At 50.7% G+C, this 115,343-nt stretch carries 109 protein-coding genes and 3 tRNA genes (1 of these 112 running past the window's edge); 73 read left to right on the top strand and 39 right to left on the bottom strand.

What is annotated here, in order from left to right; all coding sequences use genetic code 11:
* The first annotated feature begins 207 nt into the window (after nt 1-207).
* The 3 genes from SK36_RS12685 to rutR all read left to right on the top strand — a co-directional run bounded on the left by SK36_RS12685 (nt 208) and on the right by rutR (nt 2,153).
* Nucleotides 208-381, top strand: a complete 174-nt coding sequence (locus tag SK36_RS12685; protein WP_045441510.1) for a con-10 family general stress protein — start codon at nt 208-210, stop codon at nt 379-381.
* 160 nt (nt 382-541) lie between these two features.
* A complete protein-coding gene (locus SK36_RS12680; RefSeq protein ID WP_048221681.1) occupies nt 542-1,456 on the top strand; it encodes a DMT family transporter in 915 nt (304 codons plus the stop codon).
* Nucleotides 1,457-1,514: 58 nt separating this feature from the next.
* Entirely contained in the window at nt 1,515-2,153 is a 639-nt protein-coding gene (gene rutR, locus SK36_RS12675) for an HTH-type transcriptional regulator RutR (RefSeq protein ID WP_045441513.1), read from the top strand.
* Here rutR and SK36_RS12670 read toward each other — a convergent pair.
* Together SK36_RS12670 and putA are read right to left on the bottom strand one after the other, a co-directional pair.
* Entirely contained in the window at nt 2,150-2,545 is a 396-nt protein-coding gene (locus tag SK36_RS12670) for a lysozyme inhibitor LprI family protein (RefSeq protein WP_048222731.1), read from the bottom strand. The genes rutR and SK36_RS12670 overlap by 4 nt on opposite strands.
* A gap of 756 nt (nt 2,546-3,301) precedes the next feature.
* Nucleotides 3,302-7,264 (bottom strand): trifunctional transcriptional regulator/proline dehydrogenase/L-glutamate gamma-semialdehyde dehydrogenase, encoded by a 3,963-nt coding sequence (putA, locus tag SK36_RS12660; RefSeq protein ID WP_048221679.1) that lies wholly within the window; start codon nt 7,262-7,264, stop codon nt 3,302-3,304.
* A gap of 422 nt (nt 7,265-7,686) precedes the next feature.
* Between putA and putP the strand changes: the two genes are divergently transcribed.
* The 7 genes from putP to phoH all read left to right on the top strand — a co-directional run bounded on the left by putP (nt 7,687) and on the right by phoH (nt 15,742).
* On the top strand, nt 7,687-9,195 hold the full coding sequence (putP, locus tag SK36_RS12655) for a sodium/proline symporter PutP (RefSeq protein ID WP_045441517.1): 1,509 nt from the start codon (nt 7,687-7,689) through the stop codon (nt 9,193-9,195).
* A 335-nt stretch (nt 9,196-9,530) separates the two neighbouring features.
* Complete coding sequence (locus SK36_RS25145; RefSeq protein WP_075261785.1) at nt 9,531-9,935, top strand: DUF2920 family protein; 405 nt, start codon at nt 9,531-9,533, stop codon at nt 9,933-9,935.
* Complete coding sequence (locus SK36_RS12650) at nt 9,932-10,705, top strand: DUF2920 family protein (protein WP_053069241.1); 774 nt, start codon at nt 9,932-9,934, stop codon at nt 10,703-10,705. The genes SK36_RS25145 and SK36_RS12650 overlap by 4 nt, the downstream gene beginning before the upstream one ends.
* A 419-nt stretch (nt 10,706-11,124) precedes the next feature.
* Entirely contained in the window at nt 11,125-11,958 is an 834-nt protein-coding gene (gene efeU, locus SK36_RS12645) for an iron uptake transporter permease EfeU (RefSeq protein ID WP_045441522.1), read from the top strand.
* A gap of 57 nt (nt 11,959-12,015) precedes the next feature.
* Nucleotides 12,016-13,143 carry an iron uptake system protein EfeO gene (efeO, locus tag SK36_RS12640; protein ID WP_048221678.1) on the top strand — a complete coding sequence of 376 codons (1,128 nt, stop codon included), beginning with the start codon at nt 12,016-12,018 and terminating at the stop codon, nt 13,141-13,143.
* Between the two features lie 5 nt (nt 13,144-13,148).
* Nucleotides 13,149-14,432, top strand: coding sequence for an iron uptake transporter deferrochelatase/peroxidase subunit (gene efeB, locus SK36_RS12635; protein ID WP_048221677.1), 1,284 nt, complete (start codon nt 13,149-13,151; stop codon nt 14,430-14,432).
* A 521-nt stretch (nt 14,433-14,953) separates the two neighbouring features.
* A complete protein-coding gene (gene phoH, locus SK36_RS12625) occupies nt 14,954-15,742 on the top strand; it encodes a phosphate starvation-inducible protein PhoH (protein ID WP_045441531.1) in 789 nt (262 codons plus the stop codon).
* 51 nt (nt 15,743-15,793) lie between these two features.
* On the opposite strand, the gene SK36_RS12620 is transcribed toward phoH, so the two are convergent.
* Nucleotides 15,794-16,087, bottom strand: coding sequence for a YciI family protein (locus SK36_RS12620; protein ID WP_048222726.1), 294 nt, complete (start codon nt 16,085-16,087; stop codon nt 15,794-15,796).
* A 139-nt stretch (nt 16,088-16,226) separates the two neighbouring features.
* On the bottom strand, nt 16,227-18,983 hold the full coding sequence (torS, locus tag SK36_RS12615; RefSeq protein ID WP_075261784.1) for a TMAO reductase system sensor histidine kinase/response regulator TorS: 2,757 nt from the start codon (nt 18,981-18,983) through the stop codon (nt 16,227-16,229).
* 105 nt (nt 18,984-19,088) lie between these two features.
* Between torS and torT the strand changes: the two genes are divergently transcribed.
* Nucleotides 19,089-20,102 carry a TMAO reductase system periplasmic protein TorT gene (gene torT / locus SK36_RS12610; protein ID WP_370637139.1) on the top strand — a complete coding sequence of 338 codons (1,014 nt, stop codon included), beginning with the start codon at nt 19,089-19,091 and terminating at the stop codon, nt 20,100-20,102.
* Here the strand turns inward: torT and torR are convergent.
* Nucleotides 20,075-20,767 carry a two-component system response regulator TorR gene (gene torR / locus SK36_RS12605; RefSeq protein WP_045441535.1) on the bottom strand — a complete coding sequence of 231 codons (693 nt, stop codon included), beginning with the start codon at nt 20,765-20,767 and terminating at the stop codon, nt 20,075-20,077. The genes torT and torR overlap by 28 nt on opposite strands.
* A gap of 129 nt (nt 20,768-20,896) precedes the next feature.
* Here torR and torC point away from each other — a divergent pair, with 129 nt between their 5' ends.
* From torC to torD, 3 genes are read left to right on the top strand one after another with little or no spacing between them, the layout of a single operon-like run.
* A complete protein-coding gene (gene torC, locus SK36_RS12600) occupies nt 20,897-22,075 on the top strand; it encodes a pentaheme c-type cytochrome TorC (protein WP_045441538.1) in 1,179 nt (392 codons plus the stop codon).
* Nucleotides 22,065-24,608 (top strand): trimethylamine-N-oxide reductase TorA, encoded by a 2,544-nt coding sequence (gene torA, locus SK36_RS12595; RefSeq protein WP_048221676.1) that lies wholly within the window; start codon nt 22,065-22,067, stop codon nt 24,606-24,608. The genes torC and torA overlap by 11 nt, the downstream gene beginning before the upstream one ends.
* Entirely contained in the window at nt 24,609-25,220 is a 612-nt protein-coding gene (gene torD, locus SK36_RS12590; protein WP_048221675.1) for a molecular chaperone TorD, read from the top strand.
* A 105-nt stretch (nt 25,221-25,325) separates the two neighbouring features.
* On the opposite strand, the gene SK36_RS12585 is transcribed toward torD, so the two are convergent.
* A tRNA-Ser gene (locus SK36_RS12585) sits at nt 25,326-25,413 on the bottom strand.
* A 236-nt stretch (nt 25,414-25,649) separates the two neighbouring features.
* Between SK36_RS12585 and ghrA the strand changes: the two genes are divergently transcribed.
* The 4 genes from ghrA to SK36_RS12565 all read left to right on the top strand — a co-directional run bounded on the left by ghrA (nt 25,650) and on the right by SK36_RS12565 (nt 28,768).
* Complete coding sequence (gene ghrA, locus SK36_RS12580; RefSeq protein ID WP_048221674.1) at nt 25,650-26,588, top strand: glyoxylate/hydroxypyruvate reductase GhrA; 939 nt, start codon at nt 25,650-25,652, stop codon at nt 26,586-26,588.
* A 281-nt stretch (nt 26,589-26,869) separates the two neighbouring features.
* Nucleotides 26,870-27,607 (top strand): phosphatase, encoded by a 738-nt coding sequence (locus tag SK36_RS12575; protein ID WP_045441550.1) that lies wholly within the window; start codon nt 26,870-26,872, stop codon nt 27,605-27,607.
* A 22-nt stretch (nt 27,608-27,629) separates the two neighbouring features.
* Nucleotides 27,630-28,184 carry a TorD/DmsD family molecular chaperone gene (locus SK36_RS12570; RefSeq protein WP_048221673.1) on the top strand — a complete coding sequence of 185 codons (555 nt, stop codon included), beginning with the start codon at nt 27,630-27,632 and terminating at the stop codon, nt 28,182-28,184.
* A 101-nt stretch (nt 28,185-28,285) separates the two neighbouring features.
* A complete protein-coding gene (locus SK36_RS12565; protein WP_048221672.1) occupies nt 28,286-28,768 on the top strand; it encodes a DUF1097 domain-containing protein in 483 nt (160 codons plus the stop codon).
* Between the two features lie 45 nt (nt 28,769-28,813).
* Here the strand turns inward: SK36_RS12565 and csgG are convergent, their stop codons facing one another.
* Genes csgG through csgD form a run of 4 tightly spaced genes read right to left on the bottom strand, consistent with a single transcriptional unit; the run spans nt 28,814 to nt 31,159 of the window.
* The gene (gene csgG / locus SK36_RS12560; protein ID WP_045441566.1) at nt 28,814-29,647 is read right to left on the bottom strand and encodes a curli production assembly/transport protein CsgG; all 834 of its coding nucleotides are present in this window, start codon (nt 29,645-29,647) and stop codon (nt 28,814-28,816) included.
* Nucleotides 29,648-29,672: 25 nt separating this feature from the next.
* Nucleotides 29,673-30,086 (bottom strand): curli production assembly/transport protein CsgF, encoded by a 414-nt coding sequence (gene csgF, locus SK36_RS12555; protein ID WP_048221671.1) that lies wholly within the window; start codon nt 30,084-30,086, stop codon nt 29,673-29,675.
* Between the two features lie 25 nt (nt 30,087-30,111).
* Nucleotides 30,112-30,504: a curli production assembly/transport protein CsgE gene (gene csgE, locus SK36_RS12550; RefSeq protein WP_045441570.1), complete on the bottom strand. Its 393-nt coding sequence runs from the start codon at nt 30,502-30,504 to the stop codon at nt 30,112-30,114.
* A 4-nt stretch (nt 30,505-30,508) separates the two neighbouring features.
* Complete coding sequence (gene csgD, locus SK36_RS12545) at nt 30,509-31,159, bottom strand: biofilm master transcriptional regulator CsgD (protein WP_045441572.1); 651 nt, start codon at nt 31,157-31,159, stop codon at nt 30,509-30,511.
* Between the two features lie 761 nt (nt 31,160-31,920).
* Here csgD and csgB point away from each other — a divergent pair.
* From csgB to SK36_RS12520, 6 genes are all read left to right on the top strand, one after another.
* Nucleotides 31,921-32,376, top strand: coding sequence for a curli minor subunit CsgB (csgB, locus tag SK36_RS12540; protein ID WP_045441574.1), 456 nt, complete (start codon nt 31,921-31,923; stop codon nt 32,374-32,376).
* Between the two features lie 40 nt (nt 32,377-32,416).
* The gene (gene csgA, locus SK36_RS12535) at nt 32,417-32,869 is read left to right on the top strand and encodes a curli major subunit CsgA (protein WP_045441577.1); all 453 of its coding nucleotides are present in this window, start codon (nt 32,417-32,419) and stop codon (nt 32,867-32,869) included.
* 60 nt (nt 32,870-32,929) lie between these two features.
* Entirely contained in the window at nt 32,930-33,262 is a 333-nt protein-coding gene (csgC, locus tag SK36_RS23735) for a curli assembly chaperone CsgC (RefSeq protein WP_075261783.1), read from the top strand.
* 150 nt (nt 33,263-33,412) lie between these two features.
* Complete coding sequence (locus SK36_RS12530; protein ID WP_045441579.1) at nt 33,413-33,733, top strand: fimbrial protein; 321 nt, start codon at nt 33,413-33,415, stop codon at nt 33,731-33,733.
* A 100-nt stretch (nt 33,734-33,833) separates the two neighbouring features.
* A complete protein-coding gene (gene ymdB / locus SK36_RS12525) occupies nt 33,834-34,376 on the top strand; it encodes an O-acetyl-ADP-ribose deacetylase (protein WP_045441582.1) in 543 nt (180 codons plus the stop codon).
* The gene (locus SK36_RS12520) at nt 34,309-35,799 is read left to right on the top strand and encodes a phospholipase D family protein (RefSeq protein WP_136345534.1); all 1,491 of its coding nucleotides are present in this window, start codon (nt 34,309-34,311) and stop codon (nt 35,797-35,799) included. The genes ymdB and SK36_RS12520 overlap by 68 nt, the downstream gene beginning before the upstream one ends.
* A 15-nt stretch (nt 35,800-35,814) precedes the next feature.
* On the opposite strand, the gene mdoC is transcribed toward SK36_RS12520, so the two are convergent.
* Nucleotides 35,815-36,975 (bottom strand): glucans biosynthesis protein MdoC, encoded by a 1,161-nt coding sequence (gene mdoC / locus SK36_RS12515; RefSeq protein ID WP_048221670.1) that lies wholly within the window; start codon nt 36,973-36,975, stop codon nt 35,815-35,817.
* Between the two features lie 271 nt (nt 36,976-37,246).
* On the opposite strand from mdoC, the gene mdoG reads away from it, so the two are divergent.
* From mdoG to SK36_RS12500, 3 genes are all read left to right on the top strand, one after another.
* Nucleotides 37,247-38,782, top strand: coding sequence for a glucans biosynthesis protein MdoG (mdoG, locus tag SK36_RS12510; RefSeq protein WP_136345533.1), 1,536 nt, complete (start codon nt 37,247-37,249; stop codon nt 38,780-38,782).
* Complete coding sequence (gene mdoH / locus SK36_RS12505) at nt 38,775-41,303, top strand: glucans biosynthesis glucosyltransferase MdoH (RefSeq protein WP_048221669.1); 2,529 nt, start codon at nt 38,775-38,777, stop codon at nt 41,301-41,303. The genes mdoG and mdoH overlap by 8 nt, the downstream gene beginning before the upstream one ends.
* A gap of 74 nt (nt 41,304-41,377) precedes the next feature.
* Complete coding sequence (locus SK36_RS12500; RefSeq protein ID WP_045449561.1) at nt 41,378-41,605, top strand: YceK/YidQ family lipoprotein; 228 nt, start codon at nt 41,378-41,380, stop codon at nt 41,603-41,605.
* Here SK36_RS12500 and SK36_RS12495 read toward each other — a convergent pair whose 3' ends face one another.
* From SK36_RS12495 to SK36_RS12485, 3 genes are all read right to left on the bottom strand, one after another.
* Nucleotides 41,606-41,983 carry a MysB family protein gene (locus SK36_RS12495; protein WP_048221668.1) on the bottom strand — a complete coding sequence of 126 codons (378 nt, stop codon included), beginning with the start codon at nt 41,981-41,983 and terminating at the stop codon, nt 41,606-41,608. It abuts the gene before it with no gap.
* Between the two features lie 81 nt (nt 41,984-42,064).
* Nucleotides 42,065-43,285, bottom strand: a complete 1,221-nt coding sequence (gene mdtG / locus SK36_RS12490; RefSeq protein WP_045441598.1) for a multidrug efflux MFS transporter MdtG — start codon at nt 43,283-43,285, stop codon at nt 42,065-42,067.
* 155 nt (nt 43,286-43,440) lie between these two features.
* Nucleotides 43,441-44,361, bottom strand: a complete 921-nt coding sequence (locus SK36_RS12485) for a Kdo(2)-lipid IV(A) acyltransferase (RefSeq protein WP_045441601.1) — start codon at nt 44,359-44,361, stop codon at nt 43,441-43,443.
* Nucleotides 44,362-44,581: 220 nt separating this feature from the next.
* Here SK36_RS12485 and trhO point away from each other — a divergent pair, with 220 nt between their 5' ends.
* On the top strand, nt 44,582-45,634 hold the full coding sequence (gene trhO / locus SK36_RS12480; protein WP_045441604.1) for an oxygen-dependent tRNA uridine(34) hydroxylase TrhO: 1,053 nt from the start codon (nt 44,582-44,584) through the stop codon (nt 45,632-45,634).
* A 77-nt stretch (nt 45,635-45,711) separates the two neighbouring features.
* Here trhO and SK36_RS12475 read toward each other — a convergent pair whose 3' ends face one another.
* From SK36_RS12475 to mdtH, 9 genes are all read right to left on the bottom strand, one after another.
* Nucleotides 45,712-46,287 (bottom strand): YceI family protein, encoded by a 576-nt coding sequence (locus SK36_RS12475; protein WP_048221667.1) that lies wholly within the window; start codon nt 46,285-46,287, stop codon nt 45,712-45,714.
* A 1-nt stretch (nt 46,288) separates the two neighbouring features.
* A complete protein-coding gene (locus SK36_RS12470) occupies nt 46,289-46,855 on the bottom strand; it encodes a cytochrome b (RefSeq protein WP_048221666.1) in 567 nt (188 codons plus the stop codon).
* A 262-nt stretch (nt 46,856-47,117) separates the two neighbouring features.
* Nucleotides 47,118-47,231 (bottom strand): YceO family protein, encoded by a 114-nt coding sequence (locus tag SK36_RS23725; protein ID WP_003846814.1) that lies wholly within the window; start codon nt 47,229-47,231, stop codon nt 47,118-47,120.
* Nucleotides 47,232-47,281: 50 nt separating this feature from the next.
* Entirely contained in the window at nt 47,282-48,400 is a 1,119-nt protein-coding gene (gene solA, locus SK36_RS12465) for an N-methyl-L-tryptophan oxidase (RefSeq protein WP_045441622.1), read from the bottom strand.
* A 114-nt stretch (nt 48,401-48,514) separates the two neighbouring features.
* Nucleotides 48,515-48,769, bottom strand: a complete 255-nt coding sequence (gene bssS / locus SK36_RS12460; RefSeq protein WP_003036154.1) for a biofilm formation regulator BssS — start codon at nt 48,767-48,769, stop codon at nt 48,515-48,517.
* Between the two features lie 340 nt (nt 48,770-49,109).
* Nucleotides 49,110-49,355: a DNA damage-inducible protein I gene (gene dinI, locus SK36_RS12455; RefSeq protein WP_048221665.1), complete on the bottom strand. Its 246-nt coding sequence runs from the start codon at nt 49,353-49,355 to the stop codon at nt 49,110-49,112.
* Between the two features lie 75 nt (nt 49,356-49,430).
* Nucleotides 49,431-50,477 carry a dihydroorotase gene (gene pyrC / locus SK36_RS12450; RefSeq protein ID WP_048221664.1) on the bottom strand — a complete coding sequence of 349 codons (1,047 nt, stop codon included), beginning with the start codon at nt 50,475-50,477 and terminating at the stop codon, nt 49,431-49,433.
* 104 nt (nt 50,478-50,581) lie between these two features.
* Nucleotides 50,582-51,142, bottom strand: a complete 561-nt coding sequence (locus tag SK36_RS12445) for a lipoprotein (protein ID WP_045441634.1) — start codon at nt 51,140-51,142, stop codon at nt 50,582-50,584.
* A 115-nt stretch (nt 51,143-51,257) separates the two neighbouring features.
* Complete coding sequence (mdtH, locus tag SK36_RS12440) at nt 51,258-52,466, bottom strand: multidrug efflux MFS transporter MdtH (RefSeq protein WP_045441637.1); 1,209 nt, start codon at nt 52,464-52,466, stop codon at nt 51,258-51,260.
* Between the two features lie 259 nt (nt 52,467-52,725).
* On the opposite strand from mdtH, the gene rimJ reads away from it, so the two are divergent.
* The 4 genes from rimJ (at nt 52,726) to murJ (ending at nt 56,693) form a co-directional block, all read left to right on the top strand.
* Complete coding sequence (rimJ, locus tag SK36_RS12435; protein ID WP_045441640.1) at nt 52,726-53,310, top strand: ribosomal protein S5-alanine N-acetyltransferase; 585 nt, start codon at nt 52,726-52,728, stop codon at nt 53,308-53,310.
* Nucleotides 53,311-53,345: 35 nt separating this feature from the next.
* Nucleotides 53,346-53,993, top strand: a complete 648-nt coding sequence (locus SK36_RS12430; protein WP_048221663.1) for a YceH family protein — start codon at nt 53,346-53,348, stop codon at nt 53,991-53,993.
* A 1-nt stretch (nt 53,994) separates the two neighbouring features.
* A complete protein-coding gene (locus tag SK36_RS12425) occupies nt 53,995-54,918 on the top strand; it encodes a Gfo/Idh/MocA family protein (RefSeq protein ID WP_048221662.1) in 924 nt (307 codons plus the stop codon).
* 239 nt (nt 54,919-55,157) lie between these two features.
* The gene (gene murJ / locus SK36_RS12420) at nt 55,158-56,693 is read left to right on the top strand and encodes a murein biosynthesis integral membrane protein MurJ (protein ID WP_048221661.1); all 1,536 of its coding nucleotides are present in this window, start codon (nt 55,158-55,160) and stop codon (nt 56,691-56,693) included.
* A gap of 44 nt (nt 56,694-56,737) precedes the next feature.
* On the opposite strand, the gene flgN is transcribed toward murJ, so the two are convergent.
* From flgN to flgA, 3 genes are all read right to left on the bottom strand, one after another.
* A complete protein-coding gene (flgN, locus tag SK36_RS12415; protein WP_048221660.1) occupies nt 56,738-57,160 on the bottom strand; it encodes a flagella biosynthesis chaperone FlgN in 423 nt (140 codons plus the stop codon).
* 3 nt (nt 57,161-57,163) lie between these two features.
* Nucleotides 57,164-57,457, bottom strand: a complete 294-nt coding sequence (flgM, locus tag SK36_RS12410; RefSeq protein WP_045441651.1) for a flagellar biosynthesis anti-sigma factor FlgM — start codon at nt 57,455-57,457, stop codon at nt 57,164-57,166.
* 92 nt (nt 57,458-57,549) lie between these two features.
* Nucleotides 57,550-58,209 carry a flagellar basal body P-ring formation chaperone FlgA gene (gene flgA, locus SK36_RS12405; protein ID WP_045449563.1) on the bottom strand — a complete coding sequence of 220 codons (660 nt, stop codon included), beginning with the start codon at nt 58,207-58,209 and terminating at the stop codon, nt 57,550-57,552.
* Between the two features lie 157 nt (nt 58,210-58,366).
* Between flgA and flgB the strand changes: the two genes are divergently transcribed.
* The 11 genes from flgB to flgL all read left to right on the top strand — a co-directional run bounded on the left by flgB (nt 58,367) and on the right by flgL (nt 68,293).
* A complete protein-coding gene (gene flgB / locus SK36_RS12400; protein WP_048221659.1) occupies nt 58,367-58,783 on the top strand; it encodes a flagellar basal body rod protein FlgB in 417 nt (138 codons plus the stop codon).
* A gap of 3 nt (nt 58,784-58,786) precedes the next feature.
* Nucleotides 58,787-59,191 carry a flagellar basal body rod protein FlgC gene (gene flgC / locus SK36_RS12395; RefSeq protein ID WP_045441655.1) on the top strand — a complete coding sequence of 135 codons (405 nt, stop codon included), beginning with the start codon at nt 58,787-58,789 and terminating at the stop codon, nt 59,189-59,191.
* 11 nt (nt 59,192-59,202) lie between these two features.
* Nucleotides 59,203-59,901 carry a flagellar hook assembly protein FlgD gene (flgD, locus tag SK36_RS12390; RefSeq protein ID WP_045441657.1) on the top strand — a complete coding sequence of 233 codons (699 nt, stop codon included), beginning with the start codon at nt 59,203-59,205 and terminating at the stop codon, nt 59,899-59,901.
* A gap of 26 nt (nt 59,902-59,927) precedes the next feature.
* Complete coding sequence (flgE, locus tag SK36_RS12385; protein WP_045441659.1) at nt 59,928-61,214, top strand: flagellar hook protein FlgE; 1,287 nt, start codon at nt 59,928-59,930, stop codon at nt 61,212-61,214.
* A gap of 20 nt (nt 61,215-61,234) precedes the next feature.
* On the top strand, nt 61,235-61,990 hold the full coding sequence (locus tag SK36_RS12380; RefSeq protein WP_048211227.1) for a flagellar basal body rod protein FlgF: 756 nt from the start codon (nt 61,235-61,237) through the stop codon (nt 61,988-61,990).
* 13 nt (nt 61,991-62,003) lie between these two features.
* Entirely contained in the window at nt 62,004-62,786 is a 783-nt protein-coding gene (gene flgG / locus SK36_RS12375) for a flagellar basal-body rod protein FlgG (RefSeq protein ID WP_045441663.1), read from the top strand.
* Nucleotides 62,787-62,843: 57 nt separating this feature from the next.
* Entirely contained in the window at nt 62,844-63,542 is a 699-nt protein-coding gene (gene flgH / locus SK36_RS12370; RefSeq protein ID WP_032939885.1) for a flagellar basal body L-ring protein FlgH, read from the top strand.
* Between the two features lie 33 nt (nt 63,543-63,575).
* Nucleotides 63,576-64,652, top strand: a complete 1,077-nt coding sequence (locus SK36_RS12365; protein WP_233617170.1) for a flagellar basal body P-ring protein FlgI — start codon at nt 63,576-63,578, stop codon at nt 64,650-64,652.
* Entirely contained in the window at nt 64,652-65,602 is a 951-nt protein-coding gene (gene flgJ / locus SK36_RS12360) for a flagellar assembly peptidoglycan hydrolase FlgJ (protein ID WP_048221658.1), read from the top strand. The genes SK36_RS12365 and flgJ overlap by 1 nt, the downstream gene beginning before the upstream one ends.
* Nucleotides 65,603-65,666: 64 nt before the next feature.
* Nucleotides 65,667-67,325 (top strand): flagellar hook-associated protein FlgK, encoded by a 1,659-nt coding sequence (flgK, locus tag SK36_RS12355; protein ID WP_048221657.1) that lies wholly within the window; start codon nt 65,667-65,669, stop codon nt 67,323-67,325.
* Nucleotides 67,326-67,339: 14 nt separating this feature from the next.
* Nucleotides 67,340-68,293, top strand: coding sequence for a flagellar hook-associated protein FlgL (gene flgL / locus SK36_RS12350; RefSeq protein WP_045441687.1), 954 nt, complete (start codon nt 67,340-67,342; stop codon nt 68,291-68,293).
* A 78-nt stretch (nt 68,294-68,371) separates the two neighbouring features.
* Here the strand turns inward: flgL and SK36_RS12345 are convergent, their stop codons facing one another.
* Nucleotides 68,372-69,571, bottom strand: a complete 1,200-nt coding sequence (locus tag SK36_RS12345; RefSeq protein ID WP_048221656.1) for an MFS transporter — start codon at nt 69,569-69,571, stop codon at nt 68,372-68,374.
* Nucleotides 69,572-69,592: 21 nt separating this feature from the next.
* Between SK36_RS12345 and SK36_RS12340 the strand changes: the two genes are divergently transcribed.
* Nucleotides 69,593-70,618 carry a LysR family transcriptional regulator gene (locus SK36_RS12340; RefSeq protein ID WP_075261782.1) on the top strand — a complete coding sequence of 342 codons (1,026 nt, stop codon included), beginning with the start codon at nt 69,593-69,595 and terminating at the stop codon, nt 70,616-70,618.
* Between the two features lie 40 nt (nt 70,619-70,658).
* On the opposite strand, the gene rne is transcribed toward SK36_RS12340, so the two are convergent.
* Nucleotides 70,659-73,907 (bottom strand): ribonuclease E, encoded by a 3,249-nt coding sequence (gene rne / locus SK36_RS12335; RefSeq protein WP_048221654.1) that lies wholly within the window; start codon nt 73,905-73,907, stop codon nt 70,659-70,661.
* Between the two features lie 572 nt (nt 73,908-74,479).
* Between rne and rluC the strand changes: the two genes are divergently transcribed.
* Nucleotides 74,480-75,433, top strand: a complete 954-nt coding sequence (gene rluC / locus SK36_RS12330; protein WP_167493963.1) for a 23S rRNA pseudouridine(955/2504/2580) synthase RluC — start codon at nt 74,480-74,482, stop codon at nt 75,431-75,433.
* Between the two features lie 80 nt (nt 75,434-75,513).
* On the opposite strand, the gene SK36_RS12325 is transcribed toward rluC, so the two are convergent.
* The gene (locus SK36_RS12325; protein WP_045441703.1) at nt 75,514-76,098 is read right to left on the bottom strand and encodes a Maf family protein; all 585 of its coding nucleotides are present in this window, start codon (nt 76,096-76,098) and stop codon (nt 75,514-75,516) included.
* A 197-nt stretch (nt 76,099-76,295) separates the two neighbouring features.
* Here SK36_RS12325 and yceD point away from each other — a divergent pair, with 197 nt between their 5' ends.
* From yceD to ptsG, 14 genes are all read left to right on the top strand, one after another.
* Nucleotides 76,296-76,817 (top strand): 23S rRNA accumulation protein YceD, encoded by a 522-nt coding sequence (yceD, locus tag SK36_RS12320; protein WP_003036239.1) that lies wholly within the window; start codon nt 76,296-76,298, stop codon nt 76,815-76,817.
* Between the two features lie 16 nt (nt 76,818-76,833).
* Nucleotides 76,834-77,007, top strand: coding sequence for a 50S ribosomal protein L32 (gene rpmF, locus SK36_RS12315; RefSeq protein ID WP_003036242.1), 174 nt, complete (start codon nt 76,834-76,836; stop codon nt 77,005-77,007).
* 123 nt (nt 77,008-77,130) lie between these two features.
* Nucleotides 77,131-78,210, top strand: a complete 1,080-nt coding sequence (gene plsX, locus SK36_RS12310; protein ID WP_071828916.1) for a phosphate acyltransferase PlsX — start codon at nt 77,131-77,133, stop codon at nt 78,208-78,210.
* Nucleotides 78,211-78,287: 77 nt separating this feature from the next.
* Complete coding sequence (fabH, locus tag SK36_RS12305; RefSeq protein ID WP_045441710.1) at nt 78,288-79,241, top strand: beta-ketoacyl-ACP synthase III; 954 nt, start codon at nt 78,288-78,290, stop codon at nt 79,239-79,241.
* Nucleotides 79,242-79,256: 15 nt separating this feature from the next.
* Nucleotides 79,257-80,186, top strand: a complete 930-nt coding sequence (gene fabD / locus SK36_RS12300) for an ACP S-malonyltransferase (protein WP_045441712.1) — start codon at nt 79,257-79,259, stop codon at nt 80,184-80,186.
* Nucleotides 80,187-80,198: 12 nt separating this feature from the next.
* On the top strand, nt 80,199-80,933 hold the full coding sequence (gene fabG, locus SK36_RS12295) for a 3-oxoacyl-ACP reductase FabG (protein WP_005129017.1): 735 nt from the start codon (nt 80,199-80,201) through the stop codon (nt 80,931-80,933).
* Nucleotides 80,934-81,087: 154 nt separating this feature from the next.
* Entirely contained in the window at nt 81,088-81,324 is a 237-nt protein-coding gene (gene acpP / locus SK36_RS12290) for an acyl carrier protein (protein ID WP_000103754.1), read from the top strand.
* Nucleotides 81,325-81,410: 86 nt separating this feature from the next.
* On the top strand, nt 81,411-82,652 hold the full coding sequence (gene fabF, locus SK36_RS12285) for a beta-ketoacyl-ACP synthase II (RefSeq protein ID WP_045441718.1): 1,242 nt from the start codon (nt 81,411-81,413) through the stop codon (nt 82,650-82,652).
* 138 nt (nt 82,653-82,790) lie between these two features.
* Entirely contained in the window at nt 82,791-83,600 is an 810-nt protein-coding gene (gene pabC, locus SK36_RS12280) for an aminodeoxychorismate lyase (RefSeq protein ID WP_048221653.1), read from the top strand.
* Between the two features lie 2 nt (nt 83,601-83,602).
* Nucleotides 83,603-84,625 carry a cell division protein YceG gene (gene yceG, locus SK36_RS12275; protein WP_048221652.1) on the top strand — a complete coding sequence of 341 codons (1,023 nt, stop codon included), beginning with the start codon at nt 83,603-83,605 and terminating at the stop codon, nt 84,623-84,625.
* Complete coding sequence (tmk, locus tag SK36_RS12270; RefSeq protein ID WP_045441726.1) at nt 84,615-85,256, top strand: dTMP kinase; 642 nt, start codon at nt 84,615-84,617, stop codon at nt 85,254-85,256. The genes yceG and tmk overlap by 11 nt, the downstream gene beginning before the upstream one ends.
* Nucleotides 85,253-86,257: a DNA polymerase III subunit delta' gene (holB, locus tag SK36_RS12265; RefSeq protein ID WP_045441728.1), complete on the top strand. Its 1,005-nt coding sequence runs from the start codon at nt 85,253-85,255 to the stop codon at nt 86,255-86,257. Before tmk ends, holB begins: the two co-directional genes overlap by 4 nt.
* Before the next feature lie 10 nt (nt 86,258-86,267).
* Nucleotides 86,268-87,065, top strand: a complete 798-nt coding sequence (locus SK36_RS12260) for a metal-dependent hydrolase (RefSeq protein ID WP_048221651.1) — start codon at nt 86,268-86,270, stop codon at nt 87,063-87,065.
* A gap of 293 nt (nt 87,066-87,358) precedes the next feature.
* Entirely contained in the window at nt 87,359-88,792 is a 1,434-nt protein-coding gene (gene ptsG, locus SK36_RS12255; protein ID WP_045441733.1) for a PTS glucose transporter subunit IIBC, read from the top strand.
* 52 nt (nt 88,793-88,844) lie between these two features.
* Here ptsG and SK36_RS12250 read toward each other — a convergent pair whose 3' ends face one another.
* The 5 genes from SK36_RS12250 to SK36_RS12230 form a co-directional block, all read right to left on the bottom strand.
* The gene (locus SK36_RS12250) at nt 88,845-90,623 is read right to left on the bottom strand and encodes an aminopeptidase P family protein (protein WP_048221650.1); all 1,779 of its coding nucleotides are present in this window, start codon (nt 90,621-90,623) and stop codon (nt 88,845-88,847) included.
* A gap of 15 nt (nt 90,624-90,638) precedes the next feature.
* On the bottom strand, nt 90,639-92,093 hold the full coding sequence (locus SK36_RS12245) for an AMP nucleosidase (RefSeq protein ID WP_045441737.1): 1,455 nt from the start codon (nt 92,091-92,093) through the stop codon (nt 90,639-90,641).
* 118 nt (nt 92,094-92,211) lie between these two features.
* Complete coding sequence (gene shiA / locus SK36_RS12240) at nt 92,212-93,528, bottom strand: shikimate transporter (protein WP_048221649.1); 1,317 nt, start codon at nt 93,526-93,528, stop codon at nt 92,212-92,214.
* Between the two features lie 217 nt (nt 93,529-93,745).
* A tRNA-Asn gene (locus SK36_RS12235) sits at nt 93,746-93,821 on the bottom strand.
* A gap of 99 nt (nt 93,822-93,920) precedes the next feature.
* Nucleotides 93,921-95,408, bottom strand: coding sequence for an EmmdR/YeeO family multidrug/toxin efflux MATE transporter (locus SK36_RS12230; protein WP_331456579.1), 1,488 nt, complete (start codon nt 95,406-95,408; stop codon nt 93,921-93,923).
* 160 nt (nt 95,409-95,568) lie between these two features.
* Here SK36_RS12230 and SK36_RS12225 point away from each other — a divergent pair.
* From SK36_RS12225 to SK36_RS12185, 9 genes are all read left to right on the top strand, one after another.
* Nucleotides 95,569-95,644: transfer RNA gene (locus SK36_RS12225), tRNA-Asn, on the top strand.
* A 354-nt stretch (nt 95,645-95,998) separates the two neighbouring features.
* Nucleotides 95,999-96,358 (top strand): purine nucleoside phosphoramidase, encoded by a 360-nt coding sequence (hinT, locus tag SK36_RS12220; RefSeq protein ID WP_045449566.1) that lies wholly within the window; start codon nt 95,999-96,001, stop codon nt 96,356-96,358.
* A 2-nt stretch (nt 96,359-96,360) separates the two neighbouring features.
* The gene (locus tag SK36_RS12215; protein ID WP_045441772.1) at nt 96,361-96,735 is read left to right on the top strand and encodes a YcfL family putative periplasmic lipoprotein; all 375 of its coding nucleotides are present in this window, start codon (nt 96,361-96,363) and stop codon (nt 96,733-96,735) included.
* Between the two features lie 13 nt (nt 96,736-96,748).
* Nucleotides 96,749-97,390 (top strand): penicillin-binding protein activator LpoB, encoded by a 642-nt coding sequence (gene lpoB, locus SK36_RS12210; RefSeq protein ID WP_045441778.1) that lies wholly within the window; start codon nt 96,749-96,751, stop codon nt 97,388-97,390.
* Entirely contained in the window at nt 97,371-98,195 is an 825-nt protein-coding gene (gene thiK, locus SK36_RS12205) for a thiamine kinase (RefSeq protein ID WP_048221647.1), read from the top strand. Before lpoB ends, thiK begins: the two co-directional genes overlap by 20 nt.
* A gap of 10 nt (nt 98,196-98,205) precedes the next feature.
* On the top strand, nt 98,206-99,231 hold the full coding sequence (gene nagZ / locus SK36_RS12200) for a beta-N-acetylhexosaminidase (protein ID WP_048221646.1): 1,026 nt from the start codon (nt 98,206-98,208) through the stop codon (nt 99,229-99,231).
* A gap of 21 nt (nt 99,232-99,252) precedes the next feature.
* Complete coding sequence (ycfP, locus tag SK36_RS12195; RefSeq protein WP_003030817.1) at nt 99,253-99,795, top strand: alpha/beta hydrolase YcfP; 543 nt, start codon at nt 99,253-99,255, stop codon at nt 99,793-99,795.
* Nucleotides 99,796-100,032: 237 nt separating this feature from the next.
* A complete protein-coding gene (gene ndh, locus SK36_RS12190) occupies nt 100,033-101,337 on the top strand; it encodes an NADH-quinone dehydrogenase (RefSeq protein WP_045441784.1) in 1,305 nt (434 codons plus the stop codon).
* Between the two features lie 392 nt (nt 101,338-101,729).
* Complete coding sequence (locus tag SK36_RS12185) at nt 101,730-102,269, top strand: glycine zipper 2TM domain-containing protein (RefSeq protein WP_045441787.1); 540 nt, start codon at nt 101,730-101,732, stop codon at nt 102,267-102,269.
* A 61-nt stretch (nt 102,270-102,330) separates the two neighbouring features.
* Here SK36_RS12185 and SK36_RS12180 read toward each other — a convergent pair whose 3' ends face one another.
* Together SK36_RS12180 and comR are read right to left on the bottom strand one after the other, a co-directional pair.
* Entirely contained in the window at nt 102,331-104,517 is a 2,187-nt protein-coding gene (locus tag SK36_RS12180) for a TonB-dependent siderophore receptor (protein WP_048221645.1), read from the bottom strand.
* 249 nt (nt 104,518-104,766) lie between these two features.
* On the bottom strand, nt 104,767-105,402 hold the full coding sequence (gene comR, locus SK36_RS12175; RefSeq protein WP_045441792.1) for a TetR family copper-responsive transcriptional repressor ComR: 636 nt from the start codon (nt 105,400-105,402) through the stop codon (nt 104,767-104,769).
* Between the two features lie 242 nt (nt 105,403-105,644).
* Here comR and bhsA point away from each other — a divergent pair, with 242 nt between their 5' ends.
* Entirely contained in the window at nt 105,645-105,902 is a 258-nt protein-coding gene (gene bhsA / locus SK36_RS12170; RefSeq protein WP_045449568.1) for a multiple stress resistance protein BhsA, read from the top strand.
* A gap of 85 nt (nt 105,903-105,987) precedes the next feature.
* Here bhsA and ldtC read toward each other — a convergent pair whose 3' ends face one another.
* The 3 genes from ldtC to SK36_RS12155 form a co-directional block, all read right to left on the bottom strand.
* Entirely contained in the window at nt 105,988-106,953 is a 966-nt protein-coding gene (gene ldtC / locus SK36_RS12165; protein WP_048221644.1) for a L,D-transpeptidase LdtC, read from the bottom strand.
* Between the two features lie 147 nt (nt 106,954-107,100).
* Nucleotides 107,101-110,547 carry a transcription-repair coupling factor gene (gene mfd, locus SK36_RS12160; RefSeq protein WP_048221643.1) on the bottom strand — a complete coding sequence of 1,149 codons (3,447 nt, stop codon included), beginning with the start codon at nt 110,545-110,547 and terminating at the stop codon, nt 107,101-107,103.
* Nucleotides 110,548-110,664: 117 nt separating this feature from the next.
* A complete protein-coding gene (locus SK36_RS12155; protein WP_048221642.1) occupies nt 110,665-111,729 on the bottom strand; it encodes an acyltransferase family protein in 1,065 nt (354 codons plus the stop codon).
* A 260-nt stretch (nt 111,730-111,989) separates the two neighbouring features.
* Between SK36_RS12155 and lolC the strand changes: the two genes are divergently transcribed.
* The 4 genes in view from lolC to nagK are tightly spaced (at most 18 nt apart) and all read left to right on the top strand, a layout consistent with a single transcriptional unit that may run on beyond the window.
* Complete coding sequence (lolC, locus tag SK36_RS12150) at nt 111,990-113,189, top strand: lipoprotein-releasing ABC transporter permease subunit LolC (protein ID WP_048221641.1); 1,200 nt, start codon at nt 111,990-111,992, stop codon at nt 113,187-113,189.
* Nucleotides 113,182-113,883, top strand: a complete 702-nt coding sequence (gene lolD, locus SK36_RS12145; RefSeq protein WP_045441805.1) for a lipoprotein-releasing ABC transporter ATP-binding protein LolD — start codon at nt 113,182-113,184, stop codon at nt 113,881-113,883. Before lolC ends, lolD begins: the two co-directional genes overlap by 8 nt.
* A complete protein-coding gene (lolE, locus tag SK36_RS12140; RefSeq protein WP_048221640.1) occupies nt 113,883-115,127 on the top strand; it encodes a lipoprotein-releasing ABC transporter permease subunit LolE in 1,245 nt (414 codons plus the stop codon). The genes lolD and lolE overlap by 1 nt, the downstream gene beginning before the upstream one ends.
* 18 nt (nt 115,128-115,145) lie before the next feature.
* Nucleotides 115,146-115,343 carry the beginning of an N-acetylglucosamine kinase gene (nagK, locus tag SK36_RS12135; RefSeq protein WP_045441811.1) on the top strand. It continues 714 nt past the right edge of the window, so the window shows 198 of its 912 coding nt (coding positions 1-198); it begins with the start codon at nt 115,146-115,148; the stop codon falls past the right edge of the window.

Below are 115,343 nucleotides of genomic sequence, written 5' to 3'. Positions count from 1 at the left end.
AAGAAAGACTTATTGATTTCGCTCTGTGATTATCTTCGTATTACTACCGATCCTGTTGCAGAATATTACCGTTAGCAGGTCGTCTGGTCAGGCTTCACTATGCTTAATCCCACGCAGTGATAATCAGGGCAATGCCCAAACGCTGCGTGAGGTATCACTCCTCAGCACCTATGCAATATGATGTCTAATCAATGACGGAGGTCAGTAATGGCAAACCATCGAGGCGGTTCCGGTAATTTTGCGGAAGACCGCGAAAGAGCATCAGAAGCAGGTCGAAAAGGTGGCCAGCACAGCGGGGGCAACTTCAAGAATGACCCGCAACGCGCTTCAGAGGCAGGCAAAAAAGGGGGCAAAAATAGCCACGGCAACACGAAACCGTAATTGCCGTGCTGTCTGTTAGATATATCGTGACGGCTGAGCTTTCATTGCCAGACGTTACATCGCCACCGCCGCCGGTTCTTCCGGCGGTTTTTTTGTATGCAAGGTTGAACTGTAACAAAACACAACGCAGACTAATGACATTCGGTTAATTGGGTGTCTCATGTCATTACTTTCTCGTTATTCCTTCTCTGTTAAACCCCAGGAAGCGATCCTCATTGTGATCACCATGTTCTGGGGTGGAACGTTTTTGGCGGTGCAGTATGCCGTCACGATGAGTGGTCCCTTCTTCTTTGTTGGCGTGCGCTTTGCTACAGCGGCGCTTGCGGTGGCACTACTGTCGTTACGCACATTACGTGGGTCGACATGGCTGGAAGTAAAAGCGGGTGTGGCGATCGGTGTATCCATTGCGCTGGGTTACAGCCTGCAAACCTGGGGGCTACAGTATATTCCCAGCAGTAAGTCTGCATTTATTACCGCCATGTATGTACCACTGGTGCCGCTTTTACAGTGGCTGTGCCTGGGCCGCATGCCGGGACTGATGCCGTGCGTCGGGATTGTACTGGCATTTATTGGGCTGATATTCCTTGCCGGACCTGGCGGTAATTTACTCGCTCTCGGTGAAGGGGAGTGGATCACGCTCGCCAGCGCGGTGGCGATAGCCGCAGAAATTATTCTGATCAGCGCATGGGCTGGGAAAGTGGATGTGCGGCGAGTCACGGTGGTGCAACTGGCAACTGCTTCAGTGGTGGCGTTTATTGCTATGGTTCCGGCGGGAGAGTCCGTACCGCCAGCATCGACAGGGTTACTGGTCGTTGCTCTGGGGCTGGGTATTTTTAGCGCGATTATTCAGGTAACGATGAACTGGGCACAGCGCAGCGTATCTCCGACACGCGCCACGGTTATCTATACCGGAGAACCTGTGTGGGCGGGGATCTTTGGTCGCCTTGCCGGTGAACGCTTACCGCTACTGGCTTTGTTAGGCGCTGCTTTTATTATTGTTGGCGTCCTGGTCAGTGAACTGAAGTTCAATAAGAAAAAAGCCATACCGCAAGACGCGCCGCCGGAGTCGCTTTAATGTAACCATTCACCGCGTGATTTGTTATGCTGACGCCCTCAAAACAAGGAGAGGGCGCATGGCTCAACGCGCAGAGAAAAAAACAGGTAAACGCTCGCAGGCCGTCAGTGCTAAACGTCAGGCCATTTTAACCGCTGCATTAAATATCTTCTCCCAGTACGGGATCCATGGCACGCGTCTGGAGCAGGTGGCAGAGCAGGCGGGCGTGTCAAAAACCAATTTGCTCTATTACTACCCGTCTAAAGAGGTGCTGTATATTGCCGTTCTGCGGCAGATCCTCGACATCTGGCTGGCACCGTTGAAGGCTTTTCGTGAAGACTTTGCGCCGCTGGTGGCAATTAAAGAGTATATCCGCCTCAAACTGGAAGTTTCCCGCGATTATCCTCAGGCTTCCCGACTGTTTTGTATGGAGATGCTGGCGGGAGCGCCGCTGCTGATGACTGAGTTGACGGGCGATCTTAAAACGCTGATTGATGAGAAATCCGCACTGATTGCCGGATGGGTAAAGAGTGGGAAGCTGGCTCCGGTCGATCCGCATCATCTGATCTTTATGATTTGGGCTTCAACACAGCATTACGCTGATTTTGCCCCACAGGTAGAGGCAGTGACCGGCGCAACGCTGCGTGATGACGCTTTTTTTAACCAAACGGTTGAAAGTGTACAGCGGATGATAATCGAGGGGATCCGCGTGCGTTAACCGGCGGGCGGTAACGGGCAGCTTAAATCACCTTCTTCACACTGCAGGAGCGAGGCGAGAAATGCTTCGCGTTCGTTGGTTTTATCCATCAGACACTGGCTGGAAATCATCGACTGTACGCTGCCGCCTTCCGCACCGGAACTGATTAACGCGCAGTCAGCATCCCGCAGAGTTATCCACGCCACTTGCGCTTTTTTTAGCAGATCACGCTGAGCAGGCGCGGCGCGCTTAAGTGCATTCTGATAAGTATCATTTAGTTTTGCGTCAGCCGCTTTGAACTGCGCGGCAGCGCAGGTGTTCATTTCAATTTGGTTATTGGCGTTGGCACAGTCATCAGCCAGTGCCTGGCTGCTGAGCAACAGTGCCGCACATGTCAGTATTATTCGTTTCATGCTTCCCTCTGGCTGCATAAATAAGGTTCCGTTACCAGTAATGCTTGTTTGTTAAGTATTAGAAGAACATTTTACTCTGGAACAGGGTTCCGTTCACTTTATGTTCATGACTTTTCTGAGGCCTCTGCCCCTGTGAACGTGCAAGGGAGGCTCACCGCCGCCTCCCTTGCAACCCTGGCTCCCGGCAAGGAAAATCGTCGCTGCGCGATTTATTCGTCTTATTCCGTCTGCCTGTCGGGTCGGTGCCGAGCCTGCATCCCTGCAGGCCGTCCCCTCAGCCCGCTTCCCTGCGGGCTGCCCCGGTCAGCCGTCAACGCCTCATCGATTTTCAGCCGGACTAAGGGGGTCGCTTCAGCGCTCTGGCTTTCAGGTATTTCCTTTTTGCTGTTTAAACAAAAAATGCAGGAGGTCAGGTGTGGACTGGTCCGGCTGAAAATTGCCGACGCGTTTCCGAAAGGCCGGGAGAGCCAGCATGGATGCTGGCTCAGGGCGCGTTTTGCAGGGACGCTACCTCGCGCCCGGCCCGGTAGCCTGGAGGAATTAGCGGAGGGGATTGCGAAGCAACAGTTTTCCTGCCGGGAGCCGGGATTGTAAAGGGCGTGGCGGAGAACGCCCTTTACACGTTCACAGGCATAACGGCTTCAGAGTGGTGAAGCATTCAAGGTGAACGTAACAAGGCGCCAGAGGCAATATATTCATTGTCATCTGGCGACGCTTTACTGACAGATCTGAAGCGTATACCCCATAACCACCGCCTTAGCCGATTGTCATCAGACTGGCATTACCCCCGGCGGCGGCGGTATTGACGCTCAGCGAGCGTTCAATATACAGCCTCTCCAGCAGAATGTTGCTTTCGCCACGGGCAAACCCTTGTACCGAGACAATCGCCCCTTCCCGCGCGGCGACTGCTTCACACAGCGCACGCAACTGGTCGGAATCGCCGTGGAAGATAACCGCATCGAACGGTTGCGCGGTAAGGTTATCGGTTTTGGCAAACTGAATGCGCCCGTAAACAGCCGCAGGCAGACGCTTTGCCAGCTCACGGTGGAAAGCATCGTCTGGCCACAGGATCAAACTGCCAACAGATGTCACGGCGGCAACCTGCACCAGCGCATCCTGCTCGTCATCCGCAATACACAGTACGCGTTCACGTGGCAGCAGCGTCCAGGTGTTGCGCTCCCCGGTAGGACCCGGCAGCAGACGCTGAGTCCCGGCCTGCGCCAGTTCGGCAAATTGCTGACAGAGCGCATGCAGTGATGGGCGGTCGGCTGCCCACCCGGTGAGCGCATCAAGAGGCTGAATAAGCGCCGCTTTGAGCTGAGCATCAACAGGATAATCTGCATCCTGGCGGGCAAGCGTTACGCCCAGCGCATTTTCTGGGCGGTTTGCCAGCAGGCGATACAGATAGAGCGGGCCACCCGCTTTTGGACCGGTTCCTGATAAACCTTCACCACCAAATGGCTGTACGCCGACTACTGCGCCAACCATATTGCGGTTGACGTAGAGGTTACCTACATGCGCCGTACCGGTGACCTGGGCGATGGTTTCATCAATACGGGTATGCACGCCCAGCGTCAGACCGTAGCCGGAGGCATTAATCTGCTCAATCAGGCTGCCCAGATTGTTACGGGTGTAGCGCACGACGTGCAGTACCGGACCGAACACCTCTTTTTGCAACTCGTCGAAGCTTTCCAGTTCGATAAGCGTGGGGGCAACAAAGGTTCCGGTTTGCCATTCACGCGCATCATCACTGTTTTCACGCACGGCCTGGAATACCGGGCGACCTTTGGTGCGCATTGTCTGAATATGGCGCTCAATATTCGCTTTGGCTTCAGCATCGATAACCGGCCCTATATCGGTCGTCAGGCGACCCGGATTGCCCATCCGGCATTCCGCCATTGCGCCGCGCAGCATTTTCAACGTGTGATCGGCGATATCATCCTGCAGACACAGTACCCGTAGCGCCGAGCAACGCTGTCCTGCGCTGTCAAAGGCGGAGGCCACCACATCCACAACAACCTGTTCTGTCAGCGCAGAGGAGTCCACGATCATCGCGTTCATTCCACCGGTTTCAGCGATAAGTGGGATCGGGCGACCCTGAGCATCAAGACGGGTGGCGATATTGCGTTGTAACAACGTGGCGACTTCCGTGGAGCCAGTGAACATCACGCCGCGTACGCGTTCATCGGATGTGAGTTGCGCCCCGACGGTTTCACCCTGACCAGGCAACAACTGCACCACGCCCGGCGGCACACCGGCCTCCAGTAAGATGGCGATGCCCTGGGCGGCAATCAGCGGGGTTTGTTCCGCAGGTTTTGCCAACACGCTGTTACCCGCCGCCAATGCGGCAGCAATCTGTCCGGTGAAAATTGCCAGCGGGAAGTTCCATGGGCTGATGCAGACGACCGGGCCTAACGGACGATGCGTTTCGTTGTCAAAATCATCACGAACCTGACCTGCGTAATAGTGCAGGAAGTCTACGGCTTCGCGCACCTCAGCAATGGCGTTGCTAAAGGTTTTACCCGCTTCACGCACCAGAATACCAATCAGTTGTTGCATTTGGCCTTCCATCAGAATGGCGGCACGCTGCAGAATAGCGGCACGTTCCTGTGGCGGTGTTGCGAACCAGATCGGGGCATTATTTACCGCGCTCTGTAACGCCTGCTCCACTTCAGCATGGGTGGCTTCGCGTACATAACCCACAATATCTTTGGGTTCTGCCGGGTTAATGACGGGGATCATTTCTCCGTTTGCTACTGAATGCTCCAGTATTGGTTTGGCATGCCATTTTTGCAGGGCACTATTGAGCAGAGCAGAGGACAGCGAGGCCAGACGATGTTCGTTCGCAAGATCCAGCCCGGCTGAGTTATCGCGCCCCTTGCCGTACAGGTCGCGTGGTAGCGCAATCTTCGGATGTGGCAGACCCGCCTGGCCTTCCTGTTGTGCCATTTTTTCAACGGCTTCGACCGGATCGGCAACCAGTTCATCCAGTGGCAAGGTGGTGTCTGCAATACGGTTAACGAACGAGGTGTTAGCCCCGTTCTCCAGCAGACGACGCACCAGGTACGCCAGCAGCGTTTCATGGGTCCCCACCGGTGCGTAAATACGACATGGGCGGTTTAGTTTGCCGTCCGCCACTTTGCCTGTGACCTGTTCGTACAACGGCTCACCCATACCATGCAAGCACTGGAATTCGTACTGTCCAGGGTAGTAGTTCTGACCCGCCAGCTGATAAATCGCTGCCAGCGTATGCGCGTTATGGGTCGCGAACTGAGGGTAGATCAGGTTTGGTACGGCGAGCAGTTTTTTCGCACAGGCCAGATAGGAAACGTCGGTGTAAACCTTGCGGGTATAGACCGGATAACCTTCCAGTCCATCCATCTGGGCACGCTTGATTTCGCTGTCCCAGTACGCACCTTTAACCAGGCGGATCATCAGGCGACGGCGGCTGCGTGTTGCCAGGTCAATCAGGTAGTCGATAACAAACGGGCAGCGTTTCTGATAGGCCTGGATAACAAAACCGATACCGTTCCAGCCTGCCAGTTCAGGTTCAAAGCAGAGTTTTTCCAGCAGGTCGAGGGATATTTCCAGACGATCCGCTTCTTCAGCGTCAATATTGATGCCGATGTCGTACTGGCGCGCCAGCAGGGTTAGCGACTTCAGGCGCGGATACAGCTCATCCATCACGCGATCGTACTGTGCGCGGCTATAGCGCGGGTGCAGCGCTGACAGCTTGATCGAAATTCCCGGACCTTCATAAATCCCACGACCGTTAGAGGCTTTACCAATGGCGTGGATCGCCTGCTGATAAGAGACCATATAGGCCTGCGCATCGGCGGCGGTCAGCGCGGCTTCTCCCAGCATGTCATAGGAGTAGCGGAAGCCTTTATCTTCCAGCTTGCGCGCATTCGCCAGCGCTTCTGCGATGGTTTCCCCGGTGACAAACTGCTCGCCCATTAAGCGCATCGCCATATCGACGCCTTTACGCACCAACGGTTCGCCGCTCTTGCCGATGATGCGGTTTAGCGAGCGTGAGAGGCTGGCTTCGTTATGCGTGGAGACCAGGCGCCCGGTAAACAGAAGCCCCCAGGTTGCGGCGTTCACGAACAGGGACGGGCTGCGGCCAATGTGCGACTGCCAGTTGCCGTTGCTGATTTTGTCGCGAATTAACGCATCACGAGTGGCTTTGTCAGGAATACGCAGCAGCGCTTCCGCCAGGCACATCAACGCAACGCCCTCCTGTGAAGAGAGAGAGAACTCCTGCAATAATCCCTGTACCATGCCGGCACGGCCGCTGGCGGTTTTCTGGTTACGCAGTTTGTCAGCGAGTTGATACGCCAGCTTATGAGCCTGTTCCGCGATCGGCTGCGGCAGACGAGCCTGCTCCATCAGCATCGGTACTGCGTCAGTTTCAGCGCGGCGATACGCGGCGGTGATGGCCGCACGTGAGACAGACTGAGGCAGGATCTGTTCGGCAAACTCCAGGAAAGGCTGGTGTGTTTCATTCTGATGCGCGGTGGTTTCCTCGCTCTCGTTCGCTGCACCAGCCAGCAGGGCAGGTAGCTCAGGAAGGGCATCGTCATTTTCCAGTCTTTCGAGATAATTAAAGATGGCTTGCTTAATCAGCCAGTGCGGTGTGCGATCGATTCGTGATGCTGCTGTTTTAATACGCTCGCGTGTGGCGTCGTCCAGCTTAACCCCCATCGTGGTGGTTCCCATGCCGTTTACTCCTGTTGTACTGAAATACGGGTCTGATAGTTACCGAGAAATATCTACCATGTTGCAACTTTGTGCAACCGTGTTAAATGTGACCTGGTTTGCAAGCTTGAAAATGAATGAAATGTTAATAAATATTGTTCTTATGATGAGCGTTGTAAAAATAACGAAATCTTTTTCTCTGCGGTAGTTAACACTTTTTAAAGGTGCAACCGAAAAAAATGTGAGGGAGTGCAACCTCCAGAAAAATGCTATCCAATCTGGATCAAATTTGATGTAAATGATGTGTTAAATCGATTGTGAATGACCATCGCTTCCGGCAGGATACGGTCGCCCTGGTAAACATAGATATCTTCGCCACGTTCCGGCAGGGTAATAAAACGGCAAGTCACGACATTGCCGATACATAATTTTGGAGAGTTTTGATGGCTATTAGCACACCGATGTTAGTGACATTCTGTGTCTATATTTTTGGCATGATATTGATAGGGTTTATTGCATGGCGTTCGACCAAAAACTTTGATGACTATATTCTCGGTGGGCGCAGTCTGGGGCCATTTGTAACCGCGTTATCCGCCGGGGCATCTGATATGAGCGGCTGGCTGCTGATGGGGCTGCCAGGCGCGATTTTCCTGTCGGGTATTTCAGAAAGCTGGATTGCTATCGGCCTGACATTAGGCGCGTGGATCAACTGGAAGCTGGTGGCGGGTCGCCTACGTGTTCACACTGAATACAATAACAACGCCCTGACGCTACCGGATTACTTTACCGGTCGTTTCGAAGATAAAAGCCGTATTCTGCGTATTATCTCCGCGCTGGTTATTCTGCTGTTTTTCACCATCTATTGTGCTTCAGGTATTGTGGCAGGGGCGCGTCTGTTCGAGAGCACCTTTGGCATGAGCTATGAAACTGCTCTGTGGGCCGGTGCGGCAGCGACAATCATTTATACCTTTATTGGTGGTTTCCTCGCGGTAAGCTGGACCGATACCGTGCAGGCCAGCCTGATGATCTTTGCTCTGATCCTGACGCCGGTGATGGTCATTATTGGCGTGGGCGGATTTGAAGACTCGCTGGAAGTGATCAAACAAAAGAGCATTGAGAACGTGGATATGCTCAAAGGACTGAACTTTGTTGCCATCATTTCCCTGATGGGCTGGGGTCTGGGCTACTTCGGCCAGCCGCACATTCTGGCGCGCTTTATGGCAGCCGATTCTCACCATAGTATTGTTCACGCACGCCGCATCAGTATGACCTGGATGATCTTGTGTCTGGCGGGCGCGGTCGCAGTTGGTTTCTTTGGTATCGCTTACTTCAATAACAACCCGTCTCTGGCGGGGGCGGTCAATCAGAACGCCGAGCGTGTGTTTATTGAACTGGCGCAAATCCTGTTTAACCCATGGATTGCCGGTATTCTGCTGTCTGCCATCCTTGCGGCAGTGATGTCGACGCTGAGCTGCCAGCTGTTGGTGTGTTCCAGCGCTATTACTGAAGATTTATACAAAGCGTTCCTGCGTAAAAATGCCAGCCAGAAAGAACTGGTGTGGATTGGGCGCATCATGGTGCTGGTTGTCGCGCTAATCTCTATTGCGCTGGCGGCAAACCCGGAAAACCGCGTACTTGGTCTGGTGAGCTACGCCTGGGCTGGTTTTGGTGCGGCGTTTGGCCCGGTCGTGTTGTTCTCCGTCATGTGGTCGCGTATGACCCGTAACGGCGCGTTGGCAGGGATGATCATCGGTGCGGTGACGGTTATCGTCTGGAAGCAGTTCGCGTGGTTGGGTCTGTATGAAATCATCCCTGGCTTCATTTTCGGCAGCATTGGGATCGTCGTCTTCAGCCTGTTGGGTAAAGCGCCATCTGCGGCAATGCAGAAACGTTTTGCCGAGGCGGATGCCCACTATCACTCAGCGCCGCCGTCACGTTTACAGGTAGAATAACCTGCCCAACATCTCTAAAGCTCGCTGCGTGCGTAACACCGTTCACTTAAGATGCTTTGAGTGAACGGGATACTGGGTGTTGACGTATGACGTACGCCACGCAGTAGAAGTGTAAGTAAGCAAAAAACTAGCGGACAGCCTGATCATTTCTTACAGCCAGGGGCTTCCGCTCACTGGAATGAAACCACCCGTTAAGCTCAATTCTCCTAACGCGGGAAACTACCGTTTTCCAAGCGGACCCCATTAAAAGCAACACTCCCACATCCCCTTTCTTAAGTTTATAAAAAAAAAGTCGCTTATGTTGTTGGAATCAAACAAAGGAGATTTTACAAGCGATGGTGCAAAACATAAATAAAACATTCATTTCAAATGCTGATATAGAATTATCTTCACAAACAGGAACCAGAACTTGCTCTTACCATATATGTAACCCTAAAAAAGACAACTTAATCCTTGTTTATATACCAGGGTTCGGAGGGGATCTAGGTAATTACTCTCATGGATTATGCGAAAAAATAGCTGAAACATATGACATAACAACAATGACTGTAGAGTATTTTTGCTATCATTCAAGACCAAATGTCGGTGGAAAAATATCATTTTCCGCATTTGATATAGCTCACATAAACAGCCTTGCACGACATTTTTTTATTGATGAATCTGAATCTATCAATAAAAAAATATCACTAATAAATGAAAGCGCAAAAAAAATAACACTACATCTCAAATTTTTGCGATGATTGAGCCAAAAAATAATGAATATCAAAATTTCGGATTGCTACCTGCGCTTGATATAATAAATGCAATTAACGATGCTATATTAAATTTTGAAATGGAAAATAGCAAAATAATATTAATTGGATCTTCATATGGTGGCTATATTGCAAACATGGTTGAAAAAATAGCACCAGGTTTAGTTAATGCCATTATCGACAACTCATCATGGAGCTCTCCAAACATGAAGTACTTAATAGGTAGAGAGCTTAACAACACTGAGTTCCGACAACAACTTAGCAGCAATATAATTATGGACCTGTATGTTAAGTCTCCATGGACCCTGACTAAAGGATTACCAAACACTCTATCAAAAAGTAGAATACAAATACGGTCATTTGATCCTGATCAATTATCCCAGATGATTAATCAAGGTGGAGGGCAATGTTTATATGTTTTTTATCATTATATAAATGATAATATTGCGCCGGCAAAAGATAAATTAGAAATGATTCTTCTACTTCAACAACACAATAAAGACAAAATAACATGTAGAATATTAAAAAATAAAAATGACATAGATGGCGTATTGATTAAATCTCTTGAGCATGGACTTGGTATGTCTATGGTTGAATTATTCAAAAAACATTTCCCATCAATAAAAGATCAAATCAAAAATCAACATCGGACATTAAAAACACAATACTTGTGTGATGATTTAATATATTTATTTAATAACTCAACATTACCGGTAACAGTAACCATACAAAGTCGCTCAAATAAGGTGAGTGTTTAATTATTAGAACAACCTTCGTCATAAACTATAAGATTCAATCATCTGGAAAATCCATTCGAGATGTAGTGACCGCTGGAAGCAGGAAAGTGAAGCGGGCTCGGCCTGGAGCTGGGTATTGTCGGGCCAGGAAGAAAGCATAAAAAAGCACCATCAGGAAATTGATGAGGCATTGTCGTCTACCCGTCGGATCGTTCAACCGCTGATTTTGCTTAACCCAGTGGTGTTAACTGCGTGCGGGCTTGTTTATTTGCTGTCCTTGCAAAGAGGCAGTAACCGTTACTCTCCTAACTGTTTACATTCAGTCATCATTCTCAAAACATTCTGCTTGAGTTTTTTGTTGCTGTAATGATAATCACTATCACTGTAATTTACTTTTCTTTGCATCAGTTGACTGAGAATAACGTTTAAGGGTACTTCGCATGTTCGTTCCATTTCTAATTATGTTGCGCGAAGGGTTAGAGGCCGCGCTGATTGTCAGCCTGATAGCCAGTTACCTGAAACGAACTCAGCGAGGCCGCTGGATTGGCGTGATGTGGATTGGTGTATTGCTGGCGGCAGCGTTATGTCTGGCGTTGGGGATTTTCATCAATGAAACCACGGGTGAATTTCCGCAAAAAGAACAGGAGTTATTTGAAGGTATTGTGGCGGTCATTGCCGTTGTGATCCTTACCTGGATGGTCTTCTGGATGCGTAAAGTCTCACGTAACGTCAAAGTTCAACTGGAGCAGGCTGTCGATAACGCATTACAGCGCAGCAACCATCACGGCTGGGCGCTGGTGATGATGGTCTTTTTTGCTGTTGCCCGTGAAGGGCTGGAATCGGTCTTTTTCTTGCTGGCGGCTTTTCAGCAGGATGTCGGTATTTGGCCGCCGGTAGGTGCGATGCTGGGACTGGCAACGGCTGTTGTGTTGGGATACCTGATTTATCTGGGTGGGATCCGACTGAATCTCGGTGCATTCTTCAAATGGACCAGCCTGTTTATTCTGCTGGTGGCTGCAGGGCTTGCTGCAGGGGCCATTCGTGCGTTCCACGAGGCCGGATTATGGAATCATTTCCAGGATGTAGCGTTTGACATAAGTAACGTTCTTTCAACGCACTCTCTGTTCGGCACGTTAATGGAAGGGATCTTTGGGTATCAGGAAGCGCCAAGCGTCAGTGAGGTTGCAGTCTGGTTTATCTACCTGATTCCGGCACTGATTTTGTTTGCACTGCCGCCGCGTTCAGGCACTACGGCATCTCGTACCGCACCTTAAAAAAACGCGATGCAGAATATCATTTAGTTACAACATACTTATTTGTAGGGATGGGTCATGACGATTAATTTTCGCCGTAGTGCGCTGCAGCTGGGTATTGCCGCGCTGTTTACTTCCGCATTTGCCGCACAGGCTGCAGATATTCCACAGGTCAAAGTCACGGTAAATGACAAACAGTGTGAACCGATGACGATCACTGTTAATGCCGGGAAAACACAGTTCATCATCCAGAACCACAGCCAGAAAGCGCTGGAGTGGGAGATCCTCAAAGGTGTCATGGTGGTGGAAGAGCGTGAAAATATTGCGCCAGGCTTTAGCCAGAAAATGACCGTCAACCTGCAACCAGGTGAATATGATATGACCTGCGGTCTGCTGACAAACCCGAAAGGGAAGCTGATTGTGAAGGGGAATGCTACGGCGGATGCAGCGCAAAGTGATGCCTTGCTGAGCCTGAGCGGCGCGATTACCGAATATAAAGCCTATGTGACGGCAGAAACCGCACAGCTGGTTGCGGGTACCAAAGCATTCACTGATGCCATTAAAGCTGGCGATCTGGAGAAAGCCAAATCCCTGTATGCACCGACACGTCAGCACTACGAGCGCATTGAGCCAATTGCGGAACTGTTCTCCGACCTTGATGGCAGCATTGATGCGCGTGAAGATGATTACGAGCAAAAAGCCGCCGATCCGAAATTTACCGGCTTCCATCGCCTGGAAAAAGCGCTGTTTGGCGACAATACCACCAAAGGCATGGATAAGTATGCTGAGCAGTTGAACAGCGACGTTATTGACCTGCAAACGCGCATTAGCGAGCTGGCGTTCCCACCATCAAAAGTGGTTGGTGGAGCTGCCGGGCTGATTGAAGAAGTTGCTGCCAGCAAAATTAGTGGTGAAGAAGATCGCTATAGTCACACCGACCTGTGGGACTTCCAGGCCAACGTTGATGGCGCACAGAAAATTGTCGATCTCCTGCGTCCTCAGTTGCAAAAATCCAATGCTGAACTGCTGGCAAAAGTGGATGCAAACTTCAAAAAAGTCGATGCTATCCTGGCGAAATATCGTACCAAAGACGGTTTTGAAACCTATGACAAACTGACCAATGCTGACCGCAATGCGCTGAAAGGGCCAATTACTACGCTGGCGGAAGATTTGTCTCAATTACGCGGTGTACTGGGTCTGGATTAAGCATCATGCAGCATGATAATGAAAACGGCGTGAGCGAGCCGTCGCGCCGACGTTTACTGAAAGGGATGGGCGCGCTGGGTGGCGCACTGGCACTGGCTGGCGGCTGCCCGGTTGCGCATGCGCAAAAACCGCAGAGTGCGCCGGGAACGCTATCGCCGGATGCTCGCGGTGAAGCACAGCCATTTTATGGCCCGCATCAGGCTGGGATCCTGACGCCACAGCAGGCATCCATGATGCTGGTGGCGTTTGATGTTCTCGCCAGCGATAAAGCTGACCTTGAGCGTCTGTTCCGGTTACTGACCCGTCGTTTTGCGTTCCTGACGACCGGCGGGCCCGCGCCCGAGACGCCAAACCCGCGTTTACCGCCAATGGATTCCGGCATTCTCGGTGCCTACATTGCGCCGGATAACCTGACGATGACGCTGTCGGTGGGGCATTCGCTGTTCGACGAGCGCTATGGTCTTAGCACCAGCATGCCGAAAAAACTGCAAAAAATGACGCGCTTTCCGAATGATTCGCTGGATGCAGCGTTGTGTCATGGCGATTTGTTGTTACAGATTTGCGCCAACACGCAAGACACCGTCATACATGCGCTGCGCGATATCATTAAGCACACACCGGATCTCCTCAGCGTTCGCTGGAAGCGCGAAGGGTTTATCTCTGATCATGCTGCACGCAGTAAAGGCAAAGAGACACCAGTCAATCTGCTTGGTTTTAAAGACGGGACCGCTAACCCGGATGGCACAGATAAAAAGCTGATGCAAAATGTGGTGTGGGTGACGTCCGATCAAGACGAGCCGAAATGGGCGGAAGGCGGGAGTTATCAGGCGGTAAGGCTTATTCAGTTTCGCGTTGAGTTCTGGGATCGTACACCGCTTAAAGAGCAACAGACTATTTTCGGGCGAGACAAACAGACTGGTGCACCATTAGGTATGCAGCGCGAGCACGATGTACCTGACTACGCCAGCGATCCTGAAGGTGAGGTGATTGCGCTCGACAGCCATATCCGTCTGGCAAACCCGCGAACCCGGGAGTCGGAGTCCAGCCTGATGATGCGTCGTGGTTACAGCTATTCGCTTGGCGTCACCAATTCTGGTCAACTGGATATGGGTTTACTGTTTGTTTGCTATCAGCACGATCTGGAAAAAGGTTTTTTGACCGTGCAGAAACGCCTGAATGGTGAAGCGCTGGAAGAGTATGTGAAGCCGATTGGTGGCGGATATTTCTTTGCCTTGCCTGGTGTCAAAGACGCTGAACGTTATCTTGGGCAATCTCTTCTTGAGGCCTGAAACCTGAGCCCCGCACTCCCGCGGGGTATTTCCTGACAACTTGATGAATGGACCAATTATTTTTCGTGATGTCTGCAGCGTTGAAATAATTTTGTCATCTCTCTGTAAGAGACTGTTCTCAGCGGCAGGATGTAATTTAGTTAACAATAAGTAAAAATATTGTTGCGCTGACAATAAATTCTGTTGTAATTATAGGTAACAGCGGTAGTTCCCGGCGGTGATGGTCATTCACTATGGAGATCGCGAATGGTAATGTCCTGTAATGGACTCGCTTTTCACAGCAGCAATACCATGTTATGCGGACGTTTCTCTTCCGCCAGCCATCTCGTCACCGCTAAATTCCTCTCCCTTCCATATCTTATCCTTGTTACCGACGCCCTGTACGGTGCGCGTAGCCGTGCGTGGTGTCTTATTCGAAGGCAAGCAATGGCTTACAAGGAAGCCAAACCTCAGATGTTCGTGCGCATAATCGTGCCGCAAGCGGTGCGTGTGATGTATACCTACAACTCAAGGTGCTATCCATGGGAAGACAAAAAGCAGTGATCAAAGCTCGTCGTGAAGCAAAACGTGTGCTGAGACGGGATTCGCGTAGCCATAAGCAACGTGAAGATGAATCGGTCACCTCGCTTGTGCAGATGGGCGGCGTAGAAGCGATCGGTATGGCGCGTGACAGTCGCGACGCCACACCTATCATGGCGCGAAATGAAGCTCAGGCGCAGTACCTGAATGCTATCGAGAGTAAACAGCTGATCTTCGCCACGGGTGAAGCCGGGTGTGGTAAAACCTGGATCAGCGCGGCAAAAGCAGCAGAGGCCCTGATCCACAAAGATGTGGACCGGATCATTGTAACCCGTCCAGTTCTGCAAGCTGATGAAGATCTCGGCTTCTTACCTGGAGATGTTTCCGAGAAGTTTGCTCCCTATTTTCGACCCGTGTACGACGTGCTGGTAAAACGACTGGGAGCCTCCTTCATGCAATATTGCCTGCGACCTGAGATTGGTAAGGTGGAAATCGCGCCGTTCGCTTATATGCGCGGACGTACCTTTGAAAATGCAGTTGTTATTCTCGACGAGGCTCAGAATGTGACTGCTGCGCAAATGAAAATGTTTTTAACTCGCCTTGGAGAGAATGTGACGGTAATTGTGAACGGGGATGTTACCCAGTGTGACTTACCGGCGCATGTTCGGTCCGGGTTAAGCGATGCGCTGGCCCGCTTCGAAGAAGATGAGATGATTGGGATCGTTCGTTTCAATAAAGATGATTGCGTTCGTTCGGCGCTCTGTCAGCGGACGCTTAATGCTTACAACTGATATGTTCTTCGTCTTCAAGGCCCGGGAAACCGGGCTTTGTTTTTATTACGCTTACAGAATATCTTTTAGCTCAGCAGCCATCATTGTTGCTTCAAAAGGGATCAGCTCGACTTTTACAACCCCTGATTGTTGAAAGGGATCCTGGCTGAGATAACTTTTTAACGCTTCTTCATCATCGCATTTTGCCAGTATTACGCCTCCTGAGCGCGGGGTTTTGCGTCCTGAGGCGAGGAATAAACCCTTTGCGTACCCTTTTTTCAGCCATTCCACATGCGCGGGAAGTAAATTATCGACTTCATTTAACGGTTTTATATAAGTTAAAACGACAACACCAATAACGCTCATTTTATTATCCATAATCCTGGAGGGGAGATTACGTTAGCATGTGGTTGACTAAGGACAGAATAGATTTGTTGGCCCGGCTGAAAGATATTCTGTTAACGGTTGTGTACAGATGGAAGCCGTTTCCCCTGGCCCATTTTGATTATTTCATTTCGTTCTCCACCCAGGATGCAACTGCACGCAGGCCTTTTAATATCTCTTCTCTGAGGGCGCAGTTATCTTCCGGATGTTGTTCAACAGCCTCGCATGCGCGGCGGGCGGTAACCATCCCCATGCTGGCGCAGCTACTTTTTAACTGGTGTGCAAGACGTCTGATCTTCTCAACGTCTTTTTGCGAGCGAGCGGTATCAATTTCGTCGAGTAAAGGCAGTGTATGTTGGGTAAATAAACGCAGCCATTCACCAATTTTGCTATGTCCCATGATGCGAGCATCTTCTGATAATTGATGCGTATCCAGAAGACACTCGCTAAGTGGTTCAGCGACGTAAGGGGATTCTGAACCTGAAATATAGTGTGTGATGAGTTGACCCAGGGCGTCTCGCGGCACCGGTTTTTGAATAATACCGTGAAACAACGTACTGGTACGACGGCTTAGGGTCTCATCAATCACGTGAGCGCTGAACCCAATCAGAGGCAGGGTTGGATAAATCTGTGTCAGTTGTTGGGCGAGCGTAATACCGTCGGTATCCGGGAGATCAAAATCAACCAGCACGGCATCATAGTGCTCATTACCTTGCAGGACATGTAGTGCGTCGGCGGCACAACTTGCTACCATCACCAGGGCTCCGCTGGTGGTTAACATCTCCACGGTAATACGCTGGGTGAGGGGATTGTCCTCAATCAACAGTAAACGTATCCCCTGTAAATTGACCGGGCGATGGGGACATTTAGGGGTAGGGCGCGAAGCGGGACGTAAAGGAAGTCGCAACTGAAAGCAACTCCCAACACCAGGTGTGCTGGTCACGGTCAGTTCACCACCCATAGCCTGTGCAAGGCTGCTACTGATCGTTAACCCCAGTCCTGTCCCGCCACGTTTGCCGCTTACCTGAACAAAGGGCTTAAAAATGTCAGCCAGGCGAGAGGCTTCGATACCACTGCCCGTATCCTCAACCTCGATACACCACTGTTCACCTTCAGTGAAGCTGCGTAGCGTAATAAGACCACGATCGGTAAATCGCAGTGCATTGCTTAATAAATTAGTGATTATCTGACGAATACGGCGAGGATCGCCCTGTAATGCGAGGGGGAGAGCGCTGGAAAAGTCCGCAACAAGTGTAACAGGCCGCCCGTTGATGCGACTGTTCATCAACTGGAGTGTACTTTCCAGCAAAGGTCTGGGCTCAAAGGGCTCATCACTAACAGAGACATTCTTTCCACCGGCCTCAATTGCTGAGTAATCCAGAATATCGTTGAGAATAGTCAGTAGTGATTCGCCGGAATCGGTGATTGCACGCAGGTTTTCCTGATGTTGAGCCAGTGCCTGGTTTTCTGAAAGCAACTGCGCAGTGCCGAGGATCCCGTAAAGTGGGGTGCGTATTTCATGGCTCATTGCCGCAAGAAATGCTGATTTTGCCTGATTTGCTTTTTCAGCTTCAGCCCGCGCCTGACGGTGTTCAATGACCAGCGCGTGAAGCTCGGCGGTACGCGATTTTACCTGCGTAGCCAACTGCTGCCGATGATTATTGAGGGCGTGGACGCTGGCACGAAACGCATCCATTAAACGTCCAATAGTATCCAGTTCCCGAACGCCTGCGGTTTCTGGAAAGGGGGAGTCAATGTTACCTTCAAGCAGTTGCTGCAATGCCTGTGTTTGTTGGGCCAGAGGGCGCGTCACTGAACGGTAAACCACGCGCCAGAGGATTAGGATCAGCGATATCAGCGAAACAGCGCCGAGCAACAGCAGCCAGGTTTGTCCGCGCTCGCTGGCTTGTTTCAGTGAAGTTAACCCTGCACGGTTACGTTCTTCGATAGTGTTGACTAACTGGCTGACTTCACTGCTGAAACGGGTAAACTGATAAATGTTATTCTGCGACAGGATCTGTAGCCGGGTGCTGATGTCATTATCCTGCTGGTATAGCGCCAGCAGCTCGACATAACGTCCTACCGTATTCACTGACTCCGCAACCTGTTCGCGCACCACTGGATCTTCAATGCGTATTTGTCGACGATGCAGAATTCTGACTGCGGCATTCAATCGGTTATCCATCGCTGCGGCGTTATATTGCGCCTGATCGGCACTCAGATTCATAATCATTTGTTGCACGCGTAGTGCGCTCAGACGCACCTCGTTCATCTGATTAACGTATTCCAGATCGGTATCAATGAGACGATCCAGTGCCTGTTCAGCCTCCCGACGCTGATTATTTTCAATCAAATCATATATTCCCGCTTGTGTCGCACCTGCGGAAGTCGCCGCATTATTCGCCTGACCGTGAGCCATTTCAGCGATATCGCCTGCGGCGGTGACAATACGTTGACTGAGTTGTTGCTGCTGATCGCGGAGTCTCAGCCGTTGTCCAACCAGCTCTCCCTGCTGACTTAACGACTGTGCGATTTCCTGCTCCTGCAGCTCTATCGCCGTGGTGTCAAAACCTTGCTGACGTAGCGTTTTAAGCAATGCGGTAATTTTGAGACTTTGTGCTGTTAACATTCGGCCCTGTGCCAGCCACATATTTTCACTGTCGGCGATGGTCAGGTTCTGCGCGGAAAAAAGCTCCCAGGCACTGGCTTCGCTCAATTGACGCGCCATGTTCATTGTCGGGATTAGTTCTTGTGTATTGGCTTGCTCAACCTGGCTGACAAAACGCAGACTGTACCAACCTACAAGTGTACTCATGAGGGTCAGTGCCGCCATCAGCGCGAAGCCCATCCACAGTCTTCTGGTCAGAGATAAATTCACGGAGTGTCGCCACAGATTAAAAAGGTTGAGTCCAAAAGCGGAAAGCAACTAGGATAAAGCCTTATTGATAATGAGGCTATCATGCGAGCATGCGTTTTTTGGGTGATGACTTTCTTTTCTGTACAAGGTCTGGCGGCCGGAGCAGGAGAGTCTCTGATCCGTTGGCACGACGAGCAACACTTTTCCCCTCAGCAGCAGGAAACGGTCACAGCGCATCAGGTCTGGAAACTTTGTGCGCTCTACCCTAGTCTCAAAGATTCCTATTGGCTCTCGGTTAACTACGGCATGCAACAAGCGGCACGGCGTTACGGCGTCAGCCTGAAAGTGCAGGAAGCTGGAGGGTATCGGCAGCTTTCGACGCAGAAAACGCAAATTGCCCAGTGTAAAGAGTGGGGCGCAGATGCCATTTTACTTGGCAGCAGCACCACATCGTTTCCTGATCTCAAAAAACAGGTCGGCACGTTGCCGGTTATTGAGGTGGTGAACGCCATCCATGACGCGACAACCCGAACGCGAGTCGGGGTCCCCTGGTTTCAAATGGGCTATCAACCGGGTCGTTACCTGGTGAAGTGGAGTGGGGGAAAACCACTGAAATTGCTCTTAATGCCTGGACCTGATGATGCCGGAGGCAGTAGGGAAATGGTTGCCGGGTTCCGCGATGCGATCGCCGGAAGCCAGGTGCAAATTGTGGATGTCGCCCTTGGGGACAATGATATAGAAGTACAGCGCAATCTGTTGCAGGAGATGCTGGAACGCCATCCGGATATTGATGTGGTTGCCGGGACGGCCATTGCAGCGGAAGCGGCAATGGGGGAAAGACGCAATCTGGCGACCCCTCTCACGGTGGTCTCATTTTACCTGTCACATCAGGTTTATCGCGGTCTCAAGCGTGGACGGGTACTGATGGCTGCCAGTGACCAAATGGTTTGGCAAGGTCAACTGGCGGTCGAACAAGCGATCAATGTATTGCAGGGACGTAACGTTCCCGATAACGTCAGCCCGCCGATTTTAGTACTGACCCCAGAAAATGCGGACAGCAAACATAGCCGTAGCTCGCTATCTCCGGGGGGATTCCGGCCAGTATATTTGTATCAGCATACGTCGGAGGCTAAAAAATAGCCTTCGCCATGCTGGGTAACGAACAGGTCGGGACTCAGTTTATGGCGCAAACGACGGATCAACACATCGACGGTACGCAGATCAGGGTCTTCCACTCTGCGTGCCGTAAGCATGCGGAGTAGCCTTTCGCGGCTGAGGATTTCACCCGGATTAGTCACAAATGCCACCAGCATTTCGTACTCAGCGCGGGTGAGCTTAATCGTTTCCTCTTCTTTTTCCAGCGTGTGGCGAGAAACATTCAGACAGTATCCCGCAAATTGGTAGCAATTATCTTTCGCAGCAGGTTGTGCCTGGCGGGCAAGATCGATGCGCCAGAGCAGGTTTTTCACCCGCACGACGAGTTCGCGCAATTCCAGCGGTTTGGTCACATAATCATCGGCACCCATCTCCAGTCCGACAATTCGGTCAATTTGATCGCATCGTCCCGTTACGAGAATGATCCCAACCGTTGAGCGCTCTCGTAGCGATCGGGTCAGCATCAAACCATTTTCATCCGGAAGATTAATATCCAGCAGGACAAGATCAACAGACTGTTGGTCCATAATGTCGCGCAGACCAGCGCCGCTAGCAACAGCCGAGACTTGATAACCTTCCTGCTCAAAATAAGCCTGCAGTCGTGCCTGGGTCACTGGCTCATCTTCAACAATGACAATGTGATGTGACATCCTGTGTTCTGTCTCTCTGTTCATATTCGTTCATATTTTGCAGTAAGTCGTTCATCCTGACCAGTGTCGCTGTTCACATTTGCTGAATAAGATCTCCCGTAACTAAACCATATATTTACAGGGGCTATTATGCGGAGACTATGGAGAGCGTTACTCAGGCCAAGTGCGCGCTGGTCAATACTGGCGCTGGTGATTGTTGGGATACTGATCGGTATCGCACTGATTGTACTCCCACACGTTGGAATCAAGTTAACCAGTTCGACAGAGTTTTGTGTCAGTTGCCACAGTATGCAGCCGGTCTATCAGGAATATAAGCAGTCGGCGCATTTCCAGAATGCCTCCGGGGTTCGCGCTGAATGTCACGACTGTCATATTCCATCGGATATTCCCGGGATGGTGAAACGTAAACTTGAAGCCAGCAACGATATTTACCAGACGTTTATCGCTCACTCGATTGACACACCTGAAAAATTCGAAGCCAAGCGTGCTGAGCTGGCGGAAAGGGAGTGGGCAAGGATGAAGGAAAATAACTCCTCAACCTGCCGCTCCTGCCATAACTATGATGCGATGGATCATGCTAAGCAACATCCTGAAGCTGCACGTCAGATGAAAATTGCCGCCAAAGACAACCAATCTTGTATTGACTGTCATAAAGGTATTGCCCACCAGTTACCTGATATGAGCAGCGGTTTCCGCAAGCAATTTGATGAATTACGCGCCAATGCTAACAGCGACGGCGATACTCTGTACTCTCTTGATATCAAACCTATTTATGCGTCTAAAGGTGATAAAGAACCAGCGGGCTCGTTACTGCCAGCTTCAGAAGTGACGGTGTTGAAACGTGACGGTGAATGGCTGCAGGTACAAATTACCGGCTGGACGGAAAGCCAGGGACGTCAACGCGTTCTGACTCAACTTCCAGGTAAGCGAATTTTTGTGGCATCCATCCGTGGCGATGTTCAGCAACATGTGAAAACGCTGGAAAAAACCACCGTCGCGGCGACTAACACTGAGTGGAGTAAGTTGCAGGCCACTGCGTGGATGCAAAAGAGCGACATGGTGAATGACATCAAGCCGATCTGGGCTTATGCCGACTCGCTATATAACGGTACCTGTAACCAGTGCCACGGCGCGCCGGAAAAATCGCACTTTGATGCGAACGGCTGGATTGGCACGCTCAATGGCATGATTGGCTTTACCAGTCTGGATAAACGAGAAGAACGTACCTTGTTGAAATACCTCCAGTTGAACGCGTCAGACACCACGGATAAGCCCCATAGTGATAAGGGAGAGAACAATGAAAAGTAAAGACACATTGCAGGTATCACGTCGGCGCTTTCTTCTGCAACTGGGGGGAATGACCGTTGCAGGTATGTTAGGGCCTTCGTTACTGACTCCCCGTAGTGCAACTGCGGCCGCCATGGGTGAACAAGGCGCTGTGGTAAAAGAGGGGATCCTTACTGGCTCCCACTGGGGGGCAATCCGCGCCACGGTCGTAGATGGACGATTTATTGCGGTTAAACCTTTTGAACGTGACAGATATCCATCGAAAATGATTGCAGGTCTGCCGGACCATGTTCATGGTGCATCGCGCATTCGTTATCCAATGGTACGCGTGGACTGGATGCGTAAACGCCACCAAAGCGATACTACGCAACGTGGAGATAACCGTTTTGTTCGTGTCTCATGGGATGAAGCGCTGGACTTTTTTTATCAGGAACTGGAGCGTATCCAGAAAACCTACGGCCCCAGTGCACTGCTGACGGCGAGCGGCTGGCAATCGACGGGTATGTTCCATAACGCCTCCGGTATGTTGGCCCGAGCCATTGCGCTGCATGGCAATAGCGTCAGCACCGGCGGAGACTACTCCACCGGGGCGGCGCAGGTGATTTTGCCGCGCGTGGTCGGATCCATGGAAGTCTACGAGCAGCAAACTTCATGGCCGCTGGTTCTGCAAAATAGCAAAACCATCGTGTTGTGGGGGGCCGATCTGATCAAAAACCAGCAGGCCAACTGGTGGTGTCCGGATCATGATGTTTATGGTTATTACGAGCAACTGAAAGAGAAAGTCGCACGGGATGAGATCTCGGTAATTAGTGTGGATCCGGTAGTGACGTCAACGCATGACTACCTGGGTCGCGACAAGGTTAAGCATATTGCCGTCAATCCACAGGCTGATGTTCCGCTACAGCTGGCGTTGGCGCATACGCTATATACCGAAAATCTGTACGATAAAAATTTCATTAGTAACTATTGCGTCGGTTTTGAACAATTTCTCCCTTATTTGCTGGGGGAGAGCGATGGTCAGCCAAAAGATGCCCGGTGGGCAGAGAAATTGTGTGGTATTGATGCCGAAACAATCCGTGCTCTGGCACGACAAATGGCCTCAGGAAGAACGCAGATTATTGCAGGGTGGTGCGTACAGCGTATGCAGCATGGCGAGCAATGGGCGTGGATGGTGGTGGTACTGGCTTCAATGCTGGGGCAAATTGGTTTGCCAGGGGGAGGCTTTGGGTTTGGCTGGCACTATAATGGTGCGGGAACGCCCAGTCGCAAAGGTATTATTTTAAGCGGTTTTTCCGGCTCGACGACGGTGCCTCCAGTGCATGACAGCACCGATTACAAAGGATATAGCAGCACTATCCCTATCGCGCGTTTCATCGACGCAATTCTGGAGCCAGGGAAAACTATTAACTGGAACGGCAAAACAGTAAAACTACCGCCGCTAAAAATGTGCGTATTTGCGGGAACCAACCCGTTCCACCGCCATCAGCAGATCAACCGGATCATGGAAGGCTGGCGCAAGCTGGAAACAGTCATTGCGATTGATAACCAGTGGACTTCTACATGTCGTTTTGCTGATATCGTCTTGCCTGCGACAACCCAGTTTGAACGTAACGATCTTGACCAGTATGGCAACCATTCCAATCGCGGAATTATTGCTATGAAACAACTGGTAGCACCGCAATTTGAAGCGCGTAATGATTTTGATATTTTCCGCGATCTCTGCCGTCGTTTTAACCGTGAGGAAGCTTTCACCGAAGGTCTGGATGAAATGGGCTGGTTGAAGCGCATCTGGCAGGAAGGCAGCCAGCAGGGGAAAGGACGCGGTGTCCACTTACCAGCATTTGATGTGTTCTGGAATCAACAGGAGTATATCGAGTTCGAGCATCCGCAAATGTTTGTACGTCACCAGGCATTTCGCGAAGATCCCGATCTTGAACCGCTGGGAACGCCGAGTGGTTTGATTGAAATTTACTCTAAAACGATTGCCGAAATGCACTATGACGACTGTCAGGGCTATCCGATGTGGTTCGAAAAAATCGAGCGTTCACATGGCGGGCCGGGCTCACAGCGCTGGCCATTACATTTACAGTCAGTACATCCGGATTTTCGCCTGCATTCGCAGCTCTGCGAATCGGAAACGTTGCGGCAGCACTATGCTGTTAGCGGTAAAGAACCTGTTTTTATCAGCCCACAGGATGCACAAGCTCGTGGTATCCAAAACGGTGATATTGTCAGGGTCTTCAATGGTCGTGGACAAGTATTAGCCGGTGCGGTTGTTTCTGATTTTTATAAGCCTGGCGTGGTCCGTATCCATGAAGGCGCCTGGTACGATCCCGATAAAGGTGGAGAGATCAATGCGCTGTGTAAATACGGTAACCCTAACGTCTTAACGCTGGATATCGGTACTTCTCAGTTGGCTCAGGCAACCAGTGCGCATACCACGCTGGTGGAGATCGAGAAATACAATGGTCAAGTGGATCGCGTGACTGCATTCAATGGCCCACTGGAAATGGTGGCGCAATGTGAGTATGTCCCAGCGCAGCAGGTAAAATAAATGGATAGCCAAAAACATCTGACGGAGGAACAAATTGCCTGCGTTTACGCGTGGCTGGCGCGACTGTTCTCCCGTGAACTGGATAGTGAAAGTTTGCTGCAACTTCACGCCTCGGACATGCAGGACTGGTATTCGCTGTTAAAACGCGAACCGTCGTTGAATCAACCGGTGACGATTCTGGAAGAAAAAATCGCCGCGCTTAAGCTACGTGAAGAGGGGCAACTGGAACTTGCCGCAGACTTTTGTGGCCTGTTTCTTATGTCGGATACTCAGGCCGCTTTGCCATATGCCTCAGTTTATGAGCAGTGCGAGTCGGGTGACAGCGAGATCAAACACCTGTTGTTTGAAGCGGGAATGCAGACGAGTGAGACTTTTAACGAACCCGGCGATCATCTGGCTATTTTTCTCGAGTTACAGAGTCATTTGCATTTTTCGTTGGGGGAGGAGAACCTTAACCATCTGCGCATCAATGCATTACGCAGAAAAACCGTATCAGTGTTACTACGATGGCTGCCGGAGTTTTCAGCCAATTGTTGTAAATATGACGCTTTTGGGTTCTACGCTGCTCTGAGTCAACTGGGGCTGGCGCTTGTGCAACTCGATAACCGGTGATGAGTGTGTTGGTATCGCTGCAAAGGTGCAGCGATACCACGCTATTCAGGGCGGATCACAGGCGAAAAAAAAGCCCGTACTTGCGTACGAGCTCTTCTTCAAATATGGCGGTGAGGCGGGGATTCGAACCCCGGATACGTTGCCGTATACACACTTTCCAGGCGTGCTCCTTCAGCCACTCGGACACCTCACCATATTGTTGTTCCTGCGTTACCGGAACGGGCGCTAATGTAGGGGAAATGCCTCCCCGACGTCAATCTTCTTTTTGAAAAAAACGTTCATTTACACAAACTTCAATCAACATGAAGCTTAAGTGAGCGGGAATTGCTTTTTTTGCCAGCACACTAAAATTTGTTATTCTGATGTTTCCTTAAGAAATGATGATAATAAGTGCGAGAAAGTTCCGCACAACAATATTCAGGAGGCAATATGGAAATAATTTTCTATCACCCGACATTTGATACAGCCTGGTGGCTGAACGCGCTGGCTAAGGCAATCCCTGGCGCTAATGTCCGTGAGTGGAAATCGGGTGATAATGCGCATGCAGACTATGCGCTTGTCTGGCATCCACCAGTTGAAATGTTGGCCGGAAGAAAGTTAAAAGCCGTATTTGCGTTGGGTGCGGGGGTGGATTCCATTCTAAGCAAGTTGAAAGCCCATCCGGAAATGCTGGACGAGTCGATCCCGTTGTTCCGTCTGGAAGATACCGGCATGGGGCTGCAAATGCAGGAATACGCCGTTAGCCAGGTGTTGCACTGGTTTCGCCGCTTTGATGATTATCAGGCTCTCAAAACTCAGGCAAAATGGCAGCCGTTGCAGGAATATACCCGTGAGGAGTTTTCGATCGGGATTATGGGAGCAGGGGTGCTAGGGGCGAAAGTCGCTGAGAGTCTGCAATCATGGGGGTTCCCACTGCGTTGCTGGAGTCGTACCCGTAAATCCTGGCCTGGCGTGGAAAGCTTCGCCGGCACTGAAGAGTTAGGCGCGTTTTTAAGTCAAACGCGGGTACTGATTAACCTACTGCCTAATACGGCTGAAACGGTGGGAATTATTAACGCCGGGCTGCTGGATCAATTGCAGGATGGCGCGTATGTACTGAACCTGGCGCGCGGAGTTCATCTTAATGAAGACGATCTTCTGGCGTCGCTGAATAGCGGAAAACTCAAGGGCGCTATGCTTGATGTCTATAGCCGCGAACCACTACCGGAGAATAGCCCATTGTGGAAACATCCACGTGTGGCGATGACGCCGCATATTGCTGCGGTAACACGTCCGGCAGAAGCGGTGGATTATATTTCCCGCACGATTTTGAATCTGGAGAACGGTGAAGCCGTAACAGGTCAGGTCGATCGCGTTCGGGGATACTGATAACAACCCGGCGCTGGCCGGGTTTCGATTTAAATACCCGTCATACTCCAGGCTGGATGTGCGTTAGCTACGGTTGCTCGCCCGAATTACTGACCACAGTATGTTTATTGGGATTAAGAGGGACATCTCTGTCCCTTACCGTAGGCCAGTCTCCGGCTGGCCAAATTCGTTCCTGACGAATTTGTCACACCCTTGCCGCCTGCCTGCAACTCGAATTATTTAGGGTATTAATGGCGTCGATTCCTGCTATCCTTGACCAAAAATGACTACAGGAGAGAGTTATGTATCCCGTTGACCTGCATATGCATACCGTCGCCAGTACCCACGCCTACAGCACCTTGAGTGACTACATCGCCGAAGCCAAACGCAAAGGCGTTAAGTTGTTTGCAATCACCGATCATGGGCCGGATATGGCAGATGCTCCACACCACTGGCACTTTATTAATATGCGTATCTGGCCGCGTATGGTGGACGGGGTGGGAATTCTCCGCGGTATTGAAGCGAACATTAAGAATATTGAGGGGGAGATCGACTGCTCCGGTCCGATGTTCGACTCCCTGGATCTGATTATTGCTGGTTTTCATGAGCCGGTTTTTGCCCCGCATGATAAAGACACCAATACTCAGGCCATGATTGCCGCGATGGCGAGCGGACATGTTCACATGATCAGCCATCCCGGAAACCCGAAATACCCGATTGATTTTACCGCAGTTGCGCAGGCAGCAGCGAAGTACCATGTTGCGCTGGAAATCAATAACTCCTCATTTCTGCATTCGCGTAAAGGCAGTGAAGCCAATTGTCGCTTGGTTGCTGCGGCTGTGCGTGATGCCGGGGGTTGGGTTGCATTAGGTTCGGATTCTCACACCGCTTTCACCCTTGGGGAGTTCGGCGAGTGTCGCAAGATTCTGGATGACGTAAACTTCCCCGAAGACCGAATCTTGAACGTATCGCCAAAACGCTTACTGGCGTTTCTGGAATCGCGAGGCATGGAGCCAATCGCGGAATTTGCTGATCTTTAATGTTACTAACTGGAATATATCGATGAACGAGTTTTCTATCCTGTGTCGTGTCCTGGGCTCGCTGTTTTACCGCCAACCGCAGGACCCTTTACTGGTTCCCCTGTATACCATGATCGGTGAAGGTAAACTGTCAGCAAACTGGCCGCTGGAGCAAGACGAGCTGCTGGCTCGTCTACAGAAAAGCTGCGACATGTCACAAGTGGCCGCAGATTATAACGCGTTGTTTGTTGGTGAAGAGTGTGCGGTACCACCTTATCGCAGCGCCTGGGTAGAAGGTGCAACTGAATCTGAGGTGCGCACATTCCTATCTGCGCGTGGTATGCCGCTGGCCGATACGCCAGCCGATCATATTGGCACACTGTTGCTGGCTGCTTCCTGGCTGGAAGACCAGTCTTCTGAAGATGAAAGTGAAGCGCTGGAAACACTGTTTGTTGAGTATCTGCTTCCATGGTGCGGCACTTTCCTTGGTAAGGTTGAAGCACACGCGAGCTCGCCATTCTGGCGTACCATGGCACCTCTGACGCGCGATGCAATTGGCGCAATGTGGGATGAGTTGCAGGAAGATACAGAAGAATAAATGTGATTTGTATCACTATGTAATGCAACTTGATTTATCATCTTGCATAAATTGTGTGCACGATCTCATTAATATGCCGTTTTTCTGCTAAGATGCGCGGCATGAATATACTTATCTCTATTGCAATCACGACGGGCATTCTCTCTGGGATCTGGGGATGGGTGGCCGTTTCTCTTGGTTTACTCAGTTGGGCTGGCTTCCTCGGTTGCACGGCCTATTTCGCCTGTCCGCAGGGCGGGCTGAAAGGGCTGGGGATTTCAGCGTGCACGCTACTAAGTGGTGTGGTGTGGGCGTTGGTGATTATTAAGGGTAGTGCGCTTGCTCCGCATATGGACATCATCGGCTATGTCATTACCGGCATTGTCGCGTTTTTGATGTGCATTCAGGCAAAACAATGGTTGCTTTCATTTGTGCCAGGTACTTTTATCGGCGCATGTGCAACATTTGCAGGGCAGGGGAACTGGCAACTGGTTTTGCCTTCTCTGGCGTTAGGACTTGTATTCGGTTATGCAATGAAAAACAGTGGTCTGTGGCTGGCGTCACGTCGTGAAAATCGGATATCACAATCGCTGACCAGTAAATAATAGAAGCGTGAGGTTTCCCTCACGCTTCCTGTGTTATATCGATAATCAGGATTCCGGCGGCACGGACATATGGCGGTATTTAACCAGGATATCGTTATCAACTTGTTTCTTATCCTGCAAATCCCACAACCCGCGATCAATCCCGTCATTAATCAGGAAGATTACACCAGTTTCAATGGCTGACATCAGACAAAGCATAACCGGCTCGTTAGAGGTATAACCAATTTCTCCTTCCAGAAGACGCTGGTAGTCAATAAAGCGGAATACCCCAGCCTGAACTTCATAAGACAGAATAGTTTTGCTGGTATTGACCGAAGAAAGGATCTCACCAGTACTGACGTTAACTACACGCAGGTTTACCGCTATCTGATCGAGTTGATACTGAGTATCTGCACCAATACCGAAATAGCGCGCACCTACACCACCCGATTTAACGTTACTTTCATAACCGATAATTGACCCTTCTACCATAATATTCGCAGCGGTCAGCGACTGGAGTGGAATGCGGTTATTAATGGCAACAGTGCCATTCTCTTGTGCCGCACGTATGATTTTCCGTTCATTCAGTAAGTTCTGCAATCCCTGGCGTTCCAGCGGAATAAACCAGCGCGAATCTTTCAGTGCAGTAACCAACATTGCCGTGGCGCTTTGCGGGACGGCGGTTGAGAAGTTACTTGCCGGGTAAGGTTTAAACTGACCCGTCTCATCCTGAATATTGTAAACTGAGACAAATATCTTACCTGTCGGCATTGGCAGATGCGTTAAATCTTTATAGCTTTGGGCCCGAGGCATTAATGTTGGTTTAGCGGCTTCCTGGGGTGGGGATGTTAAGCAACCGCTGAGTAAAAACATGGCAACCAAAATAAGTAAGCGCTGCATGATTTTTTCCTTTCGTGGCTAAGTCTTAGAAATCGGTTGACTGTGTTTGCAAACCCGACACTTCGATAGTCGAAGTTTTCCCCGTTTTTCTGTCCGTGACATTCAATTGCAGTTGTCCATCCCGGTTGGCGATATCGATGATAAAATCATTGGTTACCATCCTCCCCGGCTGACCAGTATTAATATTGGTCAGCAAGCCGCCGAGTATTTGTGACTGGATAGCCTGGGTAAAGTTATCCAGTGCTGAAGGGGTTTCAAACCCAAAATCATCACCACTCGGATCTTTATAAGAGTTTTGTGCCTGGGCGCTATTCAATAAAAAAGCACCGTTGTTAGGGTTGCCACCAAAGTTCGGGTTGCGGAACTGGAAAGTCATGTTTCCGGCCCAACTTAATGGTGAAATCAGCATGAGCAAAACGACTGCATGTTTGACACGCATGAAAGCCTCCGGACAAAATCATGTTTTAGAATTCATCGCGCGCTAAATCGCTCGTGCTTAATAGGGTCTGATCTATTTGCCGGCGACTTAATGCTTCCTCAGTTTGTGCCAATGCGAAGACCACTGTTTTTTCGAAGTCTCTTTTCGTTGGGAATAAAAAAGTCTGGAAGATAACGTCCTGATTAACCGTTATTGTGATCCAACTTCCCCAACGTGCACTGGGCCTTTCATTGATGGTTAAATTTCCTGTGTACTCGCTTTCCCACTTGTCACTAAATGCACGATAAAAATCATGCCCAATTGAGGAGACAGTGTGGTCAGTTAACAGTCCGGGTACCTCCACTTCTACAGCCGCGTGTAGATTCCCGGCAGCCAGGAATAAATTTGCTGCCACAATCCAGGTCAAATAGCGTTTCATGGCTTTATCGCCTGAGGTTATCATTGGCCCATGAGACCGCCTGCGTACGATTTTTGACAGCTATCTTTTTGAAAAGATTATAAAGATGCGTTTTTACCGTATTCTCACTGATAAACAGTGAGCGTGCGATCTCAATATTTGAGGCGCCGATACGCAGTTTATTAAGGATCTCTTTTTCACGATGAGTGAGTAGTGCCGACTCCGTGCTGTTATAACGGTAGTTTCCAGAATGAGTGATTAAGTAACTGGCCAATTTCTGCGAAAAGTAGCATTCGCCTCGCAAGACACCTTGCAACCCGCTAACGACACGCTGTTCATCTTCTGCTGCGTAAAACACACCATTGATATGCGGCCAGTTTTCGATATCCCGGTAAGGATAATCATCGGGTGTATTCAACAATAACGTCTTTATATTGTTGTTTTTACGGCTTAAATTATCTTGCCAGTAATGGATCAGTTTTTTATCTGCCTCCATCATATCCAGTAAAACAATGCAGCTAGCGGATATATCATCCAGAGAACGTTGAATATTATGTAGTTTTCCAGATAACGCCAACGATTGTTTTAAATGCTGTAATAATGCAGTTGCCTGCAGAGAGGGTTTAGTGATCAACAATAATGTATGACCATGAATACTATGGACTTCATTAAACATGATGAAACTCCACTTTTTAGTCGCACACCCGACAGCTGTCTCTACTAAAATAGAGGCACCAGAAGTACTGACAGATGTTGCACTGCTGTGTAGAAATAAAATATCGACCCACAGGGGTGAAAATATTAAAACAAATGGACTTCAACTGATTTCAATCTAGCTATTACAAATCTTAAAGCAAGTGTTAAACTTGTTACAGAATGTAAAATTATATATTAAAATGTGATTTTGTGGTTTTTATTGAGTTTAGATTTGATAGTAAAGTTGTACATTTCACTGTTATTGCACAGATTTAAAAAATCATACAAATTATATTAATTGATTGATTTATATGGTTTTAATTTATACTTAGTAAGTTTTATCATTCTAATGAATTTCGATTATTTTGCCTCGCTTTACGTTGAACAATTTTAGATAGAAAAAAATGATGTTTGTCACGACTTGTACCAGCAGCTATCGCGAGGCCGCGCTGCGAGGCCCTGAAATCGTTGAATGCAGCTTTTTTCTACCATTGCATAGAAATGCATAACCAGCGATTGTCCAAAAATAAAATCGATACATATAACAGCGTTGTTGGCTCTTAATTAGTACTTTGGTGTGAATCTAAATATAAAAATACCACTCGCGGGTGAGTTATTTAAAATGTTTCAACGGACATACTCTTCATCGTAACGTGGCGTTAACAAAACAAAGTCATGTTAACAACAAAATTGAGTGGTAAATAATTTAACTTCATGTACGACCAGGTCCAGGGTGACAACATGAAAAACAAGTTGTTATTTATGATGTTTACAATGCTGGGTGTGCCTGGGATTGCATCCGCAACAAGTTATGATCTGGCTAATTCAGAATATAACTTTGCGGTAAATGAATTAAGCAAGTCTTCATTTAATCAGGCAGCCATTATTGGTCAAGTTGGCACTGCGAACAGTGCAAATACTCGACAGGGGGGCTCAAAGTTATTGTCGGTCATTTCTCAAGACGGTTCAGGTAACCGGGCTAAAATAGACCAGACAGGATCATATAATCTTTCTTATATTGATCAGGCGGGTAGTTCTAATGATGCGAGTATAAAACAAGGTTCTTACGGTAATACGGCTGTTATTATCCAGAAAGGTTCTGGTAATAAAGCAAATATTACCCAGTACGGTACACAAAAAACAGCAGTTGTGGTGCAGAGACAGTCGCAAATGGCCATTCGCGTGACTCAACGCTAATCCATTAACGACGTTTAAATCAATCCGATGGGGGTTTACCATGAAATTTTTAAAAGTGGCAGCATTCGCAGCAATCGTTGTTTCTGGTAGTGCTCTGGCTGGTGTTGTTCCGCAATGGGGCGGTAGTGGTCATCATAACGGTGGTAATAACAATGGTCCGGACTCATCAATGAGTATTTACCAGTATGGTTCTGGCAACATTGCGAATGCGCTGCAAAGTGATGCACGTAAGTCCGATGTGACCATCACCCAGCATGGTCGTGGTAACGGGGCAACCGTTGGACAAGGTGCTGATGACAGTACCATTAGTCTGAAACAAACAGGCTTCAGTAACAGCGCTGACATCAATCAGTGGAATGCTAAGCATGCTGATATCAGCGTGACCCAATACGGTGGCCGCAACGGTGCAGTGGTTAATCAGACAGCGTCTGACTCCAATGTTCTGGTTCGCCAGGTTGGTTACGGCAACAACGCCACCGCAAACCAACATTAATTCAGTCTTCTGACTGAGAATAAACAGGGCGAAAGCCCTGTTTTTTTTCGGGAGAATATTATGCATACGCTATTACTTATTGCCGCGCTCTCAAATCAAATTACGTTCAATACAACCCAGCAAGGCGAAATGTACACCATCGTTCCTCAGGTAACGCTATCGCAGCCGTGTGTGTGTCAGGTACAAGTTCTCGCTTTACGGGAAGGGAAAAGTGGACAAAGTCAAACTCAGCAGAAAACAACCCTTTCTATACCCGCTAATCAACCGATCGATTTAACAAAACTTAGTTTAAATATATCAACTGAGGATTCGGTTAAAATCGTTGTTACCGTTTCGGACGGACAATCTCTGCATCTCTCGCAACAGTGGCCTGACTCAACCAGTCACTCATGATTTTTGATGTATTTGCATAATGGGTGTGGCTGGTAATGCGCTGCTGTTCTATGAATATAGAAACGTTAATACGTTTTTATTTGTCCGTTAACCGCAGCGGTGAAGGACCACACCGATACCTCAAGGATGGTTAATCATTGAGGAACCCATATGCATACATTAGCAAAAAGTATTTTAGGTACCAGCTTGTGTGTTTTTTCTCTTTATACGGTCTCCGCAATCGCCCAGCAAATCACATCTGGCGGGGTTATTCACTTCCGTGGTGAAATAGTTGAACCGCCTTGTGAGGTAAACACCCATCAACAGCAGATTGAATTGTCATGCATACGTGACGGCGAAATGTACAATAGTCGCTTTAGCGGACAGCAGGTGACGATGGCTCCTCAGAGTTTTAAGCAACTAGCCTCGGTGAAAATGCATTACCTCAATACGCAGAAAAGCCTGGCTATTCTTAGCATTGAATATAAATGAACCGTTCTGGCGTAGATATGCAGCCGTTTCGTTAAAAAGTAAGATTTCATGGAAAACCCTGCTGTACACTTAGTAGAGAGTGTTTTGTCAGGGGAATCTTATGCAATCGCGTGTTCATGTGTTACATGGCGACATTACGACTATAGCTGTTGATGTGATCGTCAATGCCGCCAACTCTTCTCTGCTGGGTGGTGGAGGCGTGGATGGGGCAATTCATCGCGCAGCCGGGCCTGCATTGTTGGAAGCCTGCAAACAAGTAATACAGCAACAGGGAGAATGTCCAACCGGACATGCAGTGATTACCCTGGCCGGATCTCTGCCCGCAAAGGCGGTGATCCATACTGTGGGACCTGTCTGGCAAGGGGGCGGTCATCACGAAGCCGAACGCCTTGAAGAGGCCTATTTAAATACCCTGCAACTGGCATTGGCCAATGGGTATCAGTCCATTGCTTTTCCGGCAATCAGCACGGGCGCGTATGGTTATCCGCGCGCAGCAGCGGCGGAGATAGCGGTGAATACGGTACTGAAATTTATCACTCGTCGGGCGTTACCTGAGCAAATTTACTTTGTTTGCTTTGACGATGAAAACACCCGGCTTTATAACAGATTACTCACCCAACAAGGCGATGATCACACGGCCTGATATGACGCGACTCGAGCGTGCCATTACCCCTCTTTGTGCAAGCCATCCTGAACGATGCGGTATTCTTACGCTGGATGATAGCCTGGATGCTTTCGCGGCTCGCTATCGGTTAACTGAAATGGCGGAACGCTCACTGGATGTACAGTATTACATCTGGGAAAACGACATGTCCGGGCTATTGCTGTTTTCGGTTCTGTTAGCTGCGGCGAAAAGAGGTGTGCGCGTTCGTTTGCTGCTGGATGACAACAACACACCGGGTCTGGATGATACGCTGCGCCTGCTTGATAACCATCCTAATATTGAAGTTCGCCTGTTTAATCCCTTTTCGTTTCGGATACTGCGCGCTCTGGGCTATTTAACCGACTTTGCCCGACTTAATCGCCGCATGCACAATAAAAGCTATACCGCTGACGGCGTCGTGACTCTCGTCGGGGGGCGCAATATTGGTGATGCTTATTTTGGCGCAGGCGAACAACCGCTGTTTTCCGATCTCGACGTGATGGCCATCGGCCCCGTAGTTAAAGAGGTCGCGGATGATTTTGAGCGTTACTGGCAGTGCCGTTCTGTTTCAACGTTACAGAAAGTACTGGAGCTGTCTGAACCTGAGCCGACCCAGCGTATTGAATTGCCTGAATCCTGGTACAATGATGATATTACTCGTCGCTACCTGCATAAGCTGGAAACCAGCCAGTTTATGACCAGTCTGGACCAGGGGGCCTTGCCGCTGATTTGGGCAAAAACGCGCCTGCTCAGTGATGACCCGGTTAAAGGTGAAGGGAAGGCGCCGCGTCATTCGTTGTTGCCCCAGCGTTTATTTGATGTCATGGGATCGCCTACTGAGCGCATTGATATTATTTCCGCCTATTTTGTGCCGACCCGGGCTGGCGTGGCGCAGCTTCTGCGTCTGGTCAGGAAAGGGGTCAGGATTGCTATTTTAACGAATTCACTGGCGGCGAATGATGTTGCTGTCGTCCATGCTGGTTATGCGCGCTGGCGAAAGAAACTGTTGCGCTATGGTGTGGAGTTGTACGAACTTAAACCAACCCGCGATCGGGCCACTGTGTTACACGATCGCGGGTTAACTGGTAACTCAGGCTCAAGCCTGCATGCGAAAACCTTCAGTATTGATGGTCGAAAAGTCTTTATCGGCTCGCTAAATTTTGATCCACGTTCAACGTTACTCAATACCGAAATGGGGTTTGTCATTGAGAGCGAAGTGCTGGCCGCACTGATTCATAAGCGTTTTATGCAAAGCCAGCGTGATGTCGCCTGGCAATTGCGCCTTGATCGCTGGGGCCGGATTAACTGGGTCGATCGCCAGCACGACACGGAAGTGGTGCTAAAAAAAGAACCCGCCACAGGATTCTGGAAGCGGGTTCTGGTGAGACTTGCGTCACTGCTACCTATTGAGTGGTTACTTTGAACCATGCAATGTCAGCTAACCGGCAACGGCTTTGCTTTTATCCTGCTTAACAGGCGGTTTACCCGAGAAGAGAAATTTCAGAACCGGAATACGTAAATGGATTTCGTACAGTATCAGCGCAATTCCGACCACAAATAGTAGCCCACACAAAAAGCCCAGAATATTCGATGAGATATGCGGCGTGATATAGGCGCCGAAAAACAGCGTTAACGGATGGTGTATCAGGTAGATAAACAACGACGCGTTTACGAAATAGGTGACGCGGGCTGACTGGAAATTCAACAAGCGGTAGCCGAGTGAAAAGACAACGTTAACCATCCACAGGCCCATGACCATGGTTATCACATATTCGGTTTCGTACATCCAGGCATCGCCGTTTCCGTAACGCTGATTAAGCAGATAGGCGACGAACGCGGATCCTGCGGCTAACGTGCAGCCACGCGATGGCGTAGTAAACAGCGCTTTTAACCTGGGATTGATAAACGCCAGGGCGCCAAGCATAAAGAAAGGCACATAAAACAGCGTTTGCATGATGATGAAATTAAACATGCCGTCACTGAGAATAGAAGGATAGAGGATAAAAATTGTCCGTCTGATAACGGCATATCCCACGCCAAGCAACAAAAAAACTAGTGTTAGCTTAGTCATTGAAGCAGGTGTTGAGCTCGAGTCATCTGCGCTTGTCAGCCGTTTTTTCATTTGGCTGAATACCCACATGCTTACGGTCGTTAAAACGACAAGGACCAGTAAAAACCACAGATGTGAAATAAGCTCCCACGCAAGCGCGTTGTATTTATCGTACCCGCTGAGAGTATGCCAGCTGTCTGCTTTTCCCTTCACAAATTGCAGCATGATAAATTGCGGCAGCGTAAGCAACGGAATCGCGGTTAACATAGGGATCCCCACACGTTCAACACGTACTTTCCACCAGCGTTTTAATGGGTAACGCAAAAAAAGCATGTATGAAAAATAACCCGAAATAACGAAGAAAACCTGCATGCGAAACGCATGGATGAAGTCGTTAAAAAGGGTCAGCCACCACGATGGCTCTGCACTGTTCACATGCCAGGTATGTGTGGAGTAGATCAATGAGATATGAAAGGGGATACCCAACAACATCAGCCAGGCGCGGATGGAGTCAAGAAAGTATTCACGCGGTGGAGATACAGAGCTCATAGACAGTTACGTATTCTCAGACTTTTCGTCTTATCCCTAAGGCGAATAATGGTTACATTCGAGGCCAACCCTACACGAAGTCTTACAACCTGTCTCCAGGATAAGCACGCAAAGTGAAAACAGGCATACGAACCTGATTAAACCATGAGCCAGCGCGCGAACAATACAGGGATTCAGTTGTCGGATTACCCGATTATCCATTAAAATGGATCGGATCAATATAAGCACACAAAGGGGGAAGTGCTTACTAATTATGAAACATAAACTACAAATGATGAAAATGCGTTGGTTGGGTGCAGCAGTCATGTTAACGCTGTACACATCATCGAGCTGGGCATTCAGCATTGATGATGTTGCTAAACAAGCTCAATCCTTAGCCGATAAAGGCTATGAGGCGCCAAAAAGTAACTTGCCCTCCGTTTTCCGCGATATGAAATATGCGGATTATCAGCAGATCCAGTTTAATCGCGATAAAGCCTACTGGAGTAACCTTAAGACCCCATTTAAGCTCGAATTCTACCACCAGGGTATGTATTTCGACACGCCGGTCAGAATCAATGAAGTTACCGCCACAGCGGTAAAAAAAATCAAATACAGCCCGGATTATTTTAATTTTGGCGATGTCCAGCATGATAAAGACACGGTAAAAGATCTCGGTTTCGCCGGGTTCAAAGTGCTGTATCCGATCAACAGCAAAGATAAAAACGATGAAATCGTCAGCATGCTCGGTGCCAGCTATTTCCGCGTCCTGGGTGCAGGTCAGGTTTATGGCCTGTCTGCGCGAGGTCTCGCTATTGATACCGCTCTGCCTTCGGGCGAAGAGTTTCCCCGCTTTCGTGAGTTTTGGATCGAACGTCCAAAACCAACTGATAAACGTTTAACCATTTATGCCTTGCTGGACTCCCCGCGTGCGACCGGAGCGTATCGCTTTGTGATTATTCCTGGGCGTGACACGGTTGTGGATGTTCAGTCCAAAGTTTACCTGCGCGATAAAGTGGGCAAGCTGGGCGTAGCACCGCTAACCAGTATGTTCCTGTTCGGGCCGAACCAGCCGTCTCCGACGACTAACTATCGTCCGGAACTGCATGACTCTAACGGTTTGTCTATCCATGCTGGCAATGGTGAGTGGATTTGGCGTCCGCTGAATAACCCGAAACACCTCGCAGTGAGTAGCTTTGCGATGGAAAATCCGCAAGGATTCGGCCTGCTGCAGCGTGGTCGTCAGTTCTCCCGTTTTGAAGATATCGACGACCGCTACGACTTGCGTCCGAGCGCCTGGATCACGCCAAAAGGCGACTGGGGTAAGGGTAAAATTGAGTTAGTTGAAATTCCAACCAACGATGAAACGAACGATAACATCGTTGCCTACTGGACGCCGGATCAACTGCCTGAAGCAGGCAAAGAGATGAACTTCAAGTACACCCTGACGTTCACTCGCGATGAAGATAAGCTTCATGCCCCGGAAAGTGCCTGGGTACAGCAGACTCGCCGCTCAACAGGTGATGTCAAACAGTCAAATCTTATTCGCCAGCCTGACGGCACCATTGCATTTGTGGTGGATTTCGCCGGTGCAGATATGAAAAAACTGCCGCAGGACACCCCTGTCACCGCGCAAACCAGCATTGGCGACAACGGTGAGATCGTTGAAAGCACAGTGCGTTATAACCCGGTCACTAAGGGTTGGCGTTTGATGCTGCGCGTGAAAGTGAAAGATGCGAAGAAACCCACTGAAATGCGTGCTGCGTTGGCCAATGCCGATCAGACGTTGAGTGAAACCTGGAGCTACCAGTTACCTGCCAATGAATAAGACAACTGAGTATATTGACGCAATGGCGCTTTCGGATACCGAGAAAGCGGCACTGCCGAAAACTGACATCCGCGCCGTTCATCAGGCGCTGGATGCCGAGCACCGTACTTACGCGCGCGAAGATGATTCACCGCAGGGGTCTGTTAAAGCTCGCCTTGAGCAAGCCTGGCCGGACTCTCTGGCCAAAGAGCAGTTGATTAAGGACGATGAAGGGCGTGACCAGTTGCAGGCCATGCCAAAGGCAACACGCACTTCGATGTTTCCCGACCCCTGGCGTACTAACCCGGTAGGCCGTTTTTGGGATCGTCTGCGTGGACGGGATGTGACACCGCGTTATCTTTCACGTCTGACGAAAGAAGAACAAGAGAATGAACAGAAATGGCGTACCGTTGGGACGATCCGCCGTTACATTCTGCTGATCTTAACATTGGCGCAAACGGTCGTTGCGACCTGGTATATGAAGACAATTCTTCCGTATCAGGGCTGGGCGTTCATTAATCCTGCAGACATGATGGGGCAGAACCTGTGGGTTTCCTTTATGCAGTTGCTGCCCTATGTGCTCCAGAGCGGGATACTTATTCTGTTTGCCGTCCTTTTCTGCTGGGTATCTGCGGGGTTCTGGACTGCTTTGATGGGCTTCCTGCAACTGTTGATTGGGCGTGATAAGTACAGTATTTCAGCCTCAACGGTAGGGGATGAACCTCTTAATCCTGAGCATCGTACTGCGCTGATTATGCCTATCTGTAACGAGGACGTTGACCGTGTATTTGCGGGTCTGCGTGCCACGTGGGAGTCGGTTAAAGCCACGGGCAATGCCGAGCATTTCGATGTCTACATTCTGAGTGACAGCTATAACCCTGATATCTGCGTAGCGGAACAAAAAGCGTGGATGGAGTTGATTGCTGAAGTGCAGGGTGAAGGGCAGATTTTCTATCGCCGTCGTCGGCGTCGTGTGAAGCGTAAAAGCGGTAACATTGATGATTTCTGTCGTCGTTGGGGGAATCAGTACAGCTACATGGTGGTGCTGGATGCGGACTCGGTGATGAGTGGCGACTGCCTGACCGGCCTGGTGCGTCTGATGGAGGCGAATCCAAACGCCGGGATTATCCAGTCTTCACCAAAAGCATCCGGGATGGACACGCTGTATGCGCGCTGCCAACAGTTTGCTACTCGCGTGTATGGCCCGCTGTTTACCGCAGGACTTCACTTCTGGCAGTTGGGTGAGTCGCACTACTGGGGTCACAACGCGATTATTCGCGTGAAGCCGTTTATCGAGCACTGTGCGCTTGCACCGTTACCGGGTGAAGGCTCGTTTGCAGGCTCGATTCTCTCCCATGACTTCGTGGAAGCTGCATTGATGCGTCGTGCAGGGTGGGGCGTGTGGATTGCTTACGATCTGCCGGGTTCTTATGAAGAGCTGCCACCGAACCTGCTGGATGAACTCAAGCGTGACCGACGCTGGTGTCACGGTAACCTGATGAACTTCCGTTTGTTCCTGGTTAAAGGGATGCACCCGGTTCACCGTGCGGTATTCCTGACCGGCGTCATGTCCTATCTGTCGGCTCCGCTGTGGTTTATGTTCCTCGCGCTCTCAACTGCACTGCAGGTGGTTCATGCGCTGACGGAACCACAATACTTCCTGCAACCGCGCCAACTGTTCCCGGTCTGGCCGCAGTGGCGTCCGGAGCTGGCGATCGCGCTGTTTGCCTCAACGATGGTGCTGTTATTCCTGCCGAAGCTGCTGAGTATTTTACTCATCTGGTGTAAAGGGACGAAAGAGTACGGCGGATTTATCCGTGTAACACTGTCATTGCTGCTGGAGGTTCTGTTCTCCGTGCTGCTGGCGCCGGTGCGTATGCTGTTCCACACGGTCTTCGTAGTGAGCGCATTTCTTGGCTGGGAAGTGGTCTGGAACTCACCGCAGCGCGATGACGACTCCACCCCGTGGGGCGAAGCGTTTATGCGTCACGGATCTCAATTGTTGCTGGGTCTGGTATGGGCTGTGGGTATGGCGTGGCTGGATCTGCGCTTCCTGTTCTGGCTGGCACCGATTGTCTTTTCGCTGATCCTGTCGCCGTTTGTTTCCGTGATATCCAGCCGTTCAACGGTGGGGTTACGAACTAAACGCTGGAAGCTTTTCCTGATCCCGGAAGAGTATTCTCCGCCTAAAGTGCTGGTGGATACTGACAATTATCTGGTGATGAATCGTAATCGTTCGCTGGATGACGGCTTTATGCATGCAGTGTTTAACCCGTCATTTAACGCGCTGGCAACGGCGATGGCCACCGCACGCCATCGTGCCAGTAATGTGCTTGAAATTGCACGAGACCGTCACGTGGAGCAAGCGCTGAACGAAACGCCGGAGAAACTGAATCGCGATCGCCGCCTTGTGCTGTTGAGCGATCCGGTGACCATGGCACGTTTGCATTATCGTGTCTGGAACTCACCGGACAGGTATTCTTCGTGGGTCAATTATTACCAGGGGATCACCCTGAACCCGCTGGCGCTCAGGAAAAAATAAACGTTCTGACGTGAAAATACCGGCCCTGGGCCGGTATTTTTTTATACTGAATACAAAAGGTCATGAGGTATCAGGTGCGAATACTGGTTGTTGGAATAATGGTCTTACTCCTGAGCGGATGTGGCAGTATTATTAGCCGGACGATCCCGGGGCAGGGGCACGGCAATCAATACTATCCTGGTGTCCAGTGGGATGTCCGGGACTCGGCGTGGCGTTACGTCACCATCCTCGACCTGCCATTTTCGCTGGTGTTTGATACGCTGCTGCTGCCACTCGATATCCACCATGGGCCTTATGAGTAATTATCGCTCATCCCATTCATCTGCTGCTGTCTGACCTTCTTCTGTATCAAGGGGCGGTTCAAGCTGGAATTCCCCCTCATCCCATTCGTGGAGGGTGTTTTCTTCCTGCCATTCCTGGCGAATTTCAATCTCATCATAATCGCCATCAAAAACGCTTTGCGCCGCTTCGCCGCTCAGCATTGGCAGACATTCGCCACCTTCGTCATCTTCGTCAGCGAAAAATTCGGCCTGCCACATGATGTCGCCATCCTGTAGTACGTATTTTTGTACGTTCAGTTGCTGAACACTGGCTTCGTCAGGTTCAAGATCGGGGTTATCAGCCAGAAACTCTTCACGGGCTGCATCAATGGCTTCTTCCAGCGTGGCATACATAGTCATCAGAGTCTCCCTTTGATTTAATGAGGTATTCAGGGAAATAATAGTTGATTCTCTGATATAGCAAGTATTAATGCGTAAAAATCATCCTGGGACCTGAGCATCTCGGCGGCGGCGCAGACTGTTCCACGAATAGATGGCGTTGAATAATACGATGCCCGCAGTCACACAGAAAACGGCACGGAAACCATAGTTTGCCGATATAGCGGCCCCCATCAATGGTCCTGTCACGTTGCCAATATCCCTAAATGACTGGTTATAGCTGAATATTCGCCCGGCTATCTGGTTAGTTGAGTTATAGACCAGCAGGGTTTGTACGGCAGGTAGCAGAGCACCGTCGGCAGCGCCGAGTAAAAAGCGCAGAACGCCAAGCTGCCACGGCGTCTGTACTAATGACATTGGGATCAGTAGCAGCACTGAAATAACCAATGCGACAATCAGGATTTTCTCCGGGCCAATTCTGTCGCCTAACTTGCCGAGCCTGGGTGCACTAAGCAGGGCCGCCACGCCAGGAACTGAGGCAATCATCCCGCTGATAAAGGCGATGTTGCTGACGTTACCGGCAAGTTCGCGTACATACAACGTCAGAATAGGTGCAATAGAGCCAGTCGCTACCTGAATGATCAACGTCGTGACAAACAGGCTCAATACCAGCTTAGGATTCTTTAATGAAGCGACGACCTCCCGCATATGCAGCATTTCTTTCTTACTCACCGGCCGGAAATTCTCACGGATAAAAAATAACGTCAGAATAAAACAAAGCAGTAGTACGCTGGCGGTAATGAAGAAAACTGGACGCAGCCCAAAATGGTCGGCGAGTAACCCGCCAGCCAGTGGGCCAAGCAGGGCGCCACTGACGCCCCCGGTGGAAAGTGTACCCAGCGCCCAGCCGCTTTTATTGCGCGGAACCTGCGTGGCGATCAGGGCATTGGCGTTGGGAATGAATCCCCCCAGAAGTCCGAGCAGGGCGCGCAGGACAAGGAACTGCCAGATATTTTGCGCCAGCCCCATTAACAGCATCACGATCGCCATGCCCAGCGCTGAACGCAATAGCATTATTTTTCTGCCTTTTCTGTCAGCAAGCCCCCCCCAGAAAGGTGAGGCGATAGCAGAAAAGAGAAAAGTGATGCTAAAGACCAGGCCTGACCACATATTTAAGGCGCTATGACCCGTCACGCCCAGATTTTCGACATAGAGCGGTAAGAAGGGCATGACCAGGCTAAATGCCGCGCCGGTCAGGAAACAACCCAGCCAGGCAACAGTGAGATTGCGTTTCCAGTTTATGGGGACATCAGAGGGTGACATAGCGATCCGCAGTGTGGCGCGCTGTTTGCGCTATTGTATGAATATTAAGTAAGCAGGCTAATTATGTGCCTGGTTTATAGGCGCTGCAATGCGGATAGCAGTTAAACCTAAAGAGGTTATCTGAGGTGTTGCAGCCCGGCGGGCTGCAAGGCGTTTCAGTAAAGGGAAGGGGCACCTTCAGGACGTGTTTTAAAGCGACGGTGTAGCCACATATATTGCTCCGGTGCCATCATGATGCACTTCTCAACAATTGTATTCATCCAGGCAGCAGTGGTCTCTGCGTCGTCCAGAGGTGGGGAACATTCCGGAGGCAGCATAATCAGTTGGTACCCTTTGCCGTCGGGTTTACGGCGGGGAACAAACGGTACCAGACATGCATTGGACAGACGTGAAAGCATCCAGGTCCCGGAGGTCGTTGCGGCTTGTTCAACGGCAAACAGAGGAACAAATACGCTGGATCGCGGACCGTAGTCATGATCTGGCGCATACCAGACCACTTCACCTTTTTTCAGCGCTTTGATCATCCCTTTCAGGTCTTTGCGATCGAGCATTGATTTATTGGAGCGCATACGCCCCCAGGTTTGTAGCCAGTCGAGAAGCGGGTTGTCATTGGGGCGATAAACGCCGATCCCGGGTTCCTGTAAGCCAAACTGACGAGCACCCAGCTCAAGCGTCAGAAAGTGCAGCCCGACAAGCAGGATCCCTCGCTTCTGCGCCTGAACGTCACGGATATGTTCCATTCCGATAACTTCAGTCCAGCGTGAAATTCGGCGATCGGACCAAAACCAGGCCATTCCGGTTTCTATCACGCCCATACCTACAGATTCGAAGTTTTTTACCACCATCTGCTGGCGTTCCTGTTCACTCATCTGCGGGAAGCACAGCTCGAGATTCCGGGAAACAATCTTTGCCCGACGCTTCATTACACGTAATGCCAGGTGACCTAATGCACAGCCTAACTTATAGAGGAGCGGATAGGGTAACTGCACGATCAACCAAAGGATGCCAATACCTGCCCAGGTTAACCAATAACGTGGATGCAATAATGCAGTCGAGAACTTGGGTAAATTCGTCATGTCTATCCTGTCTTTAAACGACCAATTCCCTGTATTGTCGCATTTTTTCGCGCGTATCAAAAATTTGTGACGCAGGAACGGTCATTAAATCATCATTTGTTGTTGTGTTTTTATCGTGAAGTATGAAATGTAGCGTAAAATGTGTGGATGTAAATTGGCGATGTTTGCTTTATGATGCCGGCCGATTTTCAATTTTTACTTCCTGCAGGATACGTACACCATGCCAGTGTTACACAACCGCATTTCGAATGACGCGCTCAAAGCCAGGATGCTGGCAGAGTCTGAGCCGCGAACGACAATCTCGTTCTATAAATACTTCAACATCGTCGAGCCTCAGCACACGCGTGATGCGCTGTACCAGATGTTCACCGCGTTAAATGTCTTCGGACGGGTTTATCTTGCGCATGAAGGGATTAACGCACAAATCAGCGTGCCGCAAAGTAATGTTGAGAGATTCCGCGATCAACTTTACGCTTTTGACCCTGCATTTGCCGGACTTCGTCTGAATATTGCACTGGATGATGACGGAAAATCATTCTGGGTACTGCGCATGAAGGTCCGTGATCGAATTGTGGCTGATGGTATCGATGATCCTGGCTTTGACGCCAGCAATGTTGGTGATTACCTGAAAGCTGCAGAAGTGAACGCCATGCTCGACGATCCAGACGCGGTATTTATTGATATGCGCAACCACTATGAATACGAGGTTGGCCACTTCGATAATGCGCTGGAAATTCCTGCAGACACTTTCCGCGATCAACTGCCGAAAGCCGTCGAAATGATGCAGGAACATAAAGATAAAAAAATAGTGATGTACTGCACAGGTGGAATTCGTTGTGAGAAGGCCAGTGCCTGGATGAAACACAACGGATTCAGCAAAGTATGGCACATTGAGGGTGGCATTATTGAATATGCGCGTAAAGCGCGTGAGCAGGGGCTACCCGTGCGTTTTATCGGCAAAAATTTTGTATTTGATGAACGTATGGGAGAGCGAATCTCTGAAGATGTGATCGCGCATTGTCATCAATGTGGTGTGGCATGCGACAGCCATACTAATTGTAAAAATGATGGCTGCCATTTGCTGTTTATTCAGTGCCCGGCATGTGCAGGCAAGTATAAAGGCTGCTGCAGCGAACTGTGCTGTGAAGAAAGTGAATTGCCAGAAGAAGAACAACGCCGCCGTCGTGCTGGTCGCGAAAATGGCAATAAAATCTTCAATAAATCTCGTGGTCGCCTGAATACGAAACTGGGTATTCCGGATCCAGCGTCATAACATTGTGCCGCATGGGACATAAAGTCTTATCCGGCATGCAAAACTCACTTTGCAGGCCGGATAAGACGCGCGAACAATTACTTCTGCTGTACGCCTTCCACCGAAATGATTAAATCGACTTCCTGCGAAGCAGGGCCGAGATCGGTGGTGATGTTGAAATCTTTCAGCTTAATTTTTCCTTGTGCTTCAAAGCCTGCGCGCGTACCACCCCACGGATCGCCACCTTGCCCTGTCAGCTTTGCATCCAGCGTTACCGGTTTGGTCACGCCGTTAAGGGTCAGATTCCCGGTGATATCAAGCTCGTTACCCTCTTTCTTCACGCTGGTAGAGGTGAAGGTCGCCTGTGGAAATTTAGCGACATTGAGGAAATCTGCGCTTCGCAGGTGTTTATCACGTTCAGCGTGATTGGTGTCAACGCTGTTGGTGTTAATGGTGACATTTACTTTATCGGCGGCAGGATTTTTCTCGTCGAAGGTAAACGAGCCATCGAAGTCTTTAAATGTGCCGTACAGCCAGCTGTATCCCAGATGCTGAATACGGAAATTAACAAAGGCATGTTGTCCCTCTTTGTCGATTTTGTAATCTGCCGCGATTGCAGAACCGGTGGTGAATAACAGAGAGGTGAGGGCGAGCCCCAGCAGGCTTTTCTTCATTTTATGCTCCAGAGTCAGATGACGATCTTCCCAACATGCGATTAAGGGTATCGTCGTTATCGATAAAGTGATGTTTCAAGGCCATCAGGCCATGCAGAAGGGATAAAACCACTACGCTCCAGGCCAGCCAAAGATGCAGACTACCGGCAAGATCGGCCTGCGCTCCCGCGTTAGCGAGCGTGGCGGGAATTTCAAACCAGCCAAAAACACTGATAGCTTTACCGTCAGCGGTAGAAATCAGATAACCGCTGATCACAATAGAAAACAGCAGGATATATAACGCGAGGTGGCCCAGTGCCGCAGCGAGGCGAGTTAAACGGGAATAGCTTTTCAGCGCCGGGGGCGGAGGGGAGAAAATCCGCCAGGCAATGCGGATGACCAACCCCATCATGAGCAGTACACCGATGCTTTTATGCAGTTCCGGGGCCTGGTGGTACCAGCCATCGTAATAGCTGAGTGTTACCATCCATAAACCCAAACCAAACATGCCATACACGGCAATAGCAATCACCCAGTGTAATGTCGCAGATACGACGCCATAGCGCTGTGGACTATTATTGAATTGCATAAACACACCGATAGATATTACAGGAGTGAATGAAAATGGCGTGAAAAAGACATTAATGCAACTAATAAATAACAATGGTGATGATATTTATTTTTAATTCAATAAATTTGATTTATTTACAAGGTAAACATCAGCGGATTAGTGTGAGTGGGCAGATTATGGCTTAATTTAAGGGTGTTTGTTGGTTTGTTTGTTATTCAGTTTATTGCAATGAAAATTAAGAAATTCTAAATTTTTGTCAATTACTGTCAGTATTCTTTGGTCAGAAAAACATAATATATATAACGTCCATAATGGCCAGCAGTGACCATAAAATAATGTAGAGCATAAAATGCTCGCGAATATTATTAACCAGGTAATGAAAGATGCGACGCATCAAAAGTATTCCTTAAATAGAAATGGCCTCACAGAGAGGCCATTTAGTGATTATTGTTTAAAACGGGTAAGTTTGAACGGGGACAGGTCAAAGGCTGACGGTTTGTCCTGGGCGAAATCCGCAGCGATCTCCCCCAACACGGAGGCAAATTTGAAGCCATGACCGCTCAACCCGGTAATGATTAGCGTATTGTCATGCTCTGGCAGCGTATCGATAATAAAGTCTTCGTCCGGAGAGTTATCGTAAGTGCAGGACGCACCATGCAGGCAACATCCAACACCGGGCAGAATAGTACGCAGGAATGGGAAAGCTTCGGAACCATCGCTGGCAACTGCGGCAAACGGTTTACGCTCTTCGGCGGAATGGATGATCTGCCCGCCGTTATGTTTACCAATCTTCAGCTCGTCATTTTCAGCCGGGAAACCGTAATACTGATCGCCATTCGGCAACTCACCGGTAAATGCCGGGAATTTGTTTTTAATGCTGTAGCGCCCGTCTGCCTGGTACCATGCAAACACTTTGCGCACCGGTTGTATTGGCAGTTCAGGCACCAGTGCCTGAACCCAGGTTCCGGTGCTAATCAGCGCTTTTTTAGCATGGTAGTCTCCGTCCGCTGTTTCAACCGTGACGCCATCATCATGATGATGAATTGCGGTGACAGGACATTTAAATAGCTGTGCACAGCCTGCTTCCTCAGCCAGACGGATCCAGGTTTTAATGGCTAGCTCACTGCGTAAAAAACCTGACTCTGCTTCAAACAAGCCAATATAGTTTTCAGGTACACGGATTTCGGGCCAGCGCGCCATAATCGCGGCTGCGTCCAGTTGCTCAACGTTTAGCTGCCACTGTTTTGCGCTTTGCGCCACGTTAGATAAGAAGGTTGAATCTGCCGGGCCGAGGTTGATAACACCTGAACGGACAAACACGGGTTCTTCATTTTGCGTGGAGAGTTCATCCCACAATGTCTGCGCACGCAGTACCAGCGGAACGTATTTTTCGCCTTCGCCATACGCATGACGAATTAATCGTGTGTCGCCGTGGTGGCTGCCCTGTTGATGTGGTGGCATATGTGCATCGATCATCAGAACATTCAGACCGGCGCGAGTGGCATAGTATCCAGCTGCGGCACCCACGGAACCGCTGCCAATAATGATTAAGTCGTATTTCATCCGCTTCTCTCTGCAATCGCGATAGTTGCAGGGTAAATAACTGACCAGCATTATTCAACCAGGAAATAAGAAAGGCACCGTTAAGGTGCCTTTTGATGGTTGGGTGCATCAGATTTAATGACGCTGATACTCATTCACCTGGTAATCGCCTGATTCAATTTTGGCGATTCCTGCTTCTAATATCGAAATAAATTGCCTGGCAACATCAGTGGTTAACCAGAGCGTTTGACCAACTTCAGTCCCATCCGGGTCCGGACGATTCGGGGTCTGGTAGTGCAAACGCAGCATCAGCGCATCATAGCTATCAACGGTGCTGATGTCCCATCCTACAAGCGGATGAGTCTGAATGACTTCATTATTCTTTTCCATCATGCCCCCTAATTCGTGTTACTAGACAACGGTTTTCGAGGTTCAATGCGTTTTTTCTGAAGCAACTTCAGTATATCAATAAATATGGGTATTCACTGGAAATTTAAAGAGGGAGACGCATAAATTTTATGTTTTAAGTGTTATCCGAACAATAAATCGGCACCTTATTCATATTTTTTTGGCATGTTATGCAGTTATTTTGATGCTCAGGCTAAAAGATAATCAGTTGCGTAAATAAACGTTACCCGTTTTGGTAGCAGGATTACGCTATTGATTAAAAGGCAATGTGTGTAAAAAAGCCGGGGCGACCCGGCAAATAAACATCACTGCATATCATTTATTATTCATTGATGAACCAGTCATCTGCGCTTTCCCATGTTTCCTGCAGGATCTCGCTGATGCGTTCTTTGTCCTCTTTGGTCGCGCCAATGACCGCCAGATTGTTTGCGGTGGCATAACGAACGGTGACATTACCTTCGTTATCCGGGAAATGATGGTTAATACGGCGGGAGAGTTCACCTGCCAGGGCGTCAATCGCACCGGCAGGCAAAGGTGAAGTTTTAGCAATAGTGACTTCAATACGCATAATAGCCCCCTGTTGAATATACTGGTTATTTATACAGTTAACTTCAGTAATTGACAACAGTTGGCTATATTTTTTTTATCTTTTTACAGACCAGCGTACCGTTTCTCCGCCGAGGAAGGGGACCAGTGTGTCATCTTCAAGCGCGATGCTCTCCGGTACCTGCTGTTCAATTCTAACCAGTTCAATAAAGGTTTCGTTAACCGGCAGTCCGTAGAATCGAGGGCCATTAAGCGAGCAGAAGGCTTCAAAATGGGCCAGAGCATTCATCTCTTCGAATACGGTGGCATAACTGCCCAGCGCGGTCGGTGCGTTAAAACAACCCGCGCAGCCGCAACTGGACTCTTTGCGATGACGTGCATGTGGTGCCGAGTCAGTGCCAAGGAATGCGCGGGTAAAACCGCTGGCGACCAGTTCACGCAGCGCCTGCTGGTGGATGTTACGCTTGAGGATCGGTAAGCAATACAGATGCGGGCGAATTCCGCCTACCAGCATATGGTTGCGGTTAAACATTAAATGCTGTGGCGTTATCGTTGCTGCGAGGAATTCATTCCCGTCACGCACGTACTCTGCTGCATCTTTGGTGGTGATATGTTCAAACACGACTTTCAGCGCGGTCAGGCGCTGACGCAATGGCTCCATCACAGTTTCAATAAAGCGCGCTTCGCGATCAAAAATATCGATGTCCGCATGGGTCACTTCGCCATGTACCAGCAATGGCATGCCGAGTTTTTCCATCCGCTCCAGCACTGGCATGATGGCATCAATAGATGTCACGCCGTGTGTGGAGTTGGTGGTGGCATTCGCCGGATAGAGTTTGGCTGCAGTGAATACACCTTCTTTGAATCCGCGCTCCAGCTCATTGGGATCCAGCGTATCCGTTAAGTAGCAGGTCATTAATGGGGTGAAATCGTGACCGGCAGGCACCGCGTCAAGAATGCGCTGACGGTACGCGATAGCGGCGTCAACCGTAGTGACAGGCGGTGCCAGGTTGGGCATGACAATCGCGCGCCCATAAATTTCACTGGTATAGGGCACGACAGTTTTTAACATGTCGCCATCGCGAAAGTGAAGATGCCAGTCGTCTGGGCGGCGGATCTTTAAAACCTGGGATGGTGCAGTCATCAATATGCTCCGGCTGAGGATAGTCATTTTTGCCGGAAACAAAGGATAAGCGGAAACGTTTTCGTTTGCACGAAAAAAAGGGTGCTGATGCACCCTCATTTTTATTAATCAGTAAACGGAATGATTATTTCTCCCGGTTTCACCTCAATACCTTTGGCCAGCTTTTTCGCCAGCGCTTCGCCGTTACTGCTATCTTCTCGCAGGATATAAGCCGGTTGCTGATTGAAATAATTCCGCAGCGACTGGTTTAAATAAGGCATCAGGGTTTGCAGAACCGATTGCATTTTTTCCGGTGTGACGGTTGCATCAACAACTTCCATCTCTTGCAGATAGATAGCGCCTTTTTCTTTGTTGAAGACCGGCAATGCTTTTAACTTCAGCTTCATGGTCGCTTTCTGACTGCCAAACAGGGAGTTCATATCCAGATTGGCATCCCCGGTCAGGGTCACTTTATTCGGCTCTTCACGACCGATCTGACTGGCGAGATTGCTCAGAACAATATGTGCTTCAGCAACACCGGGCAAGCCAATGTCTTTAGAAAAGTTATTGTGTTTCGCCAGCGCCTGATTAATTTCTTGCTCGCTAACCGTGTATTGCGTGAGTTGATTACAACCAACCAACAGGCCGCCGACAATTAGTGCAGCGGCAAAAAAAAACTTTTTCATGGGGTTCCTCAACATGATGCTTGTGGCGTAATCGTGACACAAAGCAGCATCTAGTACCAGCACGCCGGACACCAGCAGAAAAAACTGAAAATGTGTCCATGCGGCTGGCTAAATATCAGGCACCTGGCTCCAGCATACCGCGTGATGTGCGTTTGTGGCTGAACTGCCAGCCCAGAGCCAGAAAAGTGATAAGGCCGATAACCCCGAGCATCATCCATGGCAGTTCGGGTTGCGACAACGCTTTGCCCATGTCAAACAACCAGCCGCCGCCGATGTAACCTATTGCGCCGCCGATAGCTAATCCCAGCCGACTAAAGCCCATGTAACTCCCCCGTGCCCGCGCATTCGCCAGCGATGCGCTGAGCGTTTCCCGCGCTGGTTCCGCAATAATGGAACCGATATAGAACGTACAGATCAGAGTGAAAAGCTGCTGTAAATTACCGACCAGACCAATGGGCATCATACTGAGAGACATCACCAACAAACCGGCCATCAGGCGGTGTTCCAGGCGAAAACGCTTTTCACTCCAGCGAGCAATCGGGTAGAGCAGCGTTAAGGAGAGGCATGCTTCAATGGCATACATCCATTTCACGGCGGACGGTGAACCCGCAATATCGTTAACCATAATCGGTAGCATCAGCATGACCTGCACCGCCAGCATGTAATAACCCGCTAATGTCAGGACATAGGTGACAAATCGCTTGTCATGCATCACGTGACTCATCCCTTCGCGTACCGGAATTTTCACCGTCGACAGTTTCCACGCGGGGAGAAGCCAGGCATTAAAGGCTGCGCACAGGACAAACAAAATCGCGCCCGTGGCGCATACCAGTCGGAAGTCGTACTGTAGCAGCCAGCTTCCGAGTAACGCACCAACGACCGCGCCGGCACTATCCTGCATCATCAGGATAGAGAAGAAACGCCCACGTTTTTCCGGGCGGATCAGTTTGACCACCAGCGCGGAGCGGGGAGGATCGAACAGTGTGCCGCCTAATCCGGAGAGAAAACAGGAAAACCACAGCAGCCAGGGTTCATGGGCAATACCCATAGTGGCGAATCCGGCGGCGCGCATCAGCATGCCGGTGACAATCATCGGTTTTGCACCAAAACGGTCTGCAATCGCTCCGCCAAAAATACCCAGCCCTTGCTGAATAAATTGGCGTAATCCAAGCGCAATACCAACCATTACGGCAGCCCAGCCCATTTGGTCGACGAAACGAATAGAGATCAACGGGAATACGACGAAGAAACCCAGTACGACCAACATATTATCGATGAGCAGGAAATATTTACCCAGGTTCCTCGCCTGCGAAACTTGCGACATTTCCCCTCCAGGGAAAAACTCGTCACTCTGATTAGAGTTTAAAAGATAAGCACCTCCTATTCTGCGGTGTCGTCTGATCTTTTCCCACCCCTGGGGAAACAATATTTTTTTATCAAAAGCCAGTCTTGATAGAGAGTTTTCATCAAAATGTGTGAATAATTCAAAAAATGATGTTTTGCTCTTTTCACAGGGTGTATTTGCACAGGTATAGTATCGCAAATAGCGTATTGAAGACGTTACGGGAAGGAGTAGGTATAGAATGTTTGGCTATCGCAGTAACGTGCCAAAAGTGCGCTTAACCACGGACCGCCTGGTCGTGCGTTTAGTGCATGAGCGTGATGCCTGGCGTCTGGCAGATTATTACGCAGAAAATCGTCATTTCTTAAAACCCTGGGAACCTGTTCGCGATGAAAGCCATTGTTATCCTTCTGGCTGGCAGGCGCGTCTGAGTATGATCTCTGAATTTCATAAACAAGGGTCTGCTTATTATTTTGCGTTGCTCGATCCAGAAGAGAAAGAGATCATCGGCGTCGCGAACTTCTCTAACGTCGTGCGTGGATCTTTTCATGCATGTTATCTCGGTTATTCCATTGCGCAGAAGTGGCAGGGACAGGGGCTGATGTATGAAGCCTTAACCGCGGCCATTCGTTATATGCAGCGCTCACAGCATATTCACCGCATTATGGCGAATTACATGCCACATAATAAACGTAGCGGCGATTTGCTGGCGCGGCTTGGTTTTGAAAAAGAAGGGTATGCAAAAGACTACCTGCTGATTGACGGGCAGTGGCGCGATCACGTGCTAACGGCGTTGACAACATCAGAATGGACCCCGGGTCGCTAAGTTTCAGCTGTATTGGCTGATTAATGGAGAAGACGATGAAATACGAATTAACCGCCACCGAAGCCCGCGTGATTGGCTGTCTGCTGGAAAAGCAGGTAACAACGCCAGAACAGTATCCGCTCTCCGTGAATGGCGTTGTGACCGCCTGCAATCAAAAAACCAATCGTGAACCGGTGATGAACCTGTCGGAATCGGAAGTGCAGGACCAACTGGATAACCTGGTTAAACGGCATTTTCTGCGTACTGTAAGCGGGTTTGGTAATCGCGTAACCAAATACGAGCAACGCTTTTGTAACTCAGAGTTTGGCAATCTGAAGCTCAGTGCAGGAGAAGTGGCGTTAATTACGACGTTATTATTGCGCGGCGCACAAACGCCCGGAGAGTTGCGTAGTCGAGCATCCCGTATGTATGAATTCAGTGACATGGCAGAAGTTGAATCGACTCTGGAGACACTGGCCACCCGTGAAGATGGTCCTTATGTTGTCCGTCTGGCACGTGAACCCGGTAAGCGCGAAAGCCGTTATATGCACCTGTTTTGCGGTGAAGTTGATGAGCCGATCGCAACGGCAGATGAATCTCCGGCTGCTTCTGGTGGTTTGCAGGCGCGCGTCGAGGCGCTGGAAACTGAAGTGGCAGAGCTAAAACAGCGGCTCGATTCGCTACTGGCGCATCAGGGAGACTAATGTGAAAAAATTACGTATCGGTGTTGTCGGGCTGGGCGGCATTGCGCAAAAAGCCTGGTTACCCGTCCTTGGCGCGGCTCCGGAGTGGACACTACAGGGAGCCTGGTCACCTTCGCGGGAAAAAGCAGAGCGTATTTGCGAAACCTGGCGGATGCCATACGTTGATTCACTGGCGAATCTGGCAGCAACCTGCGATGCCGTTTTTGTCCATTCCAGTACCGCAACACATTATGCTGTGGTGAGTGAATTGCTTAATGCCGGGATCCATGTTTGCGTGGATAAACCCCTGGCGGAAAATTTGCGCGATGCTGAACAACTGGTGGCACTCGCGGCGCGGAAAAAACTGACGCTGATGGTGGGTTTCAATCGCCGGTTTGCGCCGCTTTACCGGGATTTAAAAGCGCAGTTAGGTGATGCTGCTTCTGTCAGAATGGACAAGCATCGTACGGATAGTGTTGGGCCGCACGATCTGCGTTTTACGCTGTTGGATGATTATCTGCACGTCGTGGACACCGCGCTGTGGCTGTCCGGGGGAGAGGCTTTGATAAATAGCGGTACGCTGTTGACCAACGAATCCGGGGCGATGCTTTATGCCGAACACCATTTTTCTGCGGGTCAGGTGCAAGTAACCACCAGTATGCATCGTCGGGCGGGCAGCCAACGAGAAAGTGTACAGGTGGTGATGAACGGAGGATTAATAGACGTTACTGATATGCGGGAATGGCGTGAGGAGCGTGGACAGGGCGTAGTACACAAGCCGGTTCCAGGCTGGCAAACAACCCTGGAACAACGTGGCTTTGCCGGATGCGCGCGTCACTTTATTGAATGCGTGCAAAATCAGACGGTTCCTGAGACGGCGGGTGAACAGGCGATTCTGGCTCAGCGCGTGGTCGAAAAGCTGTGGCGGGATGCCATGGCTGAATAACCCCCTGTAACATCTGGCGGTAGTAATTCATCGTAATCCAGGTACTATATGCCCACTCAAAATAACTCCTCTTTCTAACAGTGAATGATGGCAACCTGTGGGGTGAACTGTTTGCCTGATAAGACTTTTATGCGTCTCCATCGGGTGCGGTGATGTTGCCGGATGACCGCTTAAATGCGTTATCTGGTCTACGGTTTCGCCATGCGGGGTTTTGCTCCAGGGTCTGGAATATAAAATAGATGAATTTATTAAAGTCGCTGGCGGCCGTCAGCTCGATGACGATGTTTTCACGCGTGCTGGGTTTTGCGCGTGATGCGATTGTCGCCAGAATTTTTGGCGCAGGGATGGCGACAGATGCCTTTTTTGTGGCATTCAAACTTCCTAACCTGCTGCGTCGAATTTTTGCTGAAGGCGCGTTTTCTCAGGCGTTCGTGCCAATTCTTGCAGAGTACAAAAGTAAGCAGGGTGAAGATGCCACCCGTGTGTTCGTCGCTTACGTTTCTGGGCTGTTGACGCTGGCGTTGGCGGTGGTCACGGTTGTCGGAATGCTCGCAGCGCCGTGGGTGATTATGGTCACCGCGCCTGGCTTTGCCGATACGGCCGACAAGTTTGCGCTTACCACTCAACTGCTGCGGATAACCTTTCCCTATATTCTGTTAATTTCGCTAGCCTCGCTGGTGGGCGCTATTCTTAACACCTGGAACCGTTTCTCCATTCCGGCGTTTGCACCGACGTTTCTGAACATCAGCATGATCGGTTTCGCGCTGTTTGCTGCACCTTATTTTAACCCGCCGGTACTGGCGCTGGCCTGGGCCGTCACCGTAGGTGGGGTATTACAACTGGTTTACCAGCTCCCGCATTTGAAAAAAATTGGTATGCTGGTGCTGCCGCGCGTGAACTTTCACGATGCCGGTGCGATGCGCGTCGTAAAGCAGATGGGCCCGGCAATCCTGGGCGTATCTGTCAGCCAGATTTCCCTGATCATCAACACAATTTTCGCCTCATTCCTGGCTTCAGGATCGGTTTCATGGATGTACTATGCTGACCGCCTGATGGAGTTCCCGTCAGGCGTCCTGGGCGTTGCTCTGGGGACCATTCTGCTGCCATCGCTGTCCAAGAGTTTTTCCAGCGGAAATCATGATGAATATTGCCGACTGATGGACTGGGGGCTGCGCCTGTGCTTTCTGTTGGCACTACCCAGTGCTGTGGCGTTGGGGATCCTGGCAAAGCCGCTGACGGTTTCCCTGTTCCAGTACGGTAAATTTACTGCATTTGATGCTTTGATGACCCAGCGCGCTCTGGTGGCGTACTCGGTTGGTCTCATTGGATTGATCGTAGTGAAAGTGCTTGCGCCTGGGTTTTACTCGCGTCAGGACATTAAAACTCCGGTGAAAATCGCCATTGTGACGCTGATTATGACTCAGGTGATGAACCTGGCGTTTATCGGCCCGTTAAAACATGCCGGACTGTCGCTCTCGATTGGTCTGGCGGCATGTCTGAACGCCTCACTGCTGTATTGGCAACTGCGTAAACAGAAAATTTTCACCCCTCAACCTGGCTGGGGCTGGTTCCTGGCGCGTCTGGTGATTTCTGTACTGGTCATGTCTGCGGCGCTCGTAGGCATGCTTTACATCATGCCGGAGTGGTCGCAGGGAACGATGCTGTGGCGTCTGCTGCGTCTGATGGCTGTTGTCGTTGTTGGTATTACAGCCTACTTTGCTGCGCTGGCCGTTCTGGGCTTTAAAGTGAAAGAGTTTGTACGCCGGACGGCGTAACAGAAAGGGGGAGTTGCCGTCAGGTGGCTCCCCTTATCGCAATATCAGATAGAGATTTTTTTCCCGCCGCGATGCGTCGCAGAGGTTTGGCCATTAGCGCCATACAGAGTCGGTTCCTGGTGCGGTTTCAGCACCTTGATCGCCTGTTGATTACGCTCGATCTGCCCTTCCAGGAGCCAACCATTATGTTGGTTGAGATCGCGTAAATGCTGTGTTTTGTTCGTGATGGTCTGCCAGCGCTCGGCTATCTCATCGTTGGCGCTGCGCGTCGAGTCGTGCTCGAGACGTCGCTGCTGTTCCAGATAATCCAGGGTCGCCAGTAAAGAGCTTTTTTCTTCTGTAATACGCTGTAGCTGGTTACCGTTGATATGGCCCGCGGAAAGCTGCTGCTGTTCAGCATCCATCACTGTTTTCAGGTCATTGAGGACGGTCGTCATCTGATCAAGTATTTCTGACAAGCGAGTCATACTTTATTTACTCTGTAGGTAGCTCTGTGCCTCGCGGATCAGCGAGTCTGCAATTTTCCCAGTGTCCATTTTCAGCTCACCGTTACGGATCGCGATTTTCAATGCTTCAACACGCTCCATATTGATGTCATTGGTACCGGGTTGCATCAGCTTGGCCTGAGCGTCGCTTAACATCACACTGGTGCTGTTGGTCGCTGATGTTTTTTCCTTCCGCGCTTTTTGTACCGGCGTGTCGCTGGTTTCGCGTGGTTGGACAGTGCTTACTGGCTTCAATGGTGAGGTACGATCAATGCTCATTTTTTTATCCTCATCGAGGGGTTACGCTATAGCGACCCGCTTTAATCATTGGTTGATTATCTATCGGCATCCGCTAAAAAATCTTTAACCTATTATAGGTTAATAAGAATATTCCCATCAGAATCGACGACTCCGCTCACCACCTGTCCTGAAAGCATCCGCACTCTCGCGTTTTGCGCGACGGCCGCATTATTCAGCGCTTTACCTTCTGCATTCACGCGAAAGCCCTCGCCGTTTGCGATAACCAGAACGCGCTGGCCGGCTTTTATCCGCCATGCCTGACGCAACATCGTCAGCTGTAGCGGCTGGCCAGAGACCAGGTCGCGTAGGCTTACGGCATCCTGGACCTGATTAATATCCAGAACGGTTCGTGGCGGAAGTTGGTCCAGCCGACCGCGTTTTAAGGTCACGCTGGATGCGTTAAGCGCGCTGCCTCGTGCAATGGGAGCGGCGGCGACTACGTAGTTGCCCGTGGCTTGTACATTCACCTGCAGGTAGCGTTTTTCATTGGGACACCTGGCCAGGACGTTCACATTGCCCCATAACTTCGCGCTTCCAGCTACGCTCAACGTCGGCTGCTCACAGCCCGGTCGCAGGTTAGGCGGTGTGCGAACAGTGACAACCACTTCATCACTGAACCCCGACAGCCGTTCTGAAAACCATGCCGTTAACTGCGAATTGAGGTCTTGCGCCAGCGTCAGGGGACTGAACAGCAGCGCTGCCACGGCTATTCCTCGTTTAAACGTTTGCATCAAAACCTCATGCTTTTTCAGGTAGTGACGGGATTTTACCTGTGTGAGGCAGTCATCAACGCAACAAATAGCGACGCATTTTGCGTTTATTCCGACGATAACGCGCGCGTGATGGGATTTAAGCTGTCGGCTGAATTTTGTCATTTGCGGAGGAGATATGCTCGATAAGCTCGACGCCGCCTTACGTTTTCAACAAGAAGCGCTGAATCTGCGCGCCCAACGCCAGGAAGTATTAGCGGCCAACATTGCCAATGCCGACACGCCAGGGTACCAGGCGCGTGACCTGGATTTCGCCAGTGAGTTAAAAAAAGTCATGGTGCGAGGACGGGAAGAAACCGGCGGTGTCTCGTTGACGCTGACCTCTGCACAACATATTCCGGCCCAGACCACCTCGGCTCCCTCCACGGAGTTGCTCTATCGCATCCCAGACCAACCGTCCCTGGATGGCAACACGGTTGATATGGATCGGGAACGCACACAGTTTGCGGACAACAGTCTCAAGTATCAGATGGGGCTTACCGCATTGGGTGGACAAATCAAAGGCATGATGAACGTGCTGCAAGGAGGGAACTAATTCGTGGCGCTGTTAAATATTTTTGATATCGCAGGCTCCGCGCTGACGGCGCAATCCCAGCGCCTGAACGTCGCGGCCAGCAACATGGCGAATGCGGACAGCGTGACCGGACCCGATGGCCAGCCGTATCGCGCGAAGCAGGTTGTTTTTCAGGTCGATGCAGCGCCGGGTGCGGCTACCGGCGGCGTAAAAGTCGCTGACGTCATTGAAAGTCAGGCGCCAGATAAGCTGGTTTATGAACCTGGCAATCCGCTGGCCGATGCAAATGGTTACGTAAAAATGCCGAATGTGGACGTGGTCGGGGAGATGGTCAACACCATGTCAGCCTCGCGTAGCTATCAGGCAAACGTTGAAGTGCTCAACACAGTGAAAAGCTTGATGCTTAAAACGCTGACGCTAGGCCAGTAAAGGAGGCGCACATGTCAATTGCTGTAAAAATGAATGACCCGAGCAGTACGGGCGTTAATGCTGCCAGTAGCAAAAGTTCGCTGACAGGCAGCAATGCTGCCGATCTGCAAAGCAGCTTTCTGACGCTCCTGGTTGCACAGCTGAAAAACCAGGATCCGACCAATCCTATGCAAAACAATGAGCTGACCACCCAGCTGGCGCAGATTAGCACCGTGAGCGGTATTGAGAAACTGAACACCACGCTGGGCTCGATCTCCGGACAAATCGACAACAGTCAGTCGCTGCAGGCCAGTACCCTTATCGGCCACGGTGTCATGATCCCGGGGACCACTATCCTTACCGGCAAAGGAACGGAAGAGGGAGCAACGACCACCACTACGCCGTTTGGCGTTGAACTGCAGCAGCCAGCAGATAAGGTCACCGCGACCATTACCGATAAGGACGGTAAGGTCATTCGCACCATTGAGATCGGTGGGTTGAAGGCGGGTGTGCATACCTTTAGCTGGGACGGCACCATGACAGATGGCACGGCTGCGCCGAACGGCTCTTACAACGTCGCGATTTCCGCCAGCAATGGTGGTACGCAACTCGTGGCGCAGCCTCTTCAGTTTGCGCTGGTGCAGGGGGTTATTCGCAGTAATGGCGGTAATACGCTGGACCTGGGCACCTATGGAACCACCACCCTCGACGAAGTACGGCAAATAATCTAAGCCTTCACACTTATCAGGAGTAAGTCATGGCCTTTTCTCAAGCGGTCAGCGGTCTGAACGCTGCAGCGACCAACCTCGATGTCATTGGTAATAACATCGCCAACTCCGCCACCTATGGTTTTAAATCCGGTACGGCCTCATTTGCGGATATGTTTGCCGGCTCTAAAGTGGGTCTGGGTGTTAAAGTTGCGGGTATAACCCAGGACTTTACCGATGGCACTACAACTAATACCGGACGTGGTCTGGATGTTGCCATCAGCCAAAACGGTTTCTTCCGCATGGTCGACAGCAACGGTTCAGTGTTTTACAGCCGTAACGGCCAGTTCAAGCTCGATGAAAACCGCAATATCGTCAACATGCAGGGGCTGCAATTGACAGGTTATCCGGCCACCGGGACACCGCCAACGGTTCAACAGGGCGCTAACCCGGCACCGATCACCATCCCGAATACCCTGATGGCGGCAAAAGCCACGACCACTGCGTCAATGCAGATCAACCTGAACTCAACTGACAAGGTCCCGTCAAAAGCACCATTCAACCCGAGTGATGCGGATTCGTACAACAAAAAAGGCACCGTTACCGTTTTCGATAGCCAGGGTAATGCCCATGACATGAATATTTTTTATGTCAAAACTACGGATAACAAATGGGATGTCTATACCCAGGATGCCAGCGTTGCCGGGTCAGTCGCCACTAAAAATGCTGTGATGAATTTTAGTGCTAACGGCACGCTGGCCTCAGTGAATAACTATGTTGAAGAACCAGTAGACCCGCTAGATCCAACTGGACCTAAACACCTGGTTGAAGGTCCTGCTAACGCTCAACCGCAGATTCAGATCACTACCGGTGCCATCAATGGCGCGGTTCCGGCTGGTTTCTCTCTCAGCTTCCTGAACTCTATGCAGCAAAACACGGGTGCCAACAACATCGTTGCCACCAACCAGAATGGTTACAAACCGGGCGATCTGGTGAGCTATCAGATTAACAACGACGGTACCGTGGTGGGTAACTACTCCAACGAACAGAAACAGGTTCTGGGGCAGATCGTGCTGGCTAACTTTGCCAATAATGAAGGTCTGGCTTCTCAGGGCGATAACGTCTGGGCCGCGACACAGTCCTCTGGCGTGGCACTGCTCGGTACTGCAGGTACTGGTAACTTCGGCAAACTGACTAACGGTGCGCTGGAATCATCAAACGTAGATTTGAGTAAAGAACTGGTGAACATGATCGTCGCGCAGCGCAACTATCAGTCGAATGCGCAGACTATCAAAACCCAGGATCAGATCCTCAACACGCTGGTCAACCTGCGCTAAGCGCCTGACGGGATGGCTTAATGGATCACGCAATATATACCGCCATGGGCGCGGCCAGTCAGACGCTAAATCAGCAGGCGGTGACGGCCAGCAACCTGGCAAATGCCTCCACGCCGGGTTTCCGCGCGCAGCTTAACGCGCTGCGTGCGGTACCTGTTGAAGGACTCTCTTTGCCAACGCGTACGCTGGTGGTGGCTTCAACGCCGGGGGCCGATATGACGCCTGGCCAGATGGACTACACCTCTCGTCCACTGGACGTGGCGTTGCAACAGGATGGTTGGCTGGCGGTGCAGACCGCTGACGGTAGCGAAGGGTATACCCGCAATGGCGCAATTCAGGTGAGTCCGACCGGTGAACTGACGATTCAGGGACATCCGGTGATTGGCGAAGCCGGGCCAATAGCGGTTCCGGAAGGGTCGGAAGTGACCATCGCTGCTGACGGGACGATTTCCGCACTCAACCCAGGCGATCCGGCGAATACGGTAGCACCAGTGGGGCGTTTGAAGCTGGTGAAGGCAACAGGGAGTGAAGTGCAACGTGGTGATGACGGTATGTTTCGTCTGAGCGCGGCTGCACAGGCGACCCGTGGACCGACGTTGCAGGCTGACCCAAGCATCCGCGTAATGTCGGGTGTGCTGGAAGGCAGTAACGTCAAACCGGTTGCCGCGATGAGCGACATGATCGCCAGCGCTCGCCGCTTCGAAATGCAGATGAAGATTATCAGTAGCGTGGATGATAACGCGGGTCGTGCCAACCAACTGCTGTCGATGAGTTAATACAGGACATTTTATGATCAGTTCATTATGGATCGCCAAAACCGGCCTGGATGCGCAGCAAACCAACATGGATGTGATTGCCAACAACCTGGCAAACGTCAGTACCAATGGTTTTAAACGTCAACGTGCGGTGTTTGAAGATCTGCTGTACCAGACGATTCGTCAACCTGGCGCGCAGTCTTCGGAACAGACCGTACTGCCTTCAGGCCTGCAAATCGGTACCGGTGTGCGTCCGGTTGCGACTGAGCGTTTACACAGCCAGGGCAACCTGTCACAGACCAACAACAGCAAAGACGTTGCTATTAAAGGTCAGGGATTTTTCCAGGTCATGCTGCCGGATGGTACCTCAGCTTATACCCGTGATGGTTCTTTCCAGGTAGATCAGAATGGTCAGCTGGTGACGGCGGGTGGTTTTCAGGTTCAGCCTGCTATCACCATCCCTGCAAACTCGCTGAGCATCACCATTGGGCGAGACGGCATCGTCAGCGTTACGCAGCAGGGGCAAGCTGCACCTGTTCAGGTAGGACAGCTCAACCTGACCACTTTTATGAACGATACCGGTCTGGAAAGCATTGGTGAGAATCTGTACACCGAAACGCAATCCTCCGGCGCGCCGAATGAGAGTACACCGGGGCTTAACGGCGCGGGGCTACTTTATCAGGGCTATGTTGAAACCTCTAACGTGAATGTGGCGGAAGAGCTGGTGAATATGATCCAGGTTCAGCGCGCTTATGAAATCAACAGTAAAGCGGTATCTACCACCGATCAGATGCTGCAGAAACTGACGCAACTCTAAAGTGTTGTCCGGCGGGGCGGGTGTCTCGCCGGCACACTGATTTTGAAGATGAAGGCAATGCGAAAATACGCGCTTCACCCTTACCCGATTTTAGCCCTGTTGGTGGTTTCGCTGACAGGATGCGCCTGGATCCCGGCCACTCCGCTCGTGCAGGGCGCGACGTCTGCCCAACCGATCCCTGGCCCGACGCCGGTCGCGAACGGCTCTATATTCCAGTCGGCACAGCCGATTAACTATGGCTATCAACCGCTATTTGAAGACCGCCGTCCACGTAATATTGGCGATACACTGACCATCGTATTGCAGGAAAATGTCAGCGCGAGCAAAAGCTCTTCCGCTAACGCCAGCCGTGATGGCAAGACTAACTTCGGCTTTGACACGGTGCCACGTTATCTGCAGGGATTGTTTGGCAACGAGCGTGCCGACGTGGAAGCTTCTGGCGGCAATACCTTCAATGGTAAAGGTGGCGCGAACGCCAGTAACACCTTTAGCGGCACATTGACGGTGACCGTTGACCAGGTTCTGGTGAATGGCAATTTACACGTTGTGGGTGAAAAACAGATCGCCATCAATCAGGGCACTGAATTTATCCGTTTCTCCGGGGTCGTTAACCCGCGCACCATCAGTGGCAGCAACTCCGTTCCGTCAACTCAGGTTGCGGATGCGCGTATTGAATATGTCGGTAACGGCTATATCAACGAAGCGCAGAATATGGGCTGGTTGCAGCGTTTCTTCCTTAATTTGTCGCCGATGTAAGCGGGGTATCCAGTGATTAAAGCTCTTGTTGGAATGGTACTGGTGCTGTCAGCCACGTTTGCTCATGCCGATCGTATACGTGATCTGACCAGCGTTCAGGGTGTACGTGAAAACTCACTGATTGGCTATGGGTTGGTGGTGGGGCTGGACGGTACGGGTGACCAGACAACTCAGACGCCATTCACCACGCAAACGCTCAATAACATGCTCTCCCAATTGGGGATCACCGTTCCGACCGGAACTAACATGCAATTGAAAAACGTGGCGGCGGTAATGGTTACGGCATCATTCCCGGCATTTGGACGTCAGGGACAAACCATTGATGTAGTGGTCTCTTCAATGGGTAACGCCAAAAGCCTGCGCGGTGGCACGCTGCTGATGACCCCTTTGAAAGGAGTCGATAGTCAGGTCTATGCGCTGGCGCAGGGGAATATTCTGGTTGGTGGCGCGGGGGCTTCAGCAGGAGGCAGTAGCGTACAGGTTAACCAGCTTAATGGTGGGCGTATTACCAACGGGGCCATCATTGAACGTGAATTGCCCAGCCAGTTTGGTGGCGGCAACACCATTAATCTGCAGCTCAATAATGAAGATTTCACTATGGCGCAACAGATTACCGACACCATCAACCGCTCTCGTGGTTTTGGTAGCGCCACCGCGCTGGATGCGCGGACGATTCAGGTGCGTGTGCCCAGCGGTAATAGTTCACAGGTACGCTTCCTGGCCGACATTCAGAATATTGAGGTAAACGTTACGCCGCAGGATGCGAAAGTGATTATTAACTCGCGTACGGGGTCCGTGGTGATGAACCGCGAAGTCACGCTGGACAGCTGTGCTGTTGCGCAGGGTAATCTGTCGATTACAGTTAATCGTCAGGCTAACGTCAGCCAGCCAGATACGCCGTTTGGCGGTGGCCAAACCGTGGTGACGCCGCAAACCCAGATCGATCTGCGCCAGAGCAGTGGTTCGTTGCAAAGTGTGCGTTCCAGCGCCAATCTGAACAACGTTGTACGCGCGCTTAATGCCCTCGGCGCAACGCCAATGGATCTGATGTCCATTCTGCAGTCAATGCAGAGCGCAGGTTGCCTGCGTGCCAAACTGGAAATCATCTGATGATTGGCGATAGCAAACTGCTCACCAGTGCTGCCTGGGATGCACAGTCGCTGAACGAACTGAAAGCGAAAGCGGGCCAGGATCCGGCGGCGAATATCCGTCCGGTCGCTCGCCAGGTGGAAGGGATGTTCGTGCAGATGATGCTGAAAAGTATGCGTGAGGCGCTGCCGAAAGACGGTGTGTTTAGCAGCGACTCCACGCGTTTGTACACCAGCATGTATGACCAGCAAATTGCCCAGCAGATGACCGCAGGTAAAGGACTGGGGCTGGCGGAAATGATGGTTAAGCAAATGACAGAGGGTCAGGCGCAGCCTGCTGATGATACGCCACAGGTGCCAATGAAGTTCTCACTGGAAACGGTGACCAGCTATCAAAATCAGGCACTGACCCAACTGGTCCGTAAAGCACTCCCCAGAACGACAGAAAGCAACGATGAGCCGCTGTCGGGCGACAGCAAAGACTTCCTGGCCCAGCTTTCGCTACCGGCAAAACTGGCAAGTCAGCAGAGCGGTGTACCCCATCATCTGATTCTGGCGCAGGCCGCGCTGGAATCCGGATGGGGACAGCGACAAATTCGTCGTGAGAACGGTGAGCCAAGCTTTAACATTTTTGGCGTGAAGGCCTCGGGAAGCTGGAAAGGACCGACAACCGAAATCACCACTACCGAATATGAAAACGGCGAGGCGAAAAAGGTGAAAGCCAGATTCCGCGTCTATAGCTCTTATCTTGAGGCGTTGTCGGATTATGTCGGGTTAATCTCGCGTAATCCGCGCTACGCGGCGGTGACCGTTGCCGCAACCGCAGAGCAGGGGGCACAGGCGCTGCAGAACGCAGGTTACGCCACCGACCCTAATTATGCGCGTAAATTAACCAGTATGATCCAGCAGTTGAAATCAATGAGTGAGAAAGTGAGTAAAACCTACAGTACGAATCTCGACAATCTCTTTTAAATAGCTCAAGTCTACAAAACCGCTGCCGATAATAACGAGTATTGAAGGATTACAAGGAACCTCCATGTCCAGCTTGATCAATAACGCCATGAGTGGACTCAGCGCAGCGCAGGCCGCGTTGAACACGACCAGTAATAACATCAACAGCTATAACGTCGCCGGTTACACTCGGCAAACGACAATTATGGCGCAATTGAACAGCACGCTGGGGGCGGGGGGCTGGGTTGGCAATGGTGTTTATGTTTCTGGCGTGCAGCGTGAGTATGATTCATTCATCACTAATCAGTTACGTGCAGCGCAGAATCAGAGTAGCGGTCTGACGACACGTTATGAACAAATGTCGAAAATTGACAATCTGCTTTCCAGTAAAACCAGCTCAATTTCGACTTCAATGCAGGGTTTTTTCACCAGCCTGCAAACACTGGTCAGTAACGCAGAAGATCCGGCGGCACGCCAGGCGCTGATTGGCAAAGCCGATGGTTTAGTCAATCAGTTTAAAACGACTGACCAGTACCTGCGCGATCAGGATAAACAGGTAAATATCGCTATCAACGCCAGCGTTGACCAGATCAATAACTATTCGAAGCAAATCGCCAGTCTCAACGATCAAATCTCCCGTTTGACCGGCGTTGGCGCAGGTGCATCACCTAACGACCTGCTTGATCAGCGTGATCAGCTCGTGAGCGAGTTGAACAAGATTGTGGGTGTGGAAGTCAGCGTTCAGGACGGTGGCACTTACAACGTGAACATGGCGAATGGTTATTCGCTGGTGCAGGGTAGCAATGCCCGTCAGCTCGCGGCTGTACCTTCCAGCGCCGATCCTTCCCGTACTACTGTAGCGTATGTTGACAGCGTTGCCGGAAATATTGAAATTCCAGAGAAACTATTGAATACCGGTTCGCTGGGTGGACTGTTGACGTTTCGCTCTGAGGAGCTGGACCAGACGCGTAATACCCTGGGCCAACTGGCACTCGCCTTTGCAGATGCGTTTAATACGCAGCACAAAGAGGGATTTGATGCCAACGGTGATGCGGGCAAAGATTTCTTTGCCATCGGCAGCCCGTCTACATTCAGTAATGCCAAAAATACCGGTACAGGCTCGTTAACGGCAAAAATTACTGACAGCTCCGCTGTTCAGGCTACTGATTATAAAATCGTTTTTGATGGTACAGACTGGCAGGTCACCCGTCTGGCAGACAATACCAGCTTTAAAGCTACTGTTACCGGCGGGAAAATGTCCTTTGACGGGATGGAGATAACGGTAGGTGCTGGCGCGAAAGCGAACGATAGCTTTACTCTGAAACCTGTGAGCAATGCCATCGTTGATATGAAAGTTATGGTGACCGATGAGTCGAAAATCGCCATGGCCGAAGTCTCCAAAAATGACCTGGATCCAGATAAGGACAAGGGAAAAAGCGATAACCGCAACGGTCAGAAACTGTTGGATCTGCAAACTAAATCCACCGTTGGGAATAAAACCTTTAACGACGCGTACGCTACGCTGGTGAGCGATGTTGGCAACAAAACTGCCACGCTTAAAACCAGCAGCACCACACAGAACAATGTGGTTACGCAGCTCTCTAATCAGCAGCAGTCTATTTCCGGGGTTAACCTCGACGAAGAGTACGGTAACTTGCAGCGGTTTCAGCAGTATTATCTGGCTAACGCCCAGGTCCTGCAAACTGCGAACTCACTCTTTGATGCACTTCTGAATATTCGCTAAGGGAGAGGGACTCAATGCGTATCAGTACCCAGATGATGTACCAGCAGAACATGCGTGGCATCACTAACTCTCAGGCCGAATGGATGAAGTTCGGCGAGCAGATGTCGACAGGCAAACGCGTAATTAATCCGTCTGACGATCCAATTGCTGCGTCACAGGCTATCGTGTTGTCTCAGGCACAAGCGCAGAACAGCCAGTATACGCTGGCGCGTACTTTCGCGACGCAGAAAGTATCGCTGGAAGAGAACGTGTTAAGCCGGGCGACGACGGCGATTACTGCTGCGCAGGAAAAAATTGTTAACGCCGGGAATGGCACATTAAGTGACGATAACCGGGCATCACTCGCCAAAGATTTGCAGGGGCTTCGCGATCAGCTGATGAACCTGGCAAACAGCACAGATGGCAATGGTCGCTATATTTTCGGTGGATACAAAACGGAAGCAGCACCATTTACTCAGACTAACGGCACCTATACTGGTGGAACGGAAAACATCACTCAACAGGTCGATGCTTCCCGAACGATGGTAATTGGTCACACTGGGGACAAAATATTTAACTCTGTGACTAGTAACGCTGTTCCGGAGCCTGATGGAAGCAAGCCGGAAACGAATTTATTCGTCATGCTGGATACGGCTATCGCCGCGTTGAACACGCCGATAGAAGGCGATGATGTAGCCAAAGCAAAGGCTGCTGAAGCGATTGATAAAACCAACCGTGGCCTGAAAAACTCGCTCAATAACGTCCTGTCCGTTCGCGCAGAATTAGGTACCCAACTCAGTGAACTGAGTTCACTGGATTCGCTGGGAGCAGATCGTGCATTAGGGCAAACCCAGCAGATGAGTAATCTGGTAGATGTTGACTGGAATGCGGCAATCTCTTCCTATGTAATGCAGCAGGCGGCATTACAGGCTTCTTACAAAGCGTTTACTGATATGCAGGGCATGTCGCTGTTCCAGATAAATCGGTAACAACCATTTTTGAAACATATCATGAAACTGGATATGTTTGTCTGCCCGCTCCATTCACACCCCGGAGCGGGCATTTTTTTAGGCTGTTTCTGTCCGACTAACCGGCGCTTTACCAGTCATTCTTATCACCAGCGCAATAGTGCTACTGAGGGTCGCTAGCCCCACCACGCCTTGCCAGTTCGCCAGCGCGTAGACTTGACTTCCGAGAACTGAGCCCAGCGCCATACCGATAAACACTATAGTAAACAGCAGAGCATTCAGGCGACCCCGGGCCTGTGGTTCCAGGCTATAAACCAGATTCTGATGGGCCACCAGACTTGACTGTAATCCGAGATCAAAGCCTACCGCAGAAAAGGCAATCAGCAACCACTGACCTGGCACAGGTAAGACAGGTAAAAAGAACATAAGCGCAAAAGATAACATAACTAACAAAGCACCAAGTTGAGTGACTTTTTCGGCGCCGACTTTATCTGCGAGGTGACCGGCCACTGGTGCTGCAAGCGCACCAGCGGCGCCAGCGACGCCAAAAGCCCCTGCTACTGCACTGCCCATTTGGTAATGTTCGGATAACATGACCGCCAGTGTCGACCAGAAAGCGCTGAAGGCTATCGACAGGAAACCTTGTGCCAGCGCAGCACGGCGCAGTGCGGGGTAACGTTGCCAGAGCTGTGCCATTGAAAGCATTAATGATGGATAGTTCAGTGTGGAATGCACCGTAAAGCGGGGCAGCATTCTCCACATGATTGCGGTAATTACTGCAATACTGACGGCTGAGAGTTGATACATTTCTCTCCAGCCAAATGCCTCGCCCACCAGGCCACTGACGGTACGCGAAAGCAGAATACCCAACAGAAGACCGGTCATAACGGTACCCACTGTTTTACCCTGTTTTCCTTCAGACGCAAGGATAGCCGCGGCGGGAACAATATCCTGGGCCATTGTGGCTGCCATCCCCATCAGCAGACTGATTGGTAGCAGCGAATGAAGCTGTCCGGCAAAGCTGCATGCCAAAAGAAGTACGGCCAGAGAGAGACTTTTCAGCAGGATTAATGTCCGCCGGTCATAGCGATCGCCCAGTGGTAATAAAAATAGAATGCCGAGTGCATATCCCGCCTGGGTCAGCGTCGGAATCAGTCCCATCCCGGTGATACTCAAGGCCAGATCCTGGCCCATCAATGGCAATAGAGGCTGGGCATAGTAGATAGCAGCAACGCTGAACCCAGCGCCCAATGCCATAACAAAAATGATCCAACGGGAGAGTGCGGTATGTGTGTTCACGAATGATTCCTCAATCACAAGATGTACGGCTATTTTTATCTTTCAGTGGGTGGTTCGGTAGCGAGTGTGGTGGTAAAACAGTTATACGTTTGGCGTATGGAGACTGCGGGAATGATTAAAACAGAACGTATAGACAGGGTTGAGCTGATGCGGACGTTTGTACGTATCGTTGAAGCGGGAACGCTCTCTTCGGCGGCAAAACAGATGGGTACAACCCAGGCGACTATAAGCCGGAGGCTGCAGTCTCTTGAAACATTGCTGGGCGTTAAACTGATTTTACGCACCACTCATGCGATGAAATTAACTGATGACGGTGAGCGTGGATATCATCACGCCAGGCATATTATTGATGCATGGCTGGCGCTGGAAGATGGTCTCAATGTTAAGGAAGACGACCCGGTAGGTACGCTTCGGGTACGGGCACCACATGCGTTCGGCCAGCAGCAGCTCCTTGAGCCGCTATTACAGTTTCTTTCACGTTACCCGCAGCTCTCGGTGGAGTGGATGCTCAATGACAAAACGGTTGATTTTCTCAGCGATAATATAGATTGCGCCATCAGAGTCGGGGCCGAGGTCGATCCGGCAACGGTCTCGGTATTACTGGCTGAAGTTCCCCGTAGCATGGTGATCAGTCCGAAACTGCTGATGCAGTATCACGAGATTACGCATCCTGAGCAGTTATCATCGCTGCCCTGGATCGCGCTAAGCACATTTTATCAACGTAGCGTGTCGTTGCTTCACCAACAGAACAATGAACCCTTTACGGTAAATATTTCTCCCAGGTTAAGCACGGACAGTATTTATGTTGCAAGAAATGCAGCCCTTGCAGGGCTGGGAGTGGCGATTGTTTCAAGCTGGATGGTAGAAGAGGATATTGTTCATGGGCGCCTGGTAGAGCTGTTACCAGACTGGCATGCAGCGCCACTGCCGGTTCATTTGGTGTACCCCTGGGCGCGCTATTATCCTACCCGATTGCGTAAATTTTTGGCGCTGATGAAGGATGTAATGCCACGACTGGCGGGAATGAAGCGCGTAGACGAGATATAAAAAAGCCGACCCGAAGGTCGGCTTTTGTGACGATTATGTCTTACTCAACAGGCTGTGGGCGCGTTGCTGGCGCTGTGGCCTGATGTGTGGCGCTATGCCCGCCTGCTGCACCTTTACCATCAAAGGCGAAAGCAGGGCGCTGCCAGTCGCTTTGACGCGGCGCTTCCGGCACATATTCCGGCGCAGGTGCGCGGGTCATTGGTGCGGTTGCATGGCTGTGGGCCGCCAGGATTTCCACAGTAGCAGGAGCGCTTGCTGTAGCGGTTTCTTCAGCCACCACGACGGGGGCAATAACGTCAACGTCATCTTTTGGTGCTTGAGCAACCGGTGTTTCATCAACAGCCTCTTCAACCACTTCTGGCTGGGAGACCGCGACTTCAACAGGCTCTTCGACAACTGGCGTTTCAGCCACTTCAGCGACTTCTGTAACAGGTTCGGCTTCTGAAGCAATTTTTTCAGCAACAGGTTCGTCGGATTCAGCGATGATCTGCGGTTGTTCCTCGACCGGCGCAGCAATAACTTCAGGATGCGTAGTTTCAACAACGGTAGCCTGAGGTTCAGCAACAATGGCTTCAGTCACAACCGGTGCTTCCGCTACTGCTTCAACCACAGGTTCAGCTACGGTTTCAACGACAGCAGCAATGGCTTGCTGTTCAGCGACAACCGGTTGGACAGGTGTAACTTCCTGCTCGCGCTGCTCTTCAACATGCATATCCTGAGGACGCGCGACAGGGTAGCTGATCCACACTTTACCGGACGCTAATTCCGGAGAAGCACATGCAACAGTTAACGGCATCGGTGACTGAACCGGATAACGCTCGTCACGATAACGACGGCGACGTTGTCCGCTTACACGCAGATGGCGAGGAGAACGGCGGGAACGACGCGGCATACCGTTGGAATCGCGCGCTTCGCTGTTATCTTCCTGCTCCGGTGCAACGACAGCTGGCAAATCAACTTTCGCCAGTTCGGTACGTTGGGCTGGTACAACTGGCGCAACCTGCTGAACAACTGGGGCTTCAGCAGCTATCGCTGCGGCAACCACTTCAGCTTCGACCGGCGCACTATCAGTGAAACGGACTTTCTGGTTTAACTGACGCTGTTTACGGCGGGTCTGAGGCTGGCGTACGCGCTCTTCCTGTTCCGTGTCCTGTGCCGGTTGTTCAGCCAGATTCAGTTCTTTAACTTCCTGCTGTGCCTGACGTTTATCGTCGTTACGACGGCGATTGCGTTCACGGCGCGGAGCCTGCTGTTCGTCACCTGATTTCGCTTTGTCAGCGGCATCGTTAGACTGCTGGCGGTTATCACGTGTTTCAGCATTTTGCTGCTGCGCCTGGCGACGGTTACGGCGATTTTCATCACGGTTCTCGCTGCTTTCAGAGCGCTCATTGCGGTTATCACGATCGCCACGGTTATCGCGATTATCACGGCGATCGTTACGGTCGCGACGATTGTTTTGACGTGGTTTGCGACGATCCTGCTGGCGTTCGGATTTCTCTTCAGCTTTCGGAGCTGGTTGCTCAACAGGTTTCACTTCGTCATTGCCACCGAAGATAGACTTCAGCGCGCCGAGGAAACGGCTAAACAAACCAGGCTGTGCAGATTCAGTTGCGGTTGCCGTGGCTTTTGGTGCGGTAGCCGCTTTAACGGCTGGCTCCTGCAGAGCAGGCGCAGGCGGAACATCTGGCATTGCGAAGGTCGCAAGTGCCGGTTGTTCAGGCTGTTTACGCTCGACATATTCTTCTTCTGTCGGCAATGCCATCGCTTCTTCGTGCAGTTTCGGCAGCAGGTAACTCAGGGTTGGAGTCTCTTCCCCTTTACGCACGCGCAGTACGGAATAGTGCGGGGTTTCCATCTGATCGTTTGGCACGATCACACAGCGCACGCCGTTCTGGCGGGTTTCAATGGCATTGACCGCAGTGCGTTTTTCGTTGAGCAGGTAAGACGCAATTGGCACAGGAACAATTGCGTGAACTTCCTGAGTATTCTCTTTCAGCGCTTCTTCTTCAATCAGACGCAAAATAGAGAGTGACAGCGATTCGTTATCACGCACGGTGCCAGTGCCGCTACAGCGCGGGCATACGTGATGACTGGATTCACCCAGTGACGGACTCAGACGCTGGCGAGACATCTCCAGCAGGCCGAAACGGGAAATATGGCTGATCTGAATACGAGCTCTATCCTGACGTACGGCTTCACGCAGACGGTTTTCTACCGCACGCTGGTGACGAACCGGAGTCATATCGATGAAGTCGATGACGATCAGACCGCCCAGGTCGCGCAGACGTAACTGACGAGCAATCTCATCGGCGGCTTCGAGGTTGGTGTTAAATGCGGTCTCTTCGATATCGCCACCGCGTGTTGCGCGTGCGGAGTTGATGTCGATGGCGGTCAGTGCTTCGGTGCTATCAATAACGATAGAACCACCGGAAGGCAGGCGGACTTCACGCTGGAATGCAGATTCAATCTGAGACTCGATTTGATAATGGCTGAACAGCGGAATTTCACCGGTGTAGAGCTTAATCTTGCTGCTGAAATCCGGACGACCTAACGCAGCGATATGCTGACGTGCCATCTCCATCACTTTCGGGTTATCGATGAGAATTTCACCAATATCCTGACGTAAATAGTCGCGGAATGCGCGAACAATTACGTTGCTTTCCTGGTGGATCAGGAACGGAGCAGGGCGGCTTTCAGCTGCTTTTTGAATCGCTTCCCAGTGTTTCAGGCGGAAACTCAGGTCCCACTGCAGCGCTTCGGCGGATTTGCCGACGCCTGCGGTACGCACGATAAGCCCCATACCATCAGGTAGTTCCAGGCTTGCCAGCGCTTCTTTTAATTCGGTACGGTCATCGCCTTCAATGCGACGAGAGATACCACCCGCGCGCGGGTTATTCGGCATCAGAACCAGATAGCTGCCAGCCAGACTGATAAAAGTGGTCAGCGCAGCACCTTTATTGCCGCGTTCTTCTTTATCAATCTGAACAATTACTTCCTGGCCTTCGCGCAACACATCTTTAATGTTTGGACGACCATGGGAGTTGTAGTTTGCGGGAAAGTATTCGCGGGCAATTTCTTTTAACGGGAGGAAACCGTGACGTTCAGCGCCGTAATCAACAAAAGCAGCTTCCAGGCTCGGTTCAATACGGGTAATTTTGCCTTTATAGATGTTTGCTTTTTTCTGCTCGTGTCCAGGACTTTCGATATCCAGATCGTACAGACGCTGCCCATCTACAAGGGCGACACGCAACTCTTCCTGCTGAGTTGCGTTAATTAACATTCTTTTCATCGTAACTTACTCATTATTCTTACATTGACGACTAAGCTGCGGGCAGAGTAATGCCTTTCCGGGTGTGAACCGATGGCCTCGTGTCTATTCGCGTCGCCAACCTCACGGTTATCGTCAGCTCAAAGAGGCGCAGAGTGTCGGTTGCCTGTATTTCATACGGAAACACAGCGCAATTATCAGGGGAACAGTCTGGGAAAACTCTCCAGAGAAGCTTCCTTTTACCGGTAAGGACTGCAACCCGCAGCCCGCTAACTGCCTGAAAGATCAATACGTCTTACGCCATTGCTGCGTTGATGATCGGTCGGGCAAAATTGGGTCATTCCGGAAAAGTTCTTGTTTTAACAAGATTCAACACGGAGACGACCACATTATTCCACTGCTAACCTTGTTATAGCAAGATGACTTTTGCCATTTATCACCCGGTTACTCACAGTTTTTGCACTTCCGCAGAGTGATTGGTTTAATAACCATCAAATTGGAACTGTCAAACTTAAGTAATAGGGTATAGCAGTTAATATAAGCATAGAAAAATGTGTGGCGCGAATCTTGATGGCTATTTAAAATCGGCCCCCATGAAAACAGAGACTCCAGCCGTAAAAATAGTTGCCATTACTGCCGATGAAGCAGGGCAACGCATCGACAACTTTTTACGCACCCAGCTCAAAGGTGTGCCGAAAAGTATGATTTATCGCATTTTGCGTAAAGGCGAAGTGCGGGTGAACAAAAAACGCATCAAACCCGAATATAAGCTCGAAGACGGGGATATTGTGCGTATACCACCTGTGCGCGTGGCTGAGCGTGAAGAAGAAGCTATTTCACCGCATCTGCAAAAAGTTGCGGCGCTTACTGATGTCATTTTATATGAAGATGACCATATTCTGGTGCTCAACAAGCCCTCAGGCACTGCTGTGCATGGCGGCAGTGGGTTAAGTTTTGGCGTGATTGAAGGCTTACGTGCGCTACGTCCTGAAGCGCGTTTCCTCGAGCTGGTGCATCGCCTCGACCGTGATACCTCAGGCGTGCTGTTAGTTGCCAAAAAGCGTTCAGCGTTGCGTTCGCTGCATGAGCAACTGCGGGAAAAAGGGATGCAAAAAGACTACCTGGCGCTGGTAAGAGGTCAGTGGCAGTCGCATGTCAAAGCCGTGCAGGCACCGTTGTTAAAGAATATTTTACAAAGCGGTGAGCGTATTGTGCGAGTTAATCAGGAAGGCAAGCCATCGGAAACGCGCTTTAAAGTAGAGGAGCGCTATGCATTTGCCACTCTTGTACGCTGTAGCCCTGTGACCGGGCGTACGCACCAGATTCGTGTACATACACAGCATGCAGGGCATCCGATTGCGTTTGACGATCGCTATGGCGACCGTGAGTTCGATAAACAATTGGCTGGTACGGGGTTGTCCCGACTCTTTCTGCACGCTGCAGCATTGAAATTTACCCATCCAGGCACTGGTGAAGTTATGAGAATTGAAGCGCCGATGGATAAACAGCTGAAACGCTGCCTTGAGGTGTTACGTAATAAAGCCTGATAGAGCTTTGCTTATCAGGCCTGTGGGGAGTGTTTCGTTGTGGGCCTGATAAGACGCTTTAGCGTCATCCGGCCCGTCAACTAGGCCTTCAGTGGGTTCATTTCTTCCCGGCGCAACATCTGGCACAGCGCTATCAGAGGCAGACCAATCAGCGTGTTAGGGTCGCGACCTTCCAGACGCTCGAAGAGAGCAATACCTAGCCCTTCACTTTTAAAACTTCCGGCACAATGCAGCGGACGCTCTTTGCGCACATAATCTTCTATTTCTGTTTCGCTTAAATGACGAAAGTGGACATCAAACGGTTCGACTTCGGTTTGTAAATGTCCGTTCGCGGAATTATAAAGTGCCAGCCCGGTATAAAAAGTGACAATATTGCCACTGGCTTTAGCTAATTGTAGTCTCGCTTTTTCTTCTGTTAACGGCTTTCCGGTTATTTCTCCATCAAGCACACAAATCTGATCTGAACCAATAATCAGGTGCGAAGAAAAACGGTGGGCAAGGGATTGCGCTTTCTCCTGTGCCAGGCGTAATACCAGGTGTCGAGGTGTTTCGCCGGGTAACGGTGTTTCATCAACCTCAGGTGCTGCACATTCGAATGGGATAGCCAGTTTTTCGAGCAATGCGCGACGCCAGGGAGAGGTAGACGCAAGAATCAGTTGAGGCATATTTTTTCCCCCGCATATAGCGTAATGATGAGAGCCATTTTAAACTATGGACTTCGTCCTTCAAGCTGGCTGCGATGGCTTGTCTTGATTGATTTTAAGTCGATGACCCGCAATGTGTGCGAATTATTGGCAAAAGGCAACCTCAGGCTGCCTTTTTCTTTGACTATATGACGTTACAAAGTTAATATGCGCGCCCTATGCAAAAGGTAAAATTACCCCTGACTCTTGATCCGGTTCGTACGGCTCAAAAACGCCTCGATTATGAAGGTATCTATACTTCTGATCTGGTTGAGCGCGTCGCCGATTCTGTAGTCAGTGTGGACAGTGATGTGGAATGCTCCATGTCGTTCGCGATCGACAACCAACGCCTTGCGGTTATAACCGGCGATGCAAAGGTATCGGTTACGCTCGAATGTCAGCGTTGCGGGAAACCGTTCCCACTTCATGTTCACACAACATATTGTTTTAGTCCTGTCCGTTCAGACGAGCAGGCTGAAGCACTCCCGGAAGCGTATGAGCCGATTGAGGTTAACGAATTCGGTGAAATCGATCTGCTTGCAATGGTTGAAGATGAGATTATCCTCTCCTTGCCGGTAGTTCCGGTGCATGATTCTGAACACTGTGAAGTGTCCGAGGCGGACATGGTCTTTGGCGAATTGCCTGATGAAGCGCAAAAACCAAACCCATTTGCCGTATTAGCCAGCTTAAAGCGTAAGTAATTGAGGAGTAAGGTCCATGGCCGTACAACAGAATAAACCAACCCGTTCCAAACGTGGCATGCGTCGTTCTCATGACGCTCTGACCGCAGTCACCAGCCTGTCTGTAGACAAAACTTCTGGTGAACAACACCTGCGTCACCACATCACTGCCGACGGTTTCTACCGTGGCCGTAAGGTAATCGCTAAGTAATCACGCTATTGCTCGACGGACTTCGCACTTCTGTGAGAAAGATGAAGAGTACAAGCGTGATGAAGCTTAGTGAGGCTTTCCCCGGGTAACTGGGGAAACACCTAACCGGGCAGCGACGATACCTTGACACGTCTAACCCTGGCGTTAGATGTCATGGGGGGAGATTTTGGCCCTACCGTGACAGTGCCTGCAGCACTGCAGGCACTGAATTCTAATTCGCAACTCACACTTCTTTTAGTCGGGGATCCCGATACAATCACGCCATTACTTGCCAAAGCTGACTTCGAACAACGTTCACGTCTGCAGATGATTCCTGCTCAGTCAGTTATTGCCAGTGATGCCCGGCCCTCGCAGGCTATCCGCGCCAGTCGTGGAAGCTCAATGCGTGTTGCCCTGGAGCTCGTGAAAGAAGGTCGAGCACAAGCCTGTGTGAGCGCCGGTAATACGGGCGCACTTATGGGACTTGCGAAGTTATTACTCAAACCCCTTGAGGGGATTGAGCGTCCTGCGCTGGTGACGGTATTACCTCATCAGCAAAAGGGCAAAACGGTGGTACTGGATTTAGGTGCCAACGTGGATTGCGACAGTAATATGTTGGTGCAATTTGCCGTCATGGGTTCCGTGTTGGCAGAAGAGGTGGTTGGGATTGCCAATCCTCGGGTCGCATTGCTCAACATTGGCGAAGAAGAAACCAAGGGTCTCGATAGCATTCGGGACGCTTCTGCTGTGCTAAAAACAATCCCTTCTATCAACTATATCGGCTATCTTGAAGCCAATGAGTTGCTGACCGGCAAAACTGATGTGCTGGTTTGTGACGGCTTTACAGGTAATGTCACATTAAAGACGATGGAAGGTGTTGTAAGAATGTTCCTTTCACTGCTGAAGTCTCAGGGTGAGGGCAAAAAACGGTCGTGGTGGCTGCTGTTATTAAAACGTTGGTTACAAAAAAGCCTGACGAGGCGATTCAGTCACCTCAACCCCGACCAGTATAATGGCGCCTGTCTGTTAGGATTACGCGGCACGGTGATTAAAAGTCATGGTGCGGCCAATCAGCGAGCATTTGAAGTCGCGATAGAACAGGCAGTGCAGGCGGTGCAGCGACAAGTTCCTCAGCGAATTGCCGCTCGCCTGGAATCGGTATACCCAGCTGGATTCGAACTGCTGGACGGTGACGAAAGCACAAATTCGCGGGTGCACAGATAACAGTGTGGTCGTGAATGAAGTCAACGTACCAGTGATTTGCTCGTGGCGGTATATAACCAAAAAGTGACTGAGCGTACATGTATACGAAGATTATTGGTACCGGCAGCTATCTGCCTGAACAAGTGCGTACTAACGCCGATTTGGAAAAAATGGTCGAGACATCTGATGAGTGGATCGTCACTCGTACAGGTATCCGTGAACGCCATATTGCAGGGCCAAACGAAACAGTTGCGACGATGGGCTTTGCCGCCGCAAACCGCGCTATTGAAATGGCAGGCATCGATAAAGAACAAATTGGTTTGATCGTGGTAGCTACCACGTCATCAACGCACGCATTTCCAAGTGCAGCGTGCCAGATTCAAAGTATGCTGGGAATTAAAGGCTGCCCGGCGTTTGATGTCGCTGCGGCTTGCGCTGGCTTTACCTACGCGCTGAGCGTTGCCGATCAATATGTTAAGTCAGGCGCGGTGAAACACGCTCTGGTAGTCGGTTCTGATGTGCTGGCGCGTACTTGCGATCCAACCGATCGTGGGACGATCATCATTTTTGGTGATGGTGCGGGCGCAGTGGTACTGAGCGCGTCAGAAGAGCCAGGCATCCTCTCTACACATCTGCATGCTGATGGGCGTTACGGAGAACTGCTGACGCTGCCTAATGCCGATCGCGTGAACCCGGAAAACTCGATTCATCTGACGATGGCGGGTAATGAAGTATTTAAAGTCGCAGTTACCGAGCTTGCTCACATCGTTGATGAAACGCTGGAAGCAAATAATCTTGACCGTTCTGCGCTGGACTGGCTGGTACCACATCAGGCAAACCTCCGCATTATCAGCGCAACAGCGAAAAAGCTGGGTATGTCGATGGATAATGTCGTGGTAACGCTGGACAGACATGGCAATACGTCCGCCGCTTCCGTACCGTGCGCACTGGACGAAGCTGTCCGTGACGGGCGCATTAAAGCAGGGCAACTGATATTGCTTGAGGCCTTTGGTGGTGGATTCACCTGGGGTTCCGCGCTGGTTCGTTTCTAGTATAAGGATTTAATCATGACGCAATTTGCATTTGTGTTCCCGGGACAGGGTTCTCAAACCGTTGGGATGTTGTCTGAAATGGCAGCAGCTTACCCATGCGTAGAAGAAACTTTCGCTGAAGCTTCAGCAGCGCTGGGCTATGATTTATGGGCATTGACTCAACAGGGGCCGGCGGAAGAACTGAATAAAACCTGGCAGACACAGCCGGCACTGTTAACCGCCTCTGTCGCGCTGTATCGCGTTTGGCAGCAGCAGGGCGGTAAAACGCCTGCACTGATGGCAGGGCATAGCCTGGGTGAATACTCTGCACTGGTGTGTGCGGGTGTCATCAATTTTGCTGATGCCGTACGTCTGGTTGAACTGCGTGGTAAATTCATGCAGGAAGCTGTACCGGAAGGCACTGGCGGCATGTCTGCTATCATCGGTCTGGATGACGCATCCATTGCGAAAGCGTGTGAAGAGTCAGCCGACGGTCAGGTCGTTTCTCCGGTAAACTTTAACTCACCGGGTCAGGTGGTTATTGCCGGGCATAAAGAAGCTGTTGAACGTGCAGGTGCCGCCTGTAAAGCTGCTGGCGCTAAGCGTGCACTGCCGTTGCCGGTTAGCGTGCCATCTCACTGTGCGCTAATGAAGCCTGCGGCTGATAAACTGGCCGTTGAGCTGCAGAAAATCACTTTCAACGCACCGACTGTACCGGTTGTTAACAACGTTGACGTGAAATGCGAAACAACAGCAGATGCCATCCGCGACGCGCTTGTTCGTCAGTTATATAGCCCAGTTCAGTGGACCAAAACTGTTGAGTTTATGGCATCCCAGGGCGTAGAACACCTGTATGAAGTTGGCCCGGGTAAAGTCCTCACCGGCCTGACGAAACGTATTGTTGACACCCTGACGGCTTCGGCACTGAATGAGCCGGCGGCGCTGTCTGCGGCACTTTCGCAATAAAAGAGGAATATCATGAGTTTTGAAGGAAAAATCGCGCTGGTAACCGGTGCAAGCCGTGGCATTGGCCGCGCAATTGCTGAAACACTTGTTGCCCGTGGCGCGAAAGTTATCGGTACTGCAACCAGCGAAAGTGGTGCGCAGGCCATTAGCGATTACTTAGGTGCAAACGGTAAGGGTCTGATGTTGAATGTGACCGATCCTGCATCTATCGAATCTGTTCTGGGAAATATCCGCGCAGAATTTGGTGAAGTCGATATTCTGGTCAATAATGCCGGGATTACTCGTGATAACCTGTTAATGCGCATGAAAGATGACGAGTGGAACGATATCATCGAAACCAACCTGTCATCTGTTTTCCGTCTGTCAAAAGCGGTAATGCGCGCTATGATGAAAAAGCGTCATGGTCGTATTATCACTATCGGTTCTGTGGTTGGTACCATGGGAAATGCGGGTCAGGCTAACTACGCTGCGGCGAAAGCGGGTCTGATCGGCTTCAGTAAATCATTGGCGCGTGAAGTTGCGTCCCGTGGTATTACTGTAAACGTTGTTGCTCCGGGCTTTATTGAAACGGACATGACGCGTGCGCTGTCTGATGATCAGCGTGCGGGTATTCTGGCACAGGTTCCTGCGGGTCGCCTTGGTGGCGCTCAGGAAATTGCCAGTGCGGTTGCATTTTTAGCTTCTGACGAAGCAAGTTACATCACTGGTGAGACTTTGCACGTCAACGGCGGGATGTACATGGTTTAACCACGATGAAAAAGATTTGCGTTATTCTAGGGATTAGCCTCAAAATAACGTAAAATCGTGGTAAGAACTGCCGGGATTTAGTTGCAAATTTTTCAACATTTTATACACTACGAAAACCATCGCGAAAGCGAGTTTTGATAGGAAATTTAAGAGTATGAGCACTATCGAAGAACGCGTTAAGAAAATTATCGGCGAACAGCTGGGCGTTAAGCAGGAAGAAGTTACCAACAATGCTTCCTTCGTTGAAGACCTGGGCGCGGATTCTCTTGACACCGTTGAGCTGGTAATGGCCCTGGAAGAAGAGTTTGATACTGAGATTCCGGACGAAGAAGCTGAGAAAATCACTACCGTTCAGGCTGCCATTGATTACATCAACGGCCACCAGGCGTAAGTGAACATCTCCAGGCGGTCATTCGACCGCCTGAGTTTTATCTTTTTATCCCACTTGAATCATTTTTCCCTCCCTGGAGGACAACCGTGTCTAAGCGTCGTGTAGTTGTGACCGGACTGGGCATGTTGTCTCCTGTCGGCAATACCGTAGAGTCTACCTGGAAAGCTCTCCTTGCCGGTCAGAGTGGCATCAGCCTGATCGACCATTTCGATACTAGCGCCTATGCAACGAAATTTGCTGGCTTAGTAAAGGATTTTAACTGTGATGACATTATCTCGCGCAAAGAACAGCGCAAGATGGATGCCTTCATTCAATATGGAATTGTCGCTGGCGTTCAGGCCATGCAGGATTCTGGCCTCGAGATTACGGAAGAGAACGCTCACCGTATTGGCGCCGCTATCGGCTCCGGTATTGGCGGTCTCGGTCTTATCGAAGAAAACCATACCTCACTGGTAAACGGTGGACCGCGTAAGATTAGCCCGTTCTTCGTTCCGTCGACGATTGTTAACATGGTGGCTGGTCATCTGACCATCATGTATGGTCTGCAAGGACCAAGCATCTCTATCGCGACCGCCTGTACTTCAGGCGTGCATAACATCGGTCATGCTGCACGTATCATTGCATACGGCGACGCAGACGCGATGGTCGCGGGTGGTGCAGAAAAAGCCAGTACGCCGTTGGGTGTCGGTGGTTTTGGCGCAGCACGTGCGCTGTCTACGCGTAATGATAACCCGCAAGCGGCGAGCCGTCCGTGGGACAAAGAGCGTGACGGATTTGTGCTGGGTGACGGTGCGGGCATGGTTGTACTCGAAGAGTACGAGCATGCAAAAGCGCGCGGCGCAAAAATTTATGCTGAAGTGGTCGGCTTTGGGATGAGCAGCGATGCTTACCATATGACGTCACCACCGGAAAACGGTGCAGGTGCTGCACTGGCGATGGTTAACGCATTGCGTGATGCGGCTATTGAACCTGGTCAGATTGCCTATGTTAACGCACATGGCACATCCACACCGGCAGGCGATAAAGCTGAAACCCAGGCAGTAAAATCTGTCTTTGGCGATGCTGCACGTAGCGTAATGGTCAGTTCGACCAAATCCATGACCGGACACCTGTTAGGGGCGGCGGGTGCTGTAGAGTCAATTTTCTCTATTCTGGCGCTGCGCGATCAGGTTGTTCCACCAACCATCAACCTGGATAACCCGGATGAAGGTTGTGACCTGGACTTCGTGCCGCACGAAGCGCGTCAGGTTAGCGGTATGGAATATGCGCTGTGTAACTCCTTTGGTTTCGGTGGTACCAACGGTTCCTTGATCTTTAAAAAGATCTAAGTGCCTGCAGGTGATGCGTTAGCGTCCTTGCCAGATGAAAAAAAGGTCCGCTTGTCGGACCTTTTTTTATTCGATTTTCTGCCCTTGTCCTGGGTTACTCATCCTGCCAAACTAGCGGACCACGAATAAGGAGCCACCATGTTCTTAATTAATGGCTGTCAGCAAGATATGCTGGCTGCGAGCGATCGGGCGACGCAGTTTGGTGATGGCTGTTTCACCACGGCGCGAATTATCGACGGTAAAGTTAGCCTCCTTGCGGCGCATCTCCAGCGTTTACAAGACACCTGCCAAAAATTGCTGATCTCCTTCGAGAAATGGCCCGAACTGCAACGGGAAATGGAAATGTTAGCAGTGGCCCATGCCCGTGGTGTACTGAAGGTGATCATCAGTCGTGGCAGCGGAGGTCGGGGCTACAGTGGCGCCAACTGCCATAGTGCCAGCCGTATCCTCTCTGTTTCTGCCTGGCCTGCACATTATGATTGCTGGCGAGAGCAAGGAATCACCCTCGCGTTAAGCCCCGTCCGTCTGGGGCGCAATCCAATGCTTGCCGGACTGAAGCACCTAAACCGTCTGGAACAGGTGCTGATTAGGTCTCATCTTGAGCAGACAAACGCCGATGAGGCTCTGGTCCTTGACAGCGAGGGATGGGTTACGGAATGCTGTGCGGCTAATTTATTCTGGCGTAAAGATAATGTGGTTTACACTCCCCGCCTGGATCAGGCAGGTGTAGATGGCATTATGCGACAATTCTGTATGCGAGTGCTGGCACAATCTCCTTTCCAGATTGTCGAAGTAAATGCCCGGAAGGAGGAGGTTATGCAGGCTGATGAGATGATCATTTGCAATGCGTTAATGCCTGTTATTCCCGTGCGTGCATGTGGCGACATACAGTTGTCTTCACGTTTATTATTCGATTTTTTAGCCCCACTTTGTGAGCACCCAAATTAGTCATGAAAAAATTGTTACTCGTTGTCGTTTTATTGCTGGTTGTGCTGGGCATTGCCGCGGGAGTGGGAATGTGGAAAGTTCGCCATCTGGCGGATAGTAAATTATTGATCAAAGAAGAAACGATTTTTACGCTTAAAGCCGGCACTGGTCGACTGGCGTTAGGCGAACAGTTGTATGCAGACAAGGTTATCAATCGTCCGCGCGTGTTTCAGTGGTTGTTGCGTATTGAGCCGGATCTTTCGCATTTTAAAGCGGGAACCTATCGCTTTACACCTGACATGACCGTGCGGGATATGCTGAAACTGCTGGAAAGCGGTAAAGAAGCGCAGTTCCCGCTACGTCTGGTAGAGGGGATGCGCCTGAGCGATTACCTCAAACAACTGCGTGATGCGCCATTTATTAAACATACGCTCAGCGATGATAACTACGAGACCGTTGCTAAGGCGTTGAAACTGGAAAACCCTGAGTGGGTGGAAGGTTGGTTCTGGCCTGATACCTGGATGTATACCGCCAATACCACAGATGTCGCGCTGTTGAAACGCGCGTATCAAAAAATGGTTAAGGCTGTGGATACCGTCTGGGAAGGTCGTGCTGAAGGTCTGCCTTACAAAGATAAAAATCAACTGGTGACGATGGCCTCTATCATTGAAAAAGAAACGGCGGTTGCCAGTGAGCGCGACCAGGTAGCCTCGGTATTTATAAACCGGTTACGTATTGGCATGCGTCTGCAGACCGATCCAACCGTGATTTACGGGATGGGGACACGTTATAATGGCAAATTGTCGCGTGTGGATTTAGAAACCCCGACCGCCTATAACACCTATACCATTACGGGGCTGCCACCGGGGCCGATTGCCATGCCTGGAGAAGCCTCGTTGCAGGCTGCTGCACATCCGGCAAAAACGCCGTATCTCTATTTTGTGGCTGATGGAAAAGGTGGTCACACGTTTAACACTAATCTTGCCAGCCACAACCGGTCGGTACAGGATTATCTGAAAGTGCTTAAGGAAAAAAATGGGCAGTAATTACATCGTCATTGAGGGCCTGGAAGGCGCCGGAAAAACCACTGCGCGCGATGTGGTAGTGGAGACACTTGAGCAACTCGGTATTCGCGACATGGTTTTTACCCGCGAGCCTGGCGGCACCCAGCTCGCAGAGAAATTAAGAAGTCTGGTGCTGGACATCAAATCGGTCGGTGATGAGATTATTACCGATAAAGCGGAAGTCCTGATGTTTTACGCCGCACGCGTACAACTGGTGGAAACCGTTATTAAACCTGCGCTGGCAAAAGGCAGTTGGGTGATTGGCGATCGTCATGATCTGTCGACCCAGGCTTATCAGGGCGGCGGACGCGGAATTGACCAGACTATGCTGGCAACGTTGCGTGATGCGGTACTGGGGGATTTTCGCCCTGACCTGACAATTTATCTGGATGTGACACCCGAGGTAGGTTTAAAACGTGCCCGCGCTCGTGGCGAACTGGATCGCATTGAACAGGAATCGTTTGATTTCTTCAATCGCACGCGTGCCCGCTACCTTGAACTGGCCGCTAAAGATTCCAGTATTCGGACTATTGATGCGACGCAACCCCTTGAGGCTGTGATGAGTGATATCCGTAATACCATCACCCACTGGGTGCAGGAGCAGGGCGCATGAAATGGTATCCATGGTTACGACCGGATTTTGAAAAACTGGTAGCCAGTTATCAGGCGGGTCGTGGTCACCATGCGTTACTGATTCAGGCGTTACCAGGCATGGGGGATGACGCGCTGATTTACGCCCTCAGCCGCTATCTGATGTGCCAGCAACCTGAAGGTCATAAAAGCTGTGGACACTGTCGCGGATGCCAGTTGATGCAGGCGGGAACACATCCTGACTACTATTCGCTGCTCCCGGAAAAAGGCAAAAGTACACTGGGCGTTGATGCGGTTCGCGAAGTCAGTGAGAAACTGTATGAGCATTCTCGTTTGAGTGGTGCGAAGGTGGTGTGGATCCCTGATGCAGCCCAGTTGACCGATGCCGCTGCCAACGCTCTGTTGAAGACTCTGGAAGAGCCACCGGCACAGACCTGGTTTTTCCTCGCCAGTACGGAACCTGCACGTTTATTGGCTACATTACGTAGCCGTTGTCGCTTGCATCACCTTGCTCCCCCGGCAGAATCGTACGCAATTTCCTGGCTTGCCCGTGAGGTGACGGCCTCACAGGACGCACTTCTTAGCGCATTACGCTTGAGCGCAGGCTCGCCTGGTGCGGCATTAGCGCTGTTACAGGCAGAAAGCTGGACGCACCGTACTGATTTCTGTGCGGCGCTGGCCAATACATTGCACTCTGGCGACTGGTATATGCTGATGGCCGTGCTAAATCATGAGCAGGCTGCTGTCCGCTTACACTGGCTGGCGACGCTGCTTACGGATGCTCTTAAACGTCCATATGGTGTTTCCCATCTGACTAATCCCGATGCTCTGGCATTGATATCATCAATCGCTGAACGCTTCACTGCCGCACAGATACAGGCAATACTTGGTGATGTTTGTCATTGCCGTCAGCAGTTGCTAAATGTGACGGGCGTAAACCGTGAGCTGGTATTAACCGATCTTATCCTCCGCATAGAGCATTATCTGCAACCAGGCACTGTGCTGCCTGTTCCCCATATTTGAGAGAGACATTATGTTTTTAGTCGACTCACACTGCCATCTTGATGGCCTGGATTATCAATCTTTGCATAAGAACGTGGATGACGTGCTGGAGAAAGCGGCCGCGCGTGATGTGAAGTTCTGTCTTGCCGTTGCGACCACGTTACCAGGATACCGCAGCATGCGTGAACTGGTTGGTGTGCGTGACAATGTGGTTTTTTCCTGTGGCGTGCATCCGTTAAATCAGGATGAGCTATATGATGTTGAAGAGCTGCGTCGTTTTGCCGCCGAGGAGGGCGTGGTGGCGATGGGCGAAACCGGGCTGGACTATTTTTATACGCCAGAAACGAAGGTTCGCCAGCAGGAATCATTCATTCACCACATCCAGATTGGTCGCGAGTTACAGAAACCGGTGATTGTTCATACCCGCGATGCGCGAGCGGATACGCTGTCGATTCTGCGCGAAGAAAAAGTGACGGATTGTGGCGGCGTACTACACTGTTTTACAGAGGACAGGGAAACTGCGGGCAAATTGCTGGATCTCGGATTCTATATTTCCTTCTCTGGCATCGTCACGTTCCGTAACGCCGAACAACTACGCGATGCTGCACGCTATGTACCTCTGGACCGTTTGTTAGTTGAGACCGATTCTCCCTACCTTGCGCCTGTGCCGCATCGTGGAAAAGAGAACCAACCGGCAATGGTTCGTGATGTCGCAGAGTACATGGCTGTCTTGAAAGGTGTTGCCGTTGAAGAACTGGCGCAGATCACCACCGATAACTTTGCCCGCCTGTTTCACATCGACGCATCTCGCCTGCAATCTGCCTGTTAACTGAGTTTTTTTAAAGCTCGTAATTAATAAGTAAAGCGAGTAAAGTTCACCGCCCCAGAATGGGCGGTGAGTAACCAGTTGGAAACATTCAGATACTCATTTTATCGGAATGTGCGAATTTTGCGGCCACCCACAACTGAATTGTGATAGCCGTCAAACAAAAACGAACTGAATTATTTTACTCTGTGTAATAAATAAAGGGTACTTAGATGCCCTGTCCACGGCGAGGTTCTCCCCCCTCGCCAATGCGTGAGAACGTAGAAAAGCACAAATACTCAGGAGCACTCCTAATTATGTTTAAGAATGCATTTGCTAACCTGCAAAAGGTCGGTAAATCGCTGATGCTGCCGGTATCCGTACTCCCTATTGCAGGTATCCTGCTGGGTGTCGGTTCCGCTAACTTCAGCTGGCTGCCAGCCGTTGTATCGCATGTAATGGCAGAAGCAGGCGGATCTGTTTTTGCAAACATGCCGCTGATTTTCGCCATCGGTGTTGCGTTAGGCTTCACCAACAATGACGGTGTATCCGCCCTGGCTTCAGTCGTCGCCTATGGCATCATGGTTAAGACCATGGCTGTGGTTGCGCCGCTGGTTCTGCATTTACCTGCAGAAGAAATCGCCGCTAAACACCTGGCTGATACCGGTGTTCTCGGGGGGATTATCTCCGGTGCGATCGCAGCGTATATGTTCAACCGCTTCTACCGTATCAAACTGCCTGAGTATCTGGGCTTCTTTGCCGGTAAGCGCTTTGTTCCTATCATTTCTGGTCTGGCTGCCATCTTCACGGGGGTGGTTCTGTCCTTCATTTGGCCGCCAATCGGTACTGCTATCCAGACGTTCTCCCAGTGGGCTGCGTATCAGAACCCGGTAGTGGCATTCGGTATCTACGGCTTCGTTGAACGCTGCCTGGTACCGTTTGGTCTGCACCATATCTGGAACGTTCCTTTCCAGATGCAGATCGGTGAGTACACCAATGCTGCAGGCCAGGTGTTCCACGGTGATATTCCTCGTTATATGGCAGGTGACCCGACTGCGGGCAAACTGTCCGGTGGCTTCCTGTTTAAAATGTACGGTCTGCCGGCTGCTGCTATTGCAATCTGGCACTCTGCAAAACCGGAAAACCGCGCGAAAGTGGGCGGTATCATGATCTCCGCGGCGCTGACCTCGTTCCTGACCGGTATTACCGAGCCGATCGAGTTCTCCTTCATGTTCGTGGCGCCGATCCTGTACATCATCCACGCGATTCTGGCAGGTCTGGCATTCCCAATCTGTATCCTGCTGGGTATGCGTGACGGTACATCGTTCTCCCACGGTCTGATCGACTTTATCGTACTGTCCGGTAACAGCAGCAAACTGTGGCTGTTCCCGATTGTCGGCCTCGGCTATGCAATCGTCTACTACACCATTTTCCGTGTACTGATCAAAGCGCTGGACCTGAAAACTCCGGGTCGTGAAGACGCCACCGAAGACAGCAAAGCTGGCGCGACAGGTGAAATGGCTCCGGCTCTGGTTGCTGCGTTTGGTGGTAAAGAAAACATCACTAACCTGGATGCGTGCATCACTCGTCTGCGTGTCAGCGTTGCTGACGTTGCCAAAGTTGATCAGGCTGGCCTGAAGAAACTGGGTGCTGCGGGCGTCGTGGTTGCTGGTTCCGGTGTTCAGGCTATCTTCGGGACTAAGTCCGATAACCTGAAAACTGAAATGGATGAATACATCCGTAACAGCTAAGCAGTAAGACGTTGGGGAGAACTAAGGCAGCCTGAGGGCTGCCTTTTTTACGTTAATTGGCCTGAACACGAATCGGTGCTGTGGCTGCAAATAGCCATGGACGTGCGTCACTGTCCACGCGTGGCGACAGTGTTTCTCTTACCTGCTGGTGGTAGTCATCAATCCACTGCTTTTCTGTTTCGCTCAACAGATGTAACTCAACCAGGTTCAAATCGATAGGGACCTGCGTCAGTGAGGCGAACCGGCAAAAGCCTGGACGACTCTCGATAATCTCTACCTGATTCTCGATGCGGATCCCATATTGACCTGCCAGATAATATCCCGGCTCGATAGTAATAATATTGCCTGCGACCAGAGGCCAAGGATTTACTTTTTTGGCAATACGGTGGGGCTGCTCATGAATCAGTAGCTGGTGGCCCACGCCATGTCCGGTGCCATGATCGTAATCCAGCCCCAGCTCCCAAAGAGCCCGACGACTAAACGCATCCAGTTGATGACCCTGAGTGCCGCTGGGGAATTGTAGCGTGATCAGCGATATAAAGCCTTTCAGTACTGCCGTATAGTGCAGTCGGCGCTGCGGATCCTGTGGGCCAAAGGCGAGGGTACGCGTCGTATCTGTGGTACCGTTTTGATACTGACCACCGGAGTCATTCAGATACATGGCCTGTGAGGTAATCGGCGTATCTGTCTTTTCACTGGAATGATAATGACACATCGCCGCATTACTGGCTGAAGCTGAAATAGTGCCAAAACTTTGCTCAATAAACCCGGGTTGTTGCTGGCGAAACGTCAACTGTTTGGCCTGTGCTTCCAGCTCGGTTACCGGATTACCGGCCGCCTCACGTAGTGGTACTTCATGCGCCAGCCAGGCGAGGAAGTTAACCCACGCAGCACCATCCTGTTCATGGCATTCACGATAGCCTGCCAGTTCAGTGTCATTCTTATGAGCTTTAATCAATGTGATTGGATCCGGGGCCCAAAGAACTTCACCTCCGTTCTGTTCAATCGCAAAACGCAAAGCAACCGGGGCATAGTCCTTATCAACCAGAAAACGTTTTCCCTGTGCCAGTTGCTGGCAGCGAGAGAGAAAACCCTCTTGTGGTGCAAGGGTCAACGTGCTCAGCAGGGCTTCGGGTAACTGCTTTGTTTTGTTGGTATCAACAAACCACTCCAGTTCGCCGGTGCGGTGCAGCAGGGCAAATGAAAAAGGGACGGGGACCATATCAAGATCTGAACCACGCACATTGAGCAGCCAGGCAATATTATCAGGAAGGGTAATAGCCAGAGTATCAGCCTGATGCAGGGCAAGTTGGTCTACGATCCGCGCACGTTTTTGTGTACTGCTTTCACCGCTGATTTCAACAGGCATTTCCCGGATGATGCCGCACGGTGCCGCAGGACGATCGAGCCATACCTGGTCGAAAGGATCGGTTTCCAGAGCCACCAGTTCGCAATGGGTGGCCGACAGGGATTCAAACTGGCTGTTAACCATCAACAGGGGTTCAAAGCCAATACGAGTGCCTGGTGCGACGTGTTCCTGTAAATAGTCCGCCAGCGGCTCATCGTGCAGATGATGAATTTCAAAATCATCAAGGGAGACTTCGTTACGTACCTGAACCTGATAGCGTCCATCGACAAACATTAAGGCGCGATCGCTAAGGACTAACGCCAGGCCTGCTGAGCCGCTAAAGCCTGTGAGCCAGGCCAGTTTATTGTCGTGTGGCGTGCAATCCTCGCTCTGGTGCGCATCAGCGCGTGGAACAATCATACCGTCAAGCCCCAGGGCCAACAGTAGATTGCGCAGAGCGGAAAGGGGAGTTGAGTTGTGCATAGTTACCTTCAGGCCTTAACGGAACGGCGGTTCGTTGAACGTACGTAATTTGCGGGAGTGCAGTCGGTCACCTTCAGCACGAAGGCGGTCGATAGCCCGGATGCCAATCTGCAGGTGCTCAGAAATCGCACCTTCATAAAATCGGTTAGCCTGACCAGGAAGCTTAATTTCACCGTGCAGCGGTTTGTCGGAAACACAAAGCAGAGTGCCGTAAGGGACGCGGAATCTGTAGCCCTGAGCAGCGATAGTGGCGCTTTCCATATCGATAGCTACGGCGCGGCTGAGGTTAAAGCGCAGCGCAGAAGCGGAGTAGCGTAATTCCCAGTTGCGATCGTCGGTCGTAACGACAGTGCCGGTACGCAACCGTTGCTTCACCTCTTCACCGGGCATACCGCTGACCTCTTTGGTGGCGTCATACAGTGCGCGCTGAACTTCCGCTATGCTCGGAATAGGAATGTCAGGAGGCAGTACGGCATCAAGCACATGGTCGTCACGCAGATAGGCGTGGGCAAGAACATAATCACCAATCGCCTGGCTTTCGCGCAGACCACCACAGTGCCCAATCATCAACCAAACATCAGGGCGAAGGACCGCCAGATGATCACAAATGGTTTTAGCGTTAGAGGGGCCTACGCCAATATTTACCAGCGTGATCCCCTGACCGTCGGCGGTGATTAAATGCCAGGCAGGCATCTGGTGTTTTTTCCAGGCAAGGTCGGAGATAGCCTCTTCCGGGGCTTCTGTTTCAGCGGTGATCCAAATCCCTCCCGCACAGGAGAGCGCGATATATGGACTGTCAGGATCGAGGATCTGGCTGCATCCCCAGCGTACGAATTCATCAACATAACGGGTGTAATTGGTGAACAGTACAAAGGGTTGGAAATGTTCAACCGGCGTGCCCGTGTAGTGACGCAGTCGTGCCAGCGAAAAATCTACCCGTCGGGCGTCGAAATGTGACAGTGGGGAGAATTCCGCCGGATGATAAGTCCCGTCTGCGGTTTCATCGCCAATCTGTGACAGCTCGGTGGTAGGGAAATGACGCGTTAATCCGGCACTCATCGATCGATCAAGTGTCAGTTCAGAACCGTCAATCACATAAGGATAGGGGATTTCGTGCTGCGATGGCTCGACGGAGATGTGAGCATCATAATCTTGATACAGCAGCGTCAGCTGTTCTTCAAGATAAGGGCGAAAGAGCGACGGGCGGGTAATGGTCGTGGTATAGCAACCAGCATGAGTAAAACGTCCGTAAGCGCGAGTTTTTGGTGGATTGGTGGCGCTGCCATCCCAGGTTACAGAAAGTGAAGGGTAAACAAAAAGACCTTTATCTCGGGCGATTACATCAGGAAGTGTCCCGGTATCAATGTACTTGCCAATGGCGCTACGCAGAGCCTTAACTGATTGCTCATACAATGCGTCCAGTTTATCCAGCGCCTGAGCCGGGGTCAGGCTGGAGCCCTTATTGTTCATGTCTGTCTCCTTGTTCCACAGATGTGCTGCTCTCCCGATAGTATGTCACAGGAATGTGAAACAAAAGTCAGACGTTGAGGAAGAAAATGCGAAGACCAGATGGTCTTCGCGAAAAGACTTAACCGTGCTGCTTATCTCTCATCATTATTGCTGTGGCAGCAGAAATCAGACAACCCGCCATCAGGTAAATGGCTACACTGTGCCAGTCTCCGCCGGAGAACGTGACCAGTGCTGCAGCAATAAACGGGGTAAAGCCGCCGCCAACCACGCTGGCGACCTGATAGCCAACTCCTGCGCCACTGTAGCGGTAGCTTGCGCCAAACAAGCCGGTAAACATGGGTTGCTGGACACAGACCACCATGTCGTGGGCGATGTTTGCCAGCATAATCGCGAAAAATACGATCCAGAAGATGGACTGTGCTTCCAGGGCCATAAAGAACGGGAATGCGCTGAGTGTGCCGACCAGCGCCCCGGTAATGTAGACCCGGCGACGACCAAAGCGGTCGGCAAGCCAGGCAAAGCAGGGGATAGTCAGACAACTTAGCCCACCTACCAGCAGCCCGATATTGAGAAACAATTCGCGTGGTAGTCCCAGATTTTGGGTGGAGTAGTTGAGTGCAAAAGCGGTGACTATATACATCGTCAGCAGTTCACAAAGGCGCAGGGCAATAATTTTTAAAAATGCCCCCGGGTGGCGGGTTAGCGCTTCGATGACCGGCAGTCGTTTTTTCGCCTGCGGTGGTTCCTGTTTTTGCAGCTCGAACTCTGCGGACTCTTCCATTCTGTTACGCATCCACAATGCGCCCAGAACTAATACGATGCTGAACAGGAACGGAATACGCCAGCCCCAGCTCAGGAACTGTTCATCAGTCGTTTGCGAGCTAATCAGCGAGACTAACCCTGTAGAGAGCAGCAAGCCGACACCGTAACCCACCTGAACGCCGCTGCTGTAGAACGCTTTTTTATTTTTTGGGGCACTTTCGACGGAAAGTAATGCCGCGCCGCCCCATTCACCGCCGACGGCGAATCCCTGAACGGCGCGCAGTGTCACCAGTAAGATGGGGGCCCACCAGCCGATGGTGTCAAAAGAGGGGATAATGCCAATCAACGCAGTGGCAATCCCCATCATCCAGACGGTGAGCATCAGCATGCGCTTACGGCCAAGGCGATCGCCGAAGTGCCCGAATATTATTCCACCCAATGGGCGGAACAGAAATCCGACACCAAAGGTGGCGAACGCGGCGAGCGTACCCATCGCGGGACTTATCTGCGGGAAAAACTCGCGATTGAAGACCAGTGCGGCAGTGATGCCATAAAGCAGAAAATCATACCAGTCGACCACGGCACCAGCGAAGCTACCGAGTGCTGCGCGTCGGGCGCGGCTAAGCGAAGATGTGTCCTCCTGGGGACCCGCGGAGATGAGGGTGGAATCCATAGTTATCCTGTCTGTACTGATTTCTAATTATTAGTATTGGAATAAGGTTACGCACATTGCAGTCGATATATTAACGACTGTTATGAGACTACCGCGACAGACGGGAAGAGAAAACGATTTTATCCCTTATAACGGGGCAAGATGAAAAATAAGACGAAAGGAAAAACAGAAAAACAAAAAGCCCGCTTAAGTTTCCTTAAGCGGGCTTTTCTAAATATGGCTCCTCTGACTGGACTCGAACCAGTGACATACGGATTAACAGTCCGCCGTTCTACCGACTGAACTACAGAGGAATCGTGTGAACGGGGCGAATATTAGCGATGCCGGTCAGCGTTGTCAAAGCCTGAATGTAGAAACGCGATCGTTTGCTGAAATATTCTTCATTTCGCCGTTTATTCAGACGCAACGGGTTGTTTTATACACTTTTCACGTTCCTGGCGTGGATATTTCCACAGCCATCGACCGGTGACCATTCGCCAGTAAAATAGCGCGGCGCGGACCGCCCAGTCGAAGAACATCCCCATCCAGACGCCGACCACTCCCCATCCTAATACGATCCCTAGGGTATAACCTGCTACAACACGGCAGCCCCACATACCCAGCATGGAAACCCACATAGCAAAACGTGCATCACGCGCTCCCTTAAAACCAGCGGGAAGGACCCAGGATGCTGCCCATATCGGCATAAATGCCGCATTGAGCCAAATCAGTATGACTATGACCTCTTTTACGTCCTGATCGTGGGTATAAAACGAGGCCATGACACCGGCAAACGGTGCAGTCAGCCAGGCGATGGCAGTTAAACCGATTGTGGATAACCAAAATACGTGTCGCAACTGAATTTCTGCCTGGGCAATCTGCCCATTACCCAGGCGTCTGCCGGTAATGATGGTGGATGCGGATCCTAATGCGTTTCCCGGCAGGTTAATCAGAGCCGCAATAGAAAATGCGATGAAGTTACCGGCAATAACGCTGGTACCCATACCCGAGACAAACATCTGAGTTAATAGCTTGCCACCGTTAAACAAAACGGATTCGATACTTGCAGGAATACCTATCCCCATCACCTCCCAGATAATGGCGAGATTTAACGGCTTAAAATAACTTTTCAGTGAAATACGCAGCGCTGGGTTAAAACCAATCATCAGCACCCATATAATGGCGATAGCACCAATGTAGCGGGAAATCGTTAACCCAAGACCTGCGCCTACAAATCCCAGCCCTTGCCAGGAAAAAATGCCGTAGATCAGGATGCTACTGATGATGATATTCAGTATATTCATGCCGCCGTTAATCAACAGCGGTATCTTGGTATTCCCGGCCCCACGCAGTGCTCCGCTACCGATCAATGCAATGGCTGCTGCCGGATAACTGAGCACCGTTAATTCCAGATAGGTCAGCGCCAGTGCCTTTACTTCGGGAGTCGCTTCACCGGCGACAACATTAATAATCTGCTCGCCAAAATAGTGAATCACCGCTGCCAGCACGATGGCAAAAATCGTCATGATTACCAGTGACTGTCTGGCGGCGGCTCTGGCCCGTCGGCGATCGCGTTTCCCAAGGCTAAAAGCAACGACCACCGTCGTGCCAAGATCGATAGCGGCGAAAAACGCCATGATAACCATATTGAAACTGTCGGCGAGTCCGACACCCGCCATTGCTTCCTTACCCAACCAGCTAACAAGGAAAGTACTCAGTACTCCCATCAATAATACGCAGGTATTTTCCAGAAAAATGGGAATGGCTAACGGAGTGATTTCACGCCAAAAGAGTACTTTGTAACTCTTGCGTTTGGCATACCAGGGCGTACAGGAAACGACCTGACGTAAGGCAGCGGACACGTTCAAAGTGGACCTTAATGAAGAAAGTTGAAACCTCATTTCAAATGATGAGGGAGAATCAAAAAAGCTGCAAAGTTTTTTCCATATAAAATGTCTGTAAATGCAACAAACTGTCGAGAGAAGCACCAATTGATACTCAATGAAGGAAATGGGGTTTGACAAAAGATTTTTCGCCGCTAAGATAAGCCTCCACAACGATTCCTCTGTAGTTCAGTCGGTAGAACGGCGGACTGTTAATCCGTATGTCACTGGTTCGAGTCCAGTCAGAGGAGCCATATTTAAGAAGCCTGCTTAGGAAACTAAGCAGGCTTTTTGTTTTTTTAGCGTTTACATTTCTCTGCCTGGGTAAGCGTTAACGTCAGCTTTAGTCCCCCGTATTTTGGCTATGAGTGCAAAATCCACCCGATGAGCAGGTGGAATTTTTGCCAGTATGAAATATTGTTTCAGTACTATGTCTGAGCAATAGCAACGGGAAATGGTTATAAGAGCAGCATAAGGAAAACTTTTTGCTTAAAAAATCGAGGGTTAAAGTTGAAAGAGCGTGAGTAACTCACTCATACTCTATACTCGCAGAGTAGCTCGGCGTAGCATGGCACAACGAAGGGCTCTTAATGAAAAAGGAAAACGTCGTGGCAGAAGAAACTATATTCAGCAAAATTATTCGTCGTGAAATCCCCTCAGATATCGTGTACCAGGACGAACTGGTCACAGCGTTTCGCGATATTGCACCTCAGGCGCCTACGCATATCCTGATTATTCCAAATGTCCTGATCCCAACCGTTAATGATGTTACGGCTGAACATGAGCAGGCGTTGGGGAGAATGATCACGGTCGCGGCGAAGATCGCTGAGCAGGAAGGCATTGCCGAAGATGGATATCGTTTGATCATGAATACCAACCGCCACGGGGGTCAGGAGGTGTATCACATTCATATGCATCTACTGGGTGGGCGTACTCTTGGTCCAATGCTTGCGCATAAAGGTCTTTAATAATGACCAGAGGATGCTTAGTGCTGTCACTGGGGGTGCTGTTACTGGCAGGCTGTCGTTCACATCCTGAAATTCCGGTGAGTGATGAACAGTCGCTGGTGATGGAATCAACGATACTGGCTGCAGGTATAACAGCAGAACAGCCTGCGTTAACCACGTCTGATATTCAGCCCTCTGCATCCTCACGACTCTATAACGAAAGACAAGAACCCGTTACCGTTCATTATCGGTTTTACTGGTATGACGCCAGAGGGCTGGAGATGCACCCTCTGGAAGCGCCACGCAGCGTCACTATCCCGGCACGTTCGTCGGTGACTCTGTACGGCAGCGCCAATTTTCTGGGGGCGCACAAGGTTAGACTTTATCTTTATTTGTAAGGGGTGAATCTTGATGATCAAAATGAATCGCTACGCATTGATTGCCGCGCTGGCGATATTTCTCTCTGGTTGTGTGGCGCAACGAGAGCCAGCGCCGGTAGATGAAGTCAAACCGGTGCCGGAGCAGCCCGAGCAACCGCAACAGCCGGTACCGGTTGTCCCAACGGTGCCAACCATACCGCAGCAGCCTGGTCCGATTGAACATGAGGATCAAACGGCGCAGCCGACGCCCCGGGAACGTCATTATGACTGGAATGGCGCAATGCAACCGATGGTGGCGAAAATGCTGCAGGCTGATGGCGTCAAAGCTGGAGGTGTCTTGCTGGTCGACAGCGTGAATAATCGCACCAATGGTTCTCTCAACTCTGGTGACGCAACCGAAACATTGCGTAATGCGCTGGCGAATAACGGCAAATTTACTCTGGTCTCGGCACAACAGTTGTCGCTGGCGAAGCAACAATTAGGTTTATCACCACACGACAGCCTGGGTACGCGCAGTAAAGCCATTGGTATTGCCCGTAATGTAGGAGCGCAGTATGTGCTGTATTCCAGCGCTTCCGGCAACGTCAATACGCCGGCACTGCAAATGCAATTAATGCTGGTACAAACTGGCGAGATAATCTGGTCAGGTAAAGGTGCTGTTCAGCAACAATAACAGACTGACGCGCGACGAGGTTTTGTCGCGCTATTTCCCGCAGTATCATCCCGTCGCGGGCAGCCAAAGCGGCTTGAGCGGCGGGAGCTGTATCATCGAAAATCATCCCCATCGTTTAGTGCTGCGCTGCCATCATGATCCTCACGCGCCCGAGTCCCATTTTTTACGGCACTATCATGCGCTGAAAAAACTGCCCGAAAGTCTTGCTCCCAAACCCCGTTTTTATACACAAGGGTGGATGGCAGTAGACTATTTTCACGGTAAGGTAGAATCCAGATTACCGGAAGCCGACGAACTTGCAGGCTTACTGTATCATCTTCACCAACAACCCCGTCTGGGCTGGCAAATCAGAGTGCTGCCATTACTTGAACAGTACTGGCAGTGTTGTGATCCGGCGCGCCGGACGCCTGGTTGGTTGCGCGTGCTAAAGCGGTTAAGAAAACAACGCGAACCTCGCCCGATACGTCTCGGGCCGTTACATATGGATGTCCACGGCGACAACATAGTGCGCACAGCGTCGGGGCTGCGGTTGATTGACTGGGAATATGCCGGAGACGGTGATATTGCGCTGGAGCTGGCTGCGGTGTGGACCGTTGATGAATCTCAGCACCGGCAACTGGTGAACGCCTATGCTCAGCATGCGCACATTGATCCGGATGCCCTCTGGCGGCAGGTCAGACAGTGGCAACCCTGGGTGATGGTGCTGAAGGCGGGGTGGTTCGAATATCGCTGGCAGCAAACCAGCGATCGACAATTTATCAGGCTGGCCGATGAAACCTGGCGGCAGCTAACAATGAAAGGATAAGGAGAGCAGTGTGGGTCCAGTAATGTTGGATGTCGAAGGGTATGAGCTGGACGCTGAAGAGCGTGAGATTCTGGCGCATCCGCTGGTGGGTGGGTTGATCCTCTTTACCCGAAATTACCACGACCCGGAACAGTTGCGTGAACTTGTTCGCCAAATCCGTGAGGCATCACGTAATCATCTGGTGGTGGCAGTGGATCAGGAAGGGGGGCGTGTACAGCGTTTTCGTGAAGGGTTTACCCGCCTGCCGGCGGCACAATCTTTTGCTGCACTGCACGGACTGGTAGAGGGAGGCAAGCTGGCTCAGGATGCCGGATGGCTCATGGCCAGCGAAATGATTGCGATGGACATCGACATCAGCTTTGCCCCCGTCCTGGATGTGGGCCATATTAGCGCGGCGATTGGCGAGCGTTCTTACCATGCCGATCCAATAAAGGCGCTGGCAATGGCAACCCGCTTTATTGATGGCATGCATGCCGCGGGCATGAAAACCACCGGTAAACATTTCCCCGGGCATGGGGCTGTGACGGCGGATTCGCACAAAGAGACACCAACCGATCCGCGACCGGAAGCGGAAATTCGCGCCAAAGACATGTCGGTGTTTAAGACGTTAATTACGGAAAATAAACTTGATGCCATTATGCCGGCACACGTGATCTATAGTGAAGTCGATCCGCGTCCGGCGAGTGGTTCCCCCCACTGGTTAAAAACGGTGCTGCGTCAGGAGCTTGGTTTTGATGGGGTGATCTTCTCCGACGATCTGTCGATGGAAGGCGCAGCTATCATGGGGAGCTACGCAGAGCGTGGGCAGGCATCGCTTGATGCAGGTTGCGATATGATCCTGGTCTGCAATAATCGTAAGGGAGCGGTCAGTGTGTTAGATAATCTGTCGCCGATCAATGCGGAACGTGTTACACGTTTGTATCATAAAGGTTCATTTTCGCGTCAGGAACTGATGGATTCGGCACGCTGGAAAACGATTAGCGCCCAGCTCAACCAGCTTCATGAGCGCTGGCAGGAAGAAAAAGCAGGTCATTAACGCACGTTTGGTGAGGATGCGATGATTATCTATTTACACGGTTTTGACTCTAACAGTCCGGGAAATCACGAGAAAGTGTTACAACTGCAGTTCATTGACCCGGATGTCAGACTGATCAGCTACAGTACACGGCATCCTAAGCATGATATGCAGCATCTGCTGAAAGAAGTGGACAAAATGTTGCAGCTTAATGTGGACGATCGCCCGTTGATTTGCGGCGTGGGGTTGGGTGGTTACTGGGCTGAACGAATTGGTTTTCTGTGTGATATTCGGCAGGTCGTGTTTAATCCCAACTTGTTTCCGTATGAGAATATGGAAGGGAAAATCGACAGGCCCGAAGAGTATGCGGACATCGCCACAAAATGCGTGACTAATTTCCGTGAAAAGAATCGCGATCGGTGCCTGGTTATCCTTTCACGCCATGATGAAGCACTGAACAGTCAACGCTCCTCTGAGGAGCTGCACCACTTCTATGAAATTGTATGGGATGAAGAACAAACCCATAAATTCAAAAATATCTCTCCTCATTTGCAGCGAATCAAAGCGTTCAAGACGTTAGGTTAGTCGCCGATTTACGTTGAACAAAGCCAGCCTTCGGGCTGGTTTTTTTGTTGTTAAAGCTAGGGTTGTCTATCTTTTCAGCATCAAAACTTGATACATATCAATTTTGGTATGACCAATGCACCGTTCGTGTTATTCTCAGTCTCGAAGAAGATTTTCATTATCGTAACTTGTTGTTAATTAAAGGCTATGTTAATAACTTTTAATTAACAATTGGTTAATAAATTTAAGGGGGTCACGTTGACTACACCATTAAAAAGAATCGTTATTGTCGGCGGTGGTGCTGGCGGACTGGAAATGGCGACTCAGCTGGGGAAAAAACTGGGGCGTAAGAAAAAGGCAAAAATCACGCTGGTAGACAGAAACCACAGCCATTTGTGGAAACCCTTACTGCACGAAGTGGCGACGGGATCCCTGGATGAAGGCGTTGATGCGCTGAGCTATCTGGCACATGCGCGTAACCACGGCTTCCAGTTTCAGCTTGGCTCGGTTGTAGATATCGATCGTGAAGCGAAGACCATCACTATTGCTGAGCTGCGCGATGAGAAGGGTGATCTACTGGTTCCTGAGCGTAAAGTGCCTTACGACACGTTGGTGATGGCGCTTGGCAGTACGTCCAACGATTTCAACACGCCGGGTGTCAAAGATAATTGCATCTTCCTCGATAACCCGCATCAGGCGCGTCGTTTCCACCAGGAAATGTTGAATCTGTTCCTGAAATACTCTGCGAATCTGGGCGCGAATGGCAAAGTGAATATCGCCATTGTGGGCGGTGGTGCAACAGGTGTGGAACTCTCCGCCGAGTTGCACAATGCGGTAAAACAACTGCATAGCTATGGGTACAAGGGACTGACTAACGAAGCGCTGAATGTGACTCTGGTGGAGGCCGGCGAAAGAATTCTGCCAGCATTGCCGCCGCGGATTTCCAGTGCTGCGCATAATGAACTGACCAAGCTGGGCGTGCGTGTATTGACTCAGACGATGGTGACCAGCGCTGATGAGGGCGGGTTACATACTAAAGATGGCGAGTACATTGAAGCCGATCTGATGGTGTGGGCGGCAGGTATCAAAGCACCAGACTTTATGAAAGACATTGGTGGTCTGGAAACTAACCGCATCAACCAACTGGTGGTGGAGCCTACTCTGCAAACCACACGCGATCCGGATGTTTATGCTATTGGTGACTGTGCTTCCTGCGCACGTCCGGAAGGTGGCTTTGTTCCACCGCGCGCTCAGGCTGCTCATCAGATGGCTTCCTGCGCGATGAACAATATTCTGGCGCAGATGAATGGCAAGCCGCTGAAAGCGTATCAATATAAAGACCACGGCTCTCTGGTTTCCCTCTCCAACTTCTCTACCGTGGGTAGCCTGATGGGGAACCTGACGCGCGGTTCGATGATGGTGGAAGGGCGTATTGCGCGCTTTGTGTATATCTCACTGTACCGTATGCACCAGATTGCGTTGCATGGTTACTTCAAAACCGGTCTGATGATGCTGGTTGGCAGTATTAACCGTGTGATTCGTCCGCGTCTGAAATTGCATTAAAATATCAAATAACCGGGCCACACAGTGGCCCGGTAGACGTTTTTCAGCTCCTGCCCTCCTACTATATTGCAACCTGGCCTTCCTTGAGATCCAATAGTGAACCTGACCGATGAGCCGCGCGAGTCGATGAGTCTCTCCACTGAAGTGCTAAGTATGTAGTTTGTATTCTGGCAGATACCGATCACCGGGTTAACCAATGTACCAACCGGAGTGGTAGTGGCTGCAGGTTTTTATTCGAACAGCATTATATGACATCCTGTTCTGCGTGATTCAGAACCGTCTGAATCACGCTGCTTTCGCGCTTACCCTCGCTATTTTCATCCCCATTCTGATTGGCATTCCTTACATCCTGTTGCAAAGTTGTTGCTAATAGCAAAAAAGGAGGATGTCCCGTGAATAAATCAATGTTGGCGGGTATAGGGATTGGCGTGGCGGCTGCGCTGGGCGTGGCGGCGGTAGCCAGTCTGAACGTTTTTGAACGTGGCCCACAATATGCACACGTCGTCTCTGCGACGCCGATAAAAGAAACGGTAAAAACGCCGCGTCAGGAGTGCCGTAACGTTACCGTTACCCATCGTAAACCTGTGCAGGATGAGAATCGTATTGCCGGTTCGGTACTGGGCGCTGTTGCGGGTGGTGTTATCGGTCATCAGTTTGGTGGTGGACGAGGTAAAGACATTGCGACCGTCGCTGGTGCTTTAGGTGGCGGTTATGCTGGTAACCAGATCCAGGGTTCAATGCAGGAAAACGATACATACACCACCACACAGCAACGTTGTAAAACGGTGTATGACAAGTCGGAAAAAATGCTTGGTTACGACGTAACGTACAAAATTGGCGATCAGCAGGGCAAAATCCGGATGGATAAAGATCCTGGTTCGCAAATTCCACTGGATAACAATGGCCAGTTGGTTCTGAATAACAAAGCGTAAAAAAGCTTTACTCTGCACATCAATTAGCCCCCCAATCGCTCAGGCTGGGGGGCTTTTTTTATCAGAAGGTTAAGGCATAGTTCAGACCAAAGGTGCGACCGCGGCCTTTGTATTCATAGAGTGAAGGGCTACCGTAGGTTGGGCTGTAAAGTAACGGTGCACGTTGTCCCCAAAGTGTGGTGTACTCTTCATTCAGCAGGTTTTCAACGCTGAAGGTCAGTTTACCCAGCGGGAGCTGATAGCTGCCTATGAAATCCATGGTGTTATACCCGTCCAGCTTGTTGCCGCTGGCGTCGCTCAGGTCAAATGTCTGCTGACTCTGTATACGTAACGACCACGGTTCAGGCGCCCAGCCGACCCAGGCGGTTGCTTTTGATGGCGAGGCCAGTGTGACGTCCCACTTCTGCCATTTACCGTTCTGTTTGACTTCCGATTTGATGATGTTGAAGTTACTTCCCAGGCTCCAGTCAGTGTCAGCAATGAAATAATCCACGGCACCTTCGAGGCCATATATCCGGCGATCGTCTGGTTGCACATTAATGGTCATATCGCTGCGGTTAATGACAATCGACTTATCCGAGGTAGAGTAGTAGGCCGCCAGTTGAGTGCGCAGGCTATCACCGGTGTAGCGCCAACCCAGTTCAAAAGAGTTTACCTTTATGCCTTCCAGCCGAGAATCTGCCACATTGACACTACGCTGGAGTTGATAATGGTCACCGACAAGTGAGTAAGTACCGTTCCCGTAGTATTTCCCCGGATCGGGAAGCTCCACACCCTGAGAGAAATTAAACCATGTCTGCTGACGGTCAGTCAGATGTGCAAGAATGCCCGCATTAAACAGGAAATTATCGTAATCAGTTTTCCCGCCAGGAATCACATCTGCAGAGTGTGCCAGCCCATTAGCAATCCCTTGTTGCTGCGCATAGCCGACAAAATCATCAACCCGGTTTTCGGTCCATTGATAGCGAACGCCGGCACTTAACGTGAAGATGTCGTTTATGTCATAGCTGTTTTGCAGGAAAGGCGCGAAGTTGGTAATGCTGTAACCAGGATAACGCCCGGTGGTATAGGCGGTGCGGTTATCCATGCCGCCAGAGGGCAGGGACCAGGCAAGATCAAAGAATTTCTGGTTGGAGTCGAAGGTTTCATGGTCCGCATCGATACCCCATGTCAGCTCCCAGTTCTCCATCAGTTGGCTATTAAGGGTAATTTTTGCGCCAAATTGATCGGTATCCTGCTGTGATGCGGAGAAACTGGTGACTTTGCCTTTGCTCAGTGTAGGGAAGGGGTAGAATGTCAGAGATTCATCACGGTAGTAAACCTGACTGACCAAATTCTGGCCGAAGAAGTCAGCATCGGAATATTGCAGGCTGATAAGATGACGCTCCGTGCCGGGAATGCGATCGGAACTCAGACCGCTGCTGGTGTAGGCTTTCCCCGTTCCCGTCACCGCCGACATATTCTCGCCCAGATATAATCCGTAATCATCATCCCCCTGGCTTTTATAGTACTGGGTAACCAGTTGTAGTTGACGGTTGTCATCAATCTCTATTGTGCCGGTGCCCATGATGTCGAGACGATCGGAATGCTGCAGGCCGGTTTGAGTGTTATCCAGCATTAAGGCATCGTTGTTGCCGTCATACCAGCCGCCAAATCGTTGATAAGCGACGGACATGCGTCCGGAAGCGTGATCGGTTCCTCCGCTGACAGCTGCGGCGACACGTTCGTCATGATCGTTACTGTTGTTGAAGCCGCTTTTGCTTCCCAGTTCGAGTTCAACTTCGCGTTCTGGCTGGCCTTTTTTGGTGACAATATTGATCAATCCACCGGTACTTCCACCGCCATACAACGATGTTGCACCAGAGATAACCTCGATATGCGCAATATTAAAGGGGTCAATGGAATCCAGTTGGCGGCTGTCGGTACGGGAGGAGTTCAGGCGAACACCGTCAATCAACACAACGATGGCGCGTCCACGCATGTTCATCCCGTAGTTCGTCCGTCCCTGACTGCTGACGTCAATTCCAGGGATTAACTGAGCCAGCACATCTTTGAACTCTTTACCACCCTGAACCTGCTGTTCAATCTCGCTGCCTTCAATGACCCAGGTGGTTTGCGCCATTTCAGCCACAGTTCGCTGGCTACGGTTGGCGCTGACGATGAGATTTTCTTCTTCATTCTGTGCCGCCATTACCGGCAGGGTTAAAGATAATAAGATTGGATTGAGCACCCAAAGACGCTTATTCATTCGCATTCCTTTTAAAAAAGAGTCGGTCTGTTTTTTTTATTGCGGCGTAGAAACCGATAGTTACATTGGGAAATGGATGTTAAAACAAATGCGAATATTGCTGATATTGATTGTGATTATCAATTGTTTTTACAAAAATGTAGCATTAAAGTTATGAAAACAATGATAAAAGTAGGGTGATTCAGAGGGGATCGGGAGCGAGATAAACTCCCGATAATCTTAGAAATGAAAAGTTGTCACGGTAAAGCATTACTCTTTGAGTAATTCAGGCCACAGCCGCAAGGTTGTATGGGTTATCTGCATCAGTTTTTCGAACGTTGCGCCTTCACGGGCACTGATCGACATCCCTTGTAAAATACAGTTCAGAAATTCGGCCAGTTTCTGCGGATCGCAGTGGGCAGGAATTTCACCATGTTCCTGGCGTTGGCAAAGAAACCGGGCAAGCGTCTGTTCCTGCATAGCGTGGCGGGTTTTAACCGTGTGTGCAATGTCACGGGAGGAGGCAGCAAGCGTTGCGGAGGTATTAATCATAAAACATCCCGCAGGTGTGTCCTTGCTGGTGAAACAGGTGGCTATGGCGGTGAAATAGTCTTCCAGTGCAGACTCAAGACTTTTTTCTTCGCAAAAAAGCTGAGCTTCATGTTTTGCCGCAAAACGGCTGATGTAGCGGTCCAGCACGGCGCGAAATAATCCTTCTTTATTGGTAAATTCCGCATACAGCGTGGGCGCTTTAGCACCGGTTGCTTCCACGAGATCGGAGAGCGATGTCGCTTCATACCCGTGCTGCCAGAAGAGTGTCATGGCCTTATCAAGCGCGGCTTCCCTGTCGAACACTTTTGGTCGGCCACGGCTTTTCTTTGTACAACTCGTTGTTTCAGTTGTCATGGTGCCGTCGTACCTGATTGGGTTTGTTGAATAACCATTATAAAAATATTCGACCACACTCTCCAGCAGATTCACGATAAAAATAATTCATGGCTATTAGTATGAAAGATAAGGCCTTTATGATTTGTATAACGATCATTATAAAAAATTGTTGACGTGTGACCTGGATCACATCTATGATTTACCTATCGATCGTTAAGTTAATCTTTGCGGCGCACATTCATCTGCTAAAGGTCACAATTATGAAAAACGTACAAACACTCCTTCTTGCTACCGTTCTGAGCTCACTTTCATTCGCCAGCTTTGCTGCTGTTGAGGTTCAGGCAACGCCTGCAGACCAACAGAAAGTTGGGACTATTTCTGCTAATGCAGGTACCAACTTAGGTTCTCTGGAAGATCAACTGGCACAGAAAGCGGATGAAATGGGCGCGAAGTCGTTCCGCATTACTTCCGTTACCGGTCCTAACACCCTCCACGGGACTGCGGTTATTTATAAATAAGTTTTAACCCATCGTAATGCCACTGCGATTTAAATAAAAAACCCCGCTGAACAACGTCCAGCGGGGTTTTTTCATGGGTTGTGTTTTACAGTGTCTGCTGAGTAACGCCGTGATGGCGTGTCACGTCGACCGGCATCCCTGAGCGTAGTTCCATCGCATGCTCCATGACGGTCTGGTCCGTTTGCACTGCATTTTTAAAGTTCTGCATTGACGTATTCAGTACGATCGGCAGTACCTGCGGGTCGTCATCTATATTTTTCGACAGCGGTTGGTGCACTTCAACCAGACGCATACCGTTTGGTTCAACAGACGCTTTAATTGGCGTGTTAATGATATTGACCTTTGTTCCAGGAGTTACCTGGCGGAATAAGGTCTCAATATCGCCATCGCGCAGGCGAATACAACCAGAGCTGACACGCATACCGATACCAAAATCAGCGTTTGTGCCATGCAGCAGATAAACACCACCGTATGCCGCTAAGCGAATGGCATGGTGGCCCATGGGGTTGTCCGGGCCAGCAGGTACCACAGCCGGTAGGTCGATCCCCTGCGCTTTATAACGTGCGCGAATATTAGTGGTTGGCGTCCAGGTTGGGTTGGCTCGTTTATCTGAAATGGTGGTAACCATTGTTGGTGTCAGTGTGTCTCCGCCCAACTGACCGATGCCAATGGGATACACGGTCACCGAATTTTTACCCGGATGATAGTAATAAAGACGCAGCTCAGCGAGGTTAATCACAATGCCTTCGCGTGGTGCATCCGGCAGCAAGGTCTGCAACGGAATAGTCAGCACACTGCCTGCCCGAGGTACGAAAGGATCAACGCCAGGATTCGCCTGTAGCAGAGCTAAAAAACCAACGTTGTATTTTTTCGCAATAGCTTCCAGTGAACCGCCATTATTTTCGACAACGTGAACGGCGTTTTTACCAACCACCTTGCTTCCGGGAGGAGGTAGCGGCCAGGTATTTGCCTGAGCCGGAAGGGCCAAAACCATGGTTGCGGCGAGCGTAACAAATGTGAACCAGCGAGAGATAGATATATTGTTTAACATCACCATAAATCCATTGTTTTTACGTGGTTATTGTTATGTAAAAGTAAACAGGAATTATGGCGGTTTGCTCTGTCGGGAAGTGCAGGGAAGTGCAAAGAGTTTGTAAATACCGGGTCGGGTGAGCGTTGTTCTCACCCGACCCGCCGTTTACGCTACCGCGTTCTCTTCAAGCTGGCGCATAAACTGACGCACCCATTCGATGCGTTTTTTTCGCTCGCTCAGTTCCTGCATGAATTTCAGACGGGTAGGGCCATCCAGACGGAAATGTTGCGGCTGTTTTTGCAATAGTCCAATCAACCAGACCGGGTTGACGTGGTTTTTCTCTGCAAACTCAATCGTGCCACCTTTTTCATTTCCCTCGAGCTTTCTGATACCCAGTTTCTGTGCCTGCTGGCGTAAACGGGCGACATCCAGCAATGTCCTGGCCGGATCGGGCAGCAGACCGAAACGGTCGATCAGCTCGACCTTGATCTCTTCCAGCTCATTTTCGTTCTTCGCACTGGCGATGCGTTTATAGAACGACAGTCGTGTATTAACATCGGGAATGTAGTCATCCGGTAGCAGCGACGGTACCCGTAATTCCACTTCAGTTTGCTGACTGGTGAGATCTTCCAGCGACGGTTCCCGGCCTTCTTTCAGAGCATCGACAGCGTTTTCCAGTAGTTCCATGTACAGCGAGAAGCCGATGGTTTCCATTGAGCCACTCTGGTCTTCACCCAGCAGTTCACCCGCACCGCGAATTTCGAGGTCGTGAGTTGCCAGCGCAAATCCGGCACCCAGATCTTCCAGCGAGGCGATAGCTTCAAGGCGTTTTTGGGCATCAGTCGTCATTGCTTTCGGATGCGGTGTCAACAGCCAGGCGTAAGCCTGGTGGTGCGAACGCCCGACGCGACCGCGTAACTGGTGTAACTGTGCCAGCCCAAAATGGTCTGCGCGCTCGATAATAATGGTGTTGGCGGTTGGGATGTCGATTCCGGTTTCAATAATGGTGGTGCACACCAGCACGTTAAAGCGCTGGTGGTGGAAATCGTTCATCACGCGTTCCAGTTCCCGCTCGCGCATTTGTCCGTGTCCAATGGCAATGCGCGCTTCAGGCACCAGCTCCGCCAGCCGATCGGCAGTTTTCTGGATATTCTCGACATCGTTGAACAAATAATAGACCTGACCACCGCGCAGAACCTCACGCAGGATTGCTTCACGCACCACCAGATTGTCGTACTCACGAACAAAGGTTTTAACCGCCAGGCGACGGGCAGGAGGTGTAGCGATAATCGACAGATCGCGCATGCCGCTCATTGCCATATTGAGGGTTCGCGGGATGGGGGTTGCCGTCAGCGTCAGAATATCTACGTCAGCGCGCATCGCTTTAATGCGCTCTTTATGTCGTACGCCGAACCGGTGCTCTTCATCGACGATAAGCAGGCCCAAATCTTTTAGCTTCACATCACTTTGCAGCAGTTTGTGAGTACCAATCAGGATATCGATTTTCCCCTCAGCGACCTGTTCGAGAATTTGCGCCTGCTCTTTGGCACTGCGGAAACGGGATAGCATCTCAATGCGTACTGGCCAGTTGGCAAAGCGGTCGCGGAAGTTGTCAAAGTGCTGCTGGGCGAGCAGGGTGGTCGGTACCAGCACGGCGACCTGTTTGTGGTTCTCTACGGCAAGGAATGCAGCACGCATCGCCACTTCGGTTTTACCAAAGCCCACATCGCCACAGACCAGTCTGTCCATTGCCAGTGGCTGACACATGTCGCTGAGTACAGCGTTAATGGCCTGGGCCTGATCCGGTGTGGTCTCAAACGGGAAGCTGTCACAGAACAACTGATACTGTTCACGATCATGCTTAAAGGCAAAACCTTCTTTTGCGGCGCGTTGGGCGTAGATATCCAGCAGTTCTGCTGCGACATCGCGAACTTTCTCGGCGGCTTTCTGACGGGCACGCGACCAGGCATCGCCGCCAAGTTTATGCAGTGGCGCATTCTCTTCCGCACCACCGGCGTAGCGGCTAATAAGATGTAACGACGACACCGGCACATACAGTTTGGCGTCATTGGCGTAGGTGAGCATCAGATACTCACCAGTGATACCGCCGGCTTCCAGGGTGGTCATACCGGCATAGCGTCCCACGCCGTGTTCAAGATGCACCACCGGCTGACCTGGGTGCAGTTCAGCGAGGTTACGGATTAATGTGTCCGGGTTGATGGTGCGGCGCGAGTCCTGACGGCGACGCGCCACTCGCTCACCGAGAAGATCGCTTTCGCAGATCAGCGCCAGATTCCGGTTGCTGTCGATGAACCCGTGTTCCGCTGAGCCAATCATCAGATAGCGACCGGCATCGACCGCTTCATCGAGGCGTAAAATACGTTTTGGAGCAATCTTGATGCGGGCGAGAAGGTCGCCAAGCGCTTCACGGCGTCCTTCACTTTCAACCGAGAAAATCACCGGGCCATCAAATGATTCGAGAAATTTACGTAACGCATCCAGTGGTGCTTTTTGCTGCGCTTGTACCGCCAGGTCCGGGAGCTTCTTGAATCCCAGGTTGGTATTTGCAGCTTTTTTCGGCAGGCTCTCAGTTTTGAGCTGAACGCGTGGCCAGCGTTTAAGCTCAGAGAACAGCTCATCCACGCGTAACCACAATGATTCCGGCGGCAGAAGAGGGCGCATCGGATCGACGCCCCGGTTTTCGAAGCGCGATAGCGTATCGACCTGAAAGCGTTCTGCGCTGGTCTCTAAATCGCCAGTATTCACCAGCAGCGTATTTGCGGGGAAGTAGCTGAAAAGCGGCGGCAGCGGTTCGCTGAAAAACAGCGGCTGCCAGTATTCGATCCCGGCAGGCAGCGTGCCTTTACTGACCTGCTGGTAAATATGCTCCGCGTCGCGTTTAACTTCAAAAGTATCGCGCCACTGGCTACGGAACAGCTCGATGGCCGTTTTATCCGTAGGGAATTCGTGTGCGGGTAATAAGTTAATAGCGTCGACTTCTTCCAGTGTGCGTTGAGTATCTGTATCAAACAGACGCAAACTGTCAATTTCATCATCAAAGAAATCAAGGCGGTAAGGCAGTTCACTGCCCATCGGAAACAGGTCCAGTAACGCGCCGCGTGTGGCATATTCGCCGTGTTCCATGACCTGGTCAACGTGGCGATAACCGGCGCTGTCCAGTTGCTCACGCAGGGCATCGCGCGACAGGCGTTGGCCTTTTTTCATCACCAGTGCATGGCCGTGCAGATAGCTGTGTGGGCACACGCGCTGCATCAGAGTGTTTACCGGCACAATCAGTACACCGCGCTGCATGGAAGGCAGTTGATACAATGTAGAGAGCCGTGAGGAGATGATTTCCTGATGAGGGGAAAAACTGTCGTATGGGAGTGTTTCCCAGTCTGCAAGGTTCATCACCATCTGGTCGGTGAACTGACGAATTTCATCATGCAGGCGCAGGGCATTTTGCATGTCCGGCGCGATGAGCACCACCGGACCAGCGTGGTGCTCGGCGATTTCTGCCACCAGCGTAGCGCAGGCGGCACCGGTAAGTTCACCTAACTGGCGCTGATCGCCAGCTTTCGCTGGGAGCGTATAACGATGTTGTTCAGGCATAACGGTTGTCAGGATCTCGTTTAGATATACGTCTGATAAGCAATGTTCTTTATTATCCGTGATCGTTTCTCATAAGCAAATTGAATCGCCCCCAAATGGGGGCAAAAAACGGTGAGGTTAGCGGGTGACGGTCGCCAAAGTCGGCGGGGAAAAAAGCAGATCGGCCACGGCTTTCTGCGAAAACTTTCGCACTATAAGTCCGGCGAGGGTGCACATTAACAAACTGGCAAACGGATAAATGAGTAACACAGCCAGTTCCACTTTTGCAGGCCATGCGGCGTGATTCAGTTTGGGGATTAGCGTTAAGCTGAACGCCTCGACCAGGATACGGTGCGTGGTGTAGATAGCGATGGTGTTCGCGCCAATCACACTTAATAGACTGTTGGCCCGCATGCCAAAGCGTTGCTCGAACTGATAAAACATTTTCATAATAAGCACAATGGAGAGCAGTGACAGTAGCAGCGAAACATTTGCCAGCCAGGCCATGACGGACAGTAAGGCGGTAAATGTAAATATCAGAGCGTGGCGTCCCAGGGGAACTTCTTTAATCCACGCCATCAGCGTTGCGCCAGACCAGGCACCGAGGCCGTAATACGGCAGATTGCGTAATACGCTGTTCATTCCCCACCACGGCGTTGGGAAGAAGTTTATCGCTATACTGAGCAACATCAACAGCGGCAGCAGCGGAAATGCCCAGCGGTTGAAAGTTTTACACAGGATAAAGTAGACCACCAGTGCGTACAGATACCACAGGCTGGTGCTGGCAGTAAGCATGCCACGCGTAAAGTCACGCGCGGAATCGGCATAAGCGGCATTGGCTGCATGGGCCAGGTCGCGTTCCGGGGCCAGCCAGCCATTGAGCGTCGTTAATGCCAGCCATTGCACTATTCCCCACAGTACCAGTACCCAGACAATATTCCAGATCCGCTTATCCACACAGGTGGTCCAGGAGACGCTGTCGATATAACGACGAATGAGATAACCCGAAATAAAGAAAAATACTGGCATCCGAAACGGTGCCAGATACAAGTTGAGGTAAATCCAGCTTTTGGCCAGCATTTCTGCAAGAGGATGCTGAAAAGTGGTGAGATGAGGGTAAAAGGTAATAACTGAGTGGTAAATAACCACCAGACATATACATAACCCTTTGATTTGATTAATCCATAATTCTTTTTGGTTCATTGCGACGGCGTATCCATATTGAGTGAGATAGTCTGTCATCCTGCGGATACAGGGGAACGCTGTAATGCGTAACCGTCTGCTTTTTATTTTTTTCAGATTAAGATCAGGGACAAAGAACGATGCGAGGAGAGATAACTATAGTGAATTGATTTGTTTATGCTTTTCAGATTAAAGCTGACGAACACTTACGGTTCAGTCATTTACCCATTCCGCTTTCGCTTATATACTCGTGGCTTTGCTACAGCAACCAGACGGATTTCATGTATCAACCTGTCGCTCTATTCATCGGCCTGCGTTATATGCGTGGGCGTGCAGCTGATCGCTTCGGTCGCTTCGTTTCCTGGCTCTCAACCATAGGCATTACTCTCGGGGTAATGGCACTGGTCACGGTATTGTCGGTAATGAACGGTTTCGAGCGCGAGCTGCAAAATAACATTCTTGGTCTGATGCCTCAGGCCATTCTCTCTTCTGAACAGGGCTCCGTTAACCCGCAACTGCTGCCTGAAAAAGCCGTGGTATTGAATGGCGTCAATCGTGTTGCACCGCTGACGACGGGAGATGTCGTCCTGCAAAGTGCGCGCAGCGTTGCTGTTGGCGTTATGCTGGGCATCGACCCGGCGCAAAAAGATCCGCTGACGCCGTATCTGGTCAATGTGAAGCAAACAGATCTCGCACCGGGCAAGTATAATGTCATCCTCGGTGAACAGCTTGCCGGGCAGTTGGGCGTGAACCGGGGTGATCAAATCCGCGTTATGGTGCCGTCAGCCAGCCAGTTCACGCCAATGGGACGTCTGCCAAGTCAACGTTTGTTCAATGTGATTGGCACTTTTGCCGCCAACAGCGAAGTCGATGGCTACCAGATGCTGACCAATATCCAGGACGCATCACGTCTGATGCGCTATCCAGCGGGCAATATCACAGGCTGGCGTCTGTGGCTGAACGAGCCATTGAAGGTCGATACACTGAGTCAGCAAACGCTGCCGCAGGGGACTAAGTGGCAGGACTGGCGTGAGCGCAAAGGCGAGCTGTTCCAGGCTGTGCGGATGGAAAAAAACATGATGGGACTGCTGTTGAGCCTGATCGTGGCTGTCGCGGCGTTCAATATTATTACTTCGCTGGGCCTGATGGTGATGGAGAAGCAAGGGGAAGTGGCAATTTTACAAACCCAGGGGCTAACGCCGCGACAAATAATGATGGTGTTTATGGTTCAGGGGGCCAGCGCAGGTATTATTGGCGCGCTGCTGGGCGCTGTGCTGGGAGCGTTGCTTGCCAGCCAGTTGAATAACCTGATGCCAATTATCGGGACGCTCCTGGATGGCGCAGCGTTGCCGGTCGCTATTGAACCACTACAGGTTATCGTCATTGCGCTGGTGGCAATGGCCATCGCGCTGCTGTCTACGCTTTATCCTTCCTGGCGCGCTGCCGCCACTCAACCCGCTGAGGCTTTACGTTATGAATAAGATCCTGTTGCAATGCGACAACCTGTGCAAACGCTATCAGGAAGGCTCCGTACAAACTGATGTGTTGCACGATGTCAGTTTTTGCGTCGGCGAGGGTGAAATGATGGCGATTGTCGGCAGCTCAGGCTCCGGCAAAAGTACCTTGCTGCATCTGCTGGGTGGCTTGGATACGCCGACGTCAGGCGATGTGATTTTTAGCGGCCAGCCAATGAGCAAACTTTCGTCTGCGGCAAAAGCGGAGTTACGTAATCAGAAGCTCGGTTTTATTTACCAGTTCCACCATCTGTTACCGGATTTTACCGCGCTGGAAAACGTGGCGATGCCTTTGTTAATCGGTAAGAAAAAACCGGCTGAAATTACCGAGCGTGCGCGCGATATGCTGAAAGCGGTTGGGCTGGATCACCGTGCCAGCCACCGTCCTTCTGAACTTTCGGGCGGCGAGCGCCAGCGTGTGGCTATTGCTCGCGCATTGGTGAATAACCCGCGTCTGGTCCTCGCGGATGAGCCGACGGGTAACCTTGATGCGCGCAACGCGGACAGTATTTTCGAGCTTCTGGGAGAACTGAATCGTTCTCAGGGCACGGCATTTCTGGTGGTGACGCACGATCTGCAACTGGCGAAGCGAATGAGTCGTCAGCTTGAAATGCGCGATGGTCGTCTGACGGCTGAACTGAGCCTGATGGGAGCAGAGTAATGGCTTCGCCTTTATCGTTATTGATTGGGCTGCGCTTTAGCCGTGGTCGGCGGCGCGGTGGCATGGTCTCGCTGATTTCCGTTATTTCTACCATTGGTATCGCATTAGGTGTAGCGGTATTGATCGTTGGTTTGAGCGCCATGAACGGCTTTGAGCGCGAGCTGAATAACCGCATTCTGGCGGTTGTTCCGCACGGTGAGATTGAAGCGGTTAATCAGCCATGGAACAACTGGCGGGAAGCACTGGACAACGTGCAGAAAGTGCCGGGTATTGCGGCAGCAGCACCCTACATCAACTTTACCGGACTGGTGGAGAGTGGGGCGAATTTACGCGCCGTACAAGTGAAAGGTGTTGACCCCAAACAGGAACAGCGTCTGAGTGCGCTGCCTTCGTTTGTGCAAAACCACGCCTGGGACAATTTCAAAGCCGGTGAGCAACAGGTCATTATTGGCAAAGGTATTGCCGATGCGTTGAAGGTGAAACAGGGTGACTGGGTGTCGATTATGATCCCTAACGCCAGTGCCGATCACAAGTTACAGCAACCTAAGCGCGTGCGATTACATGTCACAGGCATTCTGCAACTGAGTGGTCAGCTCGATCACAGCTTCGCTATGATCCCAATGGAAGATGCGCAGCAGTATCTGGATATGGGATCCAGCGTTTCTGGGATCGCCCTCAAGGTTAACGATGTATTTAATGCCAATAAACTGGTCAGAGATGCCGGTGAAGTAACCAATAACTATGTCTACATTAAGAGTTGGATTGGCACCTACGGCTATATGTATCGCGACATACAGATGATCCGCGCCATTATGTATCTGGCAATGGTACTGGTGATAGGCGTCGCCTGTTTTAATATCGTTTCGACGTTAGTGATGGCGGTAAAAGACAAGAGTGGCGATATTGCGGTATTAAGAACGCTGGGCGCTAAAGATGGATTGATTCGCGCCATTTTTGTCTGGTATGGATTGTTGGCGGGTCTGTTTGGTAGCCTGACAGGCGTCGTTATCGGGGTTGTTGTCTCGCTGCAGCTGACGCCGATTATTAACGGGATTGAAGCAATTATCGGTCATCAGTTCCTCTCTGGTGATATCTATTTTATTGACTTCCTGCCATCCGAATTACACTGGCTGGATGTTATTTACGTGCTGGTTACAGCATTATTGCTGAGTCTTTTAGCGAGTTGGTATCCGGCGCGGCGCGCCAGTAATATTGATCCTGCGAGAGTACTTAGCGGCCAGTAAAAATAATAAGGAGCGGTGATGTATTACGGATTTGACATCGGCGGGACTAAAATTGCGCTAGGCGTGTTTGATAACCAACGTCGTTTGCAGTGGGAAATTCGTGTCCCTACGCCACGCGACAGCTATGAGGCTTTCCTGGATGCAGTTTGTAATCTGGTGACGGAAGCCGATCAGCGATTTGGTGTCAAAGGTTCGGTGGGTATTGGTATCCCCGGT

Source organism: Citrobacter sp. MGH106, from assembly GCF_001037495.1.
GTDB lineage: Bacteria > Pseudomonadota > Gammaproteobacteria > Enterobacterales > Enterobacteriaceae > Citrobacter > Citrobacter murliniae.
The sequence above is the reverse complement of the archived record's forward strand: the minus strand, read 5'-3'. Positions and strand labels throughout refer to the sequence as shown.

Excerpts from the sequence above, each read along its gene's own strand:
- SK36_RS12685 (WP_045441510.1), top strand. The coding sequence starts at position 208 with ATGGCAAACCATCGAGGCGGTTCCGGTAATTTTGCGGAAGACCGCGAA.
- SK36_RS12680 (WP_048221681.1), top strand. The coding sequence starts at position 542 with ATGTCATTACTTTCTCGTTATTCCTTCTCTGTTAAACCCCAGGAAGCG.
- rutR (WP_045441513.1), top strand. The coding sequence starts at position 1,515 with ATGGCTCAACGCGCAGAGAAAAAAACAGGTAAACGCTCGCAGGCCGTC.
- SK36_RS12670 (WP_048222731.1), bottom strand. The coding sequence starts at position 2,545 with ATGAAACGAATAATACTGACATGTGCGGCACTGTTGCTCAGCAGCCAG.
- putA (WP_048221679.1), bottom strand. The coding sequence starts at position 7,264 with ATGGGAACCACCACGATGGGGGTTAAGCTGGACGACGCCACACGCGAG.
- putP (WP_045441517.1), top strand. The coding sequence starts at position 7,687 with ATGGCTATTAGCACACCGATGTTAGTGACATTCTGTGTCTATATTTTT.
- SK36_RS25145 (WP_075261785.1), top strand. The coding sequence starts at position 9,531 with ATGGTGCAAAACATAAATAAAACATTCATTTCAAATGCTGATATAGAA.
- SK36_RS12650 (WP_053069241.1), top strand. The coding sequence starts at position 9,932 with ATGATTGAGCCAAAAAATAATGAATATCAAAATTTCGGATTGCTACCT.
- efeU (WP_045441522.1), top strand. The coding sequence starts at position 11,125 with ATGTTCGTTCCATTTCTAATTATGTTGCGCGAAGGGTTAGAGGCCGCG.
- efeO (WP_048221678.1), top strand. The coding sequence starts at position 12,016 with ATGACGATTAATTTTCGCCGTAGTGCGCTGCAGCTGGGTATTGCCGCG.
- efeB (WP_048221677.1), top strand. The coding sequence starts at position 13,149 with ATGCAGCATGATAATGAAAACGGCGTGAGCGAGCCGTCGCGCCGACGT.
- phoH (WP_045441531.1), top strand. The coding sequence starts at position 14,954 with ATGGGAAGACAAAAAGCAGTGATCAAAGCTCGTCGTGAAGCAAAACGT.
- SK36_RS12620 (WP_048222726.1), bottom strand. The coding sequence starts at position 16,087 with ATGAGCGTTATTGGTGTTGTCGTTTTAACTTATATAAAACCGTTAAAT.
- torT (WP_370637139.1), top strand. The coding sequence starts at position 19,089 with ATGACTTTCTTTTCTGTACAAGGTCTGGCGGCCGGAGCAGGAGAGTCT.
- torR (WP_045441535.1), bottom strand. The coding sequence starts at position 20,767 with ATGTCACATCACATTGTCATTGTTGAAGATGAGCCAGTGACCCAGGCA.
- torC (WP_045441538.1), top strand. The coding sequence starts at position 20,897 with ATGCGGAGACTATGGAGAGCGTTACTCAGGCCAAGTGCGCGCTGGTCA.
- torA (WP_048221676.1), top strand. The coding sequence starts at position 22,065 with ATGAAAAGTAAAGACACATTGCAGGTATCACGTCGGCGCTTTCTTCTG.
- torD (WP_048221675.1), top strand. The coding sequence starts at position 24,609 with ATGGATAGCCAAAAACATCTGACGGAGGAACAAATTGCCTGCGTTTAC.
- ghrA (WP_048221674.1), top strand. The coding sequence starts at position 25,650 with ATGGAAATAATTTTCTATCACCCGACATTTGATACAGCCTGGTGGCTG.
- SK36_RS12575 (WP_045441550.1), top strand. The coding sequence starts at position 26,870 with ATGTATCCCGTTGACCTGCATATGCATACCGTCGCCAGTACCCACGCC.
- SK36_RS12570 (WP_048221673.1), top strand. The coding sequence starts at position 27,630 with ATGAACGAGTTTTCTATCCTGTGTCGTGTCCTGGGCTCGCTGTTTTAC.
- SK36_RS12565 (WP_048221672.1), top strand. The coding sequence starts at position 28,286 with ATGAATATACTTATCTCTATTGCAATCACGACGGGCATTCTCTCTGGG.
- csgG (WP_045441566.1), bottom strand. The coding sequence starts at position 29,647 with ATGCAGCGCTTACTTATTTTGGTTGCCATGTTTTTACTCAGCGGTTGC.
- csgF (WP_048221671.1), bottom strand. The coding sequence starts at position 30,086 with ATGCGTGTCAAACATGCAGTCGTTTTGCTCATGCTGATTTCACCATTA.
- csgE (WP_045441570.1), bottom strand. The coding sequence starts at position 30,504 with ATGAAACGCTATTTGACCTGGATTGTGGCAGCAAATTTATTCCTGGCT.
- csgD (WP_045441572.1), bottom strand. The coding sequence starts at position 31,159 with ATGTTTAATGAAGTCCATAGTATTCATGGTCATACATTATTGTTGATC.
- csgB (WP_045441574.1), top strand. The coding sequence starts at position 31,921 with ATGAAAAACAAGTTGTTATTTATGATGTTTACAATGCTGGGTGTGCCT.
- csgA (WP_045441577.1), top strand. The coding sequence starts at position 32,417 with ATGAAATTTTTAAAAGTGGCAGCATTCGCAGCAATCGTTGTTTCTGGT.
- csgC (WP_075261783.1), top strand. The coding sequence starts at position 32,930 with ATGCATACGCTATTACTTATTGCCGCGCTCTCAAATCAAATTACGTTC.
- SK36_RS12530 (WP_045441579.1), top strand. The coding sequence starts at position 33,413 with ATGCATACATTAGCAAAAAGTATTTTAGGTACCAGCTTGTGTGTTTTT.
- ymdB (WP_045441582.1), top strand. The coding sequence starts at position 33,834 with ATGCAATCGCGTGTTCATGTGTTACATGGCGACATTACGACTATAGCT.
- mdoC (WP_048221670.1), bottom strand. The coding sequence starts at position 36,975 with ATGAGCTCTGTATCTCCACCGCGTGAATACTTTCTTGACTCCATCCGC.
- mdoG (WP_136345533.1), top strand. The coding sequence starts at position 37,247 with ATGATGAAAATGCGTTGGTTGGGTGCAGCAGTCATGTTAACGCTGTAC.
- mdoH (WP_048221669.1), top strand. The coding sequence starts at position 38,775 with ATGAATAAGACAACTGAGTATATTGACGCAATGGCGCTTTCGGATACC.
- SK36_RS12495 (WP_048221668.1), bottom strand. The coding sequence starts at position 41,983 with ATGACTATGTATGCCACGCTGGAAGAAGCCATTGATGCAGCCCGTGAA.
- mdtG (WP_045441598.1), bottom strand. The coding sequence starts at position 43,285 with ATGTCACCCTCTGATGTCCCCATAAACTGGAAACGCAATCTCACTGTT.
- SK36_RS12485 (WP_045441601.1), bottom strand. The coding sequence starts at position 44,361 with ATGACGAATTTACCCAAGTTCTCGACTGCATTATTGCATCCACGTTAT.
- trhO (WP_045441604.1), top strand. The coding sequence starts at position 44,582 with ATGCCAGTGTTACACAACCGCATTTCGAATGACGCGCTCAAAGCCAGG.
- SK36_RS12475 (WP_048221667.1), bottom strand. The coding sequence starts at position 46,287 with ATGAAGAAAAGCCTGCTGGGGCTCGCCCTCACCTCTCTGTTATTCACC.
- SK36_RS12470 (WP_048221666.1), bottom strand. The coding sequence starts at position 46,855 with ATGCAATTCAATAATAGTCCACAGCGCTATGGCGTCGTATCTGCGACA.
- SK36_RS23725 (WP_003846814.1), bottom strand. The coding sequence starts at position 47,231 with ATGCGTCGCATCTTTCATTACCTGGTTAATAATATTCGCGAGCATTTT.
- solA (WP_045441622.1), bottom strand. The coding sequence starts at position 48,400 with ATGAAATACGACTTAATCATTATTGGCAGCGGTTCCGTGGGTGCCGCA.
- bssS (WP_003036154.1), bottom strand. The coding sequence starts at position 48,769 with ATGGAAAAGAATAATGAAGTCATTCAGACTCATCCGCTTGTAGGATGG.
- dinI (WP_048221665.1), bottom strand. The coding sequence starts at position 49,355 with ATGCGTATTGAAGTCACTATTGCTAAAACTTCACCTTTGCCTGCCGGT.
- pyrC (WP_048221664.1), bottom strand. The coding sequence starts at position 50,477 with ATGACTGCACCATCCCAGGTTTTAAAGATCCGCCGCCCAGACGACTGG.
- SK36_RS12445 (WP_045441634.1), bottom strand. The coding sequence starts at position 51,142 with ATGAAAAAGTTTTTTTTTGCCGCTGCACTAATTGTCGGCGGCCTGTTG.
- mdtH (WP_045441637.1), bottom strand. The coding sequence starts at position 52,466 with ATGTCGCAAGTTTCGCAGGCGAGGAACCTGGGTAAATATTTCCTGCTC.
- rimJ (WP_045441640.1), top strand. The coding sequence starts at position 52,726 with ATGTTTGGCTATCGCAGTAACGTGCCAAAAGTGCGCTTAACCACGGAC.
- SK36_RS12430 (WP_048221663.1), top strand. The coding sequence starts at position 53,346 with ATGAAATACGAATTAACCGCCACCGAAGCCCGCGTGATTGGCTGTCTG.
- murJ (WP_048221661.1), top strand. The coding sequence starts at position 55,158 with ATGAATTTATTAAAGTCGCTGGCGGCCGTCAGCTCGATGACGATGTTT.
- flgN (WP_048221660.1), bottom strand. The coding sequence starts at position 57,160 with ATGACTCGCTTGTCAGAAATACTTGATCAGATGACGACCGTCCTCAAT.
- flgM (WP_045441651.1), bottom strand. The coding sequence starts at position 57,457 with ATGAGCATTGATCGTACCTCACCATTGAAGCCAGTAAGCACTGTCCAA.
- flgA (WP_045449563.1), bottom strand. The coding sequence starts at position 58,209 with ATGCAAACGTTTAAACGAGGAATAGCCGTGGCAGCGCTGCTGTTCAGT.
- flgB (WP_048221659.1), top strand. The coding sequence starts at position 58,367 with ATGCTCGATAAGCTCGACGCCGCCTTACGTTTTCAACAAGAAGCGCTG.
- flgD (WP_045441657.1), top strand. The coding sequence starts at position 59,203 with ATGTCAATTGCTGTAAAAATGAATGACCCGAGCAGTACGGGCGTTAAT.
- flgE (WP_045441659.1), top strand. The coding sequence starts at position 59,928 with ATGGCCTTTTCTCAAGCGGTCAGCGGTCTGAACGCTGCAGCGACCAAC.
- SK36_RS12380 (WP_048211227.1), top strand. The coding sequence starts at position 61,235 with ATGGATCACGCAATATATACCGCCATGGGCGCGGCCAGTCAGACGCTA.
- flgG (WP_045441663.1), top strand. The coding sequence starts at position 62,004 with ATGATCAGTTCATTATGGATCGCCAAAACCGGCCTGGATGCGCAGCAA.
- flgH (WP_032939885.1), top strand. The coding sequence starts at position 62,844 with ATGCGAAAATACGCGCTTCACCCTTACCCGATTTTAGCCCTGTTGGTG.
- SK36_RS12365 (WP_233617170.1), top strand. The coding sequence starts at position 63,576 with ATGGTACTGGTGCTGTCAGCCACGTTTGCTCATGCCGATCGTATACGT.
- flgJ (WP_048221658.1), top strand. The coding sequence starts at position 64,652 with ATGATTGGCGATAGCAAACTGCTCACCAGTGCTGCCTGGGATGCACAG.
- flgK (WP_048221657.1), top strand. The coding sequence starts at position 65,667 with ATGTCCAGCTTGATCAATAACGCCATGAGTGGACTCAGCGCAGCGCAG.
- flgL (WP_045441687.1), top strand. The coding sequence starts at position 67,340 with ATGCGTATCAGTACCCAGATGATGTACCAGCAGAACATGCGTGGCATC.
- SK36_RS12340 (WP_075261782.1), top strand. The coding sequence starts at position 69,593 with ATGTACGGCTATTTTTATCTTTCAGTGGGTGGTTCGGTAGCGAGTGTG.
- rne (WP_048221654.1), bottom strand. The coding sequence starts at position 73,907 with ATGAAAAGAATGTTAATTAACGCAACTCAGCAGGAAGAGTTGCGTGTC.
- rluC (WP_167493963.1), top strand. The coding sequence starts at position 74,480 with ATGAAAACAGAGACTCCAGCCGTAAAAATAGTTGCCATTACTGCCGAT.
- SK36_RS12325 (WP_045441703.1), bottom strand. The coding sequence starts at position 76,098 with ATGCCTCAACTGATTCTTGCGTCTACCTCTCCCTGGCGTCGCGCATTG.
- yceD (WP_003036239.1), top strand. The coding sequence starts at position 76,296 with ATGCAAAAGGTAAAATTACCCCTGACTCTTGATCCGGTTCGTACGGCT.
- rpmF (WP_003036242.1), top strand. The coding sequence starts at position 76,834 with ATGGCCGTACAACAGAATAAACCAACCCGTTCCAAACGTGGCATGCGT.
- fabH (WP_045441710.1), top strand. The coding sequence starts at position 78,288 with ATGTATACGAAGATTATTGGTACCGGCAGCTATCTGCCTGAACAAGTG.
- fabD (WP_045441712.1), top strand. The coding sequence starts at position 79,257 with ATGACGCAATTTGCATTTGTGTTCCCGGGACAGGGTTCTCAAACCGTT.
- fabG (WP_005129017.1), top strand. The coding sequence starts at position 80,199 with ATGAGTTTTGAAGGAAAAATCGCGCTGGTAACCGGTGCAAGCCGTGGC.
- acpP (WP_000103754.1), top strand. The coding sequence starts at position 81,088 with ATGAGCACTATCGAAGAACGCGTTAAGAAAATTATCGGCGAACAGCTG.
- pabC (WP_048221653.1), top strand. The coding sequence starts at position 82,791 with ATGTTCTTAATTAATGGCTGTCAGCAAGATATGCTGGCTGCGAGCGAT.
- yceG (WP_048221652.1), top strand. The coding sequence starts at position 83,603 with ATGAAAAAATTGTTACTCGTTGTCGTTTTATTGCTGGTTGTGCTGGGC.
- tmk (WP_045441726.1), top strand. The coding sequence starts at position 84,615 with ATGGGCAGTAATTACATCGTCATTGAGGGCCTGGAAGGCGCCGGAAAA.
- holB (WP_045441728.1), top strand. The coding sequence starts at position 85,253 with ATGAAATGGTATCCATGGTTACGACCGGATTTTGAAAAACTGGTAGCC.
- SK36_RS12260 (WP_048221651.1), top strand. The coding sequence starts at position 86,268 with ATGTTTTTAGTCGACTCACACTGCCATCTTGATGGCCTGGATTATCAA.
- ptsG (WP_045441733.1), top strand. The coding sequence starts at position 87,359 with ATGTTTAAGAATGCATTTGCTAACCTGCAAAAGGTCGGTAAATCGCTG.
- SK36_RS12250 (WP_048221650.1), bottom strand. The coding sequence starts at position 90,623 with ATGCACAACTCAACTCCCCTTTCCGCTCTGCGCAATCTACTGTTGGCC.
- SK36_RS12245 (WP_045441737.1), bottom strand. The coding sequence starts at position 92,093 with ATGAACAATAAGGGCTCCAGCCTGACCCCGGCTCAGGCGCTGGATAAA.
- shiA (WP_048221649.1), bottom strand. The coding sequence starts at position 93,528 with ATGGATTCCACCCTCATCTCCGCGGGTCCCCAGGAGGACACATCTTCG.
- SK36_RS12230 (WP_331456579.1), bottom strand. The coding sequence starts at position 95,408 with ATGAGGTTTCAACTTTCTTCATTAAGGTCCACTTTGAACGTGTCCGCT.
- SK36_RS12215 (WP_045441772.1), top strand. The coding sequence starts at position 96,361 with ATGACCAGAGGATGCTTAGTGCTGTCACTGGGGGTGCTGTTACTGGCA.
- lpoB (WP_045441778.1), top strand. The coding sequence starts at position 96,749 with ATGATCAAAATGAATCGCTACGCATTGATTGCCGCGCTGGCGATATTT.
- ycfP (WP_003030817.1), top strand. The coding sequence starts at position 99,253 with ATGATTATCTATTTACACGGTTTTGACTCTAACAGTCCGGGAAATCAC.
- SK36_RS12180 (WP_048221645.1), bottom strand. The coding sequence starts at position 104,517 with ATGAATAAGCGTCTTTGGGTGCTCAATCCAATCTTATTATCTTTAACC.
- comR (WP_045441792.1), bottom strand. The coding sequence starts at position 105,402 with ATGACAACTGAAACAACGAGTTGTACAAAGAAAAGCCGTGGCCGACCA.
- bhsA (WP_045449568.1), top strand. The coding sequence starts at position 105,645 with ATGAAAAACGTACAAACACTCCTTCTTGCTACCGTTCTGAGCTCACTT.
- ldtC (WP_048221644.1), bottom strand. The coding sequence starts at position 106,953 with ATGTTAAACAATATATCTATCTCTCGCTGGTTCACATTTGTTACGCTC.
- mfd (WP_048221643.1), bottom strand. The coding sequence starts at position 110,547 with ATGCCTGAACAACATCGTTATACGCTCCCAGCGAAAGCTGGCGATCAG.
- SK36_RS12155 (WP_048221642.1), bottom strand. The coding sequence starts at position 111,729 with ATGAACCAAAAAGAATTATGGATTAATCAAATCAAAGGGTTATGTATA.
- lolC (WP_048221641.1), top strand. The coding sequence starts at position 111,990 with ATGTATCAACCTGTCGCTCTATTCATCGGCCTGCGTTATATGCGTGGG.
- lolD (WP_045441805.1), top strand. The coding sequence starts at position 113,182 with ATGAATAAGATCCTGTTGCAATGCGACAACCTGTGCAAACGCTATCAG.
- lolE (WP_048221640.1), top strand. The coding sequence starts at position 113,883 with ATGGCTTCGCCTTTATCGTTATTGATTGGGCTGCGCTTTAGCCGTGGT.